At 70.9% G+C, this 115343-nt stretch carries 94 protein-coding genes and 4 pseudogenes (1 of these 98 only partly in view); 62 read left to right on the plus strand and 36 right to left on the minus strand.

Going from position 1 to position 115343, the window contains the following annotated elements; all coding sequences use genetic code 11:
- Positions 1-124: 124 nt before the first annotated feature.
- Both OHS59_RS35160 and OHS59_RS35165 read left to right on the plus strand, forming a co-directional pair.
- Positions 125-1189, plus strand: coding sequence for an LLM class F420-dependent oxidoreductase (locus OHS59_RS35160; protein ID WP_328497379.1), 1065 nt, complete (start codon positions 125-127; stop codon positions 1187-1189).
- Between the two features lie 240 nt (positions 1190-1429).
- Positions 1430-2218, plus strand: coding sequence for a ferritin-like domain-containing protein (locus tag OHS59_RS35165; protein WP_328497380.1), 789 nt, complete (start codon positions 1430-1432; stop codon positions 2216-2218).
- A 78-nt stretch (positions 2219-2296) separates the two neighbouring features.
- Here the strand turns inward: OHS59_RS35165 and OHS59_RS35170 are convergent, their stop codons facing one another.
- Positions 2297-3295 (minus strand): magnesium and cobalt transport protein CorA, encoded by a 999-nt coding sequence (locus OHS59_RS35170; protein WP_328497381.1) that lies wholly within the window; start codon positions 3293-3295, stop codon positions 2297-2299.
- Between the two features lie 62 nt (positions 3296-3357).
- Between OHS59_RS35170 and OHS59_RS35175 the strand changes: the two genes are divergently transcribed.
- The 4 genes from OHS59_RS35175 (at position 3358) to mshC (ending at position 6904) form a co-directional block, all read left to right on the plus strand.
- Positions 3358-4044 carry a histidine phosphatase family protein gene (locus OHS59_RS35175; protein WP_328497382.1) on the plus strand — a complete coding sequence of 229 codons (687 nt, stop codon included), beginning with the start codon at positions 3358-3360 and terminating at the stop codon, positions 4042-4044.
- A gap of 103 nt (positions 4045-4147) precedes the next feature.
- Positions 4148-4738, plus strand: coding sequence for a DUF3090 domain-containing protein (locus OHS59_RS35180; protein WP_328497383.1), 591 nt, complete (start codon positions 4148-4150; stop codon positions 4736-4738).
- Positions 4702-5562, plus strand: coding sequence for an SCO1664 family protein (locus OHS59_RS35185; RefSeq protein WP_328497384.1), 861 nt, complete (start codon positions 4702-4704; stop codon positions 5560-5562). Before OHS59_RS35180 ends, OHS59_RS35185 begins: the two co-directional genes overlap by 37 nt.
- A gap of 112 nt (positions 5563-5674) precedes the next feature.
- Entirely contained in the window at positions 5675-6904 is a 1230-nt protein-coding gene (mshC, locus tag OHS59_RS35190; RefSeq protein WP_328497385.1) for a cysteine--1-D-myo-inosityl 2-amino-2-deoxy-alpha-D-glucopyranoside ligase, read from the plus strand.
- 114 nt (positions 6905-7018) lie between these two features.
- Here the strand turns inward: mshC and OHS59_RS35195 are convergent, their stop codons facing one another.
- Together OHS59_RS35195 and OHS59_RS35200 are read right to left on the minus strand one after the other, a co-directional pair.
- Complete coding sequence (locus tag OHS59_RS35195; protein ID WP_328497386.1) at positions 7019-7639, minus strand: hypothetical protein; 621 nt, start codon at positions 7637-7639, stop codon at positions 7019-7021.
- Positions 7640-7784: 145 nt separating this feature from the next.
- Complete coding sequence (locus tag OHS59_RS35200) at positions 7785-9533, minus strand: S8 family peptidase (protein WP_328497387.1); 1749 nt, start codon at positions 9531-9533, stop codon at positions 7785-7787.
- 343 nt (positions 9534-9876) lie between these two features.
- Here OHS59_RS35200 and OHS59_RS35205 point away from each other — a divergent pair, with 343 nt between their 5' ends.
- Positions 9877-10830 (plus strand): superoxide dismutase, encoded by a 954-nt coding sequence (locus OHS59_RS35205; protein ID WP_328497388.1) that lies wholly within the window; start codon positions 9877-9879, stop codon positions 10828-10830.
- Between the two features lie 86 nt (positions 10831-10916).
- Here OHS59_RS35205 and OHS59_RS35210 read toward each other — a convergent pair whose 3' ends face one another.
- The 8 genes from OHS59_RS35210 to OHS59_RS35245 form a co-directional block, all read right to left on the minus strand.
- A complete protein-coding gene (locus tag OHS59_RS35210) occupies positions 10917-12284 on the minus strand; it encodes a PAC2 family protein (RefSeq protein ID WP_328497389.1) in 1368 nt (455 codons plus the stop codon).
- Positions 12285-12604: 320 nt separating this feature from the next.
- Entirely contained in the window at positions 12605-13276 is a 672-nt protein-coding gene (locus tag OHS59_RS35215; RefSeq protein ID WP_328497390.1) for a FadR/GntR family transcriptional regulator, read from the minus strand.
- Between the two features lie 117 nt (positions 13277-13393).
- Positions 13394-14728 (minus strand): amidohydrolase, encoded by a 1335-nt coding sequence (locus tag OHS59_RS35220; protein ID WP_328497391.1) that lies wholly within the window; start codon positions 14726-14728, stop codon positions 13394-13396.
- Complete coding sequence (locus tag OHS59_RS35225) at positions 14725-15483, minus strand: nucleoside phosphorylase (protein WP_328497392.1); 759 nt, start codon at positions 15481-15483, stop codon at positions 14725-14727. Before OHS59_RS35225 ends, OHS59_RS35220 begins: the two co-directional genes overlap by 4 nt.
- On the minus strand, positions 15480-16349 hold the full coding sequence (locus OHS59_RS35230; RefSeq protein ID WP_328497393.1) for an ABC transporter permease: 870 nt from the start codon (positions 16347-16349) through the stop codon (positions 15480-15482). The genes OHS59_RS35225 and OHS59_RS35230 overlap by 4 nt, the downstream gene beginning before the upstream one ends.
- Positions 16349-17533, minus strand: a complete 1185-nt coding sequence (locus OHS59_RS35235) for an ABC transporter permease (protein ID WP_328497394.1) — start codon at positions 17531-17533, stop codon at positions 16349-16351. The genes OHS59_RS35230 and OHS59_RS35235 overlap by 1 nt, the downstream gene beginning before the upstream one ends.
- 1 nt (position 17534) lies before the next feature.
- Positions 17535-19190: an ABC transporter ATP-binding protein gene (locus OHS59_RS35240; RefSeq protein WP_328497395.1), complete on the minus strand. Its 1656-nt coding sequence runs from the start codon at positions 19188-19190 to the stop codon at positions 17535-17537.
- The gene (locus tag OHS59_RS35245; protein WP_328497396.1) at positions 19171-20235 is read right to left on the minus strand and encodes a BMP family ABC transporter substrate-binding protein; all 1065 of its coding nucleotides are present in this window, start codon (positions 20233-20235) and stop codon (positions 19171-19173) included. Before OHS59_RS35245 ends, OHS59_RS35240 begins: the two co-directional genes overlap by 20 nt.
- Positions 20236-20566: 331 nt before the next feature.
- Between OHS59_RS35245 and mtnA the strand changes: the two genes are divergently transcribed.
- A complete protein-coding gene (mtnA, locus tag OHS59_RS35250; RefSeq protein ID WP_328497397.1) occupies positions 20567-21598 on the plus strand; it encodes an S-methyl-5-thioribose-1-phosphate isomerase in 1032 nt (343 codons plus the stop codon).
- 242 nt (positions 21599-21840) lie between these two features.
- On the opposite strand, the gene mtnB is transcribed toward mtnA, so the two are convergent.
- Genes mtnB through OHS59_RS35265 form a run of 3 tightly spaced genes read right to left on the minus strand, consistent with a single transcriptional unit; the run spans position 21841 to position 23842 of the window.
- Complete coding sequence (gene mtnB / locus OHS59_RS35255; RefSeq protein WP_328497398.1) at positions 21841-22449, minus strand: methylthioribulose 1-phosphate dehydratase; 609 nt, start codon at positions 22447-22449, stop codon at positions 21841-21843.
- A complete protein-coding gene (gene mtnC / locus OHS59_RS35260) occupies positions 22446-23240 on the minus strand; it encodes an acireductone synthase (protein ID WP_328499478.1) in 795 nt (264 codons plus the stop codon). Before mtnC ends, mtnB begins: the two co-directional genes overlap by 4 nt.
- Positions 23241-23242: 2 nt before the next feature.
- Entirely contained in the window at positions 23243-23842 is a 600-nt protein-coding gene (locus tag OHS59_RS35265) for a 1,2-dihydroxy-3-keto-5-methylthiopentene dioxygenase (RefSeq protein WP_328497399.1), read from the minus strand.
- 624 nt (positions 23843-24466) lie between these two features.
- Between OHS59_RS35265 and OHS59_RS35270 the strand changes: the two genes are divergently transcribed.
- The 5 genes from OHS59_RS35270 to OHS59_RS35290 all read left to right on the plus strand — a co-directional run bounded on the left by OHS59_RS35270 (position 24467) and on the right by OHS59_RS35290 (position 32313).
- Entirely contained in the window at positions 24467-25570 is a 1104-nt protein-coding gene (locus tag OHS59_RS35270; protein ID WP_328497400.1) for a substrate-binding domain-containing protein, read from the plus strand.
- Positions 25557-27173, plus strand: a complete 1617-nt coding sequence (locus OHS59_RS35275; RefSeq protein ID WP_443061552.1) for a sugar ABC transporter ATP-binding protein — start codon at positions 25557-25559, stop codon at positions 27171-27173. The genes OHS59_RS35270 and OHS59_RS35275 overlap by 14 nt, the downstream gene beginning before the upstream one ends.
- A 91-nt stretch (positions 27174-27264) precedes the next feature.
- Positions 27265-28311 (plus strand): ABC transporter permease, encoded by a 1047-nt coding sequence (locus tag OHS59_RS35280; protein WP_328497401.1) that lies wholly within the window; start codon positions 27265-27267, stop codon positions 28309-28311.
- A gap of 17 nt (positions 28312-28328) precedes the next feature.
- Complete coding sequence (gene mtnK / locus OHS59_RS35285) at positions 28329-29510, plus strand: S-methyl-5-thioribose kinase (protein ID WP_328497402.1); 1182 nt, start codon at positions 28329-28331, stop codon at positions 29508-29510.
- Between the two features lie 70 nt (positions 29511-29580).
- Positions 29581-32313: an NACHT domain-containing protein gene (locus tag OHS59_RS35290; protein ID WP_328497403.1), complete on the plus strand. Its 2733-nt coding sequence runs from the start codon at positions 29581-29583 to the stop codon at positions 32311-32313.
- A gap of 176 nt (positions 32314-32489) precedes the next feature.
- Here OHS59_RS35290 and OHS59_RS35295 read toward each other — a convergent pair whose 3' ends face one another.
- The 4 genes from OHS59_RS35295 to OHS59_RS35310 form a co-directional block, all read right to left on the minus strand.
- A complete protein-coding gene (locus OHS59_RS35295) occupies positions 32490-34115 on the minus strand; it encodes a glycerol-3-phosphate dehydrogenase/oxidase (protein ID WP_328497404.1) in 1626 nt (541 codons plus the stop codon).
- A gap of 6 nt (positions 34116-34121) precedes the next feature.
- The gene (glpK, locus tag OHS59_RS35300; RefSeq protein WP_328497405.1) at positions 34122-35660 is read right to left on the minus strand and encodes a glycerol kinase GlpK; all 1539 of its coding nucleotides are present in this window, start codon (positions 35658-35660) and stop codon (positions 34122-34124) included.
- Between the two features lie 114 nt (positions 35661-35774).
- Entirely contained in the window at positions 35775-36563 is a 789-nt protein-coding gene (locus OHS59_RS35305) for an MIP/aquaporin family protein (RefSeq protein WP_328497406.1), read from the minus strand.
- A gap of 394 nt (positions 36564-36957) precedes the next feature.
- The gene (locus tag OHS59_RS35310; RefSeq protein WP_328499480.1) at positions 36958-37725 is read right to left on the minus strand and encodes an IclR family transcriptional regulator; all 768 of its coding nucleotides are present in this window, start codon (positions 37723-37725) and stop codon (positions 36958-36960) included.
- Positions 37726-37996: 271 nt separating this feature from the next.
- On the opposite strand from OHS59_RS35310, the gene metH reads away from it, so the two are divergent.
- From metH to OHS59_RS35325, 3 genes are all read left to right on the plus strand, one after another.
- Positions 37997-41524, plus strand: coding sequence for a methionine synthase (gene metH, locus OHS59_RS35315; RefSeq protein ID WP_328497407.1), 3528 nt, complete (start codon positions 37997-37999; stop codon positions 41522-41524).
- A gap of 329 nt (positions 41525-41853) precedes the next feature.
- Positions 41854-42555 (plus strand): HAD family phosphatase, encoded by a 702-nt coding sequence (locus tag OHS59_RS35320; RefSeq protein ID WP_328497408.1) that lies wholly within the window; start codon positions 41854-41856, stop codon positions 42553-42555.
- Positions 42556-42999: 444 nt separating this feature from the next.
- Entirely contained in the window at positions 43000-44607 is a 1608-nt protein-coding gene (locus tag OHS59_RS35325; protein WP_328497409.1) for an ABC transporter substrate-binding protein, read from the plus strand.
- Between the two features lie 152 nt (positions 44608-44759).
- On the opposite strand, the gene OHS59_RS35330 is transcribed toward OHS59_RS35325, so the two are convergent.
- Together OHS59_RS35330 and OHS59_RS35335 are read right to left on the minus strand one after the other, a co-directional pair.
- Positions 44760-45431 (minus strand): response regulator, encoded by a 672-nt coding sequence (locus OHS59_RS35330; protein WP_107019862.1) that lies wholly within the window; start codon positions 45429-45431, stop codon positions 44760-44762.
- 85 nt (positions 45432-45516) lie between these two features.
- The gene (locus tag OHS59_RS35335) at positions 45517-46593 is read right to left on the minus strand and encodes a RecB family exonuclease (RefSeq protein WP_328497410.1); all 1077 of its coding nucleotides are present in this window, start codon (positions 46591-46593) and stop codon (positions 45517-45519) included.
- A 182-nt stretch (positions 46594-46775) separates the two neighbouring features.
- Between OHS59_RS35335 and OHS59_RS35340 the strand changes: the two genes are divergently transcribed.
- The 3 genes from OHS59_RS35340 (at position 46776) to OHS59_RS35350 (ending at position 50184) form a co-directional block, all read left to right on the plus strand.
- On the plus strand, positions 46776-48353 hold the full coding sequence (locus OHS59_RS35340; RefSeq protein ID WP_328497411.1) for a site-2 protease family protein: 1578 nt from the start codon (positions 46776-46778) through the stop codon (positions 48351-48353).
- A 160-nt stretch (positions 48354-48513) separates the two neighbouring features.
- Complete coding sequence (locus OHS59_RS35345) at positions 48514-49419, plus strand: tRNA (adenine-N1)-methyltransferase (RefSeq protein ID WP_328497412.1); 906 nt, start codon at positions 48514-48516, stop codon at positions 49417-49419.
- A 189-nt stretch (positions 49420-49608) separates the two neighbouring features.
- Complete coding sequence (locus tag OHS59_RS35350) at positions 49609-50184, plus strand: hypothetical protein (RefSeq protein WP_328497413.1); 576 nt, start codon at positions 49609-49611, stop codon at positions 50182-50184.
- Positions 50185-50294: 110 nt separating this feature from the next.
- On the opposite strand, the gene OHS59_RS35355 is transcribed toward OHS59_RS35350, so the two are convergent.
- Entirely contained in the window at positions 50295-50600 is a 306-nt protein-coding gene (locus OHS59_RS35355; RefSeq protein ID WP_328497414.1) for a ferredoxin, read from the minus strand.
- A 251-nt stretch (positions 50601-50851) separates the two neighbouring features.
- Between OHS59_RS35355 and arc the strand changes: the two genes are divergently transcribed.
- From arc to prcA, 6 genes are all read left to right on the plus strand, one after another.
- Positions 50852-52618, plus strand: a complete 1767-nt coding sequence (arc, locus tag OHS59_RS35360) for a proteasome ATPase (RefSeq protein WP_328497415.1) — start codon at positions 50852-50854, stop codon at positions 52616-52618.
- 234 nt (positions 52619-52852) lie between these two features.
- Positions 52853-54364 (plus strand): depupylase/deamidase Dop, encoded by a 1512-nt coding sequence (gene dop, locus OHS59_RS35365; RefSeq protein ID WP_328497416.1) that lies wholly within the window; start codon positions 52853-52855, stop codon positions 54362-54364.
- A gap of 156 nt (positions 54365-54520) precedes the next feature.
- Positions 54521-54736 (plus strand): ubiquitin-like protein Pup, encoded by a 216-nt coding sequence (locus OHS59_RS35370; RefSeq protein ID WP_328497417.1) that lies wholly within the window; start codon positions 54521-54523, stop codon positions 54734-54736.
- 42 nt (positions 54737-54778) lie between these two features.
- Positions 54779-55384 (plus strand): endonuclease VII domain-containing protein, encoded by a 606-nt coding sequence (locus OHS59_RS35375; protein ID WP_328497418.1) that lies wholly within the window; start codon positions 54779-54781, stop codon positions 55382-55384.
- Positions 55336-56181: a proteasome subunit beta gene (gene prcB / locus OHS59_RS35380; protein ID WP_328497419.1), complete on the plus strand. Its 846-nt coding sequence runs from the start codon at positions 55336-55338 to the stop codon at positions 56179-56181. The genes OHS59_RS35375 and prcB overlap by 49 nt, the downstream gene beginning before the upstream one ends.
- Before the next feature lie 57 nt (positions 56182-56238).
- Positions 56239-56985 (plus strand): proteasome subunit alpha, encoded by a 747-nt coding sequence (gene prcA / locus OHS59_RS35385; RefSeq protein WP_328497420.1) that lies wholly within the window; start codon positions 56239-56241, stop codon positions 56983-56985.
- 211 nt (positions 56986-57196) lie between these two features.
- On the opposite strand, the gene OHS59_RS35390 is transcribed toward prcA, so the two are convergent.
- Positions 57197-58213, minus strand: coding sequence for a LacI family DNA-binding transcriptional regulator (locus OHS59_RS35390; protein WP_328497421.1), 1017 nt, complete (start codon positions 58211-58213; stop codon positions 57197-57199).
- A 120-nt stretch (positions 58214-58333) separates the two neighbouring features.
- Here OHS59_RS35390 and OHS59_RS35395 point away from each other — a divergent pair.
- From OHS59_RS35395 to OHS59_RS35445, 11 genes and pseudogenes are all read left to right on the plus strand, one after another.
- A pseudogene (locus OHS59_RS35395) lies at positions 58334-59592 on the plus strand (MFS transporter).
- A 9-nt stretch (positions 59593-59601) separates the two neighbouring features.
- On the plus strand, positions 59602-60963 hold the full coding sequence (gene pafA, locus OHS59_RS35400) for a Pup--protein ligase (RefSeq protein ID WP_055518986.1): 1362 nt from the start codon (positions 59602-59604) through the stop codon (positions 60961-60963).
- Positions 60964-61198: 235 nt separating this feature from the next.
- Complete coding sequence (locus OHS59_RS35405) at positions 61199-62191, plus strand: FKBP-type peptidyl-prolyl cis-trans isomerase (protein WP_443061553.1); 993 nt, start codon at positions 61199-61201, stop codon at positions 62189-62191.
- 51 nt (positions 62192-62242) lie between these two features.
- A complete protein-coding gene (locus tag OHS59_RS35410) occupies positions 62243-62614 on the plus strand; it encodes an FKBP-type peptidyl-prolyl cis-trans isomerase (RefSeq protein WP_328497423.1) in 372 nt (123 codons plus the stop codon).
- 143 nt (positions 62615-62757) lie between these two features.
- The gene (locus OHS59_RS35415; protein ID WP_328497424.1) at positions 62758-63711 is read left to right on the plus strand and encodes a helix-turn-helix transcriptional regulator; all 954 of its coding nucleotides are present in this window, start codon (positions 62758-62760) and stop codon (positions 63709-63711) included.
- A gap of 15 nt (positions 63712-63726) precedes the next feature.
- Positions 63727-64860, plus strand: a complete 1134-nt coding sequence (locus OHS59_RS35420; protein WP_328497425.1) for a helix-turn-helix transcriptional regulator — start codon at positions 63727-63729, stop codon at positions 64858-64860.
- Positions 64861-64871: 11 nt separating this feature from the next.
- Complete coding sequence (locus tag OHS59_RS35425; RefSeq protein WP_328497426.1) at positions 64872-65159, plus strand: hypothetical protein; 288 nt, start codon at positions 64872-64874, stop codon at positions 65157-65159.
- A 9-nt stretch (positions 65160-65168) separates the two neighbouring features.
- Entirely contained in the window at positions 65169-65363 is a 195-nt protein-coding gene (locus tag OHS59_RS35430) for a hypothetical protein (RefSeq protein WP_328497427.1), read from the plus strand.
- Between the two features lie 237 nt (positions 65364-65600).
- Entirely contained in the window at positions 65601-65885 is a 285-nt protein-coding gene (gene tatA / locus OHS59_RS35435; protein ID WP_328497428.1) for a Sec-independent protein translocase subunit TatA, read from the plus strand.
- Between the two features lie 95 nt (positions 65886-65980).
- On the plus strand, positions 65981-66874 hold the full coding sequence (gene tatC / locus OHS59_RS35440; protein ID WP_328499481.1) for a twin-arginine translocase subunit TatC: 894 nt from the start codon (positions 65981-65983) through the stop codon (positions 66872-66874).
- A gap of 194 nt (positions 66875-67068) precedes the next feature.
- Positions 67069-69930: a DEAD/DEAH box helicase gene (locus OHS59_RS35445; RefSeq protein ID WP_328497429.1), complete on the plus strand. Its 2862-nt coding sequence runs from the start codon at positions 67069-67071 to the stop codon at positions 69928-69930.
- Between the two features lie 55 nt (positions 69931-69985).
- On the opposite strand, the gene atzF is transcribed toward OHS59_RS35445, so the two are convergent.
- From atzF to OHS59_RS35465, 4 genes are all read right to left on the minus strand, one after another.
- Positions 69986-71707, minus strand: coding sequence for an allophanate hydrolase (gene atzF / locus OHS59_RS35450; protein WP_328497430.1), 1722 nt, complete (start codon positions 71705-71707; stop codon positions 69986-69988).
- 159 nt (positions 71708-71866) lie between these two features.
- On the minus strand, positions 71867-75442 hold the full coding sequence (uca, locus tag OHS59_RS35455) for an urea carboxylase (RefSeq protein WP_328497431.1): 3576 nt from the start codon (positions 75440-75442) through the stop codon (positions 71867-71869).
- Positions 75443-75453: 11 nt separating this feature from the next.
- On the minus strand, positions 75454-76134 hold the full coding sequence (locus OHS59_RS35460) for an urea amidolyase associated protein UAAP2 (RefSeq protein ID WP_443061554.1): 681 nt from the start codon (positions 76132-76134) through the stop codon (positions 75454-75456).
- Complete coding sequence (locus OHS59_RS35465; protein ID WP_328497433.1) at positions 76131-76955, minus strand: urea amidolyase associated protein UAAP1; 825 nt, start codon at positions 76953-76955, stop codon at positions 76131-76133. Before OHS59_RS35465 ends, OHS59_RS35460 begins: the two co-directional genes overlap by 4 nt.
- Before the next feature lie 220 nt (positions 76956-77175).
- On the opposite strand from OHS59_RS35465, the gene OHS59_RS35470 reads away from it, so the two are divergent.
- The 6 genes from OHS59_RS35470 to OHS59_RS35495 all read left to right on the plus strand — a co-directional run bounded on the left by OHS59_RS35470 (position 77176) and on the right by OHS59_RS35495 (position 82866).
- Complete coding sequence (locus tag OHS59_RS35470) at positions 77176-77799, plus strand: TetR/AcrR family transcriptional regulator (protein WP_328497434.1); 624 nt, start codon at positions 77176-77178, stop codon at positions 77797-77799.
- 310 nt (positions 77800-78109) lie between these two features.
- Positions 78110-79720 carry a sensor histidine kinase gene (locus OHS59_RS35475; protein WP_328497435.1) on the plus strand — a complete coding sequence of 537 codons (1611 nt, stop codon included), beginning with the start codon at positions 78110-78112 and terminating at the stop codon, positions 79718-79720.
- Complete coding sequence (locus OHS59_RS35480) at positions 79717-80124, plus strand: roadblock/LC7 domain-containing protein (protein WP_107019841.1); 408 nt, start codon at positions 79717-79719, stop codon at positions 80122-80124. The genes OHS59_RS35475 and OHS59_RS35480 overlap by 4 nt, the downstream gene beginning before the upstream one ends.
- Positions 80121-80561, plus strand: coding sequence for a DUF742 domain-containing protein (locus tag OHS59_RS35485; RefSeq protein ID WP_328497436.1), 441 nt, complete (start codon positions 80121-80123; stop codon positions 80559-80561). The genes OHS59_RS35480 and OHS59_RS35485 overlap by 4 nt, the downstream gene beginning before the upstream one ends.
- Positions 80542-81156 carry a GTP-binding protein gene (locus OHS59_RS35490; RefSeq protein ID WP_328497437.1) on the plus strand — a complete coding sequence of 205 codons (615 nt, stop codon included), beginning with the start codon at positions 80542-80544 and terminating at the stop codon, positions 81154-81156. The genes OHS59_RS35485 and OHS59_RS35490 overlap by 20 nt, the downstream gene beginning before the upstream one ends.
- A gap of 228 nt (positions 81157-81384) precedes the next feature.
- Positions 81385-82866: a cytochrome P450 gene (locus OHS59_RS35495; protein WP_328497438.1), complete on the plus strand. Its 1482-nt coding sequence runs from the start codon at positions 81385-81387 to the stop codon at positions 82864-82866.
- Here the strand turns inward: OHS59_RS35495 and OHS59_RS35500 are convergent.
- Both OHS59_RS35500 and OHS59_RS35505 read right to left on the minus strand, forming a co-directional pair.
- The gene (locus OHS59_RS35500; RefSeq protein ID WP_328497439.1) at positions 82860-83816 is read right to left on the minus strand and encodes an RluA family pseudouridine synthase; all 957 of its coding nucleotides are present in this window, start codon (positions 83814-83816) and stop codon (positions 82860-82862) included. The two genes, OHS59_RS35495 and OHS59_RS35500, sit on opposite strands and share 7 nt — an antisense overlap.
- Positions 83817-83820: 4 nt before the next feature.
- Entirely contained in the window at positions 83821-85359 is a 1539-nt protein-coding gene (locus tag OHS59_RS35505) for an amino acid permease (protein ID WP_328497440.1), read from the minus strand.
- A gap of 131 nt (positions 85360-85490) precedes the next feature.
- Between OHS59_RS35505 and OHS59_RS35510 the strand changes: the two are divergent.
- Positions 85491-85766 (plus strand): annotated as a pseudogene (locus tag OHS59_RS35510) (ABC transporter); the annotation flags it as partial.
- A gap of 25 nt (positions 85767-85791) precedes the next feature.
- A pseudogene (locus OHS59_RS35515) lies at positions 85792-85995 on the plus strand (ABC transporter permease); the annotation flags it as partial.
- 120 nt (positions 85996-86115) lie between these two features.
- Here OHS59_RS35515 and OHS59_RS35520 read toward each other — a convergent pair.
- Together OHS59_RS35520 and OHS59_RS35525 are read right to left on the minus strand one after the other, a co-directional pair.
- The gene (locus tag OHS59_RS35520) at positions 86116-86967 is read right to left on the minus strand and encodes a siderophore-interacting protein (protein ID WP_328497441.1); all 852 of its coding nucleotides are present in this window, start codon (positions 86965-86967) and stop codon (positions 86116-86118) included.
- A 125-nt stretch (positions 86968-87092) separates the two neighbouring features.
- Positions 87093-88040 carry a 5'-3' exonuclease gene (locus OHS59_RS35525; protein WP_328499482.1) on the minus strand — a complete coding sequence of 316 codons (948 nt, stop codon included), beginning with the start codon at positions 88038-88040 and terminating at the stop codon, positions 87093-87095.
- Between the two features lie 295 nt (positions 88041-88335).
- On the opposite strand from OHS59_RS35525, the gene OHS59_RS35530 reads away from it, so the two are divergent.
- The 3 genes from OHS59_RS35530 (at position 88336) to OHS59_RS35540 (ending at position 92840) form a co-directional block, all read left to right on the plus strand.
- A complete protein-coding gene (locus OHS59_RS35530) occupies positions 88336-89424 on the plus strand; it encodes a quaternary amine ABC transporter ATP-binding protein (RefSeq protein WP_189779359.1) in 1089 nt (362 codons plus the stop codon).
- Entirely contained in the window at positions 89417-92032 is a 2616-nt protein-coding gene (locus OHS59_RS35535) for an ABC transporter permease/substrate binding protein (RefSeq protein ID WP_328497442.1), read from the plus strand. Before OHS59_RS35530 ends, OHS59_RS35535 begins: the two co-directional genes overlap by 8 nt.
- Before the next feature lie 244 nt (positions 92033-92276).
- Positions 92277-92840 carry a helix-turn-helix domain-containing protein gene (locus OHS59_RS35540; protein WP_328497443.1) on the plus strand — a complete coding sequence of 188 codons (564 nt, stop codon included), beginning with the start codon at positions 92277-92279 and terminating at the stop codon, positions 92838-92840.
- Here the strand turns inward: OHS59_RS35540 and OHS59_RS35545 are convergent.
- Positions 92830-93876, minus strand: coding sequence for a TDT family transporter (locus OHS59_RS35545; protein ID WP_443061665.1), 1047 nt, complete (start codon positions 93874-93876; stop codon positions 92830-92832). The genes OHS59_RS35540 and OHS59_RS35545 overlap by 11 nt on opposite strands.
- A 208-nt stretch (positions 93877-94084) precedes the next feature.
- On the opposite strand from OHS59_RS35545, the gene OHS59_RS35550 reads away from it, so the two are divergent.
- Positions 94085-95068: a LysR family transcriptional regulator gene (locus OHS59_RS35550; protein ID WP_328497445.1), complete on the plus strand. Its 984-nt coding sequence runs from the start codon at positions 94085-94087 to the stop codon at positions 95066-95068.
- Positions 95069-95353: 285 nt separating this feature from the next.
- Here the strand turns inward: OHS59_RS35550 and OHS59_RS35555 are convergent, their stop codons facing one another.
- A complete protein-coding gene (locus OHS59_RS35555) occupies positions 95354-96037 on the minus strand; it encodes a gamma-glutamyl-gamma-aminobutyrate hydrolase family protein (RefSeq protein ID WP_328499483.1) in 684 nt (227 codons plus the stop codon).
- A gap of 127 nt (positions 96038-96164) precedes the next feature.
- Complete coding sequence (locus OHS59_RS35560; protein WP_328497446.1) at positions 96165-96908, minus strand: FadR/GntR family transcriptional regulator; 744 nt, start codon at positions 96906-96908, stop codon at positions 96165-96167.
- Positions 96909-97010: 102 nt separating this feature from the next.
- Between OHS59_RS35560 and OHS59_RS35565 the strand changes: the two genes are divergently transcribed.
- The 4 genes from OHS59_RS35565 (at position 97011) to OHS59_RS35580 (ending at position 101617) form a co-directional block, all read left to right on the plus strand.
- Positions 97011-98375 (plus strand): glutamine synthetase family protein, encoded by a 1365-nt coding sequence (locus OHS59_RS35565; RefSeq protein WP_328497447.1) that lies wholly within the window; start codon positions 97011-97013, stop codon positions 98373-98375.
- 11 nt (positions 98376-98386) lie between these two features.
- Positions 98387-99784: an aldehyde dehydrogenase family protein gene (locus OHS59_RS35570; protein WP_328497448.1), complete on the plus strand. Its 1398-nt coding sequence runs from the start codon at positions 98387-98389 to the stop codon at positions 99782-99784.
- Positions 99781-100596 carry a 3-oxoacyl-ACP reductase gene (locus OHS59_RS35575; protein ID WP_328497449.1) on the plus strand — a complete coding sequence of 272 codons (816 nt, stop codon included), beginning with the start codon at positions 99781-99783 and terminating at the stop codon, positions 100594-100596. The genes OHS59_RS35570 and OHS59_RS35575 overlap by 4 nt, the downstream gene beginning before the upstream one ends.
- A 61-nt stretch (positions 100597-100657) precedes the next feature.
- Entirely contained in the window at positions 100658-101617 is a 960-nt protein-coding gene (locus OHS59_RS35580; RefSeq protein ID WP_328499484.1) for a DUF2510 domain-containing protein, read from the plus strand.
- Between the two features lie 21 nt (positions 101618-101638).
- Here OHS59_RS35580 and OHS59_RS35585 read toward each other — a convergent pair whose 3' ends face one another.
- The gene (locus OHS59_RS35585) at positions 101639-102841 is read right to left on the minus strand and encodes an amino acid deaminase/aldolase (RefSeq protein WP_328497450.1); all 1203 of its coding nucleotides are present in this window, start codon (positions 102839-102841) and stop codon (positions 101639-101641) included.
- A 1402-nt stretch (positions 102842-104243) separates the two neighbouring features.
- On the opposite strand from OHS59_RS35585, the gene OHS59_RS35590 reads away from it, so the two are divergent.
- On the plus strand, positions 104244-105206 hold the full coding sequence (locus OHS59_RS35590) for a hypothetical protein (RefSeq protein WP_328497451.1): 963 nt from the start codon (positions 104244-104246) through the stop codon (positions 105204-105206).
- Positions 105203-106435 carry a type VII secretion-associated serine protease mycosin gene (gene mycP, locus OHS59_RS35595; protein WP_443061555.1) on the plus strand — a complete coding sequence of 411 codons (1233 nt, stop codon included), beginning with the start codon at positions 105203-105205 and terminating at the stop codon, positions 106433-106435. Before OHS59_RS35590 ends, mycP begins: the two co-directional genes overlap by 4 nt.
- 39 nt (positions 106436-106474) lie before the next feature.
- On the opposite strand, the gene OHS59_RS35600 is transcribed toward mycP, so the two are convergent.
- A complete protein-coding gene (locus OHS59_RS35600) occupies positions 106475-107458 on the minus strand; it encodes a serine hydrolase (RefSeq protein ID WP_328497452.1) in 984 nt (327 codons plus the stop codon).
- Positions 107459-107640: 182 nt separating this feature from the next.
- Here OHS59_RS35600 and OHS59_RS35605 point away from each other — a divergent pair, with 182 nt between their 5' ends.
- Positions 107641-108372 carry an SseB family protein gene (locus tag OHS59_RS35605; RefSeq protein ID WP_328497453.1) on the plus strand — a complete coding sequence of 244 codons (732 nt, stop codon included), beginning with the start codon at positions 107641-107643 and terminating at the stop codon, positions 108370-108372.
- Between the two features lie 63 nt (positions 108373-108435).
- On the opposite strand, the gene OHS59_RS35610 is transcribed toward OHS59_RS35605, so the two are convergent.
- Positions 108436-108792 (minus strand): DUF1844 domain-containing protein, encoded by a 357-nt coding sequence (locus OHS59_RS35610; RefSeq protein WP_328497454.1) that lies wholly within the window; start codon positions 108790-108792, stop codon positions 108436-108438.
- A 377-nt stretch (positions 108793-109169) separates the two neighbouring features.
- On the opposite strand from OHS59_RS35610, the pseudogene infC reads away from it, so the two are divergent.
- From infC to pheT, 7 genes and pseudogenes are all read left to right on the plus strand, one after another.
- Positions 109170-109881, plus strand: a pseudogene (infC, locus tag OHS59_RS35615) (translation initiation factor IF-3).
- Positions 109882-110010: 129 nt separating this feature from the next.
- Positions 110011-110205: a 50S ribosomal protein L35 gene (rpmI, locus tag OHS59_RS35620; protein ID WP_073499621.1), complete on the plus strand. Its 195-nt coding sequence runs from the start codon at positions 110011-110013 to the stop codon at positions 110203-110205.
- Between the two features lie 95 nt (positions 110206-110300).
- Positions 110301-110684 carry a 50S ribosomal protein L20 gene (gene rplT / locus OHS59_RS35625; RefSeq protein ID WP_024494113.1) on the plus strand — a complete coding sequence of 128 codons (384 nt, stop codon included), beginning with the start codon at positions 110301-110303 and terminating at the stop codon, positions 110682-110684.
- A 159-nt stretch (positions 110685-110843) separates the two neighbouring features.
- Positions 110844-111686 (plus strand): TrmH family RNA methyltransferase, encoded by an 843-nt coding sequence (locus OHS59_RS35630; protein WP_328497455.1) that lies wholly within the window; start codon positions 110844-110846, stop codon positions 111684-111686.
- A 124-nt stretch (positions 111687-111810) separates the two neighbouring features.
- The gene (locus tag OHS59_RS35635) at positions 111811-112956 is read left to right on the plus strand and encodes a sensor histidine kinase (protein ID WP_328497456.1); all 1146 of its coding nucleotides are present in this window, start codon (positions 111811-111813) and stop codon (positions 112954-112956) included.
- A 202-nt stretch (positions 112957-113158) separates the two neighbouring features.
- Positions 113159-114301 carry a phenylalanine--tRNA ligase subunit alpha gene (pheS, locus tag OHS59_RS35640; protein ID WP_328497457.1) on the plus strand — a complete coding sequence of 381 codons (1143 nt, stop codon included), beginning with the start codon at positions 113159-113161 and terminating at the stop codon, positions 114299-114301.
- Positions 114301-115343 carry the start of a phenylalanine--tRNA ligase subunit beta gene (gene pheT, locus OHS59_RS35645; RefSeq protein ID WP_328497458.1) on the plus strand. It continues 1459 nt past the right edge of the window, so only the first 1043 of its 2502 coding nucleotides appear in the window; it begins with the start codon at positions 114301-114303; the stop codon falls past the right edge of the window. The genes pheS and pheT overlap by 1 nt, the downstream gene beginning before the upstream one ends.

A 115343-nucleotide genomic window follows, 5' to 3' on the forward strand; every position in this document is an offset into this window, starting at 1 on the left:
CGACGCGTGGGAAGCCTGTGGACAACCTTCGTCACATGATCCGCAACGCTGTCCCTGCCGCTCGGCCCGGCAGCGCGCTAGGGTGCCGGACAAGGGACGTTACTGATCAGTAAGGGGATCGGCCATGCAGCTCGGGATCAACCTCGGCTACTGGGGTGCCGGAATGGACGCGGACAACCTCGCCGTGGCCAAGGAGGCCGACCGCCTCGGCTACGCGGTCTGCTGGGCCGCCGAGGCCTACGGCTCGGACGCGGCCACCGTGCTGAGCTGGGTCGCCGCCCAGACCGAGCGCATGGACGTCGGGTCGGCCATCTTCCAGATCCCGGCCCGCCAGCCCACGATGACCGCGATGACCGCGGCCACCCTGGACTCGCTCTCCGGCGGCCGCTTCCGGCTCGGCCTCGGCGTCTCCGGACCGCAGGTCTCCGAGGGCTGGTACGGCGTCAAGTTCGACAAGCCGCTGGCCCGCACCCGCGAGTACGTCGAGATCGTGCGCAAGGCGATGACCCGCGAGCGCCTGTCGTACGAGGGCACGCACTGGACCCTCCCGCTGCCGGGCGGCCCGGGCAAGCCGCTCAAGCTGACCGTGCATCCGGAGCGCGAGCACATCCCGCTCTACATCGCCGCGATCGGCCCGAAGAACCTGGAGCAGACCGGCGAGATCGCCGACGGCGCCCTGCTGATCTTCCCGTCCGCGGACCACCTGGAGGACACCGCGGTCAAGCACCTGCGGGCGGGCCGCGAGAAGGCCGGCCTGACCATGGACGGCTTCGACGTCTGTCCGACGGTGCCGATCGCGCTGGGCTCCGAGAGCGGGGACAAGGACGTACCGGCGCTGGCCGACATGTTCCGCCCGTACACCGCTCTCTACGTGGGCGGCATGGGCAGCCGCAAGCAGAACTTCTACAACCAGCTCGCGCAGCGCATGGGGTACGAGAAGGAGGCCGCCGAGATCCAGGACAAGTACCTGGCCGGCGACAAGGAGGGTGCGGCGGCGGCGATTCCGCACCAGCTCATCGACCAGACCACGCTGCTCGGCTCCGTGGACCGCATCGCGGACCGGATGAAGGCCTACGCGGCCGCCGGCGTCACCACGCTCACGCTGGCCCCGGCGGGCTTCACCCTGGACGACCGCCTCGCCTCGCTGCGGGCCGGGTTCGAAGCCCTGGAGCGGGCCGGACTGGCCTAGGGCCTGTCCGGGACGGGAGAGTTCTACGGCCGTGGTGGGGGCTCGGGGGGTCTTCCCCGCCACGGCCGTCACGGAGAACAACGCGCGACAGCCCGCTCGGTTACGCGCCTGGCATTCCCCGTGCGTCCGTCGTTCGGCGGATTTGTCCGACACAGATGTTGCCGCACCCCTGGCTGCCCATTTGACTCGTTCTTTGCGGAGTACCGCACGGAGACGGACTCCCGCGTGGAGGTGGCAGTCATGCTTTCGGCCAAGAGTCTTTTCCAGGAAATCATCGACAACGACGAAGCGTTCCGGCTCTTCTGCTCCATCGCCGCCAGCGGGGAGACACAGGGAGGCTGGGAGAACGCGCGCATCGCGGCCCTCGTCCCGGAGACCGAGCGCGCACTCGCACCCAAGATCACCCGGCACGGCGCCGACGAGGACAAGCACGGCCGGATCTTCAACGCGCTCATGAAGAAACGGGGTCTCACCCCCGTCGAGGTACCGCCCGAGACGGACTACACGATGCTCCTGGAGAAGAACGGCATCGGCCTCGCGCACGACAAGCTCAAGCGCGACGAGCCGCTCACCGTGGAGGACATCGTCACCTACCTCTCCCACAGCAGGGTCACGGAGCAGCGTGCCGCGGACCAGATGGTGATGCTCCGCAAGGACTTCGGCGACCACCCGGAGATCGGCAAGGCCGTACGGATGATCTCCGACGACGAGGACAACCACCTCGCGTACTGCCACGAGGAACTGCTGCGCTTCGCCCACGCGGGCCACGGCCGGGCCATCCAGCGGACCCTGCGCGAGTGCGCGCTGGCCGAGGTCGGTGTCTACCGGGACGTCAGCCTCGCCGTGATGGCCCACATGGGGCCCATCCTCGGCTGGTCCCGCCCCAAGGCGGCGCTGCTCGGCGCGGGCATCCGCGCCATGTACGCGTACGAGCGGGCGGTCGGCTGGCGGCGGATGGTCTCCCTGACGATGCCCGAGCGGCGCGGCGCCCTGAACGGACCGGCGACGACGGCGTCCGGGTTCGCCTGAGCGCCCCCGCCACCGTCCGCCACGCGCGCGTGGCGCCTCGTACGCGTCACGCGCGCGTGGAGCTTTTCCGAGGGCCGGCTACAGCCACCCCCGCTTCTTGAAGAGCCGGAACAGCAGCACCTCAAGGACCACCATGATCAGGACGACCGCCGGATAGGCCCAGAGCCAGTGCAGCTCCGGCATGTGCTCGAAGTTCATGCCGTAGATCCCCGCGATCATCGTGGGGACCGCGGCCATGGCGGCCCACGAGGAGATCTTCCGCATGTCGTCGTTCTGCCGCACGCTCATCTGCGCCAGGTGCGCCGACAGGACGTCCGAGACCAGCCGGTCCAGGGACTCCACCGACTCGTTCACGCGGGTCAGGTGGTCGTTGACGTCCCGGAAGAACGGGTGCGCCTTGTCGTCGACGAACGGCACCACGGGGCCGACGACACCCGCGCCCGCGAGGCGGTTCAACGGCACCGACAGCGGCCCGGTGGCCCTGCGGAACTCCTGGATCTGCCGCTTGAAGGTGTAGATCCGGGACGCGGTGTGCCGGGAGCCGCCGTCGTCCGGCGAGAACACCTCCGCCTCCAGCTCCTCCAGGTCGGTCTGCAGCTCGGTCGCCACCTCCAGGTAATGGTCGACGGTGGCGTCGGCGATCGCGTAGAGCACCGCCGTCGGACCGAGACGCATCATCTCCGGATCCTTCTCCAGCCGGCCGCGCACGACCTTGAGGGGCGAGCCCTCGCCGTGCCGCACGGTCACCACGAAGCAGTCGCCCAGGAAGATCATGAGCTCGCCGGACGACACGGTGTCGCTGTCCGGCTCGTACGTCACCGGCTTGAGGACCGCGAACAGCGAGTCGTCGTAGACCTCCAGCTTGGGGCGCTGATGCGCCTTGAGGGCGTCCTCCACGGCCAGCTCGTGCAGCCCGAACTCGTCGGTGACGAGTTCGAACTCGCGCTCCGTCGGCTCGTGCAGCCCTATCCACACGAAGGCGTCCCCGTAGGCACGTGCCGCGGCCAGGGCGTCGGACAGATCCTCCGGGCCCTCGGTCCGGTGTCCGTCCCGGTAGATGGCACAGTCCACGATCACAGAGCGTATTCTCCAGTCACTCGTTCGACGACGCACTCGATACGGCGCCTACGCTGGGCCACATGCCCACCTTGATCCTCGTCCGGCACGGACGTTCCACCGCCAACACCGCGGGACTCCTCGCCGGATGGACACCCGGCGTCGCCCTCGACGAGCGCGGCGCCGCGCAGGCCGCGGCGCTGCCCGGGCGCCTCGCGGAACTGCCGCTCTCCGAAATAGTCAGCAGCCCCCTCCAGCGCTGTCAGGAAACGATTCAGCCCCTCCTCGACGCCCGTCCCGGGCTCACGGCCCACTCCGACGAGCGCATCGGGGAGTGCCACTACGGAGACTGGTCCGGGCGCAAGCTCGCCGAGCTGTCGGGCGAACCGCTGATGGAGGTCGTGCAGTCGCACCCCTCCGCCGCCGCGTTCCCGGGCGGTGAGTCCATGCGCGCCATGCAGACCCGCGCCGCCGAAGCGGTACGGGAGTGGAACGCGCGCGTGGAGCGCGACCACGGCAGTGACGCCGTGTACCTCATGTGCTCGCACGGCGACATCATCAAGTCTCTTGTCGCGGACGCGCTCGGTCTTCATCTGGACCTCTTCCAGCGGATCTCCGTAGAACCGTGTTCCATCACCGCGATCCGTTACACACGACTGAGGCCTTTTCTCGTACGCCTCGGGGACACCGGCGATCTCACCTCCCTCGCGCCGCGCGAGGAACAGTCCGAAGGCGACGCAGCCGTCGGGGGCGGTGCGGGCGCACCGTGATCGTCGGCCGCAGTAGGGTGAAGCGGTCGAAGCAGCGCAGCAGTTGTCAGCAGCAGACGCAGTCGACGGCAGAAGCAGTCGATCGATCCAATGGAGACAGGACGTGTCCCGTCAGGTGTTCCTCTACGACCCGCCGGACCGTTTCGTAGCCGGCACGGTCGGGCTGCCAGGGCGCCGTACCTTCTTCCTGCAGGCCTCCTCCGGCCCCCGGGTGACCAGTGTGGCCCTGGAGAAGACGCAGGTCGCGGCGCTCGCCGAACGAATGGACGAGCTTCTCGACGAGGTCGTACGGCGTACCGGGGGCATCGCTCCCGTACCCGTGCTGCCCCCGACGGAGGTCTCCGACACCGCCCCGCTCGAATCGCCCGTCGAGGAGGAGTTCCGGGTCGGCACCATGGCCCTCGCCTGGGACGGCGACGAGCAGCGCATGATCGTCGAGGCGCAGGCGCTCGTCGAGCTGGACGCCGACTCCGAGGAGGACCTGGCCGCCGCCGAGGAGGAACTCCTCCAGGACGAGGAGAACGGGCCGCCGATGCTGCGGGTTCGCCTCACCGGCGCCCAGGCCAGGGCCTTCGCCAAGCGTGCCCTCGAAGTCGTCAACGCCGGCCGGCCGCCCTGCCCGCTGTGCAGTCTCCCGCTCGACCCGGAAGGACACGTATGTCCGCGCCAGAACGGATACCGTCGCGAGGCGTGACCACGGCCGAGCTGCTCACCGAGGGTGAGCTGACGGTCCGCGGCCGCATCCGTGAGGCCTCGAACGCGGTGCTGCTGTGCGACGTGTCGTACGAGGGGCGCGAGGCGTCCTGCGTCTACAAGCCGGTCGCCGGCGAGCGGCCGCTGTGGGACTTCCCCGACGGCACCCTCGCCCAGCGTGAGGTCGCGGCGTACGAGGTGTCCGAGGCCACCGGCTGGGGGCTCGTCCCGACCACCGTGCTGCGCGACGGGCCGTACGGCGAGGGCATGTGCCAGCTGTGGATCGAGTCGCCGGACGGCGGCGAAGGCGCCGACGGTGAAGGCGACGGCGAGGCTGACGGCGGTGGCGCCGGGCTGCTCGCGCTCGTCGACGCCGAGGAGCCGGGCGAGGGCTGGAAGGCCGTCGGGTTCGCCGAGGTCGGCGAGGGGCGTACGGCCCTGCTCGTGCACGCCGACGACGAACGGCTGCGCAGGCTCGCCGTCCTCGACGCGGTGATCAACAACGCCGACCGCAAGGGCGGCCACCTGCTGCCCACCACCGGGGGACGGCTGTACGGGATCGACCACGGGGTGACCTTCAACGCCGAGAACAAGCTGCGCACGCTGCTGTGGGGCTGGGCGGGGGAGAAGCTCACCCCCGAGGCGGTCGAGGCCCTGGAGCGGCTCAGGGACGCCCTGGGAGGGGCGCTGGGCGTGCGGCTGGGGGAACTGATCACCCCGGCGGAACTGGACGCCACGCGCGCGCGTGTGGCCGCTCTGCTCGCGTCCGGACGGCATCCGGAGCCCTCGGGGGAGTGGCCCGCGATCCCCTGGCCGCCCGTATAGCCCGGACACACACTCCGGACGCACACTTCGGGACCCCGCGCAAGAACGCCTGTCAGGCCATCCGGCCTGGTCCGGTTCGTATACGGAACATCCGTCCGGTTAGGCTCAAGGTATGCATGCCTGGCCCGCTTCCGAGGTCCCCGCCCTGCCCGGCAAGGGCCGCGACCTCAAGATCCACGACACCGCGACCGGTGGTCCTGTGACCCTCGACCCCGGTCCCGTCGCCCGTATCTACGTCTGCGGCATCACTCCGTACGACGCGACCCACATCGGTCACGCGGCGACCTACAACGCGTTCGACCTCGTGCAGCGCGTGTGGCTCGACACCAAGCGGCAGGTCCATTACGTCCAGAACGTGACGGACGTCGACGATCCGCTGCTGGAGCGCGCGGCGCGGGACAACGTCGACTGGGTCTCGCTCGCCGAGCAGGAGACCACCCTCTTCCGCGAGGACATGACCGCCCTGCGGATGCTGCCCCCGAGGCACTACATCGGCGCCGTCGAGGCCATACCCGGGATCGTCCCGCTGGTCGAGCGGCTGCGGGACTCCGGTGCCGCGTACGAACTCGACGGGGACGTCTACTTCTCCGTGGAGGCCGATCCGCACTTCGGCGGGGTGGCCAACCTGGACGTGGCGGCGATGCGGCTGCTGTCCGCCGAGCGCGGCGGCGACCCGGACCGTCCGGGCAAGAAGAACCCGCTCGACCCGATGCTGTGGATGGCGGCCCGCGAGGGCGAGCCGAGCTGGGACGGCGGCTCGCTCGGCCAGGGACGGCCCGGCTGGCACATCGAGTGCGTCGCGATCGCACTCGACCACCTGGGAATGGGCTTCGACGTCCAGGGCGGCGGCTCCGACCTCGCCTTCCCGCACCACGAGATGGGCGCCTCCCACGCCCAGGCGCTGACCGGCGAGTTCCCGATGGCCAAGGCGTACGTGCACGCCGGCATGGTCGCGCTCGACGGCCAGAAGATGTCCAAGTCCAAGGGCAACCTCGTCTTCGTGTCGACGCTGCGCCGTGAAGGCGTCGACCCGGCGGCCATCCGGCTCGCCCTGCTCTCGCACCACTACCGGGCCGACTGGGAGTGGACGGACCAGGTGCTCCAGGACGCCCTCGCCCGTCTGGAGCGCTGGCGGGCCGCGGTGTCGCGGCCCGACGGGCCGTCGGCCGAGGCCCTCGTCGACGAGATCCGCGAGGCCCTCGCGAACGACCTGGACGCGCCGGCCGCGCTGCTGGCCGTCGACCGCTGGGCCGCGCTCCAGGAGGAGACGGGCGGTACGGACGAGGGCGCCCCCGGCGTCGTCTCACGTGCCGTGGACGCCCTGATGGGCGTGGCCCTCTAGGGGCCTTTCGGATCGGGCGCCGCACAACGCCGGGCGCCGGACGGGTCGTCGCCCGTCCGGCGCCCTCTGTGCGGTGGACCGCGCGTCACGCGCGCGGGATCGTGCGTCAGGCCGCTACTTGTTCACGATCACGGCCTGGATGGTGTTCGTCGAGGAGTCGTAGATCCCGATGACCTGCTGACCGAAGGCGAAGGCCTCCTGGACCTCGTCGTGCGTCACCTGGTTCGGGTTGACCAGCGGACGCCAGGCCTGGTTGATGTACAGGTAGAGGATCGACGGCTGGCCCGGCAACGGGGTGACGACGTCCCAGAAGTGCTCGGCGACACCGCTCGTCAGCGCGGCGGCCTCGACGGCGCTGCGCATGACCAGCGGCTGGCCCTGCTGCTGTTGCTGTTGCCCGCCGAGTTGCTGAAGCAGCTGCTGGAACGGCTGCTGCTGGCCCAGCTGCTGGAGCTGCTGCTGCAGGTGCTGAGGAACCTGCTGGCCGATCCCCTGCTGGCCCTGCTGGCCCATGCCCTGCTGGCCGAACGGCTGCTGCTGGCCGTAGCCCTGCTGCTGGCCGAACGGCTGTTGCTGCTGCCCGAAGCCCTGCTGCTGGCCGTAGCCCTGCTGCTGACCCTGCTGCGGGGGAGACGTGCTCGGGCCCTGCTGCTGACCCTGCTGGCCGAACCCCTGCTGGCCGATCCCCTGTTGGCCCTGCTGGCCTTGCTGGCTCATCTGCGGGGTGGTGCTCATGCGGGTGCCACCTTCCCTCAATGGTTGGGCGATGGTTCATCGTTGAGCGATGGTCGGTCGTCGACCGGTGACCGGTGTGGACGGATCACCGGTGATGGACCGGCCACCGGATGTGGACCGATGGCCGGTCGTGCGGCCCGTCGCGTCAGCCCGTGACGACCAGGCCGACGATCTCGTCGTCCGAGAACCAGACACGTACGTCGGGCCGGCCACTGGCGAACGCGGCCTGTACCGACTGACGGATCTCGGCGGACGGGTTGTTCAGGCTCCGCCAGCCACCGGCCACGAAGAGCCGGAGCCTGGGCGGGAGTTCACGCGGATAGGGCACCAGCTCGTCCCAGTACCGTTCGGCCTGGCCCGAACCGACCGCCCCCGGCAGCAGATGGGCGACCGCCGCCTTGATGTCCGGCCGGCTGCCGATCCGCTGCGACGCGGGCCTGCCCGGAGCGTCCTGCTGCGGGGAACCGGTGGCCCGCAGCACCTTGCGCGCCTTCTCCGGGTTCATCGGTTCCTGGCCGGCCGCCCTGAGCATGCCCTGCAGCGCGGCCAGGGCTCCGACCACCACCGGGGAGGCGGAGGAGGTCCCGGAGAAGGTGTCCGTGAACCAGGCGATCTCCTCGGCACCGCCCTGCAGATCGCCGGGCCGGTCCCAGAAGCCGCCGGTCGTGGTGACCTCGCGGCCCCAGCCCTGCGCGTCCACCCGTGCCCCGTAGTTGGAGAACGCCAGACGCGAGCGGTCCGGGCCGTGGTCGCGGCCGTGGGTGCCGGGCGGCGGGGCGCCCGCGCCGACCAGGATCGCGCCGGAGGACTGGTTGGACGGGTTGAAGGGGTTGCGCCACCACTCGGGGAATTCGTCGGGGCGGCGCTCGTACACGGCGTCGTCCAGCGACTCGCCGCCGTTGCCCGCGGCCTCCACCACGATGATGCCCTTGGCGGTCGCGTACCGGATGGCCGCGAAGTCGTCGGGCCACCACTCGATCGGGATGTATCCGCGCTGGTCGTCGCGCTGCTGGTAGTCGAACCGCGGTCCCGGGCGGTGCAGTTCGATCAGGATGATGTCGCCGGGGCTGAGCCGCTCGGCCGCCGCGTGGATCGCCGCCGCCGTACCGATGCCGTGGAAGGACGCGGCCGCGGTCACGCTGTCCGGCACGATGCCGGTGATCCCGTACTCGTTGCGGTCGCCGCCGATCACCCCGATCACGGCGGTGCCGTGGTTGCGCCAGGCCACGTCCTGGATCGGGGTGCCCACGACGACACCCGAGAGCCTGGAGGCCAGGTCCTCGTGGCCCAGCTGCCAGGCCCCTTCCACATCGATCACCGTGACGCCCTGGCCGGACCCGCCGGGCCGCTGCCAGGCCCAGTAGGCGTCCACGCCCTCGGGCGCGGGGCGCAGATAGCCCTGTCGGCTGGTGAAGTCGGGTGTGACGGGCGCGCCTTCCTTGTAGCGCCTGCTCTCGTCGGCACTCTGGCCGACGGACCCCACCGAAGCCGGTACGGCGGCCGGTTTCACATAGGCCGTGGCGATCTCCGGCAGCGCGGCGATCCGTGAACGCAGTTCCTGGGCCCGTTCCTCGCCGCCCCGTACCCGGTAGAACAGGCCGAGGTCGGGCAGCGTCTCGGCGCCGGCGGCCGGCGGCTGAACGGCCGACCGGAGCCGCTCCTCGCTGCCGAACAGGGGTTCCAGAGCGAGCTGTTCGTCGCTGAGGAACATGGTGAGTGCCGACACGTCGACGCCGGCTGCCGAACGGACCCCTTGGCCCCCGGCGCGCAGTCGGGGCTCGGGCCGAGCGACGACGATCAGTTCCTGCTCGGCTCCCCGGTAGTTGAATCCCGCTCCGTCGGGCCCCGGTCCGGACGCTCCCGGACCCTGCTCCGGCTGTACCTGGTCGGTCATCGCGTGCCGCTCCCTTCGGTCCGTGCAGGTGCTCAAGTTGTCGGTGTCGCAGTCCACTTGGCTTTCGACTTGTCGTTCGCGGGCGAACTGTTTCGGTGCTGTTTCTTCCGGTTGTGTCCTCCGGGGCACACCCTGCTCCTCCCCGGCCCACTCGTCCACCCCCGAGTTCGCCAACTGTGTTTGACAACAAGTTGAATTGGGTAACGTGTGCATTTCGACTGGAAACCGATGTCACGCCACAATCCGGCCAAAGGCTGCGGAGACGGTTGTCATGTGATGGGGTGACAGCGTCTGTTGACCGAAGGGCCGACAGCGCGTCGGCCCCCTTGTGGAAGGACGCACCGTGGCACTCGCAGACCGTTCCTTCGCACGTCGAAGACTTCTCACCTCGGCCGCCGCCGTGGGCGGCGCGACCCTCCTGGGCGGCACGGCGCACGCGGCCGAAACGCGGAAGAAGGCCTGGCCCGATCGCTTTCCGCTGCCGAACGGCTTCCAGCCGGAGGGCATAGCCATCGGCTCGACCCCGTTCGCGTACTTCGGTTCGCTGGCCGACGGCTCCATCTACCGAGCGAGCCTCGCCACCGGGCGGGGCTCCGTCATCAGCCAGGGCCCCGGCGCCGGACACCCCAGCGTGGGACTGAAGATCGACGCGCACGGCCGGCTGTTCGTCAGCGGCGGGGCCGGCGGTGATCTGCGTACCGTCGACGTCCGCACGGGGAGGATCGAGAAGACGTACGCCGTCGGCGGGTCGTTCGTGAACGACGTGATCCTCACTCCGCGCGCGGCCTGGTTCACCGACTCGTTCGCGCCCCGGCTCTACCGGCTGGCGCTCGACCGGCACGGGAAACCCGGAGCCGTCACGACCGTGCCGCTGGGCGGCGACTGGCAGCAGGGCCCGGACTTCACCGCCAACGGCGTCGAGCGCACACCGGACGGCAGCGCGCTCCTCGTGGTGAACGTCTTCGTCGGCGGCGGCACGCTGATGCGGGTGGACCCGGCCACCGGAGCCGCTACCGCCGTGGACCTCGGCGGAGCCCTGCTGCCCAACGGGGACGGCCTGTTGCTCCTCGGCAGGGTCCTCTACGTCGTTCAGCAGCAGCAGAACGCCATCGACGTGTTCCGGCTGAACGCCGCCGGTACGAGGGGCCGGGCGATCGCCCGGATCACCGACCCGCGCTTCCGTATCCCGACGACGGCCGCCGCGTGGGGCGACCGGCTGTACCTGCCGAACGCGCGCTTCGACGTCGAACCGACGCCCGACACGGACTACGACGCGGTGGCGGTGCCCCAGGTCTGACGGGTGACGTTCGACGTGTGACATGCGAGGGGGCGGTGCGCCCGAAGCGCACCGCCCCCTCGTACGGTCAGACTTCCGACGGCCGGTCAGTCCTCCGAGGAATCCGGGGAATCGGACGGCTTCGATGAGTCGGAGGATTCCGAAGATCCCGCAGAGCCCGGACGCTTCGAAGGCCTCGAAGGCCTGGTACGCCTCGACGGCTTCGCGGGACCGGAGGAGTCCGAGGAGCCGGAGCTGCCGGGGGCACCGGAGGCGTCCGATGCGTCGGCGGCCTCAGAGGGCTCAGCCGGATCGGATGCGCCGGACGAGCCGGCCGAGCCGGACGAATCCACGGTGCCCGCCGAGTCAGCGGCACCCGACGAATCATCCGCACCCGACGCATCCTCGGAAGCGCCGGGGGAGGCGGCCTCGGTGGGGTCCTCGGCCGTGCCGCCGGTGCCACCGGCGTCCTGGGCGTCGTCCGTTGCGCCGGTGGTGTCCTCGGTGACGCCGTCGGTGGTCTCCGGCCGCGACGGCCTGGGCGGCCGCGTGCGGCCACCGGGAGTGTCACGGAGGTACGTGGCGGGGTCGCCGCTCTCCGTGGCGTGGCCGCCCGGCGCCGCCGCGGGCCCGCTCCCGTCCCGCCTGCGCAGATAGCGCTCGAACTCGCGGGCGATCGCCTCGCCCGACGCCTCCGGCAGCTCGGCGGTGTCCCGGGCCTCCTCCAGCGTCTGTACGTACTCGGCGACCTCGCTGTCCTCCGCGGCCAGCTGGTCCACGCCCACCTGCCAGGCCCGGGCGTCCTCGGGAAGCTCGCCCAGCGGGATCCGCATGTCGATGAGGTCCTCCAGGCGGTTCAGGAGGGCCAGCGTCGCCTTCGGGTTCGGGGGCTGCGAGACGTAGTGCGGCACGGCCGCCCACAGCGACACCGCGGGTACGCCCGCGTGCGTGCACGCCTCCTGGAGGATGCCGACGATGCCCGTGGGGCCCTCGTACTTGGTCTCCTCCAGGTCCATCGTGCGGGCCAGGTCGGCGTCGGAGGTGACCCCGCTGACCGGCACCGGACGGGTGTGCGGGGTGTCACCGAGCAGCGCGCCCAGGATCACCACCAGCTCCACGCCCAGCTCATGGGCGAAGCCGAGCAGCTCGTTGCAGAAGGAACGCCAGCGCATGGACGGTTCGATGCCCCGCACCAGCACCAGGTCCCGCGGTTTGTCGCCGCCGACCCGGACCACTGACAACCTTGTCGTCGGCCAGGTGATCTTGCGCACACCGCCGTCCAGCCACACGGTGGGGCGGTTCACCTGGAAGTCGTAGTAGTCCTCGGCGTCGAGCGCCGCGAACACCTCGCCCTTCCACTCACTGTCCAGATGCGCGACCGCGGCGGAGGCGGCGTCGCCGGCGTCGTTCCAGCCCTCGAACGCGGCCACCATGACCGGGTCGACCAGCTCGGGAACCCCGTCGAGCTCGATCACTCAGCGCCTCCTTCCGACGTGCCCTCGCGTACGCCTCAACCTTACGGCTTGCGCGGAGGCCGTCCGCAGCCCCCTCGCATGGGGGAGTGACCGGATCACTGCCCCGTTCGGCGCCTCTGAACACCCGGCAGCCATCCGTCAGTGATCCGTCAGTGATCCAGCAGAGATCCGGCAGAGATCCGGCAGTCGTCCGAGCTGTCCGGCGTCAACTTCGACCCCGCTTGCCGAGGTTGTGCCCCGGCGCTCGTATACGTCGGACGACCGTCAGAGATCCGATGTCACGGTGGATCACCGAGAGGGATCTTCCACGGAGGGATCTCTCACAGCGTCGAGCGCAGCCACTGCTCCACGCTCGCGATGTGCACGGTCGCCCACGAGCGGGCCGCCTCCGCGTCCCGGTCGCGCAGGGCGCCGAGGATCGCGCGGTGCTCGTGCAGGGTGCGGCTGACCGCGTCCTCCTGGGTCAGGCCCCGCCAGATACGGGCACGGGTGGTGGGACCCGAGAGGCCGTCCAGGAGGGAACAGAGCACCGAGTTCCCCGAGCTCTGCACGATGCCCCGGTGGAACTCCAGGTCGCAGGCGACGAGTTCCTCCACCGAGGGCCCGTCGCCCAGGGCGTCCAACTGGGCGGTCAGCGCGTCCAGTTGCTGCTCGCTGATCTTCAGCGCCGCCATCGCCGTCGCGGCCGGCTCCAGGATGCGGCGTACCGCGAGGAACTCCAGGACCGTGTCGTCGCGGTGGAAGTCCACGACGAAGCTCAGCGCCTCGAGGAGGAGCTGCGGGTCCAGGCTCGTGACGTACGTGCCGTCGCCCTGCCGCACGTCCAGGATGCGGATCAGGGAGAGTGCGCGGACCGCCTCCCGCAGGGAGTTCCGGGACAGGCCCAGATCGGCGGCCAGCTCGCTCTCCTTCGGAAGCCGGTCGCCGGGGCGCAGTGCGCCGGAGACGATCATCCCCTTGATCTTTTCGATCGCCTCATCGGTGACTGCCATGGCAGGCCTCTCTGTCACTCAGGCTGTCGCTCAGACACCCGATGTCTTACATCTGCCTTACATCCGATGTCTAATTATGCGGCTTCCGTCGCCCCCGAGAGGCCCGGTCCGTGGAGATCACACAAGGTCGGACCGTGACACGAGAGCCGCCAGGTCCGCGAGCGCGGCGGCCTCGTCGAGCGTGGTGAGCGTACGGTCGCGCATCAGGACGCGGCCGTCGACGAGGGTGTCCCGGACGTCGTCGGCCCGGGCGGCGTACGCGAGCGTCGACCAGAGGTCGTGGCGGGGCGCCAGATGCGGGCCGCCCAGGTCCAGGACGATCAGGTCGGCCCGCTTGCCCGCCTCCAGCGAACCCAGCTGGGCGTCCAGGCCCAGCGCCTTGGCCCCCTGGATCGTGGCCATGCGGACGGCCTGCTCGGCGCCGACGGCGGTGGGATCCCCGTCGGCCTTGTGCACCAGGGCCGCGAGGCCCAGCGCGCGCAGCACGTCCAGCGTGTTGGAGCTGACCGCGCCGTCCGTGCCGAGGCCGACCGTCACGCCCGCGCTCAGCATCCGCGGCACGGGGGCGATGCCGCAGCCCAGCTTGAGGTTGGACACCGGGCAGTGGGCGACCGACGTGCCGGTACGGGCCAGCGCCGCGATCTCGGCGCCCGTGAGGTCCACGGCGTGGGCCAGCAGCAGATCGGGGCCGAGCAGTCCGAGCGAGTCGAGCAGTTCGACCGGCCGCTTCCCGTACCGCACCTCGACGGTGGCGACCTCGGTCGCGTTCTCCGCCGCGTGGATGTGCAGCAGGGCGTCGAACTCCCTTGCCAGGGAGGCGATCTCGGTCAGCTGTTCGGGGGAGAGGGTGTAGGCGGAGTGCGCGAACAGCACGGGCCGCGTGCCGGGCCGCCGGGTACGGCCGGCCAGGTCGCGGCGGGCCCACTCCAGCCGGTCCTCGTACGCGATGGCGTCGGCCGGGTCCGGTACGTCCATGAAGGTCGGCCCGGTGTGCAACCGCCAGCCCGCCTCCCGTGCGACCCGCTCGGCGGCCTCGTGGAACCAGTACATGTCGAGCGCCGAGGTCACCCCGGCCCGTACGCTCTCCGCGATCGCGACCCGGATCGCCGTGGCGACGTTCTCCGCCGACAGCAGTTCGCTCTCCCAGCGGAGCACGCGCTCCAGGAAACCCTGGAGCGTCACGTCGTCGGCGCGGCCGCGCAGCAGCGTCATCGCCAGGTGGGTGTGCGCGTTGACCAGGCCGGGAAGCACGAGGCAGCCGGTCGCGTCGAGGGTGTCGGCGGTCGCGTACCGCGCTCGCAGCTCCTCGGCGGGACCCACCTCGACGATCTCGCCGTCACGGACGGCCACGGCTCCGTCGGGCACGATCGTGCCCGCCTCGTCGACGGTGAGGACGTCACCGCCGTGGATCAACAGGTCGGCGGTGGCCGGTCGTTGGGAAGGGATGCTCACAGCGCGCGCTCCTCGGCCTCCGCCAGCAGGCGCAGGGCCTCCAGTGCGACCACCGAGCCGCGCTCCACGCCCGCCGCGACGATGTCGCGATGCGGGTCGTAGCCGCCGGTGCTCGCCTCGTCGACCAGCTCGTCCGCGTTCGCGCCGTCGATCACGAGCACTCCGCCCGCGGTCAGCCCGCGCAGCGAAGCCGTCACGTACAGCGCGGACAGCTCCATCTCGATGGCCGCGAGCCCCGCACCCTCGTACGAGAACAGGGGGATCAGCCCCGGCTGGAACGCGGCCCGCGTCCACACGAGACCCCGGTGGTGCGGAGCGCCCTGCTCGCGCGCCGCCAGCTGGAGCGCGAGCACCGCCTCCGGCGTGGCCACCGCCGGATACTCGGGCGGCAGCAGCTGCTGGGTCACCCCGTCGTCGCGTACGGCCGCCTCCGCTATGACCAGGTCGCCGTCCTGGATCCCGGGGCGCATCGCACCCGCCGTGCCGAACCGCAGGAAGGTGGTCACCCCCGCGTCGGCCAGCTCCTGGAAGAGCAGCACCGCACCCGGCGCGCCGACCCCGTGCGAGGCGACGACGACCGGCACACCCTTCCAAGACCCGCTGAACGCACGGTATTCGCGGTGGTACGAGACTTCTTCGGCACCGTCGAGCAGTGCGGCGACGGCCGCGGCGCGCGCGGGGTCGCCGACGACGACGGCACGCGCCGGCAGCCCGGTGCGGGGTATGCGCGTGATGGGGGCCAGATCCTGCGTCATGAAGCGACTCCAGTCGTACGGGCGTTGCGGCGGCGGCGCTGAGCCGTGCTGAGGAAGAGGGCGACGAGCGTGACGACGTACGGGGCGGCGTCGGTCGCCTGTTGCGGCATACCCAGGCCCTGCAGTCGGAAGCCCGCGGCCTCGGCGAGACCGAAGAGCAGCGCGGCGAGCAGGACGCCGAGCGGCAGGGCGCGGCCGAGCATGACGGCCACGACCGCGATCCAGCCCCGGCCGGCCGTCATGTTCTCGGAGAACAACGTGACGTTGCCCAGGGCGAGTTGGGCCCCGGCCAGTCCGCACAGCACACCGGACGCCAGCACGGCCGCGTACTTGTAGCGGGTCGGGCTCACCCCGAGTGTGGCGGCGGCGTCCGGTGCCTCGCCGACCCCGCGCAGCCGCAGCCCCCACACATGGCGGGACAGCAGCAGGGCGGACACCCCGACCGCCGCCCACGCCAGATACGCGAGCGGCGAGAAGCCGCCGACCAGCGGCAGCCCGGCCAGTGACGGATCGTCGAAAGTGCCCTGCACACCGAAGGTCGTGCGCAGCAGGAAGCCGGTCAGTCCCACGGCCAGGAGGTTCATGGCGATGCCCAGCACGACCGCGTCCCCGCGCAGGGTGACCGCGCCGACGGCGAGGATCAGCGAGTACGCGGCGGAGGCCAGCGCGGCGGCCAGGACACCGAGCCAGGGGCTGCCGGTGAACCAGCTGGTGGTGACGGCGGTGAAGCAGCCCATCAGCATCATGCCCTCGAGGCCGATGTTGAAGACGCCCGCCCGCTCGCACACGGCGCCGCCGAGCGCGGCCAGCAGGATCGGCGTCAGCGCGCGCAGCGCCGACGTGAGGAGATCGGAGTCGAAGAACATCAGGCGAACTCCCCCTGTGAGGCGGGCTCTTGAGCGGGGGGCTGTCGGTCGGCGGGCCCCTGCCCGGTGGGCTTCTCCGGGGCGGGCCCCTGTGCGGTGGGTCCCTGGGCCTTCCGGCGCCGCGGCCGCGGGAAGCGCAGCCGCGCCGCCAGGAAGACGATGACGATGGCCTGGAGCACCTGCGTCAGCTCACGCGGCACCTCGGTCGTGCGCTCCATCGACAGACCGCCGACCGAGAGGACGGCGAAGAAGAACGACGCGAGGACCGTGCCCAGCGGGGCCGCCGCCGCGAGCAGCGCCGCCGTCAGGCCCGTCCACGTGTAGCCGGGGGCGGTCAGCGACCCGTCGAGGAAGCGGTAGGGGAAGCTCAGCACACCGATCGAGCCGACCAGCCCGGCGAGCGCGCCGGAGGTCGACACCAGCCGGAGTGTGAGCCCCTTGCGCTCCACGCCCGCGTACGCGGCGAAGCGCGGGTTGAGGCCGGTCATCCGGATCTCGTACCCGATGGCCGTGCGCCGGTCGGCGAACCAGTACGCGGCCGCCGCCAGGACGACCAGGACCAGTCCGGCCGTCACGGTCGACGTGCCGAAGGCGGGCAGTGCCACGCCCTCCGGGAGCCGTCGCGTCTGCGGCAGGCTGGAGCCGGGCTCCTTCAGCGGATAGCGCACCAGATAGGAGGCCAACGAGGTCGCCGGATAACTGAGCAGCAGGCTGCTCACCAGCAGCGGCACCCCGAACCGGTTCTCGCACAGCGCGGCCAGCGCGGCGTACGCGGCACCCGCCGCGACCCCGGCGAGCAGCGCCAGTACGACGGTGAGCGGCGCGGGCAGCGGCGAGTACAGCCCGGTGACCGCGGCCGCGATGCCGCCGAGCACCATCTGGCCGTCCCCGCCGAGGTTGATGAGCCCGGCGCGCAGCGGGATCGCCAGCGCGAGGGCCATCCCCAGCACACTCGTGCCGGTGGTGAGCGTTGACCCGATCCCGTCGGCCCCGAGCGACCCGCTGACGACCGCCCCGTACGCGGCGAGCGGATCGGCGCCGGTGCCGACCAGGAACAGGGCGCCGATGACGAGCCCGGCGACGACGGAGAAGGTGACGGGGGAGCGCAGCGCCCCCTTTATACGGGCGATACGGGTGATGCGGGCGATGCGTGTGTTACGGGCCGGGTCCAGGGGGAGGGCCATGTCAGTCTCCGTCCGGCGCGGGGGTGTCGAGCGGGTCGGCCGTCCGGGCCGGTGCCTCGGCCGCGGCCTGCACGGACGTGGTCGGCACGGACAGGGCCGCCCCGCCCGCCATGGCCAGACCGAGCGTCGCCTCGTCCGCGTCCGACCTGTCGTACGCGGCCGTCACCCGGCCCTCGTACATCACCAGGATCCGGTCGGCGAGGCCGCGGATCTCGCTCAGTTCGGCGGAGACGAGGAGGACGGCGTGGCCCGCGTCGCGATACGCGACCAGCTCGTCGTGGATGGCCTGGATCGCGCCGATGTCCACCCCGCGCGTGGGCTGCTCGACCAGCAACAGGGGTGCTCCGTGGGCGAGTTCGCGGCCGATGAGAAGTTTCTGGAGGTTGCCGCCGGACAGGGCCGAGGCCGGTACGTCGGGTGTGGACGCCTTGATGCCGAAGCGGTCGACGAGATCGCGCGCGTGGGAGCGTACGGCCGAGGGCGGCAGCAGACCGTGCCGTGAGGACAGTGACGTGCGGTGGTGGCCCATCGCGAGGTTGTCCGCGACGGAGGCCGCGGGCGCCGTGCCGACCGCGTGCCGGTCCTCCGGAACGTAGGCGAGGCCCTTCGCGCGCCGCTCGGTGGCCGAGGCGTGCGTGATGTCCTCGCCCCGCAGTCCGACCCGCCCGGCGGTGGCGGGCCGCAGTCCGGCGAGCGTCTCGACCAGCTCGCTCTGGCCGTTGCCCGCGACCCCCGCGATGCCGACGATCTCCCCGGCGCGCACGGACAGCCGGACGTCGTGCACGCCCGCCGCGCTCAGCCCTTCGACGTCCAGCACCACGTCACCGGGCGTGCCCGGCGGATGGACACGGTCCAGGTCGACGGCGCGGCCGGTCATCGCGGCGGCGATCCCGGCGCCGCTGGTGTCCGCCGTACGCAGCCGGGCGACGACCCGCCCGTCCCGCAGCACGGTGACGTTGTCGCTGCCCTCCAGCACCTCACGCAGCTTGTGGGTGACAAGGATCACCGTGCGGCCGCGTGCGGTCAGCGACCTGAGCACGACGAACAGGGCGTCGGCCTCGGCGGGAGTCAGCACCGCCGTCGGCTCGTCGAGGATGAGCGTACGGCCGCCGCGGTGCAGCAGCTTCAGGATCTCCACACGCTGCCGCAGCCCGACCGGCAGGTCGCCGACCCGGGCGTCCGGATCGACGACGAGGCCGTGCTCGGCGACCAGTTCACGCACCCGGCGCCGTGCCGCGGCCCGGTCCACCAGACCGAAGCGGCGCGGCTCGGCCCGGTAGACGACGTTCTCGGCGACCGTCAGCGAGTCGAACAGCTTGAAACTCTGGTGGACCATGCCGAGCCCGGCGGCCATCGCGGCGCCCGGGCTCCCGAAGGCCATCTCGACGCCGTCGACGCGTATCGACCCCGCGTCCGGCCGTTCCATCCCGTACAGGACGGACATCAGCGTCGACTTGCCCGCGCCGTTCTCGCCCATCAGCGCGTGGATCTCACCGCGCCGGACGGTCAGGTCGACCGAGTCGTTGGCGAGGGTGCCGGGAAAACGCTTGGTGATGCCGCGCAGCTCGACGGCCGGGGGCAGCCCGGCGGCGGGTGTCAGCGCCGTGGAACCGGCGCCGACACCCGCCGCCGGTATGTCACTTGGCGGCCGGGTCATCGACCGTCAGCTCTCCGGACACGATCTGGTCGCGCAGCGCCTCGACCTTCTTCAGCACGTCCTGGTGGTCGGCGATCACGCACTTCGACGTCTCCACACCGTCCTCGAGGCCGGTCAGGCTGATGCCGCCCTCCTTGAGGCCGTACGAGACGGTCTTGCCGGCGTTGCCCTTGACGACCTGCTCGATGCCCTCCTGCACGGCGACATCGGTCTTCTTGATCACGTTGTCGACGACGGTGCCGGGAGCGGCCGTGCACTGGTTGACGTCCACGCCGTACGCGTACGCCTTCTTCGCCTCGGCCGCCTCGAAGACGCCGTAGTTGCCGGCCGCGGCCGCCGCCATGATCTGGTCGGTGCCCTTGGCGAGCAGCGAGTTCGCCTGCTCCTTGGCGCGCGCCGAGTCGTCGAACGGCGACTGCCCGCCGACGAAGCGGGTGCTCGCGGTCGTCCTCGGAGCGACCTTCTTGGCCCCGGCCGCGAACGGGTCGCTGTAGCGGCGGAACTGCACGGTGTCGAGCACGTCGACCGCGCCGACCTTGCCGCTCCTGCTGAGCAGCCCGGCCTCCGCGCCCGCCAGATAGACGCCCTCGTGCTCACGGAACACGGCGCAGCTCACGTTCTTGAACGTCTTCTCGGTGCAGGCGTCGACCACCAGGAACTGCTGCTTCGGATGCGCCTCGGCCTGCTGGGCGACCACGTCGGCGAACTCGAAGCCGACCAGCACGATGACGTCGGGCGCGGCGTCGACCGCGGCCTGCACGTTCTGCTGCTGCGAGGCGCTGTCGGAGGACTGGTAGACCTTCTGCGTCCCGTCGTGGGCCTCGGCCGCCGCCTTCACGCCGTCGACCGCCAGCTTCAGGAACTGGTTCTGCCCGACCGCGTCCGGCGTCACCAGCGTGAAGGACTTGCCGCCGTTCTTGGCGCCGGCCGAGGAACTGTCGTCCTTCGCGGCGGCGTTGCAGCCGGTCGCGGCGACGGCCAGCAGCACGCTGCCGGTGGCGACACCGGCGAGGCGGAGCGAACGGGGTCTACGGGTACGAGGCATGGGGCGGCCTTCCATGAAGGTGCGTGCGGCGGTGCGCGCTCAAGCACAAACGCTGAGAGGTGAGGGTGGAGCGAGGGGCTAGCACGGGGGACACCGGAACGGGAGCCGGTGTCTCGGCGGTCAGCGTCGACAGCCGTCGCTTGCACAGCGGCCGTGGTCGAGGAAGCGGCGCTTCGTCAGCAGCACACGTCCTCCAACTCATCGGCCTTCAGGGCTGCGGGTGCTGGACTGTAACACCGGTTTCCGGACATCCGCGCGACTGTCTCGAACTGTGGTTCTTCGAGGTCATGTACGGTGTCGCGCATCTTCGGAACTTCAGGAGTGCCCCGCTATGCCCCAGGAACTGCGCGCTGTCGACTGGACCGGAAACAGCCTCGCGCTCATCGACCAGACCGTCCTCCCGCAGCGCACCGAGACCCGCCACATCCGTGACGTGGACGACCTGGTGGACGCGATCCGGCGGCTCGTCGTCCGCGGGGCGCCCGCGATCGGAGCGGCCGGGGCGTACGGGGTGGCGCTCGCGATGCTCCAGGGGGAGCGCGAGGGATGGACGCGCGACCAGGTCCTCGCGGCCGTCGCGCGCGTCCGGGAGGCACGGCCCACCGCGGTGAACCTCATGGTGTGCGTCGACCGGGTGCTGACCCGTTTCGACGACGGACTCGACGCGGTGCTCGCCGAGGCGGCCCTGGTGCAGCGCGAGGACGTGGCGGCGAACCGGGCGATGGGCGCGTTCGGCGCGGACTGGCTGCTGAAGCGCGTCGGTGAGGACCGGCCGCTGCGGGTGCTGACCCACTGCAATACCGGGGCCCTCGCCACGGCCGGGTGGGGCACGGCGCTCGGCGTCATCCGCGAACTGCACGCCAGGGGACGCCTTGAGGTCGTGTACGCCGACGAGACGCGGCCTCTGCTGCAGGGCTCACGCCTCACCGCCTGGGAGCTGGTCCAGGAGGGCATCCCGCACTTCGTCCAGGCGGACGGGGCGGCCGCCGGGACGATCCTGCGCGGCGAGGTGGACGCGGCGGTCGTCGGCGCGGACCGGATCGCGGCCAACGGGGACACGGCGAACAAGGTGGGCACGGTGGGGGTCGCGCTGGCGTGCGCCTACGCGGGTGTGCCGTTCCTGGTGGCCGCGCCCACGACGACGGTCGATGTGGCCACGGCCACGGGTGCCGACATCCACATCGAACTGCGGGACGAGGCCGAGGTGCTGGAGTGGTCGGGCGTCCGGACGGCCCCGACCGGATCGCGCGGCCACAACCCGGCGTTCGACGTCACCCCGGGCCGCCTGGTGACGGGGCTCGTCACCGAGCGGGGGGTGTTGGAGGTCTCCGAGGGGGAGTTGCCGGGGGACCGGCTGAGTTGACCCGGGGGTTCGTTCTCACCTGCGGGTGAGTGGGAGTGGGCCGCGCAGTTCCCCGCGCCCCTGAAAGCCGGGGCTGCGCCCCTGGCTTCCATCCCCGGGGGCGCGAGGCCCGCACTTGACGAACACCCACGCCCCTTCAGGGGCGCGGGGAACGGCGCAGTCTGTTCTCTTTTGCTTTCAGGGGCGCGGGGAACTGCGCACCCGGCCCCCACTCACCCGCAGCCGACGATCGACGACCGACCTCAGTGGCCCGTGAGTTCCAGCTCCAGGAGCCACTCCACGACCTCCGTGTGGTGGCGCGCCTGCCGAGGCGTGTCCCCCCACACGTACAGACCGTGGCCCGCCACGACAACCGCCGGCATCCGCGGTTCCCGCGCAGCCTCCAGCCGGTCGCCGAGGACCGTCATGTCCTGACTGTTGACGATGACGGGGAGGGTGACCTCCACATCATGCGCGGGCACCCCCACACCCTTCAGCATCTCCAGGTCCTTGAGGACGATCCCACCCGGCGAACGCCGCCCCAGCGCCACAGACGCCACCGTGTGCACGTGTACCACCGCACCCGCACCGGTCAGCGCCGCCACGCGCGCGTGCAACGCGGCCTCGGCGGACGGCTTGCCACCGTTCACCGCGGCGCCCTGCCCGTCCACCAGCACGACGTCCGCCGGCGTCAGTTCGCCCTTGTCATGCCCGCTGGCGGTGACCGCGAGCCGCAGCGGATCACGGGAGAGCACCACGGAAAGGTTCCCGGAGGTGCCCCGCATCCAGCCGAACGAGGCGAAGCGCGCGGACTCGGCGGCGAGGACGGCCCCGGCCTCCTCCAGATCGAGTGTGCTGACGTCGCTGGTCACGCGGTGCTCCCTGAAGTGCTGGTGCTGGTGCTGGTGCTGGTGCGAGTGCCGGTACCGGCGCCGGTCCGGGCACGGGTACCGGTGCTGCTGATGCCGATCTCGTCGAACGTCCCCGCCTGCGCGTGGTCCCCGACGCCCTGCTCGTAGTACGGCTCCCCGGGCCGCCTGATCCCGACGGCGTGCCAGCCCGCGGCACGCGCAGCGTCCAGCTCACCGGGCCGGTCGGAGAGGAAGAGGAGGCGCCCGGCCTCCGTACCGGTCGCCGCGGCGATACGCCGGTACGACTCGGGCTCCTGCTTGGGCCCCGCGTTCTCGGTGTCGTACAACCCGTCGACGAGCGGCAGCAGATCGCCCTCGGGGCTGCTCGCGAACCACGCGCGCTGCGCGGCCACGGACCCGGACGAGTACACGTGCAGCCGTACGCCGTCGCCGTGCCACCGGCGCAGCACCGGCAGCACGTCGTCGTAGAAGTGGGAGACCAGGTCGCCCCGGGCGAACCCCTCGGCCCAGATGAGGCCCTGAAGGGTCTTCAGCGGGGTGGCCTTCACATCCCCGTCGAGCCACTCGTTCAGGGCCTTCTCGATCCGTACGCTGTCGGCGCCCGGCTCGCCCAGCAGTTCACGCGCCTGGGCGACCGCCCGCCGCACCTCCGGATCCTCGCTCCGCTCGGCCAGCAGCGCTCCGAAACGGGAGCGCGAGTACGGGTAGAGCACATCGACGACGAAGCCCGTGGCGCTCGTGGTGCCCTCGATGTCGAGCACCACGGCGTCCACGTCGAACGTCAACGGCAGGCTCACGCCGCGGCCCGGTCCTGCTCGTACCCCGCCGCGATGGTGTCGTAGTCGGGGAAGCGGCCGGCGATGGTGGAGCCGGTGAAGCTGCCGATCCAGCCGTCCTCCTCGTGGAAGAACCGGATCGCGGTGAACGCCGGCGACGTCCCCATGTCGAACCAGTGCGTCGTGCCGCGCGGCACGCCCAGCAGGTCGCCCTTCTCGCAGAACACGGCGTGCACCTCGCCGTTCACGTGCAGGTAGAAGATCCCGGAGCCCGCGACGAAGAACCGGACCTCGTCGTCGTCGTCGTGAGTGTGCTCCTGGAGGAACTTCTCCCGCGCGGCCTTCGCCTTCACCGGGAACTCAGGGTCGTCGCTCGGGTGCAGCCCGAGGACGTCGACCGTGGTGAAGCCCTCCTCGGCGTTGAGCCTGTCGATCTCCGGCCCGTACGCGGCGAAGACGGTGGCGCTGTCGGCGTCCGCGGCCACGTCCTCACGGACGGGCCACTGCTCGTAGCGCACCCCGAGCGGAGCGAGCGCGGCGGCGATCTCGGCGGGGTCGGAGGTGCGGCGCACCGTCGTCTCGGGTCCGGACTCGGGCCACGTGGTCAGCAGGGTCATGGGAGCAACTCCAGAAGGGGGAGGGACGAGACGGACAGGACGAGGACGGACAAGAACGGTGGACGCCGGTCCGAATACCGGACAGGCAGCCGGACCGTCGAAGCGCGGGTGGTTCGGGGCCGCGCGGCGGGCGGCGGCTCGAAGCAGGGGTCCGGACCCGTGATCAGCCGCGACACGCCGCGCCGGTACAGCGGTGCGTCGCTGTCGCGCCTGGTGTCGCCATCGGAGACCTCACTGTCCCGGGTCGGGTGCCGGTCCCGAGATCGTAACTCCAGAGCGGCGGTCGGCCGAGTGTGACGAAGTTGTTGTCTCAACTAATGAGAATGCGGTCCCAATTCTTTGACGGGTGGCTGGAAACATTCCCATGATCTGCGTATGAAGACGCTGCTGCTCGTGCGGCGGCTGTACGTGGACTTGCTCCGGTCGACCACAGCCCGCTGTCGCTGACCTGATCCGGAGTGCCCGCAAGGCCTCCACCCACCGGGAGTTCCCGAGACACCGGTGAGGCATTCCGGCCCGTGGCCGTGGCCTGAACCGGCCCCCGCCCGGCGCTCCGGACCCGGCACCCCGCACGCCCTCTTCTTTCCTTCTTCCGCCCTTCCGCGCACCGCTCCTGGAGCCGTCATGCCTCGTACCCGTACCCGTCTGCCGATCGCCGCGCTCTCCCTGGCATCCGTCTCCGCCCTCCTCCTGGCCGGCTGCTCGCAGTCGTCGGACGCCTCGGAGGAGACCGGCGACAGCGCGGCGCCCGCCGCCACCGCCACCGGAAAGAAGCCCGCGCCCTTCAGTGAGGGCAAGGTCAAGGTCGCCCTGGTCCGGCAGAGCGGCGCGGGCGACTACTTCGAGCAGTGGGGCAACGGAGCCAAGGCCCAGGCCAAGGCCCTCGGCATCGACCTGACGGTGTACGACGCCCAGGCCGACAACGCCAAGCAGGCCACCGACCTCTCCTCGGCCATCAACTCCGGGGCGAAGACGATCATCGTCGACCACGGCTTCCCCGCCACGATCCAGCCGGAGATCGACAAGGCGGTGAAGAAGGGCATCAAGGTCGTCGTCTACGACGTGGAGACCACGAACAAGTCGGTCGTCAGCACCAAGCAGGACGACGCCAGCATGGCCCAGGCCGTCCTCGACGTGATGGCCGACGAACTCGGCAAGGACGCGAAGGTCGGCTACGTCAACGTCGCCGGGTACGCGGCCCTCGACAAGCGCGACAGCGTCTGGAAGAAGACGGCCGACGCCAACGGCTGGAAGCAGGCGTTCAAGGTCGGCAAGGTCACCGACTCCACGGCCACCGACAACGTGCCCCTGGTCAGCGCCGCGCTCACCCAGCACTCGGACGTCGCGGGCGTCTTCGCCCCCTACGACGAACTCGCCAAGGGCACCGTCCTCGCCGTCCAGAACAAGAAGCTCCAGGACAAGGTGAAGGTCTTCGGCGCGGACGTCTCCAACGCCGACATCCAGAACATGACGGCGAAGGACAGCCCCTGGGTGGCCACGGCGGGCACGGACCCCTCGGCGGTCGGCGCCGCCGTCGTCCGGACCGCGGCCCTGGAGCTGGCCGGGCAGCTGAACAAGACCTCGGTCGAGTTCCCGGCCGCCGCGATCACCCAGGACTTCCTGAAGAGCAAGAAGATCGAGAACATGGACCAGCTCCGGAAAGCGCTGCCCGCGCTGAACCTCGCCAAGGTCAGCACGGCCGACTGGATCCCCAATGTCGCCCACTGACCAGCCCACCGACCAGCCTGTCGGCCCGTCCGTCGACACGTCAGGCGCCGCCGCGGTGAGCCTGCGCGCCGTCGGCATGGCCTTCGGCGGCAGGACGGTCCTTGAGTCCGTCTCGCTGGACATCGCGCCCGGCAGCGTCGTCGCGCTCCTCGGCGCCAACGGCGCGGGCAAGTCCACCCTGATCAAGATCCTCTCCGGGGTGCACACCGACCACAGCGGACAGGTCGAGGTGAACGGCGAGCCGGCCGCCCTCCGGTCCCCGCTCGCCGCCCGACAGTTGGGCATCCAGACCGTGCACCAGCGGATCGGCGAGGGGATCGTCCCCGGCCTCACGGTCGCCGAGAACCTGGTCTTCGAGGAACTGGCCCAGCGCCGCGGCAACCCGTTCCTCGACGGACGCCGGCTGGTGGCCCGCGCCCGGGAGATCCAGTCGGCGCTCGACCTCGGCTGGAGCGACCCGGTCCTCAAGCGGGACGTCACCGAACTCGGTATCTCGGACCGGCAGTTGCTCATCCTGGCCCGCGCGCTCGCGACCCGCCCGCGGCTCCTCGTCCTCGACGAGCCGACCTCCGCGCTCTCCGCCTCCGAGGCCGAGCGCCTGTTCTCGCTCGTCGAGCGGATGCGGGGCGACGGCATCGCCGTCCTGTACGTCTCCCACCGCCTCGGTGAGATCGACGCACTCGCCGACCGGCTGGTCGTCCTGCGGGACGGCCGTCTCACCGAGGACCAGGCCAAGCCCTTCGACTGGGACCGGGCGCTGCGCGCCATGCTCGCGCAGGCCCAGGGCGCGCGGACGGCCCGCCCCGCGGACGCCAAGCAGGGCCCCGGCCCCGGCCCCGGCGTCGGACCTGACTCCGGCTCCGGCTCCGAGTCGGGTGAGATCGCCGTCTCACTCAGGGGCGTACCGCTGCTCCCCGGCCGTACCCCCCAGGACCTCGACCTCCGGGCGGGCGAAGTCACCGGCGTGGTCGGGCTGCTGGGCGCGGGCAAGACGGAGCTGGCCCGCGGCCTCTTCGGCGCCGAGCCTTTCCCTGGCGGGACCGTGGAACTGGACGGCAAGCCGTACGCGCCCCGCCGCCCCGCCGACGCGATCCGCCGAGGAGTGCACCTCGTCCCCGAGGACCGGCACGCCGACGCGCTGGTCCCCGGCTGGTCCCTCGCACAGAACGTCTCGCTGCCGTTCCTCAGGTCACTCTCCACGGCCGGGCTCGTGAACCGGCGCAAGGAGAACGCCCTCGGCCGCGACACCATCGAACAGCTCGGCGTCGTCGCCCGCGACGAGCACAGCACGGTGGAGGAGCTGTCCGGCGGCAACCAGCAGAAGATCGTCGTCGGCCGCTGGCTCGCCGAGAAACCCCTTGTCCTCATCCTGGACGAGCCGTTCCGAGGCGTGGACATCGGCGCCCGTCGTGACATCGGCCGCCGCGCCCGCGCCCTGGCCGCCGAAGGGGCCGCCGTCCTCGTCCTGTCCGCCGACGTCGACGAGGTCCTGGAGGTCGCCGACCGGGTCGTCGTCCTCGCCGCGGGGGAGATCCACCTCGACGCGTACGGCCAGGACGCGGAGCGCGACCGCGTCATCCGGACCATCTCGGCGTCCGTGTGACGGCACACCGTCCCGGCGTCCGTCCGACGCCACACCCTCCCGGCGTCCGCCCGACGCCGGCCACTCACGAAGCCACCCCGGGAAGTACGCCATGACGACCACCCAGAGCACCGAGGTGCCGACCAAGGCCGCGCCGCCGCCCGCGACCTCCCCGGCCCTGCGTGTCCAGAGCGCCGTCATCAAGTACGGCTTCATCTTCGTCACCGTCACGCTGTTCGCGTACTTCGCGCTCAGCGAGCCGTCGTTCCGCGACTCCGCGACGCTCCTCGACACCCTCCGGTACGTCTCCGTCGCCGCGATCCTCGGCCTGGGCGTCACCCTCACCATGGCGGTCGGCGGGATCGACATGTCCGTCGGAGCCGTCGCGGGGCTCGGCGTGACGGTCGCCGCCAAGACGATGGTGTCGTACAACCAGGTCGGTCTGGTCGCGATCCTCGCCGTGATCGCGGCGGGCGCGCTGGCCGGGCTGCTCAACGCCCTGCTGATCGTGGTCCTCAAGATCCCCGACATGCTGGCCACGCTCGGCACCATGTTCGTGATCCAGGGCACCAAACTCGTCCTGGTCGACGGCCAGTCCATCACCCCCGGCATGACCCGGTCCGACGGCTCCACCGCACCGGGCAAGTTCACCGAGGGGTTCCTGCGCATCGACCGGGGCACGGTCCTCGGCATCCCCGTCTCGGTACTGATCTTCGGCGCGCTCACGGTCGTCGCCTGGGTGTTCCTCGCCCGCACCCGCTGGGGCCGCGTCCTGTACGCGATCGGCGCGAACCCGGAGGCCTCCCGGCTGGCCGGCATCCGCGTCGGCGCCTACCGGGCCCTGGCGTACGTCCTGTCCGGCGTCCTCGCCTCGATCGGCGGCCTCATCCTGGCCTCCCGCATCGGCCAGGGCGACGTCTCGGCCGGCACCTCCCAGCTCCTGGAGGCGGTGGCGGTCGCCCTGGTCGGCACCTCCGTCCTCGGCCGGGGCCGCCCGAACGTCTGGGGCACCGCCCTGGGCGCCGTCCTGATCGGCATCATCACGACCGGCCTGACCATCAAGGGCCTGCCGTACTACACGCAGGACGTCGTCGAGGGCGCCGTCCTCATCCTCGCCCTGATCTTCAGCTTCACCCTGTCCAAGCGCCGCACCGCATAAGGGAGTTCACAGTTCTCATGGGCTACCGCATCCTGGAGACCGAGGACGTGCCCGCGTACCTGCGCGAGCGCGGCCACTGGGACGACCTGGACGACATCGAGGTCCGCGAGGTCTCCGACGGCAACATGAACCGCGTGTTCCTCGCCTCGAACGCCGCCGGCACCCGGGGCCTCGCCGTCAAGCAGGCCCTGCCGTGGGTGAGGGTCGCGGGCCCCTCCTGGCCGATGAGCCCCGAGCGCGCCGACGCCGAGGCCCGCGCCTACGAGCAGGTCGCCAGGGTCGCCCCGGACAAGATCCCGGCGATCCACGGCTACGACGCCGACAACTACGCCCTCGTCATGGAGGACATGTCCGACCTGGAGGTCCTGCGCACGGCCCTCAACGAGGGCGGCGCCTACGGCCCGGACACCTCCCGCAGGATCGGCGAGTTCGTCGCCCAACTCACCTTCGCCACCAGTGACTTCGGCATGCCCTCCGCCGAGCGCAAGGCCCTGATCGCCGCCTCTGTCAGCCCCGAGCTGTGCAGGATCACCGAGGACGTCGTCCTCTCCGAGCCCTACATCGAGCACGAGCACAACCACTGGCTCCCCGAACTCGGCGACCTCGCCGCCGAGTTCCGTGCCGACACCCGGCTGCGCACCGAGGTCGCCGACCTGCGCCACACCTTCATGACCTCCGCGCAGGCCCTGCTCCACGGCGACCTGCACACCGGCAGCGTCATGGTCGGCGAGCGTGACCACACCCCTGTCGTACGGGTCTTCGACCCCGAGTTCTCCTTCGTCGGCCCGATCGGCTACGACCTCGGCCTGTACTGGGCCAACGTCCTGGTCTCCCGGGCGCGGGCGCACGCCCTCGGCGCGGTCACCGACCACGCGGCCCAACTCGGCCTCACCTGGGAGGGTTTCGAGACGGAGTTCCGCCGCCTGTGGCCGGCCCGCGTCGACACCTTCTTCGACGACGCGTACCTCGACCGCTTCCTGCGCCGCGTGTGGACCGACGCGGTCGGTTTCGCCGGCACCGAGATCGTGCGCCGCATCATCGGCTTCGCCCACCTCACCGACCTGACGACCCTGCCCGACCCGGTCCCCGCCTCCCGGGCGACCCTCTTGCTCGGACGGCAACTCATCCTTGGGAGAGCGGAGTTGCACCGCCCCGGGGACATCGACAGCTTGCAGAGTGCCGAGGCGCCGCAGGTGTGAACGAGCCAACAGGTGTGCCGATGCTGTGAGTTCGCGTGACGAGCAGCGTGCGCACGGTGACAATCTGCTCATGGACACGCTACGGGGCGGACGGGACGGGCGGGACGGAGGGCACGGGCGGGACGGGTGGAGGCCACCGTCCGAGGTGCGCAACATCGTGCGGGACAGCACGATCGAGTATCTCGTCCAGGCCGGCTGGATCCAGGGCGACCTCGTCGTCAATCTGCCGCCCCCGCGCGAGCCCGTCGACACCGCGGCCGAGGAACTGGCCCGATCGGTACGCGCCCAGTGGTCGGCCGAGGTGGCCGCCTGGGAACTCGGGGACTTCGAGGGCCCGCTCGCGGTGCGCTGGCTCGCCCGCTGGGGAACCACCGCTCCGGCCGGCACCGCCGAACCCCCCACACGGCCCGCGCGCAGCGACCGGCTCGGTGACATCGCGGACACCCTGCTCGACCTGGACGCACGACGCCTCCTCGTCCTCGGCGGCCCCGGCTCCGGCAAGTCGACCCTGCTCGCCATGACCGTCGTCCTGCTCGCCGGACGCCATCTGGGCGATGTGACCCGCCGGATGCCCGGCGACCGGGGCGTACCCGTCCCGCTGCTCCTCTCCCTCGAGTCGTGGGACGCGGAGAGCGTGGGGCTCCGCGACTGGCTGGTCGGCCGGCTCACGGAGGACCACCCCGGGCTGCCCCGGGTGACCGGCGCGCATCCGGCCCGCCGCCTCGTGCGCGACGGCCGCGTACTGCCCGTGCTCGACGGCCTCGACGAACTGCCCGACCACCGCCGGGCCGCCGTGGTCCGCGAACTGAACGCCACCCCCAGGGAGTTGGGGTTCGTCCTGGCCTCCCGGACACACGAGTACCGGACGCTCGACGTCAGGGTCACGGGCGCCTCCGACATCGAGGCCCTGCCGGTCGGCCCGCGCGACGCCGCGGTCCATCTGCTGCGTACGGCCGACGAGCAGCGGCACGAGCGGTGGGGCCCGGTCCTCGACGAACTCGCCGACCACCCCGAAGGACCGCTCGGCCAGGCCCTGTCCACACCGCTGATGATCTGGCTCGCCCGGCGCGCCCACCGGCCGGCCCACACCGAACCGGCCCGCCTCGCCGACCGCACCCGGCTGCCCACCCGGGAAGCGGTCGAGCGACACCTCATGGACACCGTCGTCCCGGCCGCCTTCGAACCCCGCGCCCACGACACCGAGCGGCTGCACGCGCCGGGCCACTGGAACCCCGCCCGCGCCAGGGGCTGGCTCGCGTTCCTCGCCCGCGAGCTGGAACGCCGCCGCACCGGCGAGTTCGCCTGGTGGCGGCTGAACCGGGCCAGGGCGGCACGGCTGCTCGCGATGCCGACCCTGGTCGCCCTGTGCATCGTCCTCGCCGAGTCGATGATGGCGATCGTGACCCGCGTCGAGGACACCTACGGCGACTCGCCCCAGTTCGACCACGACGTGTTCGACCGCAACTACCTGTTCGGCGCCGCCGTCATGGCCACCGGCATCCAGCTGACCACGCTCCAGTGGTACGGCGACCGCTTCTGGGAACCGCGCCGCAGGGCCAACCCCTTCAAGGCCGGAGCCGCGCTGCGCTCCGCGTCCCGCGCCGCCTCCGTGCGCCGCGCCCTGACCTCGCTCGCCATCCTCGTGGTGCCCGGCGCGCTGCTCCTGCTCATGGCACAGGGCGCGTACGAGAGCGACGCGTTCACGGCCCAGGCCGTCCTCGGGTACATCCTGCCCGCGCTCGTGATGCTCGTGATCGCCGCGCCCGCCGACACGGTCGACGCGGCGACCCCGGACGAACTGCTGGCGAGCGAGCGCCGCGCGGGCCTGCTCACCCTCGGCGTGGTCGCCCCGCTGATCGGCCTGGGCAGCGGAGCGCACAGCCTGCTGACCGGGCACGGCACGGTCGACTTCTGGGTCGCCTTCGCCAAGGGGGTGACGGGCGCGGTGATCGTCCTGGTCGCCGTCAGCCCCTGGTGCCTGTGGGTGGTCTCCAAGGCCTGGCTCGCCGTGCTCGGCCGGGTGCCCTGGTCCCTCATGGAGTTCCTGCGGGACGCGTACGGCGGGGGACTGCTCCAGCGGTACGGCGGCACGTACCGGTTCCGGCACCTCAGGCTCCAGGAACACCTGGCGGGCCACCCGGCCGCCCCGCTCCCGGCTGCCTCCACCACAGTCGGCCCGCGCCAGCCCCTCACCGTCACGGGCCCGCGGCAGCCGCGTCCCGCCGCACCGCCGCCCAGGCTGTCCGAGGTCCTGGACAGTCCACCGCCGCTGCACGAACTGCGCGGTCACACCGTCGTGTCCAACGACGACGAGTACGTCGTGGACGCCCGCGACCGCCGCCTCCCGCTGGGCCACTGGCCGCTGTGCGGTCTCTTCATGGTGCTCGCGGCGGTACGCATGGCCGCCACCGGCAACTGGGACAACGCGCTGGGCTGGACCAGCGTGCTGTTCTGGCCCGCCCTCGCCGCGTTCGTCAACCTGGTCGCGTTCCTGCTGCCGAAGATGCACCTGACTCTGCGGATCGACCACCGGGGGATCGTCGCGTCGAGGGGGCGCCGCCGGGCTGCGTACCCCTGGGAGGACGTTCTCGCCGTGCGGGTCCGGCAGGTGTACGTCCGTGGGCGCGACCAGCGGGTGTACGGGCCGCATGTACGGCTGCGGCCGGGGGCGCCGGAGCCGCCGTGGATGTTCCGGGGACGCGACGGCTGGTACCTGGTGATGGCACTGCACTTCCGGGAGAGCGTGCCGCCTGATCTCGCGGGTGCGCTCACCCGCTTCTCCGGCGGGCGTTGGCAGGGGTGAGCGTTTCCGCTGCGCGGCGAGTGTGCTGACGAGTCTGCGGGCCGGTGGGGGCCGGTTGCGCAGTTCCCCGCGCCCCTAAAAGACTGCGCAGTTCCCCGCGCCCCTACCCCCAGGGGCGCGGGGAACTGCGCAGTCTTTTCGTCTTTGGCGGCGCAGCCCCAAGGGGGCAGGCGGGCCTACTTGTTGTCGAGCAGGTTCTGGACCTTGCCGCGTATCTCGTCGTTCGCGAGGCCGCGGATCGTCAAGGTCGTGCGGCGGCGCAGGACGTCGTCCGCCGTCTCCGCCCACTCGTTGTCGCGGGCGTACACGACCTGCGCCCAGATCTCGGGCGCGTCCTCGTGCACGCGCTGGGCCAGCTCCGGGTTGTCCTCGGCGAGACGGGCGATGTCGAAGGCCAGCGAACCGTAGTGCGTCGCCAGGTGCTTGGCGGTGTCGGCGCCCATCCGCGGAGCGGGCGCGGGGGAGTCGACCAGGAGCCGGTGCGCGACCGCGCGCGGGTTGGCGACACCCGGCAGCGGCAGCTTCTTCGGCAGCGCGGAGACCGGCTCGAAGTCCTCGCCGAGCGGCCGGCCCGGCAGCGACTCCAGCTGCTTCATGACGGTCCGGCCGATGTGCCGGAAGGTCGTCCACTTGCCGCCCGCGACGGACAGCATCCCGCCCCGGCCCTCGGTGACGACCGTCTCCCGCTTGGCCTTCGACGTGTCGCCGGGGCCGCCGGGCAGGACGCGCAGCCCCGCGAAGGAGTACGTGATCAGGTCGCGGGTCAGCTGCTTGTCGCGGATCGAGAACGCGGCCTCGTCCAGGATCTGGGCGATGTCCTTCTCGGTGACCGAGACGTCCGCCGGGTCGCCCTCGTACTCCTCGTCGGTCGTGCCGAGCAGCAGCATGTCCTCCCACGGGAGGGCGAACGTGATGCGGTACTTGTCGATCGGTGTGGCCAGCGCGGCCTTCCAGGGGGAGGTGCGCTTGAGGACCAGGTGCGCGCCCTTGGAGAGGCGGATGGACGGCGCCGCGTTCTCGTCCTCCATCTTGCGCAGGTGGTCCACCCACGGCCCGGTCGCGTTCAGCACGAGGCGCGCCGACACGCCGAACTCGTCACCGGAGAGCGTGTCCTTCAGCTCGGCGCCGGTCACCCGCCCCCGGGTGAAGCGCAGGCCGGTGACCGCGGCGTGGTTGAGCACGGTGGCACCCGACTCGACGGCCGCGCGGACCGTCATCAGCGCCATCCGCGAGTCGTTCATCTGGTCGTCGCCGTACACGGCCACGGCCTTCAAATTGTCCGTACGCAGCTCGGGAACGTCCTGCGCGGCCTTCGACGGCGAGAGCAGATGGCCCACACCGTCGCCGAAGGCCGACAGCGCCGAGTACGCGAAGACACCCGCGCCCAGCTTCGCCGCGCCGTGCGGCCCGCCCTTGTACACGGGGAGGTAGAACGTGAGCGGGTTCGCCAGGTGGGGGGCCACCTGACGGGAGACCGCACGGCGCTCGAAGTGGTTCTCCGCCACCAGCTTCACCGCGCCGGTCTGCAGGTAGCGCAGACCGCCGTGGAGCAGCTTGGAGGAGGCGGAGGAGGTCGCGCCGGCGAAGTCGCCGGCGTCGACCAGGGCCACCCGCAGGCCCGACTGTGCGGCATGCCAGGCGGTGGAGATGCCCAGGATTCCGCCACCGATCACCAGGAGGTCGTATGTCGACTTGGACAGCTGCTCCCGGGTCTCGGCGCGGCCCACTGCCTTCGCATGGAACGCGGCGGAGCCGTCGGCCGGGTGCGTCCCAAGAGCCGGGACACTCTGCAGGGTGGTCATTGCGATCTACTCCTCGTCCTCGATCCAGCCCATGGTCCGCTCGACGGCCTTGAGCCAGCTCTTGTACTCACGGTCGCGGGTCTCCGCGGCCATGTTCGGGGTCCATTCCGCGGCCCGGCGCCAGTTGGCGCGCAGGTCCTCGGTGTTCGTCCAGAAGCCGACGGCGAGACCGGCGGCGTAGGCGGCGCCGAGGCAGGTGGTCTCGGCGACCATCGGGCGCACCACGGGTGCGTCCAGGACGTCGGCCAGGGTCTGCATCAGCAGGTTGTTGGAGGTCATGCCGCCGTCGACCTTGAGGGCCGTGAGCTCGACGCCGGAGTCCTTCGTCATGGCGTCGCTGATCTCACGGGTCTGCCAGGCGGTGGCCTCCAGGACGGCGCGCGCGATGTGCGCCTTGGTGACGTACCGGGTCAGGCCGGTGATCACACCGCGGGCGTCGGGACGCCAGTACGGGGCGAACAGACCGGAGAAGGCCGGCACGAAGTACGCGCCGCCGTTGTCCTCGACCGACAGCGCGAGCGTCTCGATCTCCGCGGCGGACTTGATCAGGCCCATCTGGTCGCGCATCCACTGGACGAGCGAACCGGTGACGGCGATGGAACCCTCAAGGGCGTAGACCGGCTTCTGGTCGCCGATCTGGTAACCGACGGTGGTCAGCAGGCCGCTGTACGAGTTGATGAGCTTGTCACCGGTGTTCATCAGCATGAACGTGCCGGTGCCGTACGTGGACTTGGCCTCGCCCTCGGAGAAACAGGTCTGGCCGAACAGGGCCGCCTGCTGGTCGCCGAGCGCGGAGGCGACCGGGATGCCGCCGAGCAGGTCGCCCAGCTTGCCGCCGGTGATCTCGCCGTACACCTCGGCGGAGGAGCGGATCTCGGGCAGCATCGCCATCGGGACACCGATGGACTCGGCGATCTGCTCGTCCCACTGCATGGTGTGCAGGTTCATCAGCATCGTGCGGGAGGCGTTGGTGACGTCGGTGACGTGCCTTCCGCCGTTCACACCGCCCGTCAGGTTCCAGATGACCCAGCTGTCCATCGTGCCGAAGAGGATGTCGCCGGCCTCGGCGCGCTCGCGCAGGCCCTCGACGTTGTCGAGCAGCCAGCGGGCCTTCGGTCCCGCGAAGTACGACGCGAGGGGCAGGCCGGTCTGGCGGCGGAAGCGGTCCTGGCCGACGTTGCGGCCGAGCTCCTTGCAGAGCGCGTCGGTGCGGGTGTCCTGCCAGACGAGGGCGTTGTGGACGGGCTCACCGGTGTTCTTGTCCCACAGCAGCGTCGTCTCGCGCTGGTTGGTGATGCCGATGGCCTTGATGTCGTCGCGGGTGATGCCGGCCTTCTCGATGGCCGAGGCGACGACCTCCTCCACGTTGGTCCAGATCTCGGTGGCGTTGTGCTCCACCCAGCCCGGCTTCGGGAAGATCTGCTCGTGCTCCTTCTGGTCGACGGAGACGATCCGACCGTCCCGGTCGAAGACGATGCAGCGGCTGGAGGTGGTGCCCTGGTCGATCGCGGCGATGAACGGCCCGGCGGTGTGCGCGTCGGTCACGGTGTGCTCCTGAAAGTCCGTGGATGTGAGGCTGGCTTACGGCGTATTGCCTTCGGCTCCGGCCGACGTCCGTCCCGTACCGGACGGACGTCGGCGCCGAGCGGACGTACGGCTCTAAGCAAAAGCGACGTTGTAGAGGCCTGCGGCGATCGCTCCGCCGATCAGCGGACCCACGACCGGGATCCAGGCGTAGCTCCAGTCCGACCCGCCCTTGTTGGGCAGGGGCAGCAGGGCGTGCACGATGCGCGGACCGAGGTCACGGGCCGGGTTGATCGCGTAGCCCGTCGGGCCACCGAGCGAGAGGCCGATGCTGACGACGACGAGGGCGGTGATCAGCGCGCCCAGCGTGCCGAGACCCTTGCCGCTGTCGTTGAGCCCCTGCGTGAGGACCGCGAGCACCAGCACGGTCGTGCCGATGATCTCGGTGGCGACGTTCTGCCACGCGACCCGGACCTCCGGGCCGGTGGAGAAGATGCCGAGCACCGGGCCGGCCTTGGCCTCCCGTGCCTCCACGGACTTGACGTCCTGCGCACCGGGGCCGCCCACGATCTCGCGGTCGGTGAGGTGCGCGAGGAACTGTCCGTAGTACGCGATCCACACGAGCGCCGCACCGATCATGGCGCCGAGGAGCTGGCCCGACCAATAGGTCAGGACGTTGCTCCAGTCGTCGTCCTTGATCGCGATGCCGAGGGTGACGGCCGGGTTCAGATGGGCACCGGAGAGAGGCGCCGAGGTGTACACCGCGGTCAGTACCGCGAAGCCCCATCCGAACGTGATGGCGAGCCACCCGGCGTTGCGTGCCTTCGAGGCCTTCAGCGTGACGGCGGCGCACACGCCACCGCCGAGCAGGATGAGTATGGCGGTACCTATGGTCTCGCCGATGAAGATGTCGGAGCTGGACACCCGCGACTCCTTTGTCCTTCGTCCAGGGGAAGGCGAACCCCGGGTCCCTCCGGTGGTTCGCGACCTCAGGTGAGGTCGTTGCCGGCCCTTGGCCTTGTCACACTCTAACGCGTATTGCCGGTAGGTGTTCGACAATGCCGACCGATGGACGGGAGTCTCGCTCTGCCAATACCACCTCGTCAAGGCCCCTGTTATCGAAAACGCGATCGTTATTGATCGCTGTGACCTATCGATCATGAAAACGCCCGCACACCACGTGCGAGCAGGAACGTTCCGTGTCCGAGGGAGCGCGAAGAAGGCCGGTACGTCATCGACGTACCGGCCTTCTTCCCACAATCGGGGGCCCGGACTCGGCCCGGACCCGCTCAGGGTCCGGCGCGGGCCCGGCCCGGACTCAGAACCGCCCGGCGCCCAGGTCCCTGGACACCGAGCGGGCGCAGTCGCGGACGGCGGCGATCAGCTCGGGACGCAGCTCGCCGTCCTTGTCGCAGACGCGCTCCACCGCCCCCGTGACCCCCACCGCGCCGACCGGCATCCGCCGCTGGTTGTGAATGGGCGCGGCCACCGAGGCCACTCCTGTCCAGGTCTCCTCGACGTCGGCCGCGTACCCGCGCGCGCGGGTGAGGTCGAGAATGCCCTCGAACGCCTCGGGCGTACTGACCGTGCGCGCCGTGAACTCCTCGCGCTCGGCCTCCAGCACCTCGCTGTGCGCCACCGGGTCGTACGCCGACAGGACCTTGCCCAGCGCCGTGGAGTGCAGGGGCTGCATGGCCCCGACCTCCAGCACCTGCCGGCTGTCGTCGGGCCTGAACACGTGGTGCACGATCAGCACGCCCTGCTGGTGCAGCACCCCCAGGTAGACGCTCTCGCCGCTGGAGCGGGCCAGGTCGTCGGTCCACACCAGGGCGCGCGCCCGCAGTTCGTGCACATCGAGATAGGTCGTCCCGAGACGCAGCAGCTCGGCGCCCAGCTGGTAGCGCCCGGAGGGCCCGTCCTGCTCGACGAAGCCCTCCTGCTGCAGCGTGCGCAGGATCCCGTGGGCCGTGCCCTTCGCCAGGCCCAGCGACGAGGCGATGTCCGACAGGCCGAGCCGCCGCTCCCCGCCCGCGAGCAGCCGCAGCATCGCGGCCGCCCGTTCGAGCGACTGGATGTTCCGTGCCATCGCCGTCGTGCCCTCCGTCCCCTTGGACCGTCGGTCGCCGCTTCGCTGCCACCGTTCGGCAATGTCGAACATTACCGCTCATCGCCGACCTCCCGCTAATGGGTGGTCGTGATGAGTTGCGAACGCATCCCGGCCGACGCCGGGTACGGATCCCGCGTCCGTCCCGTGGACGCTCCCGCCCCTTCGGTGCCGTCGCGGGCTACCCTGACGGCGTGCGCCTTCCACGAGAAGCGCAAAGCCGACAGCCGTCGCACCCCAGGGAGCATTTTCCATGGCCTCGTTGCCGAACCCGTCCCTTCCGTCCGACTCGGCCTACAGCCGGGCCAGGACCGACGCCCTCCGCGAGGCGCTCGCCACCCGTGTGGTGGTGGCCGACGGCGCGATGGGCACGATGCTCCAGGCACAGGATCCGACCCTTGAGGACTTCGAGAACCTTGAGGGCTGCAACGAGATCCTGAACCTCACGCGCCCCGACATCGTGCGCTCCGTCCACCAGGAGTACTTCGCGGTCGGCGTCGACTGCGTCGAGACCAACACCTTCGGCGCCAACCACGCGGCCCTCGCCGAGTACGACATCGCCGACCGCGTCTTCGAGCTCTCCGAGTCCGGCGCCCGCATCGCCCGCGAGGTCGCCGACGAGTTCACCGCCTCCACCGGGCAGCAGCGCTGGGTCCTGGGCTCCATGGGCCCCGGCACCAAGCTGCCGACCCTCGGCCACGCCCCGTACACCCTCCTGCGTGACGCCTACCAGCGGAACGCCGAGGGCATGATCGTCGGCGGCGCCGACGCGCTGCTCGTGGAGACCACCCAGGACCTGCTGCAGACCAAGGCGTCCGTGCTGGGCGCCCGCCGGGCCCTGGAGAAGCTGGGCGTGGACCTGCCGCTGATCGTCTCCGTGACCGTCGAGACCACCGGCACCATGCTTCTCGGCTCGGAGATCGGCGCCGCGCTCACCGCCCTCGAACCGCTCGGCATCGACATGATCGGCCTGAACTGCGCCACCGGGCCCGCCGAGATGAGCGAGCACCTGCGCTATCTGGCCCGCCACTCCCGCATCCCGCTGTCCTGCATGCCGAACGCGGGTCTCCCGGTCCTCGGCAAGAACGGCGCCCACTACCCGCTGACCGCACCCGAACTCGCCGACGCCCAGGAAACCTTCGTCACCGAGTACGGCCTCTCCCTGATCGGCGGCTGCTGCGGCACGACCCCCGAGCACCTGCGACAGGTCGTCGAGCGCGTACGGGGCCTCACGCCGGCCCCGCGCGACCCGCGCCCCGAGCCCGGCGCCGCCTCGCTCTACCAGACCGTGCCGTTCCGCCAGGACACCGCCTACATGGCGATCGGCGAGCGCACCAACGCCAACGGCTCGAAGAAGTTCCGCGAGGCCATGCTCGAAGGCCGCTGGGACGACTGTGTGGAGATCGCCCGCGACCAGATCCGCGAGGGCGCGCACATGCTCGACCTCTGCGTCGACTACGTGGGCCGCGACGGCGTCGCCGACATGGAGGAGCTGGCCGGCCGCTTCGCCACCGCCTCCACCCTGCCGATCGTCCTGGACTCCACCGAGGTCGACGTCATCCGCGCCGGGCTGGAGAAGCTCGGCGGACGCGCGGTCATCAACTCCGTCAACTACGAGGACGGCGACGGCCCCGACTCCCGCTTCGCGAAGGTCACCAAGCTCGCGCAGGAGCACGGCGCCGCGCTCATCGCCCTCACCATCGACGAGGAGGGCCAGGCCCGTACGCCCGAGCACAAGGTGGCGATCGCCGAGCGGCTCATCGCCGACCTCACCGGCAACTGGGGCATCCACGAGTCGGACATCCTCATCGACACCCTGACCTTCACCATCTGCACCGGCCAGGAGGAGTCCCGGGGCGACGGCATCGCCACGATCGAGGCGATCCGGCAGCTCAAGCAGCGCCACCCCGACGTCCAGACCACCCTCGGTCTGTCGAACATCTCCTTCGGCCTCAACCCGGCCGCGCGCGTCCTGCTCAACTCGGTCTTCCTCGACGAGTGCGTCAAGGCCGGCCTCGACTCGGCGATCGTGCACGCCTCGAAGATCCTGCCGATCGCCCGCTTCACCGAGGAGGAGGTCACCACCGCCCTCGACCTCATCCACGACCGCCGCCGCGAGGGCTACGACCCGCTGCAGAAGCTGATGGCGCTGTTCGAGGGCGCCACCAGCAAGTCCCGCAAGGCGGGCCGCGCCGAGGAACTCGCCGCCCTGCCCCTGGACGAGCGGCTCAAGCGGCGCATCATCGACGGCGAGAAGAACGGCCTCGAACAGGACCTGGACGACGCCCTGAAGGAGCGCCCGGCCCTGGACATCGTCAACGAGACGCTCCTCGACGGCATGAAGGTCGTCGGCGAACTGTTCGGTTCCGGCCAGATGCAACTGCCGTTCGTGCTCCAGTCCGCCGAGGTGATGAAGACCGCGGTGGCCCACCTGGAGCCGCACATGGAGAAGACCGACGACGAGGGCAAGGGCACCATCGTGCTGGCCACCGTGCGCGGCGACGTGCACGACATCGGCAAGAACCTCGTCGACATCATCCTCTCCAACAACGGCTACACCGTGGTCAACCTCGGTATCAAGCAGCCCGTCTCCGCGATCCTCGAAGCCGCCCAGGAACACCGCGCCGACGTCATCGGCATGTCGGGCCTGCTGGTCAAGTCCACGGTGATCATGAAGGAGAACCTGGAGGAGCTCAACCAGCGCAAGATGGCCGCCGACTACCCGGTCATCCTCGGCGGCGCCGCCCTGACCCGGGCGTACGTCGAGCAGGACCTCCACGAGATCTACGACGGCGAGGTCCGCTACGCCCGCGACGCGTTCGAGGGCCTGCGCCTGATGGACGCGTTGATCGGGGTCAAGCGCGGGGTACCGGGCGCCGTGCTGCCCGAGCTGAAGCAGCGCCGGGTCAGGGCCAACGCCCAGCCGGTCGTCGAGGAACGCCCCGAGGAGGGCGCCGCCCGCTCCGACGTGGCCGTCGACAACCCCGTCCCCGAGCCCCCCTTCTGGGGCACCCGCGTCATCAAGGGCATCCAGCTCAAGGAGTACGCGTCCTGGCTCGACGAGGGCGCGCTGTTCAAGGGCCAGTGGGGCCTCAAGCAGGCCCGCACGGGCGACGGGCCGACGTACGAGGAGCTGGTGGAGACCGAGGGCAGGCCGCGGCTGCGCGGCCTCCTGGACCAGTTGCAGACGGGAAACCTGCTCGAAGCGGCCGTCGTCTACGGCTACTTCCCCTGCGTCTCCAAGGACGACGACCTGATCCTCCTCGACGACCAGGGCAACGAGCGCACCCGCTTCACCTTCCCGCGCCAGCGCCGTGGCCGCCGGCTGTGCCTGGCCGACTTCTTCCGGCCCGAGGAGTCCGGCGAGACGGACGTCGTCGGCCTCCAGATCGTCACCGTCGGCAACCGGATCGGTGAGGAGACGGCCAAGCTCTTCGAGGCGAACGCTTACCGCGACTACCTCGAACTGCACGGCCTGTCCGTCCAGCTGGCCGAGGCGCTGGCCGAGTACTGGCACGCACGCGTGCGCTCCGAACTCGGCTTCGCGGGGGAGGACCCGGCTGACGTCGAGGACATGTTCGCGCTCAAGTACCGCGGCGCCCGCTTCTCCCTCGGCTACGGCGCCTGCCCCGACCTGGAGGACCGTGCGAAGATCGCCCGCCTCCTGGAGCCCGAGCGCATCGGCGTCCACCTCTCGGAGGAGTTCCAGCTCCACCCGGAACAGTCCACGGACGCCATCGTCATCCACCACCCGGAAGCGAAGTACTTCAACGCCCGTTGAGAACTTCTTGAGGGACGCGGCAACCGGTGCATGACCGGGGTGCGGGCGCGTGAGGGCCGGCCGCGCAGTTCCCCACGCCCCTGACGGGGCACAGCCCCGCCTACAGGGGCGCGGGGAACGGCGCAATCTTTTTAGGGGCGCGGGGAACGGCGCGAGCAACCACAACGCCCCGTCAGCCGACCAACCCCCAAGCCCCCCAGCCCCCCGCAGGGGACCCGCCCAGATCCGAGAGGCGCCCGCGCGAGCACCGACGTACACTGGTCGGTCCAGTGCAGGCCGGTTCCCCAGGAGGGAACCGGCCTTCTCGTCCCTTACACGGAGGTGCGCCTATGACCAGTACGGTCCCCCCACCAGGCACCCGGACGGCCGAAAGCTCCACGCTCCAGGCCGTACTCCTCGACATGGACGGCACCCTGGTGGACACCGAGGGCTTCTGGTGGGACGCCGAGGTCGAGGTGTTCGCCCAGCTCGGCCACCGGCTGGACGATTCCTGGCGCCACGTGGTGGTGGGCGGCCCCATGACCCGCAGCGCCGCCTTCCTCATCGAGGCCACCGGCGCCACGATCACCCTGTCCGAGCTCACGGTGCTGCTGAACGACGGGTTCGAGAACCGCATCGCCCGGAGCCTGCCGCTGATGCCGGGCGCCGCGAGACTCCTGGCAGAGCTCGCCGCACACGGCGTCCCCACCGCGCTGGTCTCCGCCTCCCACCGCCGCATCATCGACCGCGTCCTGCTCTCGCTCGGCGCCCAGAACTTCGCCCTGACCGTCGCAGGCGACGAGGTGGAACGCACCAAGCCCTTCCCCGACCCGTATCTGATCGCGGCCGCCGGACTCGGCGCGGATCCGGCCAGGTGCGCGGTCATCGAGGACACCGCGACGGGCGTGGCCGCGGCCGAGGCGGCGGGCTGCCACGTCGTGGCCGTACCCTCCGTGGCCCCGATCGCACCGGCAACGGGGAGGACCGTCGTTCAGTCCCTCGAACAGGTCGACCTGACTTTTCTGCGAGGGCTGATGACGGAAAAGCGCTAATCGTTCACCCACGGTGCACGAGCGAATGCGAAAAACTACGTGGTCACAGCACCGGAATAATTCGATCATCCGGCGCGCGCATCGGATGGCCGAATTCCGGTACTCCCACACACGGTTGAAGGTGTGACGTTCGCCACTGTGGAGGGGGTCGACAGAGTGCTTCCAGTGTGTCTGGGAAGCCTTTGTAGTGGTCACGGGCGTGCCCTTGTGTCCCGATTCGTGGAACGCTGTACTAATCATTCCGCTGTCGGTTTTTCGGTGCGTCCACAGCCGGTTTCGCAGCGTGATGGGAACTCAACTCCGGTACCTGTGAACCGTCCTGCCGGTGCCGACTAATCTCATCGCGAGAACATCGCCGTAACCCCGTGACTTAACCCCGTGGCCCGACCGCAACACCCCGGCCTGCCGGGCCCGTGGGATCAACAGCTCTGGAGAACTTCGAGCATGAACCGTAAGCCTTTGGTGCTGCCGGCCGCGATCGGTCTGCTCGCCTCTGTCCTCGCCGCGTGCGGCGGCTCCGACAGTGGGGGCGACGGCGGCGACGCGATCGTCGTCGGTACCACCGACCGGTTCTCTGCCTCGAAGGAGACACCGGCCCCGTTCGACCCGGCCTACGCGTACGACGTCGGCGCCTGGAACGTCCTGCGCCAGACCGTCCAGACGCTGATGGCCATGCCCAACGGCGGCGGTGACCCGACTCCGGAGGCCGCCGAGGAGTGCGGATTCACCGACTCCGGCAACGAGCGGTACACCTGCACGCTGCGCAAGGACCTCAAGTTCTCCAACGGCGACCCGGTCACCGCCGAGGACGTGAAGTTCTCCATCGACCGCGCGCTGCAGATCAAGGCCGACACGGAGGTCTACGCCCTGCTGTCGACCGTCGACACCGTCGAGACCAAGGGCGACCGCGAGGTGATCTTCCACCTCAAGAGCGCCGACGCCACCTTCCCGTTCAAGCTGACCACGCCGGTCGCGGGCATCGTGAACCCCAAGGACTACGCCAAGAACAAGCTGCGGAACGGCCTCGATGTCAGCGGCTCCGGCCCGTACAGCCTCAAGGCCGAGACCAAGGGCGACGACGTCACCAAGGTCGTCTTCACCAAGAACCCCTACTACCAGGGGATCTCGGACATCAAGAACGACAAGGTCGAGCTGCGGTCCTTCGAGGACGCGGACGCCATGGGCGCCGCGATCGACAAGGGCGACATCGACATGATGACCCGCACCATGTCGCCTGCCCAGATCAAGAAGCTGCAGAACGCCAAGGACAGCGACATCGACGTGATCGAGCAGCCCGGGCTGGAGATCCGTTACATCGGCTTCGACGTCGAGAAGCCGACGCTGAAGGACAAGGCGGTCCGCCAGGCGGTCGCCCACGTCGTCAACCGCGGCGAACTGACCTCCAAGGTGTACGGCTCGGGCGCCGACCCGCTGTACTCGATGGTCCCGGCCACCGTCACCGGCCACGCCAACTCGTTCTTCAACGAGTACGGCGAGCCGAGCGTCGCCAAGGCCAAGGCGCTCCTCACCGCGGCGAACATCACGACGCCGGTGAAGTTCACGATGAACTACACGACGGACCACTACGGCTCCGCCACCAAGACCGAGTTCGAGACGCTGCAGAAGCAGCTCAACGAAACGGGCCTCTTCGACGTCGACATCAAGGGCGAGAAGTGGGACACCTACCGCCCCAAGCAGCGTGAGGGCAAGTTCGCCGTCTACGGCATGGGCTGGTTCCCCGACTTCCCGGACGCGGAGACCTTCCTGACGCCGTTCCTGGACAAGGACAACACCATCGCGTCGCCGTACGTGAACAAGCGCATCCGGGAGAACCTGATCCCGGAGTCCCGCCGCGAGGCCGACCGGCTCACCGCCTCGAAGAGCATCGAGGAGATCCAGAGCATCGTCGCCGACGACGTCCCGCTGCTGCCGCTGTGGCAGGGCAAGCAGTATGTCGCCGTACGGGACGACATCACCGGCGCCGAGTACGCGATCAACTCCTCGGCGACCCTGCAGCTGTGGGAGCTGGGCCGCGGAGTGGGCAGCAACTGACGCTCGGCGAAAACGACATGGCCGGTCCCGCCGTCGAGGCGGGGCCGGCCATTCGCTTGCTCCCCGGCCGCGGCCCGCGCACACGAGAGATGGCCGCCCCCTTCGACCGGGGGCGGCCATCTCTCGTCAGTACCGCTGCGGCGCGCGCCCGGTCACTGCGCGCCGGGGCGCACCAGACCACTCTCGTACGCGTACACCGCGGCCTGCACGCGGTCCCGCAGCCCCAGTTTCGTCAGGACGTGGCCCACGTGCGTCTTCACCGTGGTCTCGCTGACGAACAGGTCCGCCGCGATCTCCGCGTTCGACAACCCGCGGGCCACCAGCTTCAGCACCTCGACCTCACGCTCGGTCAGCGTGTGCAGGGTGTCGGGCACCGGCTCGTCGCCCGAGGGCAGATGGCCCGCGTACTTGTCGAGCAGCCGACGGGTGATGCTCGGCGCCAGCATGGCCTCGCCCGCGGCCACCACCCGGATCGCCTGCACCAACTCGTTGGCCGGGGCGTCCTTCAGGAGGAAACCACTGGCCCCGGCACGCAGGGCCTCCACCACGTACTCGTCGAGGTCGAAGGTCGTCAGGACCAGCACCTTCGCCGGACCGTCCCGGCCGGGGCCGGTGATCTGCCGGGTCGCCTCGACACCGTCCATCCTCGGCATACGGATGTCCATCAGCACCACATCGGGCTGCAGGGCACGGACCTGATCGATCGCCTGGAGACCGTCACCGGCCTCGCCGACGACCGCAATGTCCTGCTCCGCCTCCAGGATCATCCGGAAACCGGTGCGCAACAGCGGCTGGTCGTCGACGAGTAGGACGCGGATGGCCACGTGAGTCTCCTTCGCTAGTCCGGGCCCATTCTGCCCTGCGGGAGTCACGCGGCACGCCCGCGGGGCACCGCGGCCACCCCTGCGCTCAGGCCTCGCCGGACCCGGGCTCCCGCACCGGCAGCGGGTACGGCGGGGGAGTACCGCCGAATTCCGGACAGACCGCCTGGTGATCGCACCAGCCGCAGAGCTTGGTGGGCCGCGGGCGCCAGTCACCGGTCTCCGTGGCGAGCCGGATCGCCTCCCACAGCGAGTGCAACTTGCGCTCCACCCGCTCCAGATCGGCCGGCACCGGGTCGTACGTCAGCACGTCGCCGCTGCCCAGGTAGACGAGCTGGAGTCGGCGCGGGACGACCTGTTTCAGCCGCCACACCACCAGGGCGTAGAACTTCATCTGGAACAGGGCGCCCTCCGCGTACTCCGGACGCGGGGCCTTGCCCGTCTTGTAGTCGACGATCCGCACCTCGCCGGAGGGCGCCACGTCGACACGGTCGATGATGCCCCGCAGCTTCAGGCCCGAGTCGAGCTGCGCCTCCACGAACAGCTCACGCTCGGCCGGTTCGAGACGGGTCGGGTCCTCCAGGGTGAACCAGCGCTCGACCAGCCGCTCCGCCTCGCCGAGCCAGCGCGCCAGCTTCTCGCCCGCGGCCTCCTCGTCCGAGTCCGTGAACAGCTCGGCCAGCTCGGGCTTCGCCTCCCGCAGCCGGTCCCACTGACCGGGGATCAGCGACTTGGCGCGCGGCGCGGTCCGCTCGGTGGCGGGGGAGTCGAAGAGCCGCTCAAGGACCGCGTGCACCAGCGTCCCGCGCGTCGCCGCCTCGCTCGGCTTCTCGGGCAGCTTGTCGATCACCCGGAACCGGTACAGCAACGGACACTGCATGAAGTCCCCGGCCCGTGAGGGCGACAACGAGGCCGGAGCCACGGCAACCCTGATCCGGCCCGACGAACCTCCCTCGGCGCCGTCGGCCGCCGGGGCGACCGCGGGCTCGACGGCGGCCCCCGCCCGCTCGGCCGCCGGGTCGGCGGGCCGGGGCAGCGCGGCCCCTGGCTGCCCGGCCGGAGAGGTCACGGGCGGCGCGGCCACGACGTCGGACGGCTGGACCGCGTCGTCCGCCGGTACGGCCTCGGAGCCGGGCCGGGCAACGCCGTCGGTGCTGGTTTCCATGACGACAGACCTTACGGCTCGCCACTGACACCGCGACACACGGTGACCTGCGTGCCGTGCGCCCGCCCGGGAAACGGAGGGGGTGCCGGGGCCGAACACGCCGCGACGGCCGCATACCATCGACCACAAGACCTCTCGCGTGCATGATCGCGAGCGGGACACGCGTCGAACGAGGGGACATCGTGGACGAGAGCGGCGGGAGCGGGCAGCCGCGATCCGGTACTGACGAGGCGGACGAGCACCGCACGGGTCAGCCGGGACCCGGCGACCCGGCGACCACGACGGCCAGGCCGCCCTCCGACCAGCAGCCGCACGAAGCCGACACCGCGGCGGAACCGGCGGCCCCGGCCCGCCCCGAACCGACGGACGGCACGGAGCCCGTACGCCTCCACAAGGCGCCCGGAACCGGCAGCACCCAGGCCCCGGCTCCGCCCCCGGCTCCGGCGGAAGAGGGACCGGCCGGCCACGCCCCCGGCGGACAGCCGCACGACACCCACAAGCCGGACGCCCACAAGCCGGACGCCCACCAGCCCGAGGTCCACAGGTCCGAGGCCCACACCACCCCGGCGCCCGGCGGCAAGAAGGGCCCCGCCCCCCGCCGCCCCAAGGAACCCGGCGGCGGCCTCCTCATGGGACGCCCCTTCGGCGTACCCGTGTACGTGGCACCCAGCTGGTTCCTCGTCGCCGCACTCATCACCTGGGTCTTCGGCGGCCAGCTCGACCGCGTCCTGCCCGAGCTGGGCATGGCCCGCTACCTCGTCTCGCTCTTCTTCGCCGTCGCCTTCTACGCCTCCGTACTCGTCCACGAACTGGCGCACACGGTCGCGGCCCTGCGCTTCGGGCTCCCCGTGCGCCGGATCCAGCTGCAGTTCTTCGGCGGCGTCTCCGAGATCGAGAAGGAATCCGAGACACCCGGACGCGAGTTCGTCCTCGCCTTCGTCGGCCCACTGCTCTCGCTCATCCTCAGCGGCCTCTTCTACCTCGCCCTCCAGACCGTCGAACCCGGCACCGTCCCCGGCGTCCTCCTGGGCGGCCTGATGATCTCCAACCTGATCGTCGCCGCGTTCAACCTGCTCCCCGGCCTGCCCCTCGACGGGGGCCGCATGCTCAGGGCCGTCGTCTGGAAGATCACCGGCAAACCGATGAGCGGCACCGTCGCCGCCGCCTGGGTCGGCCGCGCCCTCGCGATCTCCGTACTCATCGGACTGCCCCTGCTCACCCACTCCGGCGGCCTCGGCACCGACGCCGAGGACATCGGCGGCATGGACACCGTCATGGACGCCCTGCTCGCCGCGATCCTCGCCGCGATCATCTGGACCGGCGCCGGGAACAGCCTGCGCGTGGCCCGTCTGCGGGAACACCTGCCCGAGCTGAGAGCCCGCGCCCTCACCCGGCGCGCGGTCCCCGTCGAGACCCACACCCCGCTCTCCGAAGCACTGCGCCGCGCCAACGAGGCCGGCGCCCGCGCCCTGGTCGTGGTGGACGCCGACGGCGACCCCCTCTCGCTCGTCCGCGAGGCCGCCATCGTGGGCGTACCGGAACACCGCCGCCCCTGGGTCGCCGTCAGCGGCCTCGCCCAGGACCTGACGGACGGCATGCGCGTCTCCGCCGAACTGGCCGGCGAGGACCTCCTGGAAGTACTGCGCGCGACCCCGGCGACCGAATACCTCGTGGTGGAGGACTCCGGCGAGATCTACGGAGTCCTCTCGGCGGCGGACGTCGAGAAGGCCTTCGTCAAGGCAATGGCCCGCCCGAGCTGAGCCCGGCCCCCGGGGCGCCCTCCAGGGGCGCGGGGCCGTCTCGACATGCGGCTCCGCCGCGTGGGCGCGACCAGCCACGACGCACCTGCGGTGAGCCACGCTCCGGAGCACAGCGAGCCCCTGGTCGGCCCCCTCCGCAATCGCCGGTAGGGTAAGTGACATGTCCGAACCGACCGGTGCCGCCCGCCGACGCGGGCCCTTCAAGGTCGGGGACCAGGTACAGCTGACCGACCCCAAGGGCCGCCACTACACGTTCACGCTCGAAGCGGGGAAGAACTTCCACACCCACAAGGGTTCCTTCCCGCACGACGAGCTGATCGGCGCACCCGAGGGCAGCGTTGTCCGCACCACGGGGAACGTCGCCTATCTGGCGCTGCGCCCCCTGCTCCCCGACTACGTCCTGTCCATGCCCCGCGGCGCCGCCGTGGTCTACCCCAAGGACGCGGGGCAGATCCTGTCCTTCGCCGACATCTTCCCCGGCGCACGCGTCGTGGAAGCCGGCGTGGGCTCCGGCTCCCTCAGCACCTTCCTGCTCCGCGCCGTCGGCGACCAGGGAATGCTGCACTCGTACGAGCGCCGCGAGGACTTCGCCGAGATCGCCCAGCAGAACGTGGAGCGCTACTTCGGTGGCCCCCACCCCGCCTGGCAGCTCACCGTCGGCGACCTCCAGGACAACCTGTCGGACACCGAGGTGGACCGTGTCGTCCTCGACATGCTGGCCCCCTGGGAGTGCCTGGAGGCCGTCTCCAAGGCGCTCGTCCCCGGCGGCATCGTCTGCTGCTACGTGGCCACCACCACCCAGCTCGCACGGACCGTCGAGTCCATCCGCGAGATCGGCTGCTTCAACGAGCCGACCGCCTGGGAGTCGATGGTCCGCAACTGGCACATCGAGGGCCTGGCCGTCCGCCCCGACCACCGGATGATCGGCCACACCGGCTTCCTGCTCACCGCCCGCCGCCTCGCGGACGGCGTCGAGCCGCCCATGCGCCGCCGCCGCCCCTCCAAGGGCGCGTACGGCGACGACTACACCGGACCGAACGCCGACGGGGGCGCCGCCGGCCGCTGACCCGGCCCCTGCCGCACACAACGCGAAAGCACCGTGGCCGAGTTCCCGAGGACCCCTCGGGAACTCGGCCACAGCTCTTTTCCCCTGACGATCCGCCAGTACCCCGCACCCCACCGTTCCCTCGCGGTGTGACGTGTGGCACCATGCTGGCCACCCCACCGGCACAGCCCTCACAGGAGACACTTCCTAGTGCAGCAATCCGCCGTCCCGGAACTGGCCCACACGAACACCCGCCCGATCCACTGGGTCGCCACGGCGGCGGCGCTCGCCGCGGTCGTCGCGGCCTCCGGCTTCCTGCAACCCGACGAGGCCACGGCCGCCCAGCACGGCACCGAGGCGAAGAGCGCCCCGGTGGCCACGACACCCCCCGACCCGGCCCGCGCCGACTTCCCCCTGGACTGCGGCCCCGCGAAGGTCCTCGTCCAGAAGAAGGCCTCGGGCGACCTCGACGGGGACGGCCTCCCCGAGACGGTCGCCGTGGTCCGCTGCGACGCCGGATCCGGCACCCCGCCCAGCGGCGTCTACGTCCTCACCAGGTCCGGGGGCACCTCGAAGGCCAGGGTCGTCGCCACCCTCGTCGACCCGAAGGACCGACTGTCCGTCCAGGACTTCGCCGTCCGCGACGCCACCGTCACCGCGACCCTGCTCGGCTACTCCTCGCCCGACGTACCGAGTTGCTGCCCCGACGTGAACGAGGGCGCCAAGTGGCAGTGGAAGAACGGCGCATTCGTACGCTCGACACCGCCCGCGGCCCGGAGCATGTGAGCCCGGGCGTCTGAGACCGGACGTGCGGGACCCGGCCGTGTGAGAAGAAAGACAGAAGAAAGACAACCGGGAGGAACCGGGCACCCGCGTGACGCGAGGTGCCCGTCCGCTCACTCCGCGTCGGGACCGTAGACCTCGACGCTGTCCGACACCCGGCGTACGTGGATGCAGTCGCCCGGGCACTCCTTCGCGGAGTCGGCGACGTCACGCAGAAGCGTCAGGGGTACGGGCGTTGTCGCCCCCGGGGTCTGCAGGAGCTCGTCGCCCGAGCTCTTCACATAGGCCAGCCCGTCGATGTCCAGTTCGAACACCTCGGGCGCGTACTGGGCGCAGATCCCGTCGCCGGTGCACAGGTCCTGGTCGATCCAGACCTCAAGCGCCTCGCCGTCGACTGCGGCCTCCTGCTGCACGGTCATTTCTCCTGCCGTTTCCTGCGCAGAGCGGCCCGAAGACGGGGAATCGCGCCAGCTCTGACGGGTGTTGAACACTTCGACCCTACCTCCGTCGGCTTCCCAATCATGTTGGGTGGGTATTCCACTGGCGTGAGGGAGAGCGCAAGGGTGAAGATCGGACACACCCCGACAGTCTTTTGATCTAGGGGTTTCAATCGACACCCACCCAGGTAGGGTCTGGAAGCGTCCAGCTCCCCTTGGAGGAGGTGAGGACCGTGGCAGCCCACGACGACGACATGAACCGCGGCATCCGCCCGGGACGAGGGTCCGACGACCCGTCCGGGCAGATTGCCTACCTTGAGCAGGAGATCGCCGTCCTGCGACGCAAGCTCGCCGACTCTCCGCGACACACGAGGATTCTCGAAGAGCGGATCGTCGAGCTGCAGACCAATCTGGCCGGCGTGTCCGCGCAGAACGAGCGGCTGGCCAACACCCTCCGAGAGGCCCGCGACCAGATCGTGGCACTCAAGGAGGAGGTCGACCGGCTCGCGCAGCCGCCGGCCGGCTTCGGGGTCTTCCTCGCAGCGAACGAGGACGGCACCGCCGACATCTTCACCGGGGGCCGCAAACTCCGGGTGAACGTCAGCCCCAGCGTCGAGCTCGAAGAGCTCAGGCGCGGCCAGGAACTGATGCTCAACGAAGCTCTCAACGTGGTCGAGGCCATGGAGTACGAGAGCGTCGGCGACATCGTCACCCTCAAGGAGATCCTGGAGGACGGTGAGCGTGCCCTCGTGCAGGGGCACACCGACGAGGAACGGGTGGTCCGGCTCGCCGAGCCACTCCTCGACATCAACATCCGCCCCGGCGACGCACTCCTCCTCGAACCCCGCTCCGGCTACGTCTACGAGGTCGTGCCCAAGAGCGAGGTCGAGGAACTCGTCCTCGAAGAAGTCCCGGACATCGGCTACGAGCAGATCGGCGGTCTGGGCGGCCAGATCGAGATGATCCGCGACGCCGTCGAGCTCCCCTACCTCCACCCCGACCTCTTCAAGGAGCACGAACTGCGGCCGCCCAAGGGCGTCCTGCTGTACGGGCCCCCCGGATGCGGCAAGACGCTCATCGCCAAGGCCGTCGCCAACTCACTGGCCAAGAAGGTCGCCGAGGTGACCGGACAGGCCCAGGGCAAGAGCTTCTTCCTCAACATCAAGGGACCCGAGCTCCTCAACAAGTACGTCGGCGAGACCGAGCGGCAGATCCGCCTCGTCTTCCAGCGCGCCCGTGAGAAGGCCAGCGAGGGCACCCCCGTCATCGTCTTCTTCGACGAGATGGAATCCCTCTTCCGCACCCGTGGATCAGGCGTCAGCTCGGACGTGGAGAACACCATCGTCCCGCAGCTGCTCGCCGAGATCGACGGCGTGGAGGGCCTGCAGAACGTGGTGGTGATCGGCGCCTCGAACCGCGAGGACATGATCGACCCCGCGATCCTGCGCCCCGGCCGGCTCGACGTGAAGATCAAGATCGAGCGTCCGGACGCCGAAGCGGCCAAGGACATCTTCGCCAAGTACCTCACCGAGCGTCTCCCGCTGCACCCCGACGACGTCGGCGAGCACGGAGGCAGCAAGACCACCACCGTCCAGAGCATGATCCAGACCGCCGTCGAGCACATGTACACCGAGTCCGAGGAAAACCGCTTCCTCGAAGTCACGTACGCGAACGGCGACAAGGAAGTCCTCTACTTCAAGGACTTCAACTCCGGCGCCATGATCGAGAACATCGTCGGCCGCGCCAAGAAGATGGCGATCAAGGACTTCCTCGAACACAGCCAGAAGGGTCTGCGGGTCTCCCACCTGCTGCAGGCCTGCGTGGACGAGTTCAAGGAGAACGAGGACCTGCCGAACACCACCAACCCGGACGACTGGGCCCGAATCTCCGGAAAGAAGGGCGAACGGATCGTTTACATCCGGACACTCATCACCGGAAAGCAGGGCGCGGACACCGGACGCTCCATCGACACGGTGGCGAACACCGGTCAGTACCTGTAAAAGACAGGGTGGCTGCGGGTGCCCTCACCGGGCACCCGCAGCCAACTGTTTTCCAGGGCACAGCTGGAGCTGAGCAATGACGCAAATGATCTCCCCACCAGCGCAAAGGCGCTCTAGGCTCTTCGGTACCGCCGAGTCGCGCAGTGCGGGGACGGGCACCGCACACGCACCGGAGCGCCAGCGGTACTTGAGCGGCGCCCCCGACCGAGGGCGCCGCCGGGCAAGGAGGGCCGCATGACCGTACGGCGAGTAATGGGCATCGAGACGGAATACGGGATCTCCGTCCCCGGCCACCCCAACGCCAATGCCATGCTCACCTCGTCCCAGATCGTCAACGCCTACGCGGCGGCGATGCACCGGGCCCGGCGGGCCCGCTGGGACTTCGAGGAGGAGAACCCGCTGCGGGACGCGCGGGGCTTCGACCTCGCCCGCGAAGCCGCCGACTCCAGTCAGCTCACCGACGAGGACATCGGCCTGGCCAATGTCATCCTCACCAACGGGGCGCGGCTGTACGTGGACCACGCACACCCGGAATACAGCTCCCCCGAAGTGACCAACCCCCTGGACGCCGTCCTGTGGGACAAGGCCGGCGAACGCATCATGGCGGAGGCAGCCGAGCGCGCGGCGCAGCTCCCCGGCGCCCAGCCGATCCACCTCTACAAGAACAACACCGACAACAAGGGCGCCTCCTACGGCACGCACGAGAACTACCTGATGAAGCGGGAGACCCCCTTCTCGGACATCGTGCGCCACCTCACCCCGTTCTTCGTCTCACGCCAGGTCGTCACCGGAGCGGGCCGCGTCGGTATCGGTCAGGACGGCCACGAACACGGCTTCCAGCTCAGCCAGCGCGCCGACTACTTCGAGGTCGAGGTGGGCCTAGAAACCACCCTGAAGCGCCCCATCATCAACACCCGCGACGAGCCGCACGCGGACGCCGAGAAGTACCGCCGCCTGCACGTGATCATCGGCGACGCGAACCTCTCCGAGATCTCGACCTACCTCAAGCTCGGCACGACCGCCCTGGTCCTGTCCATGATCGAGGACGGCTTCATCGCCGTGGACCTCGCCGTGGACCAGCCGGTGCGCACCCTGCACCAGGTCTCGCACGACCCGTCCCTCAAGCGCCTGATCACCCTCCGCAGCGGCCGGACCCTCACCGCGGTCCAGCTACAGATGGAGTACTTCGAACTGGCGCGCAAGTACGTCGAGGAGCGCTACGGGGCCGACGCGGACGACCAGACCAAGGACGTGCTCACGCGCTGGGAGGACGTCCTGGGCCGCCTGGAGACCGATCCGATGAGCCTGTCCGGCGAGTTGGACTGGGTTGCCAAGCGGGAGCTCATGGAGGGCTACCGGCGCCGTGACGACCTCGACTGGGACGCGGCCCGGCTGCACCTGGTCGACCTCCAGTACGCCGACGTACGGGCCGACAAGGGCCTCTACAACCGTCTGGTGGCCCGCGGCAGGATCAAGCGGCTGCTGGGCGAGACGGACGTGGAGCGGGCCGAGACCAAGCCGCCGGAGGACACCCGCGCGTACTTCCGCGGGCGCTGCCTCGAACAGTACGCGGACGACGTCGCGGCGGCCTCCTGGGACTCGGTGATCTTCGATCTGCCGGGCCGGGACTCGCTCCAGCGCGTCCCAACCCTTGAGCCGCTTCGCGGAACGCGTAATCACGTGAAAGAGCTTCTCGACCGCTGTCGCACGGCAGAAGACCTGGTCAAAGTCCTGTCGGGCAACTGAAACGGCCACAGGACCGATCCGGCCCGACAGGGTGGAAAGGCCGCCGTCCGGGAATCATCGAGGTGGTTCCCGGACGTTGTAGCAACTGCGGGGCCGATGTCGGACCCTGCTTGTAGGGTCTGATCAAGAACGTCGAAACCGAGCGGGGTGAGGGTTATGGCGACCAAGGACACCGGCGGCGGACAGCAGAAGGCGACGCGCGAGACCGAGCAGGCCGAGGAGGCGCCCGAGGTACAGGCATCCGAGGACCTCAAGGAGCGCCAGGAAAAGCTGAGCGACGACGTCGACTCGGTCCTGGACGAAATCGATGACGTACTTGAGGAGAATGCCGAGGACTTCGTGAGGTCCTTCGTGCAAAAAGGTGGAGAGTAAAGGCTGATCGGCTAGCTTGCCTTCGAAGTGAAGGTTCGGGGGATGGCGGGAAGTCTGCCGGAGAAGCGGTGCTCGGGCTGCGAGAGGGTTCTCTCTCTCGCTGCCTTTGCGCGGGACAGGAACCGACTCGACGGCCTTCAGGCGCGATGCAAGGAGTGCGTGGCCGAATACGGCGCAGCGCACTACCGGCGCCGACGCGAGGCCGAAGGAAAAGCAGTTCGGGAAAAGGTGGACGTTCCGGCCGGGCACAAGCTGTGCCGGACGTGCTGTGAGGTCAAGCCGCACAGTGAATGGCATCGCAATGCGTCTGCGTCGGACGGTCTGTCCACACGCTGCAAAGCGTGTCGGGCTGTGCGAGCGAGGCAGGACCACCTGAAGCGCCACTACGGCATGACCGAAGTCGAGCGTGACGAGATGGTTGCCTCTCAGAAGGGGCTCTGCGTGATCTGCCTGAAAGCTCCGGCCGTTCATGTGGATCACTGCCACGAGACGGGTAGGGTCCGTGGCGTACTGTGCTTCAACTGCAATTCGGCCATCGGCAAGTTGGGAGATGATCCCGACGCAGTTCGTCGGGCTGCCGCCTACTTGGAGGGATCCTCGTGGAAGCCAACACTCGTAGCACCGGGCGTCTACCAGCTGCCTTCCTGACGCCCGGGTCGTCGTCCTTCATGGACTTCCTGTCCGACTACCAGCCGGAAATGCTCCCGGGCAGGCGGCAGTTGCCGCCCACGCAGGGAGTGATCGAGGCCCCGCACGGCACGACCATCGTCGCCACCACCTTCGCCGGCGGTGTCGTCCTCGCCGGTGACCGGCGGGCCACGATGGGCAATGTCATCGCGCAGCGGGACATCGAGAAGGTGTTCCCGGCGGACGAGTACTCGGCCGTCGGTATCGCCGGTACGGCAGGCCTGGCCGTCGAGATGGTGAAGCTGTTCCAGCTGGAGCTGGAGCACTTCGAGAAGGTGGAGGGCACGACGCTCTCCCTGGAGGGCAAGGCCAACCGCCTCTCCACGATGATCCGTTCGAACCTCGGCATGGCCATGCAGGGCCTCGCCGTGGTCCCCCTCTTCGCCGGTTTCGACGTCGACCGAGACAAGGGCCGCATCTTCTCCTACGACGTGACGGGCGGCCGTTCCGAGGAGCACGGCTTCGCGGCCACGGGCTCCGGCTCGCTCTTCGCTCGCGGTGCCATGAAGAAGCTCTACAAGAAGGGCCTGACCGAAGAGCAGGCCACGACGCTCGTCGTTCAGGCGCTGTACGACGCGGCAGACGACGACTCGGCGACCGGTGGTCCCGATGTCGCCCGCCGGATCTACCCGATCGTCACCGTGATCACCGAGGACGGCTTCCGCCGGCTCACGGACCAGGAGTCCTCCGAGATCGCCGGCGCGATCATCGAGCGGCGCCTGGAGCAGCCCGACGGTCCGCGCGCCGCGCTGCTCTGACAGCGGCCCGCTTTTCGAGGTGATCCAGTGACTTCCACAGAAAGGGACGGATAGCCGGTGTCGACGCCGTTCTATGTATCACCCCAGCAGGCCATGGCCGACCGGGCGGAATACGCCCGCAAGGGCATCGCCCGTGGTCGCAGCCTCGTTGTGCTGCAGTTCGCCGACGGCATCGTGTTCGTCGGCGAGAATCCGTCCCGTGCGCTGCACAAGTTCAGCGAGATCTATGACCGGATCGGCTTCGCCGCCGCCGGTAAGTACAACGAGTACGAGAACCTCCGGATCGGCGGTGTGCGGTACGCCGACATGAGGGGTTACACCTACGACCGTGACGACGTGACCGCCCGTGGTCTCGCCAACGTCTACGCCCAGACCCTGGGCACGATCTTCTCGTCCGCGGCGGAGAAGCCGTACGAGGTGGAGCTGGTCGTCGCCGAGGTGGGGGAGACCCCCGAGGGCGACCAGATCTACCGTCTGCCGCACGACGGGTCGATCGTGGACGAGCACGGGTCGGTCGCGGTCGGCGGCAACGCCGAGACGATCAGCACCTATCTCGATCAGCAGCACGAGGACGGGATGTCCTTGGCCGAGGCGCTGAAGCTGGCGGTTCGGGCGCTGTCGCGCGATACGAACGGCAGTGAGCGGGAGATTCCCGCGGAGCGGCTGGAAGTCGCCGTGCTGGACCGGACGCGACCGCAGCAGCGGAAGTTCAAGCGGATCGTGGGGCGGCAGCTCGGGCGGTTGTTGGAGGAGGGCGGGGCGTCCACGGCCGCGGAGGCCGAGGATCCTGAGGACGAGGAGTGACCTCCTCGGCCTTCTAGGCCCTTGCCGCTTGTGCCCTCGGCCTTCTGCAGGCCGGGGGCACGCGGTGTTTTTGTGGCGGGGAGGGTCCCCACGGGCCGGTGGGTGACGTGTGGGCCGGTGGGGGCCGGTCGCGCCGTTCCCCGCGCCCCTAGAAGATTGCGCCGTTCCCCGCGCCCCTAGGGGCGAAAGACTGCGCCGTTCCCCGCGCCCCTTAAGGGCGACTCGGTGGTGCCGTGGAGCCTCGGGGGATGAGGGTTACCGGGATGTCGGCTCGGGTGGGGGCGCGGGCGTCCAGGACGGCCAGGAGCGCTTGCATGCCGCGTTCGCCGAACAGTTCGGCGTCCAGGCGGACGGTGGTCAGTTCCGGGTCGAGGGCGGTGGCCAGGGCCAGGTCGTCGAGGCCGGTGACGGAGAGGTCGTCGGGGATGCGCAGGCCGAGGCGGCGGGCCGCCTTGTAGGCGCCGGCGGCCAGTTTGTCGTCGTCGCAGACGAGGGCCGTGGGCCGGGGCCCGGGGGCGGAGAGGGCGGCCTCCGCGGCGGCCCGGGCGTCGTCGATCGAGATCGGGGCGCGGGCCGTGCGCAGTTCGGTGCCGGGGACCGCGGCCAGACGCTCGGAGAGTTCGCGGGCGCGAACGTCGAAGGTCCAGGACGCGATGTCCGCCGCGAGGTGCAGGAAGCGGCGGTGGCCCAGGGCCAGCAGGTGTTCCGCGACCTGCCGGACGCCGTCGCGGATGTCGAGGTTGACGGTCGCCGCGCCGGTGCTGCCCGCCGGGTCGCTGTCGAGCATGACCAGGGGGAGCTGATCGCCGCGGATGGCGCTGAGGGCGTCGGCGGCCATGGAGGAGGCGATGACGCCGTCGAGGGCGGCCTGTGCGGAGGCGAACGGGTCGCGGGCCGGTCCGATGCCCTCGGGGGAGGGGTAGAGGACCACGCCGAATCCGTGTTCGGCGGCCACGCGGGCCGCGCCGGTGTACACACCCGCGAAGAACTCCGTCGTGAGGGCGGGTACGACGAGGAGCACGGTGCGGGTGCTGCCCAGACGGAGGTTGCGGGCCGCCAGGTTGGGCCGGTAGCCGAGTTCCCGGGCGGCTTCGCGTACGCGTTCCGCGGTGCGTTCGGAGACCCGTCCGCGCCACTTCTCGCCGAGCACCAGGGAGACGGCCGCCTGGGACACCCCCGCGGCCTGGGCGACGTCACGGCTCGTGGGGCGGGGGCTGCCTGCTGCCACCGGCGACCTGTCTTTCTGCTGGACTCACGGACAGCGCACATGGTACGTATGACGAGCGACGTTATACGTAAAACGTCCGACGCGCGTGACAGCTCGTCGGACGGGACGGAGGGGCAGGACATGGCCGCGGGGTACCTGGACATCCTCCGGACGAGGCATGCCGCACGGCTCCTCGTGGGCACCCTGGTGGGCCGGCTGCCGAACGCCGCGGGCGCCATCGCCGTGGTGCTCTTCGTACGCGCGGAGGGCGGCAGCTACAGCCTGGCCGGCGCGCTCACCGCGGTCTACGGAGTGTCCAACGCGGTGGGGCAGCCGCTGCTCGGCCGTCTCGTGGACCTGCACGGGCAGCCGCGGGTCCAGTTGCCCGCCGCGCTCGTCTCCGCCCTCGGCGTGACCGTGTTCGCCCTCACCGGCACGCAGTCGCTGCCGCTCGCGTACGTCCTCATGGTGGTCGCGGGAGTCTTCACGCCGCCGCTGGAGGGCGGTCTGCGGGCGCTGTGGCCGTCGGTCCTCCACAAGGAGGGCCAGGTGCACACGGCGTACGCGATGGACGCCGTGGCGCAGGAAGTCATGTTCACCGTCGGGCCGTTGCTGGTGACCCTGTGCGTGTCGCTGTGGTCCGCCCAGGCCGCGCTGATCGTCATCAACGCCATCGGTGTCCTGGGAGCGCTTTCCGTGGTCGTCTCGGGGCCCTCGCGCGCGTGGCGTTCGGCGCCCCGGGAGGCGCACTGGCTGGGCGCGTTGCGCTCGCCCGGGTTGATCGCGCTGCTCGGCGCGTTCTTTTTTGTCGGTATCGCGCTCGGTTCCATCACGGTCGCGGGAGTGTCGTACGCGGACGGCCACGGCGGTGACGCGACGTACGGCTGGCTGATGGCGGCGCTCGGGCTTGGCGCGCTCGTCGGTGGCACGGTCTACGGGGCGCGGCCATGGGGCGGTGCGCCGGAGCGGCGACTGCGGGTGCTGGTGGCTCTGCTGGCGGTGTGTTACCTGCCGCTGATGCTCATGCCCGGTGCGGTGGCGATGACGGGACTGGTCGCGCTGGCGGGAGTGTTCCTGGCGCCCTGTATCGCGTGTGCGTTCATCATCGTCGACCGGCACGCGCCCAGGGGCACGGTGACCGAGGCGTTCTCCTGGCTCGTGACGACGTTCACGGTGGGGGCGTCGGTCGGAACGGGCCTCGCGGGGCCGGTCGTCGAGTGGGGCGGAGCGGTGCGGGGCTTCGCCGTACCGGGGGTGGCGGGGGGTGCCGCGCTGCTCGTTCTGCTGGCCACGGGGCGGGTCCTCGCAGCTACGGGCGGCAGTGCGGTGGTTGCGGGAAGTTCGGAAATGATCGAAACGTAGGAGCCGAACCCCGTTTCAGCACAGTCCATCAGGCGTAATGTTCAGTCATGGACCGCCGCATTTTCGGGCTGGAGAACGAGTACGGCGTCACGTGTACGTTCAGGGGACAGCGGCGCCTGTCTCCCGACGAGGTGGCGCGGTACCTCTTCCGCCGTGTCGTGTCATGGGGCCGCAGCAGCAATGTCTTTCTGCGAAACGGTGCCCGCCTCTATCTAGACGTGGGATCACATCCGGAATACGCCACTCCCGAATGTGACAACCTGACGGAACTCGTCACCCACGACAAGGCCGGCGAACGCATTCTGGAAGGACTCCTGGTAGACGCGGAACGACGCCTGCACGAGGAAGGAATCGCGGGCGACGTCTACCTCTTCAAGAACAACACCGACTCGGCGGGCAACTCCTACGGCTGCCACGAGAATTATCTGGTGGCGCGTCACGGGGAGTTCTCCCGGCTCGCGGACATCCTCATTCCCTTCCTCGTCACGAGGCAGCTCCTCTGCGGTGCCGGCAAGGTGCTGCAGACCCCGCGGGGCGCGGTGTACTGCGTCAGCCAGCGGGCGGAGCACATCTGGGAGGGCGTCTCCTCGGCGACGACCCGCTCCCGGCCGATCATCAACACCAGGGACGAACCGCACGCGGACGCCGAGCGCTACCGCAGGCTGCACGTCATCGTCGGTGACTCGAACATGTCCGAGACGACCATGCTCCTCAAGGTCGGTGCCACCGACCTCGTGCTGCGCATGATCGAGGCGGGCACGGTGATGCGTGACCTGACCCTGGAGAACCCGATCCGGGCGATCCGCGAGGTCAGCCATGACATCACGGGCCGCCGCAAGGTGCGCCTGGCCAGCGGCCGGGAGGCCTCCGCGCTGGAGGTGCAGCGCGAGTACTACGAGAAGGCCGTGGACTTCGTGGAGCGCCGCGGGATCCGTACCGGCGTAGTGGACCAGGTCCTGGAGCTGTGGGGTCGCACGCTGGACTCGATCGAGTCCGAGGACCTCGACCGGATCGGTACCGAGATCGACTGGGTGATGAAGTACAAGCTCATCGAGCGGTACCGCGCCAAGCACAACATGACGATGTCGAATCCTCGCGTCGCCCAGATAGACCTCGCCTATCACGACATCCACCGTCGCCGGGGTCTCTACTACCTGCTGGAGAAGCGGGGTCAGGCCGCGAGGATCTGCAACGACCTGAAGATCTTCGAGGGCAAGTCCGTGCCGCCGCAGACCACTCGGGCCCGGCTCCGGGGTGACTTCATCCGGCGCGCGCAGGAACAGCGCCGTGATTTCACCGTCGACTGGGTGCATCTGAAGCTCAACGACCAGGCACAGCGCACCGTGTTGTGCAAGGACCCGTTCCGGTCCGTCGACGACCGGGTGGAGAAGCTGATCGCCGGGATGTAGGCGGTCGTTCGTACGACGTACGACAGGGGTCCTGTGCGCCGCGGGTGCACAGGACCCCTTGTATGTCCTCTGTCTGTTCCCTTGTCCGTCCCCGTCCTCGTCCCCGTGCTCCTCCTCGATCGGTACGGTCGGTTCCGCCTGCCCCGGCCCGGTGGTGCGAGGGCCTAGAGTGGCCGGACCCCATTCGAGCGACCTGAGGATCGATGTGCGACGCCGACTTGCTGCTCTCCTGATCGTGCCTGCCCTGGCGCTGACCGCGTCCGCCTGCGGAAGTGACGACGACAAGGGCGACAAGGACAAGGCCGACTCGTCGTCGGCGGCGTCCTCCGCGTCGCCGACGCCCGCGTCGGTGCCGAAGCCGGTGGACTCGGCGTCCCCGATGCCCGAGGTCAAGGGCACCTTCGGCAAGCAGGCGACCATCACGGTGCCCAAGGGCGACCCGAGCGGCAAGTTCGTCGTGCACGCGGTCTCCGAGGGTGACGGCGCGGTGGTGAAGAAGGACGACCTGGTGTCGATGAACTTCACCGGCAAGGTCTGGCAGAGCGGCAAGGACCTCGGCTCCTCCTACCAGGAGGGCGGGGCCCCGCAGCTGATCACGGCCGGTTCCGAGACGGTCATCCCGGCCTTCGCCCAGGCGCTCGTGGGGCAGAAGGAGGGCAGCCGCGTGCTGGTCGTCGCGCCGCCGGCCGCCGGGTTCGGCAGCCAGGGCAACCAGCAGGCCGGAGTGTCGGGCACCGACACCCTGGTCTTCGCGCTCGACGTGGGCGACGTCGTCCCGAACAAGGTCGAGGGCAAGCAGGCCGCCATCCCGTCGGACCTGCCGCAGATCAAGGCCGACGACGAGGCCCCGGCCACGATCTCCGTCCCGAAGAACGACCCGCCGGCCAAGCTCGTCGAGAAGGTCCTGATCCAGGGCAAGGGCGCCGAGGTCAAGAGCGGCAAGTCCGTCACCATGCAGTACAGCGGTGCCGCCTGGAAGATCAACGAGGGCAAGGAGAAGGCCACGCTCTTCGACTCGTCCTGGAAGACCGGCCAGCCCTTCTCCACCGTCATCGGTCAGGGCCAGGTCATCGCGGGCTGGGACAAGGGGCTGGTCGGCAAGCACGTCGGGGACCGGGTCCTGCTGGTCATCCCGCCGGCCCAGGCGTACGGCGACGAGGCCAAGGGCGAGGAGCTGCCCGCCAAGTCCACCCTCGTGTTCGTGGTCGACATCCTGGCCACGAGCTGAGGATGACAGACTGTCCGGGTTGTCCCACCGAGAACGAGCAGGAGCACTGACGTGAGCATCGAGAAGCCCGAGATCGACTTCCCGGGCGGCGAGCCCCCCAAGGACCTCGAGATCAAGGACATCTGGGAGGGCGACGGCCCGGTGGCCAAGGCGGGCGACACCGTCTCGGTCCAGTACGTCGGCGTGGCCTTCTCCACCGGCGAGGAGTTCGACGCGTCCTGGAACCGCGGTACGCCGCTCCAGTTCCAGCTGGGTGTCGGTCAGGTCATCGCGGGCTGGGACCAGGGCGTGCAGGGCATGAAGGTCGGCGGCCGTCGCCAGCTGACCATCCCCGCGCACCTCGCGTACGGCGATCGTGGCGCCGGTGCCCGTATCAAGCCCGGCGAGACGCTGATCTTCGTCTGCGACCTCGTCGGAGTCTGAGTCGTTCGTCTGTCGTGTGATCGATGTCCGACTGAATTCGATCACTTGGGGCCCATGCCTGTCCGGGCATGGGCCCTCGGCTTTTGCCACGACACCCCGGGGCGGTACGGTCATCGGTCGGAAGCACCATAGGAAGGGCGTCGATGGCCATTGCCAAGGCGGAGCGGCTGATGAACCTGGCGCTGTGTCTGCTCGGGACGCGGCGACCGCTCAGCAAGCGCGAACTCCGGGAGTCCATCGAGGCCTATCTGGAGGCCGGCTCCGACGACTCCTTCAACCGGATGTTCGAGCGGGACAAGGATGATCTGCGCGAACTCGGCCTGGTCATCGAGACGGTGGAGAACCTCGACGGCGAGGTCGGCTATCTGGCCCGCCGCGACAGCAACCGCCTGCCGCCCATCACGCTCGACGCCGAGGAGGCCGCCGCCCTCGGCCTGGCCGCCAAGGTCTGGCAGCAGGCCCGCCTCGCGGGCGCGGCGAGCGGCGCCCTGCAGAAGCTGCGCGCCGCCGGCCTGCCGGAGGGCGTCGACCCGTACGAGCCCCATGGCGCCCTGGAGCCGCGGATCCCCGTGCACGAGGCGGCCTTCGAGCCGCTGATGCTCGCCTGCCGCGACCGGCGCCCCGTCACCTTCGACTACCGCAAGGCGACCGCGGCCCGCCCCGAACCCCGCCATGTCGAGCCCTGGGCCCTGGAGTGCTGGCGCGGCCACTGGTACCTGGCGGGCTGGGACCGCGACCGGCAGGCCGAGCGCGTCTTCAGGCTGTCCCGGATCACCGGCAAGGTCCGTACCCGCAGTGGCAAGTACACGGCTGAGGTGCCCGACGTCGTCACCGTGCGGGAGACCGTCGCGGGCTGGGCGGGGGACATCACCGACCGCTCCGCGCTGATCCGGCTGCGGACCGGCTCGGGATACCCGCTGCGCGCAAAGGCGGCTTCCGTCCGGGAACTCGGGGACGGGTGGGACGAGTTGGAGGTTCCGTACGGGCACGGTCTGGACGCCTGGCTGGTGGAGTTCGGGCCCGACGTGGTGGTCCTGGAGCCGGCCGAGCTGCGGGCCGACGTCGTGGACCGGCTGCGCGCCGTGGCCAAGGGCTGAGGGGGACACAGGAAAGTGGCAGGCAAACCGGCCAGGCCCACGAGCGCGATCGACCAGACGAGGCGGATGCTCTCCCTGGTGACGTATCTGCGCGAGCGCCCCGGCGCACGGATCGAGGACGTGGCGCGGGCCTTCGGGATCACCGAGGACGAGCTGATCTCCGACCTCGACGTGCTGCCGCTGTGCGGGACCAGCTTCCGCGGCGGCGACCTGCTCGACATCGACACCGACGGCGACCGGATCTGGTGGCACAACCCGGACGACGTCGCGGAGCCGCTGCGGATCGCCGCCGACGAGGCGACCGCGCTGCTGGTGGCCGCCCGGGCCGTGTCGACCCTGCCGGGCCTGCGCGAGGGCGACCGGCAGGCACTGCTGCGGGCCACCGCCAAGGTGGAGGCCGCCTCGGGCGAGGCGGCGGGCGCCAGCTCCCGGCTGTCGGTCACCTTCGAGGCGGAGGGCGGGGTCTTCGCCGACGTCGACCGGGCCATCTCCGAGCGGCGCAGGCTGTGGATCCGTTACTACTCGCCCTCGCGCGACGAGCTGAGCGAGCGCGAGATCGACCCGATCCGCCTGGTCAGCGTCGGGCACACGTACGTGGAGGCGTGGTGCCGCCGCTCGGAGGCCCGGCGCACCTTCCGGCTGGACCGGGTCGCCGAGATCAAGATCCTCGACGAGCCGTCCGCGCCGCCCGAGATCGAACTGCGGGACCTCTCGGAAGGGCTGGTGCAGCCGGCCGCCGAGGACCCCGAGGTGGTGGTGGAGGTCGGCCCCGGCGGACGCTGGGTCGCCGAGTACTACCCCCACGACAGCGCCGAGGAGCTGCCGGACGGCGGTCTGCGCATCACGCTGCGCACCCCGGACCCGGCCTCGCTGCGCCGCCTGGCGCTGCGGCTCGGGCGCGACGGCCGGATCGTCTCGCCGCCCGAGGTCGCGGACAGTGCCCGCAGGGCGGCTCGTGAGGCGCTCGCGGCCTACGACGGACCACTGGACGCGTACGACGCCGAGGGCGGGCCACAGGCCGTCCCCGGGGTGCCTCGCGACGGCGTCCGGGATGCTCCCTCCGGTGGTGACGAGGGAGTGCGGAGCCCCGGGAGCGGGCCGCGCGGAGTTCATGACGGGCTGTACGGCAGGCAGGAGCAAGGGCTGTGAGCGGGTCGGCAATGTCTGGTACGAGTGAGATGTCCGTGGCGTCCGCGTTCTCCGGGATGACCAGAGTGGACCCCGTGGTGTTCAAGGCCGCCTGCCCGGACTGCCGGGGCGGTTTCGAGCTTTCCGCGAGCGCCCTGCGCCTGGTCGTCGGCGCCACACATCGGACCACTTTCTACTCCTTCACCTGCCCGGAGTGCCGCACGGCGGTGCGCAAGCCGGCCGGTGAGCGCATCGTCGAGCTGCTCACCGGGGGAGGCGTGCGGGCCCTGCGTCTGCAGGGGACGGTCCGGGGGGCTTAGGGTCGAGCCATGTTCTGGCCGATGTTCGCGATCGCTGTGGGTTTCCTGGGAATCGCCGTGCTCGGCGTGCTCGCCGTCCGGGTCTTTCTGGAGGCGGAGCGCCTGGGCAGGCAGGTCGACGAATCCGCACGCCGGATCAACCGCGCGGCCGAGGACCTGGAGCACGCCTCCGTCGGAGTGGCACGTTCCGCGGACGCCCTCTGAGTCTTCCTGTCCGCACGCTTTGAGTCACTCTGACCTGTCAACTTCGCAGGGTCGGCAGGTACGCTGCTGGTCGCGGCCCGGAGAGTGAGGCGCCGACCGCGAACTGGGAGTACGCACAGGGATTGCCTCGCGTTCACCCCTGAGCGTTACGATCGCTGCCAGCGCGACCCTCGGACAGACGTCCGACCGGTCGGGCAGCAACCCAACCACGCCGCCTCGGTGAGAAGGTAAAAGCTTATGTTCGGAAGGCTCGGCGCTCCCGAGATCATTCTCATCCTCGTCGTCATCATCCTGCTGTTCGGCGCGAAGAAGCTTCCCGACATGGCCCGCTCCCTGGGCAAGTCCGCCCGCATCCTCAAGAGCGAGGCCAAGGCGATGAAGACCGAGGGCAAGGACGACGCCGCCGCCCCGGCCGCGCCCCCGCAGGACGACCAGCAGCCCCATCGCACCATCCAGGCCGCGCCCGGTGACGTGACCAGCTCCCGCCCGGTCACCGAGCCGACGGACACGACCAAGCGCTGACGCAGGGCCGGTCACCTCCGGCCCCCTGCACGAGATGGGATCGTGGGTTGCTCAAGTCTGCCCGCAAGAAGGAAGAGAAGGATCCGGAGGGGCGGATGCCCCTCGCGGAGCACCTTCGCGAGCTCCGCAACCGGCTCGCGAAGGCCGTGCTGGCCATTGTGGTCGTCGCCATCGTTGCGGCCTTCTACAGCGAACAGCTGATGGAGTTCCTCTCGGCTCCCGTGCCCACCTGCGAGGCCGGGATCCAGCAGAGCAGCGGCGGCAACTGTGCCATCGTCTCCTTCAACACGCTGATGGCGCCGTTCTCCGTGACCATCAAGGTCAGCCTCATGGCCGGTGTCGTCATCTCCAGCCCTGTCTGGCTGTACCAGCTGTGGGCCTTCGTGGCGCCGGGCCTGCACAAGAACGAGAAGAAGTACACGTACGCGTTCGTGTCGGCCGCGGTGCCGCTGTTCGTCGCCGGTGCCGCCCTGGCCTACGTGATCCTCCCCGTCAGCATCAAGGTGCTGATCAGCCTGACCCCCGACGGATCGTCGAACATCCTGGGCCTGGACGACGTGCTGGACTTCACCGTCCGCATGGTTCTGATCTTCGGACTGGCCTTCGAACTTCCCCTGCTGCTGATCATGCTCAACATGGTGGGCATGGTCACCGGACGCCGGATGGCGGGCTGGTGGCGCGGGGTGGTCATGGGTGTCTTCGTCTTCGGTGCCGTCGCCACACCGACCACCGACCCGGTGGGAATGCTGGCGCTGTCCGGCCCGATCATCGTCCTGTACTTCGTCGCGGTGCTGTTCTCGCTGATCAACGACAAGCGGAGGCAACGCAGGAATCCGGACGCGGAGCTGGACGACGACGAGGCCTCGCAGCTCGACCTGACGCCGGAGGGCGTCGGTGAAGTGGAGTCCGTGACCACGCCGCGAGCGCTGCCCGGGCAGAAGACCGGCTCGGAAGTGCGCCCGGCGAACGGCTACGAAGACGTGACCTGAGTCCCAGGTCGTGCCGCAGGGCACCGGGGACAGCAGCGGGGCGCCGACCGGACCGGTCGGCGCCCCGCCGTCATGCCGGGCCCCTGGCGCCGCCGCGGCGAGCCCGGACCGGGTGCGTTCGTGCCGATGTGTGCGCTGCGGGGACGACTGGTCCGGGTTCGCACGCGATGGCCCCCGGACGGCGGACTCGGATAATGATCGTCCTGTTGTCAGTGGTGGCCGGTAGTCTCGAAAGCACGATGACAGACGACCTCTCACCGGCCGAGCGGTACGCGGCAGCACGAAAGCGCGCTGTCGAGCAGGCCACCGCGCTCGCGGGCTTCCGCGAGATGTACGACTTCGGTCTCGACCCCTTCCAGATCGAGGCCTGTAAAGCTCTTGAAGCGGGCAAGGGAGTCCTGGTGGCCGCGCCCACCGGATCGGGCAAGACGATCGTCGGCGAGTTCGCCGTCCATCTCGCCCTCCAGCAGGGCAAGAAGTGCTTCTACACGACCCCCATCAAGGCGCTGTCGAACCAGAAGTACGCGGACCTCTCCCGCCGTTACGGCGCGGACAAGGTCGGCCTCCTCACCGGCGACAACAGCGTCAACAGCGATGCCCCGGTGGTCGTCATGACCACCGAGGTGCTGCGCAACATGCTGTACGCGGGCTCCCAGACCCTCCTCGGTCTCGGGTACGTGGTCATGGACGAGGTGCACTACCTCTCGGACCGCTTCCGCGGCGCCGTCTGGGAGGAAGTGATCATCCACCTCCCCGAGTCGGTCACCCTGGTCTCGCTGTCGGCGACCGTGTCGAACGCGGAGGAGTTCGGGGACTGGCTCGACACCGTGCGCGGCGACACCGAGGTGATCGTCTCCGAGCACCGGCCCGTCCCGCTGTTCCAGCACGTGCTCGCCGGACGCCGGACGTACGACCTCTTCGAGGAGGGCGAGGGCCACAAGAAGGCCGTCAACCCCGACCTCACGCGCCTGGCGCGCATGGAGGCGAGCCGTCCCTCGTACCAGGACCGCAAGCGGGGCCGCGCCATGCGCGACGCCGACCGGGAGCGCGAGCGGCGGCAGCGGTCCCGGGTGTGGACGCCGGGCCGGCCCGAGGTCATCGAGCGGCTCGACTCCGAGGGGCTGCTGCCCGCCATCACGTTCATCTTCAGCCGGGCGGCCTGCGAGGCGGCCGTCCAGCAGTGCATGTACGCGGGCCTGCGGCTGAACGACGAGGACGCCCGGGCGAGAGTGCGTGCCCTCGTCGAGGAGCGCACGGCGTCCATCCCGAACGAGGACCTCCACGTCCTGGGCTACTACGAGTGGCTCGAAGGCCTGGAGCGCGGCATCGCGGCCCACCACGCGGGCATGCTGCCGACGTTCAAGGAGGTCGTCGAGGAACTCTTCGTACAGGGCCTCGTGAAGGCCGTCTTCGCCACCGAGACCCTCGCGCTGGGCATCAACATGCCCGCCCGCTCGGTGGTCCTTGAGAAGCTCGTCAAGTGGAACGGCGAGCAGCACGCGGACATCACCCCCGGCGAGTACACCCAGCTGACCGGCCGGGCCGGCCGCCGTGGCATCGATGTCGAGGGCCACGCCGTGGTGCTGTGGCAGCGCGGTATGAACCCCGACCACCTCGCGGGACTCGCCGGCACGCGCACGTACCCGCTGCGTTCCAGCTTCAAGCCGTCGTACAACATGGCGGTCAACCTCGTCGAGCAGTTCGGGCGGCACCGCTCGCGCGAGCTCCTCGAGACGTCCTTCGCGCAGTTCCAGGCCGACAAGTCGGTCGTCGGGATCTCCCGCCAGGTGCAGCGCAACGAGGAAGGGCTCGAAGGCTACAAGGAGTCGATGACCTGCCACCTCGGGGATTTCGACGAGTACGCGCGACTGCGCCGCGAGCTCAAGGACCGGGAGACCGAGCTGGCCAAGCAGGGCGCCTCCCAGCGGCGGGCCGACGCGGCCGTCGCCCTGGAGAAGCTCAAGCCGGGCGACATCATCCACGTCCCGACCGGCAAGTTCGCGGGGCTCGCACTGGTCCTCGACCCGGGGCTGCCCGCGGGCCGGTCCAACGGCCACCGGGGCTTCGAGCAGCACGACGGGCCGCGCCCGCTCGTCCTCACCGCCGAACGGCAGGTCAAGCGCCTCGCGTCGATGGACTTCCCGGTGCCCGTGGAATCCCTGGAGCGGATGCGCATCCCGAAGTCGTTCAACGCGCGCTCACCGCAGTCGCGCCGCGACCTGGCCTCCGCGCTGCGGACCAAGGCCGGGCACATCGTGCCCGACCGGCACCGCAAGAAGCGGGCCGAGGCCGCCGACGACCGGGAGATCGCCCGTCTGCGCACAGCCATCCGCGCCCACCCCTGCCACGGGTGCAGCGACCGCGAGGACCACGCCCGCTGGGCCGAGCGCTACCACCGGCTGCGCCGCGACACCGCGCAGCTGGAACAGCGCATCGAGGGCCGGACGAACACCATCGCCCGCACCTTCGACCGCATCGTCGCGCTGCTGACCGAGATGGACTACCTGCGCCACGACGAGGTCACCGAGCACGGCAAGCGGCTCGCCCGGTTGTACGGCGAGATGGACCTGCTCTCCAGCGAATGCCTGCGCGAGGGTGTGTGGGAGGGCCTCGGACCGGCCGAACTGGCCGCCTGCGTCTCGGCGCTGGTGTACGAGTCCAGGGCCGCCGACGACGCGATCGCGCCCAAGCTGCCGTCCGGCAGGGCGAAGGCCGCGCTGGGCGAGATGGTCCGCATCTGGGGCCGGCTGGACGCACTGGAGGAGGACTTCCGCATCACCCAGACCGAGGGTGTGGGTCAGCGCGAGCCCGACCTGGGCTTCGCCTGGGCGGCGCACGAGTGGGCGTCGGGCAAGGGTCTCGACGAGGTGCTGCGCGAGGCGGAGATGCCCGCCGGTGACTTCGTGCGCTGGTGCAAGCAGGTCATCGACGTGCTCGGGCAGATCTCGGCGGCGGCACCGATCTCCGGGGCGGCGAGCTCCACGGTGGCGAAGAACGCGCGCAAGGCCGTCGACCAGCTGCTGCGGGGAGTGGTGGCCTACTCGTCGGTGGGGTGATGCCCCAGGGGCTGGAAGGCTGGGGGCTTATGGCTGGGCCGGGGGGCCGGGGTCATCAGTCGGCGAGCGACTTCAGGTATGCGCGCCAGCTCCCGTACGTGGTGATGTCCCGGGCGTCGTCGAGGGCGCCCGGCTCGCACAGGAAGCCGGGTACGTGATCGCCGTCGCCCAGCGCGACCCGGCCCAGCGCCATCGGCCGGGGCAGTGCGGTGAGCAGCCGGCCGAGCCCTTCGGCGGGCAGTCGCCACACCTCGGCCTCGATCGCGGCGCCGGCTCCGCCCTCGCCGACGTGGACGAGCCCCGGCTTGGGCGGCTCGGTGGCCAGGGCGTACAGCCGGTAGACGGGAGCGGTCTCGGTCGTACGTTCCAACCAGGCGCCGAGAGCGAGCAGTTGGCTGTTGAGCGGCTGGTCCGAGAGGTGGGCGCCGACCACGGCGATCCGGGCCGGGGGCACTTCGAGGGTGCGGGCGATGTGGGCGAGGCGTTCGTCGGTGAAGGCCGGGCCGATCAGCATCACCCCGAAGGGGAGCCCTGCCACCTGACCCGCCGGGACGGCGACCGCGGCCAGGTCGAAGAGGTTCGTGGAGTTGGTGAAGCGGCCCAGCCGGGCGTTGGAGCCGAGAGGATCGGCGGCCACCTCGGCGAGGGTGGGATGGCCGGGGGCCGTCGGCAGGAGCAGGGCGTCCGCGTCGCCGAGTTCCGCCAGTGCGCCGGAGCGCAGGGCCGCCAGGCGGTCCTGGTCGGTGAAGAGCCGGTGCGCCGGGATGTCACGGGCCCGGGTGATGATCCCGGCGACCGTCGGGTCGAGTCCGGCGCCGCCCTCGGAGAGCAACTTGTCGACAAAGGCACCTACGGCGGTGTAGCGCTCCGCTACGAAGGCGCCCTCGTAGAGCATGGCCGCGGCCTCGGTGAAAGGGGTGAGGTCGATGGGGCGCAACTCGGCCCCGGCCGCGTGCAGCTGGGTCGCGGCGGCCTCGTAGGCCCCCGCCCATCCCTCGTCGAGTTCGCCGAGCTGTGCCAGGGGCGGGACCGCGATGCGCCAGGGGCCCGGGGTGCGCGGGGTGATCGGGCGGAGGTCGCGGGCGGGGAGTGAGGACAGGCGGGCCAGGGCCTGTTCCGCCTCCTGGAGGGTGCGGGCGAAGACCGTCACACAGTCGAGGGAGGCGCAGGCCGGGACCACGCCGTCGGTGGGGACGAGGCCCCGGGTGGGCTTCAGGCCGACGATCCCGTTGAAGGCGGCGGGGACGCGGCCGCTGCCCGCGGTGTCCGTGCCCAGGGCGAGGTCCACGATGCCGAGAGCCACCGCGACCGCGCTGCCCGAGCTGGATCCGCCGCTGATTCTGCTCGGGTCGACGGCGTTGCGGACGGGGCCGTGCGGGGAGCGGGTGCCGACCAGGCCCGTGGCGAACTGGTCCAGGTTGGTGGTGCCCAGGACGATCGCGCCCGCCGCGCGGAGGCGGGCCACCGCCGGGGCGTCCGCCTCCGGGTGGTAGGCGTAGGGCGGGCAGGCGGCGGTGGTGGGGAGGCCCGCGACGTCGATGTTGCCCTTCACGGCGAGGAGTTTCCCTGCGAGGGGGAGGTGTTCGCCTCTGTCTTCGCTTGCGCCTCCACCTGCGGTTGCGCCCGCGGCCAGGCGGGCGTCCATGGCTCTGGCCTCGGCCTCTACCTCTTGCTGGGGGCGTAGGTCGATCCAGATCTCGGGGCGGGCGGTGGCCTTGATGCGGGCGTAGGCGGTTCGGACGCGGGCCACTGCGTGGGGCTGGGGGTGGGGCGACATCTGTGCTCCTTGCCGTGGGGTCTCGTTGTCGGGTGCGGGCCGGTGGTCGGTCTGTGCCCACCCGTTCCGCCCCGCGGAACGCCTGCCCACAGACGGCGGGCGGGGGCGCCTGCCTACAGACCGCGGGCGGGACGTCTGCCCGCAGGCGGCTCGGGCGGCTCAGGTGGGTGGTGGGCCCACGATCACCAATGGGGTGCCCGCTTCCACCTGGGCGCCCGGGGTGGTGAGGAGTTCCAGGACCACGCCGTCGATGGGGGAGGGGACCCGGGACTCCATCTTCATGGCCTCCAGGGCCAGGAGGGGCTGGCCGGTGGTGACCGGGTCGCCCGGCTCGACGTTCAGCTGCCATACCGAGGCGGCGAACTCGGCCTCCACGAGGCGGGCGCCCGGGGGCACCGTCACCTCCACGGGGGACGCGGCCGGAGCCGGGGTCGCCTCCGCGCGGAGGAACTCGCCTGCCGCCTCCCAGGCGTCCCGCTCCGCGGCGAAAGCCGTGCCCTGCCGGGTGCGGAACTCCGCGATCGCCTCGGCGTTCTCGGCGAGGTACGCCTCGTAGGAGGCGAGTGAGAAGGTGCCCTCCTCGATCCTCGGGGCGAACCGGCCCGAGGCGATGTCGGAGCGCAGCTCCAGGAGTTCGTCCGCCTCCACGGGATACCACTTGATCCGGTCGAAGAAGCGCAGCAGCCACGGAGAGCCCGGCTCGAACGCCCCCCGCTGCTGCCAGCCGGACCACATCTGCGTCGTGCGGCCTACGAACTGGTAGCCGCCGGGGCCCTCCATGCCGTAGACGCAGAGGTAGGCCCCGCCGATGCCCACCGAGTTCTCGGCCGTCCAGGTGCGGGCCGGGTTGTACTTCGTCGTGACGAGCCGGTGGCGGGGGTCGAGCGGCGTCGCCACCGGCGCCCCCAGGTAGACGTCTCCCAGGCCCAGCACCAGGTACTCGGCGTCGAAGACCGTGCGGTGGACGTCCTCGACCGAGTCGAGTCCGTTGACGCGGCGGATGAACTCGATGTTCCACGGGCACCACGGCGCGTCGTCGCGCACGCCGGCCATGTAGCGGGCGATCGCCTCGCGGGTCGCCGGATCGTCCCAGGAGAGCGGGAGATGGACGGTACGGGACGGGACGACGAGCTGGTCGGCGGGTGGCAGGGTCCGCACGATCTCCCGTACCAGGGAGAGGAGTTCGGGTTGTGGGAGCCGGTCCGGGTCCGTCTGGATCTGGAGCGAGCGGATGCCCGGTGTGATGTCCGTGATGCCGGGCAGCCCGGCCGCCGACACCGCCTCCATCAGCGCGTGGACCCGCATCCGCAGGGCCAGGTCCAGTTGCATGGGCCCGAACTCGACGAGCAGGTTGTCGTCGCCGCTGCGCCGGTACGTCACGTCGGCGTCCCGGGCCAGTACGCCCCCGTCGGAGATCTCCGCGCGGTCGGCCTGCGGAGGCGCGGACGGGGCACGCCTCAGCCGAGCGGCCTCGGGCACCGTCACCGGCACGAACCGGACCGTGTCGCCCGGCCGCAGCTGCCCGAGCTTCCACCGCTGGCCCTTCGCGACGGTCGCCGGGCAGACGAAGCCGCCGAGCGAGGGGCCGTCCGGGCCGAGCAGTACCGGCATGTCGCCGGTGTAGTCCACTGCTCCGACCGAGTAGGGCGTGTCGTGGATGTTGGAGGGGTGCAGGCCCGCCTCGCCGCCGTCGGCGCGCGCCCAGCGTGGCTTGGGCCCGACCAGCCGGACGCCCGTGCGCGCCGAGTTGAAGTGCACCTTCCAGTCGGCCGCGTAGAAGTCCCGGATGTCCTCCTCGGTGAAGAACTCCGGTGCCGCGTGCGGGCCTTCGAGCACGCCGACCTGCCACACCTCGCCGAACCGGGGCCGCTCGCCCGTAGGCACCGGTGCGCCCGAAGGTACCGCCGCGCCTCCGTGGAGGACGTCGCCCGTCCGCAGCGTCCGTCCGCCGTGGCCGCCGAACCGGCCCAGTGTGAACGTGGACGCGCTGCCCAGGAACGGCGGCACGTCCAGGCCGCCGCCCGCGAGGAGCACATACGTTCGCAGCCCGTGCCCGGCGGGCGCCCCGACCTCCAGTACGCCGCCCGCGGGCACCGTCACCGGCTCCCACTGGGTGACCGGCGTGCCGTCGACCGTCACGGGCGCCGCCGCACCCGTGACGCACACGGTCGTCGGGTGGGTGAACCTCAGCGCCGGTCCCCGCAGGGTGCATTCGAGACCGGGAGCGCCCTCGTCGTTGCCGAGCGCACGGTTTCCGAGCCGGAACGAGAAATCGTCCATCGGTCCGCACGGAGGCACGCCCACCTGCCAGTGGCCGGTCCGCCCCGGCCAGTCCTGGATCGTGGTCAGGGTCCCGCCCGAGACGACCTCGATCCTCGGCGTCGGATCGCTCACCGCGGCGAGGGTGGCCGTGGAATGCGCGGCCGACCGGAAGTCCGGGTCCGAGAGCGCCGCCCGGACCAGGCCGAGGTTCGTCTCGATGCCGTCGACCCGGGTCGCGGCCAGCGCCTCGCCCAGCCGTGCGAGCGCGTCCGCCCGGTCGGCGCCGTACGCGACGATCTTCGCGAGCATCGGGTCGTACGAGGTGGTGACCTCGGTGCCCGTCTCGATCCAGCCGTCCACGCGGACGCCCCGCGGGAACGCGACCCGCGTCAACAGGCCCGCGCTCGGCCGGTGTTCACGGGACGGGTCCTCGGCGTACAGGCGTGCCTCGACGGCGTGACCGAGGGGCGTGCCCGGGTCGCGTACGACACCGGAGTCGCCGCGGGCCAGCCGCAGCATCCACGCGACGAGGTCGACGCCGTGGATCTCCTCGGTGACCGGATGTTCCACCTGGAGACGGGTGTTGACCTCCAGGAAGTACGCCTCCTCGCGGGCCGCGTCGTAGACGAACTCGACCGTGCCCGCGGAGCGGTAGCCGACACTCGCGCACAAGTCCCGGGCGGAAGCCGTCAGTTGCTCGCGGATGTGCGGAGGCAGTCCGGGGGCCGGGGCCTCCTCCAGGACCTTCTGGTTGCGGCGCTGCAGCGAGCAGTCGCGGTCGCCGAAGGTGACGACCCTGCCCTCGCCGTCGCCGAAGACCTGCACCTCCACATGGCGGGCGTGCTCGACGAGCCGCTCCAGGAAGACCCCGGCCGAGGAGAAGGAGGCCGCGGCGACGCGCTGCACGCTCTCCCAGGCGTCGCCCAGCTCGTCCGCCGAGCGGCAGGCGGACATTCCGATGCCGCCTCCGCCGCCCGTCGCCTTCAGCATGACGGGGTAGCCGATGAGTCCGGCCTGCCGCAGGGCCTCGTCGACGTCCGCGAGCAGTCCCGTGCCCGGGGCCAGGGGCACCCCGGCCGCCTGCGCCGCCGCGCGGGCCGTGTGCTTGGCCCCGAACAGCTCCAGCTGCTCCGGTGTCGGCCCCACGAACACGATTCCGGCCTCCTCGCAGCGCCGCGCGAACGCCGCGTCCTCGGAGAGGAAGCCGTATCCCGGATGGATGGCCCCGGCGCCCGTGTCCTTCGCCGCGGCCAGGACGAGATCGGCGTCGAGGTACGACTCCTTGGCGGGTGCGGGGCCCAGCCGTACGGCCTCGTCGGCGAGCCGCACGTGCGGTGCGGAGCGGTCCGCGTCGGAGTACACCGCGACCGTGCTCAGGCCCAGCTCCCGTGCCGTGCGGATGATCCGGACCGCGATCTCGCCGCGGTTGGCGACGAGAAGCGTGTCGAAGGCCGCGACCTCGGCGTCGGTCATCCCTGAGCCGCTCATTCGGGAGCCCCGCGGTCGGAAGCCCCGTGTTCGGGAGCCCCGATCGTCATCTCGACGGCGGTCGGCTCGAAGCCGTTGCACGGGTTGTTGATCTGGGGGCAGTTGGAGACCAGCACGAGCACCGCGCGTTCGGCCCGCAGGGTCAGGGAGAGGCCCGGGGCGGAGATGCCGTCGACGATGCCGAGGGTGCCGTCCTTCTCGACGGGCACGTTCATGTACCAGTTGATGTTGGAGACGAGGTCGCGCTTGCCGAGACCGTAACGGGCGCCCTCGGTGAGGAAGTTGTCCACACAGGCGTGCTGGGACCACGTGTGGTGGCCGTAGCGCAGGGTGTTCGACTCCTTGGAGCAGGCGCCGCCGAGGGTGTCGTGCCGGCCCACGTCGTCCGCGACGACCCTCATCAAGGGGGTGTGTTCGTTCGACATGAGCACACTGCCCGTGGTGAGGAAGATGTTGCCCTGCGCCTGGACGGTGTCGGGCGCGCTGTAGCGCACGGCGGTGTCCTCGGCGTCGTACACGAGGAAGTCCACGGCCTGGTTGCCGTGCAGGTCGGTGATGGTGAGCGTCTCGCCCGCGCGCAGGACGGCGGACCAGGCGGCCCGGGCCGCGACCGTGGTGCTCACCGATGGACGAGCCGGTGTACGAACCGGCGTACGAGCCGGTGTCCGCGCGCTCATGCGATCCCCCTCGCGGCAAGGAACTCGGCGGTGTTCAGGAAGGCGCGGCGGCCTTCGGGCGAGGCCTCCCACAGCGGGTCGCCGGACCGGGTGGCCTCGGCACGCCAGGCCAGTACCTCCAGCGGGGTGCTCGTGTAGGCGTCGCGCGGGTCGGCGGGGTGCGGCACGTTGGCCAACAGCACGGTGACGTCCTGCTCGGCGCGGAGCGTCACGCTCGTCCCGGGACCCGCCGAACCGGTGAAGTCCAGGGAGCCGTCGTCGCGTACCTCCACGCCCTGGAAGAAGGAGAGCGACGGCGGCAGGTCGCGCGGCGCGAGCCCGTTCTTCGCGGCGGCCAGTGTGAACAGCTCGCGCCCGGCGGGGGAGGCGGACTGCGGCGCCCCGTCCCCGTACCGCTCCGTGTTCCGGACGAGCGTGGAGGTGCCGCAGAGCGCGTCGTGCCGTCCGGAGGTGTCGGCGATCAGTGAGGCGAGGACGCGGCCCTGGTCGGAGAGGAGCAGCCGGCCCTCGCCGAGGTAGGCGTTCCACTGGACCTTGACGGTGTCGGCCACGTTCAGGCGCTCCCAGGGCCGGTCGGCGACGAACAGGAGCAGATGGGCGCAGGCGTCGCCGCTCAGGTCGGTGAGCCGCAGCTCGGTGCCGCGCGCCAGCACCCGGTGGGTGTAGTTGCCGCCCGCCACCGTCTCGGCCCACACCAGGTGGCCCGCCTCGCAGGGGGGCGCGGGCCAGCCGCTCGCCGGCACGACGGGCATGGCCTCGGCGCGGGCGCCCTCCTGGGCGCGGGCGTGCGCGCGGGCTCCGTAAGTGGTCGCTGTCGCCATCGCGGGACCTCCGGCTCGGCAGGGATGACTTGTCGGTGAGCTGTTCGGTGAGCTGTTCAGCGCTGTTGGGTGCGCCACCGGACGTGCGGGTGGCGCAGATTTCTGTCGCTCGACAGAAATTAGGAGCCGGGCGGGTCACCGCCGTTGCCCGCGCGTTGCGGACCGGTTACCGATCGCTCACCGGGCAGGCCGCGTGAGGCGGTGTGCGAGGATCGAACACATGGGTTCCAGTGGGCGAAGAGTGGGCAGGCCGCGTGCCGATCAGCGCCCCGACAGCGGTCTGGCGCCGCGCGACGAACTGCTCTCCGCGGCCGCCGAGTTGTTCACGACCCGGGGATACGCCGCCACGACCACCCGGGCCGTCGCCGAGCGGGCGGGCATGCGGCAGGCGTCCATGTACCACTACGTGTCCGGCAAGGAGGAACTCCTCGCCGCGCTCCTGGAGTCCACCGTCACCCCCTCGTTGACGTTCGCCCGGCAACTCCTCGCCGAGGACGCCACCCCCGCGAGGGACAGGCTGTGGGACCTGTGCCGCGCGGACGTCGAGCTGCTCTGCGGCGGCCCGTACAACCTCGGCGGTCTGTACCTCCTGCCCGAGGTCCGCTCGGAGCGCTTCGCCGGCTTCCACGCCGTGCGGGCCGAACTCAAGGACGGCTACCGGCAGTTGCTCGCCGCGACGGAGCCGGGCGGCGCGCTCGCCAAGAGCGACCTCGATCTGCGGACGGATCTGCTCTTCGGGCTCATCGAGGGAGTGATCCTCGTCCACCGCTCCGATCCGGAGCGCCCGGTGCCGGTCTTCGCCGAGGCCACCGCGGACGCGGCCCTGCGCATCGCCGGAATCTGACCCGCGAGCGGGTCCGCCGGCAGCGCGAAAGCAGGCGCTCACCCCTTCTGATGAGGGGCTTCCGCACACCCGTACGCCGTCACGCTGGGTGTTCGCATGAGTGCACGGCGTGTAAATGGGGCAGAGCGTACTCCTGTTACGAGGGCGATTTCAGGTGCTTGCTGAATATGACACAGCGATGATCCGGTCGGACTAAGCTCGCCCGCAGCGCACCGAGTTGAGATGAATTCGTGCGCTTGTTCCCCGAAGTTCTGTAGATCCAGTTACCTCCCCCCCCCGACCTCCAGTCGACTTGTCTCAGAGGGCATACATGGTGAGTGTTCAATTGCCTCCCGGTGGCCGTGAAGTTCCCTACGCGCGCGCGTTGCTGCTGCCGGCCATAGTGATGGCCGCGGTGACCGGTGCCGCCGTCGCCCTGGTGACGCAGCCGGCTCGCGCGGCCGTCGGCTGGTGCGGCGCCGTCGCGACCCTGCTCGTGATCGCGACGGCGGCGGAAGCGGTCCGCCGCGGCCGGGTCATCCGCGCGGCGCGGGCCGAACTCGTCCGCCGCACAGAAGTCATGGAACGGCGCGTCTCCCTGCACGACGCCGAGATCGACCATCTCCGCGAGCACCTGCTGCCCACCGTGCTCAAGGGGATGCGCGGCGGCCGGTCGCCCCAGGAGGCGGTCCGGCTGATCATCGACAGCGACCCCGCCCAGCGGAACATCCCCCGCTCCCAGCGCGCGCTCCTGATCGAACTGCTGCGGATCATCGACAACGAGGAACTGCAGCGCGAGGCCGCGCAGCGCTCCTTCGTCAACATCGCCCGCCGTGTCCAGGCGATCGTCCACCAGCAGAACGTGGAACTCCGCGAGATGGAGGAGGACCACGGGCGCAACCCCGAGGTCTTCGACGACCTGCTGCGCATCGACCACGGCACCGCGCTGATCGGCCGCCTCGCCGACTCCATCGCCGTGCTCGGCGGCGGTCGCCCCGGCCGCCAGTGGCCCGCGCCCGTCCCGCTGTACAGCGTGCTGCGCGGCGCCATGTCGCGCATCCTGGAGTACCGGCGCATCGAGCTGCACTCCATCGCCAAGGTCGCCGTCAACGGCATCCACGTCGAACCGGTCATCCACGCGGCCGCCGAACTCCTCGACAACGCCACGCGCTACTCGCCGCCGCACACCAAGGTCCACGTCACCGCCGTAGAGGTACAGACCGGCGTGGCCATCGAGATCGAGGACGCCGGCGTCAGCCTCAGCGAGGAGGCCCGTACCCGGGCCGAGCGGATGCTCGCGCAGGCCGCGGAAGGCCCCGACCTCAACCAGCTCGGTGAGGACCCGCGGCTCGGCCTCGCCGTCGTGGGCCGCCTCATGGACATGTACGACATGCAGGTCTCCCTGCGCCAGTCCGCCTACGGCGGCGTGCGCGCGGTCCTCGTCGTCCCGCGCGCACTGCTCACCGAGGACAACGCGCCCGGTCTCGCCCACGGCATCGGCGCCGCCGCCGTGCCCAAGGTCGACTTCGACGGGGTCGAGGGTCCGCAGCGCAAGGAGAAGAAGCGCCGCCCCACCACCGGGCCCCGTACCCCCGGGTCGGACGACAGGGAGGACGACGACGTCCCCGAGGTCACCGAGTGGACCGCCAACGGACTGCCGCAGCGCCGCAGCCGGGTCACGGTCCCGTACAGCCAGCGGGTGAAGGAGGCCAGGGCCGCCGCGGCGGAGGCGGAGGCCGCGCGCAAGGAGGGCCGTCCCGTCATCGACTGGAGCCGGTCGTCCACCCAGGTGCCCAAGAAGAAGAAGGAAGAGAAGGAACCCGGGCTGTGGGTCGAGGCGTTCATGGCCGGCCTCAAGGGTGGAGACGACCAGCAGCAGACGCCCGGAGCGACGAACAGTCCGGCCCGCACCGAGGCCGACGACGAGGGGGACCTCAAGTGATCCAGCAGCGAGCCAATTTCGACTGGATGCTCAAGGAGCTGTCCGACGGGGTGTACGGGACCCGGCAGGTCGTCGTCCTCTCCGCCGACGGCCTGCGCATCGCCCGGTACGGGGGCGACCCCGACGCGGCCGACCGCATCGCCGCCGCCTGCGCCGGACTCCAGAGCCTCGCCGGAGCCGTCGCCACCGAGATCCCCGACACCGACGGCAAGATGCGCATGGTCATCATCGAGATGGAGGGCGGCTACTTCTACATGATGGCCGCGGGCCCCAACGCCTATCTCGCGGTGCTGGCGGAGGCCCACGTCGACGCCGGACTCATGAGCGCCCGGATGCGTGACCTCGTCGTCCGGATCGGCGCGCACCTCACCAGTCCGCCCCGGCGGAACGGGCAGACCGTATGAGTCCTCCCCAACGACGCCGGCGCCTCCCCAAGGCGGCGCCGAAGCCGAAACCCGCGCCCCCGCCGGAAGAACCCGGCGGACACGGCGGTCAGGGCGGACAGGGCCAGACCCGCGAACCGGAACGGCTGTACGTCGTCACCGGCCAGGTCGAGGGCGGCGACCGCGCCGAACTCGACCTGGTGACCTTAGTCGTGGCGTGCGCCGATCCCCCGCCCTCAGCCCAGCCGGAACAGTCGGCGCTGCTCCGGCTCTGTCAGGCCCCCATGTCCGTGGCCGAGGTCTCGGCCTATCTCAACCTGCCGTTCAGCGTGGTGACCGTACTGCTGACCGAGCTGATGACGGCTGAACTGGTACAGGCGCGCGCCCCGATCGTCCGCGCGGAGCTGCCCGACCGTTCCCTTCTCGAAGCGGTGATGCATGGACTTCAAAAGCTCTGACACCGTCCCCGGACCTCGCGCCGAGGACCATCTCCCGCAGACGGCGACCGCCGCGGTGAAGATCGTGATCGTGGGCGGCTTCGGGGTCGGCAAGACGACGATGGTGGGTTCCGTCAGCGAGATCAGGCCGCTGACCACCGAAGAGACCATGACGCAGGCCGGCATCGGAGTCGACGACAACTACGGCTCCGACACGAAGACGGCCACCACCGTGGCCATGGACTTCGGCCGCATCAGCATCACCGAGCAACTGGTGCTGTACCTGTTCGGCACCCCCGGCCAGGAGCGCTTCTGGTTCCTGTGGAACGGCCTGTTCGAAGGGGCCCTGGGCGCGGTCGTCCTGGTCGACACCCGGCGCCTGGAGGTCAGCTTCGACGTCATCGGACGCCTGGAGGAGCGTGGCGTGCCGTTCGTCGTCGCCGTCAACGACTTCCCGGACGGGCCCCGTTACCCCATGGACGACCTGCGGGCGGCGCTCGACCTGTCCGAGGAGATTCCCATGATGAAGTGCGACGCGCGGCGGCGGGCTTCCAGCCGGGACGTTCTGATGACGCTGATGCGGTTCCTGCACTCCATCGCGATGGCCTCCGCGTAGGCGCTCCGCTCTGGGCGCCTCGGTGACCTGCGGGTCCGGTGGGGGCTGGGCGCGCCCACGCGGCGGAGCCGCATGTCGAAACAGCCCCGCGCCCCTGAAAGACGGGTCTGCCGAAAGACGGGTCTGCGCCCCGGTCCGCCAGCTTGCCCCGCAGGTTCCGACCGACCATCCGACACACCGGCCCGACATCCCCGACCCCGGATCAACCCATCCCGGAAAGCGATCACCGTGACGCCTGAATCTCACTCTCTGACCGGTACGGACGAATCCACGTCCGGGCCGCCGCCCGGCTGTCCCGCCCACGGCGCGGGACCCGGCGGACTGCGCCGCCTGTACGGACCCGAGGCGCAGGATCTGGCGGCCCTGTACGAGAAGCTCCGTGCCGAACACGGCGCCGTCGCGCCGGTGCTGCTCCACAACGACGTGCCCATCTGGATGGTGCTCGGGCACGGCGAGAACCTCCACATGATCAGCAGCCCCTCGGTCTACACCCGCGACAGCCGCATCTGGACCCCCCTGCTGGACGGCACGGCCGGCGCCGACCACCCGCTGATGCCGCTCATCACCTGGCAGCCCATCTGCTCCCACGCCGAGGGCGACGAACACCAGCGGCTGCGCGGCTCGGTGATGGGCGCCATGTCGACCATCAACGCCCGTGACCTGCGCCGGCACATCAACCACTGGACGCAGGAGCTGGTCAACCACTTCTGCCACCGAGGCACCGCCGACCTGGTCTCCCAGTTCGCCGAACACCTGCCGATGGCCGTGCTGTGCGAGATCCTCGGCATGCCCGAGGAGTACGACGACCGGATGGTGCAGACCACCCGCGACCTCCTCAAGGGCACCGAGACGGCGATCGCCAGCAACGAGTACGTCATGAGCGTGCTGATGCGGCTCACCGTCCGCCGCCGGGCCGAGCCCGCCGAGGACTTCACCAGCCACCTCATCAACCACCCGGCCGGACTCACCGACGAGGAGGTGGGCCAGCACCTGCGGCTCGTGCTGCTCGCCGCGTACGAGGCCACGGCGAACCTCCTCGCCAACGTGCTGCGTGTGGTCCTCACCGACCCGGGCTTCCGCGCGCAGCTCAACGGCGGCCAGATGACGGTGCCCCAGGCGGTGGAGCAGTCGCTGTGGGACGAGCCGCCCTTCAGCTCCGTCCTCGGCTACTTCGCCAAGCAGGACACGGAGCTGGGCGGTCAGCGCATCCGCAAGGGGGACGGGCTGCTGCTAGGCATCGCGCCGGGCAACGTCGACCCGCACGTCCGCCCGGACCTCGAAGCGAACATGAAGGGCAACCGCTCGCACCTCGCCTTCGGCGGCGGCCCCCACGAGTGCCCCGGCCAGGACATCGGCCGTGCCATCGCGGACGTCGGCGTGGACGCGCTCCTCAAGCGGCTTCCGGACGTCCAGCTCGCCGTGGACGAGGACGACCTGAAGTGGACGGCGTCGATCTCCTCACGGCATCTGGCCGAGCTGCCGGTCGTGTTCGCCTCGGCGTCGCCGCAGGACGTCATGGACCGGCCCGGCGTCAGTGAGGTGCCCCGCCCGCGTCCGGACTGGGACCTCTCCGACCAGTCCCCGGACGCCGCCCCGGTGCCGCGGCCCACGATCGACCCGCTGGAGCCCCCGGCTTCCGGCCCGGCCGCCGAACCGGGCCATCGGCTCGGTGCCTGGCAGCGCTTCGTGCGCTGGTGGCGCGGTTACTGAGCCGGCCCGTCACCGGCCCACTCGTCGTGGGCGGACCACGCCTGGAGCGTCCGTCCGCTGCGGTACGAACGGCTGTGCCCCGTGACCGGATCGGTGAACTCCAGCACCCGCGAAAGCAGTTGCAGCGGGCGCCGGAAGTCACCGGCCGGCACGGGTCCTGTGACCTCCGGGTACAGCGGGTCGCCGAGGATCGGCACGCCCAACGCGTTCATGTGCACCCGCAGTTGATGGGTCTGGCCGGTGCGGGGAAGCAGCCGGTAGCGGCCCCGGCCGTCCAGGTGTTCCAGCAGCTCGACCCGGCTCACGGCGTTGGGCTCGCCCGGCACCTCCTGCGCGGCGAGCACCCCCCGCTCCTTGAGGATCCGGCTGCGGACGGTGACGGGCAGGTCCAGCGCCGGTGCGTACGCGGCCACCGCCTCGTACTCCTTGCGAACGAGGCGGTCGCGGAACAGCGACTGGTACGCGCCCCGCTCCTCGGGCCGCACCGTGAACAGCACGAGCCCGGCGGTGAGCCGGTCGAGCCGGTGCGCGGCCCCGAGCGCGGGTACGCCCAGCTCCCGCCGCAGCCGGGCCAGAACCGTCTCGGTGACATGACTGCCCCGCGGCGTCGTGGCGATGAAGTGCGGTTTGTCGGCGACCACGATGTGCTCGTCGCGGTACACGACCTCCACGGGGAACGGCACCCGCTCCTCGTCGGGCAGCTCCCGGTGGAACCACACGAACATCCCCGGCACGTACGCCGTGTCCGCCGTCACCGGCCGCCCGTCCGCGTCCACGATCTGTCCCGCGGCGAGCATCTCGTCGACGACCGCGGCCCGCGGTGCGAGCCGCTCCACCAGATGCTCCCGTACGGTGCTCCAGGCCCCGTCGGCCGGCAGCCGCACCCGCACCGGATCCACCCCTTCGCGCTGGGGCAGGGGAGAGGGCGGAATCGGGGTTCTACGTCTCACCCGGTCAAGCGTACGCGGGTGCTTCCGCCGCACTCCGGGACCGGTACGCCCGGTACGCGCCGCCCAGGAGCAGCGTCACCCCGAGGAACAGCACCGTGAACCACTGGAAGTACCAGTGCCCGCCCGCCGGGTCGTACACCTCGGCGCGCGGCCAGGCCAGGTTGACCGTCATGAAGAGGCCGTAGAGCAGGGCGAGCGCGTTGACGGGGACGCCCCAGCGGCCGAGGGAGAAGAGCGGGCGGCCACTCTCGTCGGTGCCCTCGACGGTGAAGCCGCCGCGCAGCCGCTGCCACAGCAGGGGCCCGGTGACCATGGCGTACGCGAGGTACAGCATCACGATGCAGGTGGTGCCGATGGCCAGGAAGGCCTCCGGCGAGGCGAAGTTCAGGAGCAGCAGGGCGGCGGCGAGGATCCCGACGACCAGGGCCGGGGCGGTCGGCATGCCGGTGCGCGGGTTGACCTTCGCGAGCCGCCCGGAGAAGGGCAGCTGGCCGTCGCGGGCCATGGAGAACAGCATCCGGCAGGCGGACGTCTGGATCGCGAGGGTCGCCACCGCGATGGCGATCACCACGTCGGCCAGCAGCGCCCGGCCCACGCCGTCGCCGAGGCTGCTGGTGAGGACGTAACTCAGTCCCTCGACGCCGAGCCGGCCGTCGGTGAGGCTGGGCGCGGCGAGCAGGCCGCCCAGGATGATGAGGCCGCCGAGCAGGCCCGCCGCGCCGAGCGCGGTGAGGATCGTGCGGGGCGCGGTGCGCCGGGGGTGGTGCGTCTCCTCGCTCATCTCGCCCGCGCTGTCGAAGCCGATCATCACGTACGCCGCCGTGAACGAACCCACCAGCAGCGCTCCGACCAGGCCCGACTGGGCGGCCGTGCCGGTGTGGAAGGTGATCCCGGGCGAGCGCTCGGAGTGGGTGAACAGCAGCACGACGATGAGCACCGCGCCGATGATCTCCGCGGTCACGCCGATGCGGTTGACCAGGGACATCACGCGGTTGTCGACGACGTTCACGAAGGTCGTCAGGACCAGCAGGAGTACGCCGAGGACCGCCGCGTTGGCCGCGCCGCTCGCCGAGGTCGGGGCCGGGTCGTCGCCGATCAGCTGGAAGCCGGACCAGATCGCGGGCAGGACCACCTGCAGCGCGAGTGCCGCGGCGGCGACCACCACGATCTGCCCGATCACCATGATCCAGCCGGCGAACCAGCCGAAACCGAGGCTGGAGAGGCGGGACGACCACTGGTAGATCGCGCCCGAGATCGGATAGCGCGCGGCCAGCTCCGCGAAGCACGCGGCGACCAGCAACTGCCCGGCCAGCACGGCCGGCCAGGCCCAGAAGAAGACGGGGCCGCCGAACGCGTACCCGAAGGCGAAGAACTGGAAGACGGTCGTCAGGACGGAGATGAAGGAGAAACCGGCAGCGAACGAGGCGTACCTGCCGAGGCTGCGGTGCAGCTCCTGGCGGTAGCCGAACTCCGCGAGGGGGGAGCGGTCGCCGGACGGCTCCGGCGGATCGGGACGTACGTCGGAGGGAGCGGTGGTGGCCACGACGGCACCTGCCTTCGGCGCGGGGGCGGGATCCTGGGCGACAGCGTGATTCCTGTCGGGTGACAGAAATTAGGGACAGCCTGTTTCGCCCGCGTGACGCGGCCGTGTCCGCTCCGGGCCCAAGTCCTCACGCCCTTGCGCCACTTCCAGGAACGCGATACATCGTGTGTACTGACGCTCGCCGCCACTTCGACCGCCGTCGGGTCGGTGTCCGCGCCGAGGACGGGGCCGCCGCCGTGCCCGCCCTTCTCGGCGCCCTGGAACGGGCCGGGGTCACCGTCACCGCCGCGACCGTCGCCCGCCCCTCGCTCGACGACGTCTGTCTGCGCTACGCGGGCCGCCGTTGCGCGGAAGCCGAGGCCGCGGCCGAGCGGACCGAGGCCCTCGCCCTCTCGGGAGGTGCCCGACGAGCACCGAAACCCTCACCCAGACCTGGCGCCGTCCCGCAGGCCGGACTGGATGCCTCACATCGCCGACTGCAACCCGCTGAACTGGGCGATCGTGGCGGGCCGTTCGGCCATGTCGCAGAACCCGGACTGGCCCCTGATCCTCACGAGGAGCGGCGCCCTGCTGGCCCTGGCAGTCGCAGCGGCCTGGCTCTCCATCCGCACATTCAGGTCGTACCAACGCGCGGTCCAGGCCCGTCAGGGTCGCGGGAGCCCGCACCAGCGCCCGCTCAGGGGCGCGGGTAACTGCGCGACCAGCCCCGACCGACCCGCGGACGAGTATCCGTCCCCGCCCCGGAGGGGGTCCCCCTCAGGTCGAGGCGACAGGAGGCGCAGTCTCCTGCTCAGCCTCGACCTGAGCGTTCCAGTCCCGCTTCGCGGCCTGCCACCCGTCCTCGTTGTGCCCCAGCCGCCAGTACCCGGAGATCGAGATGTCCTCGCGCGGAATCCCGCGCTCAACCCGCAGCAGCCGCCGCAGCTCCTTCACGAAGCCCGCCTCGCCGTGCACGAACGCGTGCACCCGGCCCGCCGGAAACTCCAGTGCCCGCACGGCGGCCACCAGCGCCTCGCCGACCGGCCGGTCACCTCGGTGCAGCCAGACGACCTCCACGGCGGAGTCGAACTTCTGCTCCTCCTCCGGCCCGGAGACCTCGATGAAGGCACGCACGTGCGCTCCGTCGGGCATGCCCTCCAGCGAGGCGGCGATGGCGGGCAGCGCGCTCTCGTCGCCGGCCAGCAGATGCCAGTCGGCCTCGGTGTCGGGCGCGTACGCCCCACCCGGGCCGAGGAACCGCACGAGCTCGCCCGCGCGGACCCGGGCGGCCCAGGGCCCGGCGAGGCCCTCGTCGCCGTGGACCACGAAGTCGAGGGTCAGCTCACGCTGCTCGGGGTCCCAGGCGCGCACGGTGTACGTACGGGTCACGGGCCACTGCTCGCGGGGGAACTCCTCGCGGATCCGCGCCATGTCGAAGGGCTCGGGATACGTCACGCCCTCGGCCCCGAACAGCAGCTTCACGTAGTGGTCGGTGCTGGTGCCCGCGGTGAAGTCCGCGAGCCCCTCGCCGCCGAGGACCACGCGCTGCATGTGCGGAGTCAGCCGCTCCGTACGGACGACCCGCGCGGAGTGCGGCTTGGGAGCCTTGCGTGCCGGACGCTCTGCCATAACGGCCTCCTGGATAAGTTCGCTAAGGCTTACCTAAGTTAGCACCTCTCCAGAGGGCACACCCTCGTGACACGCCTCAGTTGAACAGGGGGCCGTGACGCGACCCCACACGTCCAGTGTCCCCCTCAGGACCCCAGAGTCGACAACAGTCGGGTCAAGGAACCGCCGAGACCCCAGCGGGCCGCGAGCGCGTCGACGGCCGCCGGGTCGCGCGGTGTGTGCGGCAGCGCGGTGTCCACCTCCGGCAGGGGCACGTCACCGGCCACCCGGACGACCTTCGGCGCGACCGAGACGTACGGCCGCGACTCGTCCAGGCGCTTGCGCTGCGAGGGGGTGAGCTTGGCCTTCGGGTCGTCCACCGCCGCCATGATCCCGGCCAGATCACCGAACTCGGTCAGCAGCTTGGCGGCCGTCTTCTCGCCGATGCCCGGCACGCCCGGCAGCCCGTCGCTCGGGTCGCCGCGCAGCAGCGCGAGATCCACGTACCCCGGCCCGTCGACGCCGTACCTCTCGCGCAGCCACGCCTCGTCCGTGAGCTGCAGCGAGCCGACGCCCTTGAGCGGGTACAGCACGCGGACGCCCCGCTTGTCGTCGACCAGTTGGTACAGGTCGCGGTCGCCGGTGACGATGTCGACCGGGCCCGTGGCGCGGCCCGCGAACGTGCCGATCACGTCGTCGGCCTCGTACCCCTCGACGCCCACGCGCGCGATGCCCAGCGCGTCCAGGACCTCCTCGATGACCGGCACCTGCGGCGACAGGGTGTCGGGCACCTCCTCCTGGTCCGGCCCGGTCTCGGTCTCCTCGGCCACGCGGTGCGCCTTGTACGAGGGAATCAGGTCGACCCGCCACTGCGGCCGCCAGTCCGCGTCCATGCAGGCCACCAGATCGTCCGGCCGGTGGTCCTTCACCAGGCGGTCGATGAACTCAAGGAGACCCCGCACGGCGTTCACGGGAGTGCCGTCCGGGGCCCGCACGGATTCCGGCACCCCGAAATAGGCCCGGAAGTACAGGGAGGCGGTGTCGAGGAGCATGGTTCGCCGGGGCTGCTGAGTCTGCTGCGTCACGCCTCGCATCATGCCGTACGCCACTGACAGTCACCGCTCGGTGCGGACAGTGCGCGAGGGGCCCGGAGCGGTCGGACGAGCGAAGGCGAGTTCCGCAACCGTCCGGAAGTAAACAAAATGTGAACTGGGACACGGTCGGGTTTGCGCCAGAGGAGTCGGGGCAGGGGCGCATCCGGAGCGAACCCGGTCGCATTTTCAACCACACCTGAACATGCGCGGACCGGATGAGCGGGCGGAACCCGCATCGCTCCACGGCCCGCCGGCGGGGGAGGCGGGCCGTCTTCGTTCGACCGGAGAGGTACTTGTGTCATCCAGGCTGCAGGCGGAACGGCTCTACAAAGTGTTCGGCAGACGACCAGGCGAGGCCGTCGAGCGACTGCGAGGGGGAGTCGACCGTGAGGAACTGCGCGCCGACGGCATCACCGCCGCGGTGATCGACGCCTCTTTCACGGTGGAACCCGGCGAGATCTTCGTCGTGATGGGACTGTCCGGATCCGGCAAGTCCACGCTGCTGCGCATGCTCAACGGGCTCCTGGAGCCCACCGAGGGACGCGTGGTCTTCGACGGGCAGGATCTCACCGCGCTGAACGACCGTCAGATGCGCGAGGTCCGCTCCCGCAAGGTGAGCATGGTCTTCCAGCACTTCGCGCTCTTCCCGCACCGCAGCGTCCTGGAGAACGCCGCGTACGGTCTTGAGGTCCAGGGGGTGCCGCGCGCCGAACGACACGAGCGCGCCAACAAGGCCCTGATCCTGGCCGGTCTCGCGGGCTGGGAGAAATCCTGGCCCGACGAACTGTCCGGCGGTATGCAGCAGCGCGTGGGCCTCGCCCGGGCGCTCGCCACCGATGCCGACCTGCTGCTGATGGACGAGTCCTTCAGCGCGCTGGACCCGCTGATCCGGCGCGACATGCAGGACCAGCTGATCGAACTCCAGAAGAAGCTGAAGAAGACCATCGTCTTCATCACCCACGACCTCAACGAGGCCATGCGCCTGGGCGACCGCATCGCCGTCATGCGGGACGGCCGGATCGTGCAGATAGGCACCGCCGAGGACATCCTCGTACGCCCCGCGAACGACTACGTGGCCTCCTTCACCCAGGACGTCGACCGCTCCCGGGTCCTCACCGCCGCCTCCGTCATGGAGACGGAGCTGCGCGGCGACGAGGCCGACTGCGGCTGCGAGACCGCGAGGCCCGACACCTCGTTCGGTGAACTGTGCGCCGTCAGCGCGCGGCTGGCGCACGCCGTCGCCGTCGTCGACAAGAAGGGGAAGCTGGTCGGCCGTGTGCCCCGGCAACGGCTCGTCGCCTTCCTCGGCGACGAACAGGGCGAACCCGCGCCCTGCGACAACCCCCGCGACAAGACCCTCGGAGCGGTGAAGACCGATGCCTAGAATCCCCTTCGGCGACTGGGTCAACGACGCGGTCGACTGGCTCCTGAACCACATGGCGTGGCTCTTCGACTTCTTCAAGACCGTCTTCCTGGGCGCCTACGACGGCATCAACGCCGTCCTCCAGGCGCCCGAGCCCCTCATCCTCGCGGGCATCTTCGCGGTCATCGCGTTCTGGCTGCGCGGTACTTCGGCCGGTGTCCTCACCTTCGTGGGATTCGCGTTCATCGACTCCCTCGAACTGTGGGAGAACGCGATGGTGACCCTGTCGCTCGTTCTCGTGGCGACGATCATCGCGCTCGTCATATCCGTGCCCGTCGGCATCTGGGCGGCCCGCTCGGACCGGGTCAGCGCCATCGTGCGGCCCGTGCTCGACTTCATGCAGACGCTGCCGGCGATGATCTACCTGATCCCGGCGATCCTGTTCTTCGGCACCGGCGCCCCCGCGGGCATCGTGGCCACCCTGATCTTCGCGCTGGCGCCCGGCGTCCGGATGACCGAGCTGGGCATCCGGCAGGTCGACAAGGAACTGGTCGAGGCCGCCGACGCGTTCGGCACGACACCCGGCAACATCCTGCTGCGCGTCCAGCTGCCGCTGGCCCTGCCCACCGTCATGGCGGGCGTCAACCAGGTCATCATGCTGGGTCTGTCCATGGCCGCCATCGCGGGGATGGTCGGCACCGGCGGCCTCGGCGGTGACGTGAACGAGGCCATCGGCCAGCTGAACGTCGGCCTCGGCTCCGAGGCGGGCGTCGCCATCGTCATCCTCGCCATCTACCTGGACCGGATGACCAGCGCGCTGGGCACCCAGGTCTCGCCGCTCGGCCGCCGCGCCGCCGCCAAGCTGCGCGCCGCGCAGGGCCTGAAGATCTGGACCTACCGTCCCCAGCCCACCGTGGCCGTGATCGGTGTCGTCGTCCTCGCGCTCGTCGCGGGCGGCATGGGCATGTTCGGCTCCGACGACAGCGAGACCACCGCGTCCGACTCGAAGAACGTCGGCCAGGGCAAGAAGATCACCATCGGTTACATCCCCTGGGACGAGGGCGTGGCCTCCACCTTCCTGTGGAAGGAGATCCTGGAACAGCGCGGTTACGAGGTCGAGGTCAAGCAGTTCGACGCGGGCCCCCTCTACACCTCCCTCGCACAGGGCGACATCGACTTCCAGACCGACTCGTGGCTGCCCACCACCCACGCCGAGTACTGGAAGAAGTACGGCAAGCAGCTCGACGACCTGGGCTCCTGGTTCGGCCCGACGTCCCTGGAGCTGAGCGTGCCCGCCTACATGAAGGGCATCGACTCCCTGGCGGACCTCAAGGGCAAGTCGGACGAGTTCGGCGGCAAGATCACCGGCATCGAGTCCAGCGCCGGAATGATGGGCCTGCTCAAGACGAAGGTCCTCAAGGAGTACGGGCTCGACAAGGAGTACAAGGTCGTCGACAGCTCCACGCCGGCGATGCTGGCCGAGCTGAAGCGCGCGTACGCCAAGAAGGAGCCGTTCGTCGGCACGCTCTGGTCGCCGCACTGGGCGTACAGCGAGTACAAGCTGAAGAAGCTCAAGGACACCAAGGGCGCCTGGGGCAAGGGCGACGGTGTGCACACGCTGTCCCGCAAGGGATTCGCCGCGGACAACCCGGTCGTCGGCAAGTGGCTCAAGAACTTCAAGATGACCGAGAAGCAGCTCACCAGCCTTGAGGCGGAGATCAACAAGGCCGGCAAGGGCGCTCAGCAGGACGCCGTGCGCACCTGGCTGAAGAGCAACTCCAAGGTCGTGGACAAGCTGGCCCCGGTCGCGAGCTCCTCGTCCAGCACCCCCGCCGAGGCGAAGAACGCCATCGACGTCGCCTGGTTCCCGTGGGACGAGGACGTCGCCGTCACCTACCTGTGGAAGAACGTGCTGGCCCGGCGCGGCTACACGCTGAACCTGAAGCAGATGGACGTCGGCCCGGTCTACACCGGTCTGGCCTCCGGAGACATCGACCTCAACTTCGACGCCTGGCTGCCGTACGCGCAGTCGAACTACTGGAACAAGCACAAGGACAACCTGAAGGACCTCGGCACCTGGTACGAGCCGACGTCCCTGGAGGTCTCGGTGCCCTCCTACGTCAAGGGCATCAAGTCCCTGGCGGACCTCAAGGGCAAGGCCGACACCTTCGACGGCAGGATCATCGGCATCGAGCCGGGCACCGGCGAGATGAACCTCCTCAAGAAGGACGTGCTTCCGGGCTACGGCCTCGACAAGGAGTACAAGGTCGTCGACGGCTCCACGCCCGCGATGCTCGCCGAGCTGAAGCGCGCGTACGCCAAGAAGGAGCCCGTCGCCGTCGTCCTGTGGTCCCCGCACTGGGCCTACAGCGAGTACGAGCTGACCAAGCTGTCGGACGAGAAGAAGCTGTTCGGTGAGGGCAACACGATCCGGACCATCTCCAACAAGAAGTTCCCGGGGCAGTATCCGCAGCTCACCAAGTGGATCAAGAACTTCAAGATGAGCGAGGACGAACTCGGCAGCTTGGAGGCCGAGATCAAGGACCGTGGCCAGGGGCACGAGGAGGACGCCGTCGCCGCGTGGCTCAAGGAGCACCCGGACATGGTGGAACGCATGACTCCGCAGTAGCGGAGGCGCACGACGACGAGGGGCGGACGGCACTGTACGGTGCCGTCCGCCCCTCGCGGCATATACACGACCGATGAGGCAATGTTTACGGGGATGTGACGGGCGCATGAAACGGTTTGGCGAACACCCGTAGGGTGCAGACAACACATCAGGAACCCGCGAGACATCGGCGCGCAGGCACCGGACGCAGCCGCGCCGCCACCGCACCTCATGCACCGACGACGCACAGGGGGGAGCCGAGGCGATGGACGAGAACAAGGAGACCCTTCGAGTGGGCGCGGCCGTCAGGCGGCGCCGCCGGGCGCTGGAGCTCACCCTCGCCGTCGTCGCCGAGCGCAGCGGCCTGTCGGTGCCGTTCCTCAGCCAGGTCGAGAACGAACGGGCCCGGCCCAGTACGCGCTCCCTGGAACGTGTGGCCGACGCCCTCGGGACGACCCGCGTGGAACTGTTGGCGGCCGCGGACCCGGCGCGCAGCGTGGATGTGGTGCGCGCCGACGACTCCGAGTTCACCCATGAGCCCCGTGTGCGCCCCCTGGTGCGCGGTCACCACCAGTTGCACGCCATGGAGTTCTCCGGCGACCAGGACGCGGGCCGTGAATTCCAGCACCGCAACGACGAGTTGATGTACGTGGCCGAGGGCGTCGTCGAGGTCGAGGCGGAGGGCCGCGCCTACCGCCTGGGCAAGGGCGACACCCTGTATCTGACGGGCGGAGTGCGCCACCGGTGGCGGGCCACCGAGGAGGACACCCGGGTGCTGGTCGTCGCGGTCGCCGACCACATCGAGGCGGTGGACGACCTCAGCCGGTGAGCACCGGCCGGGGCGCCGCGAGGAGCCGTCCGTCGAACAGGCCGCGGGCCGTGTGGGCGGCGGCCACGGTCCAGGCCGCCAGCAGCAGGGCATAGAGGGCGACCGCGAGGCCGTCGTAGACCACCAGCCCCGTGTGCCGGGCGAGCCCCTCGGCGCCCGTGACGCACGTACCGACCGGGAAGGTGAACGCCCACCAGGTCATCGTGAAACGCATGCCCCGGCGGCGGGCCCGCACCACCATCGCGCCGGCCAGCGCCAGCCAGAACAGCGCGAAGCCCATCACCGGTACGCCGTACAGCACCGCCAGGACGGCGAAGCCCCGGTCGTACGGGGCGGGCACGACCCCCGGGGCGAAGACGGCGAACTTGTCGACGGCCGTCGTGGACTGACCCAGCGGACCCAGGACCAGGAACAGGGCCGGGGTGAGGGCGAGCGGCAGGGGTCCGCCCGTGACGAGACGGGCGAAGACCATCGGCAGCATCACCAGCGTGGCCAGCAGGCTGAGGCCGAACATCGCGAAGCACGCGAACAGCAGGCTCTCGCGGGACGCGCCGGCCGGCAGATGCGGTACGAGCAGCGGGCCGAGCGCCGCGGACACCATCGGGGCGACCACGGGGAGCAGCCACACGGGGGTGACCTGGGAAGGGACGGGGGAGGCGGCCACCCGGGGCCGCACGATCATCAGGTAGGGGACGGCCACGGCCACCGTCAGACCGATCAGGGTGCCGGCGGTGAACAGGGCGGCGTCCAGGGCGATCGCCGCCGGGGTGCCGATCCAGTCCCCGCCGACGACGAGGGCGCCGCCGCCGACGGCGAGCAGGGCCATCGAGAGGCAGCCGTAGAACGGTGCCGTCGCCGGGTCCAGCAGGTGGGCCTTCGCCTGGTCCCGGTGATGGGTCCAGTGCGCGGCCCGCGCGACGAGCAGAGCGGTGAGCAGGGCCAGGGAGAGCGCCCAGAACGCCGTGCAGACGGTGCGCAGGCCCGGCACGTGGAAGGGGAGGCCGACTCCCGCGGTGGCGACGATCGCGGTGCCCATGACGGGCGCGTACCAGTTGGGCCCGAGGTGGCGGACGGCGATCGCTCGCGGTGGGGCGGTCCGGTGGGGGTGGCCGGTGTGACCGGTGGGAGCGGAGTGCCTTCTGTGGGTGGGAAGGCGGGGGACGGCGGTGACCATGACTCCACGGTGCCCGCGGGGCGGGAAGGCCACCAGGGAGTATCGGTCTATGGGGACATAAGGTGAACTTATGAGTCGGGATGACGGTACGGGAGACCAGGCGGTTCGCGGGGCGGGAACAGGCACGGGGACGGGTGCCGGAACGGGCCCGGGCACGGGCCCCGGCGGAGGGCTGTCGCACCGGGTGCCCGAGCTGGGCGCGCTGGAACTGCTGCTCGCCGTGGCGCGGCTCGGGAGCCTGGGCCGGGCGGCGCGGGAACTGGGGATCACCCAGCCCGCCGCCAGCAGCCGCATCCGGTCCATGGAACGGCAGCTGGGGGTCGGCCTGGTGGACCGGTCGCCCAGGGGGTCGCGGCTCACCGACGCGGGCGCGCTGGTCACGGACTGGGCCCGGCGGGTGGTGGAGGCGGCGGAGGCGTTCGACGCGGGGGCGCAGGCGCTGCGGGACCGGCGTGACTCGCGGCTGCGGGTCGCCGCGAGCATGACGATCGCCGAGTACCTGCTGCCGGGCTGGCTGATCGCCCTGCGCGGGCAGCGGCCGGACACGGCGGTGTCGCTGCTCGCCGGGAACTCGACGGTGGTGGCCGAGCGGGTGCTGTCGGGGGAGGCGGACCTCGGGTTCGTGGAGGGGGTGTCCGTGGCGGACGGCCTGGATTCCGTGGTGATCGCGCACGACCGGCTGATCGTGGTGACCGCGCCCGGGCATCCGTGGGCACGGCGGCGGGCGCTCGACGCGGGGGAGTTGGCGGCGACGCCGTTGATCCTGCGGGAGGAGGGGTCGGGGACGCGGCAGGTGCTGGACGCGGCGCTCGGCGGGCTGGCCCGCCCGCTGATCGAGCTGTCGTCCACGACGGCGGTCAAGGCGTCCGCGGCGTCCGGGGCGGGGCCGGCGGTCCTGAGCGAGCTCGCCCTCGGCGAGGAGCTCTCCGCTCGGCGGCTGGTGGAGATTCCGGTGGAGGGGGTTCGCTTGAGCCGCGATCTGCGGGCGGTGTGGCCGACGGGGCATCCGCCGGCGGGGCCGGCGCGGGATCTTTTGGCGTTGACGCGCTCTTAGGGACGCGGGGAACGGCGCGCTCAGCCCTCTCCGACCCGCACGGGGTAGCTCGGCCGCGGACCGTCCCACTGAGGGGCGCGGGGAACGGCGCGGCCAGCCCTCTCCGACCCGCACTCGGCAACCCAGCCGGAGGCCATCCCACCCAGGGGCGCGGGGAACGGCGCGCTCAGCCCTCTCCGACCCGCACGGGGTAGCTCGGCCGCGGACCGTCCCACCCAGGGGCGCGGGGAACGGCGCGGCCAACCCCCGCCGACCAGCAACCGGCCTACGACCCCCGGCGCCCGCTCAAGAGGACGCGGCCACCAGGCCAGCCATCACGCTCAGGTCCACGCCCATCTCCGGATGCCACTGGACTCCCAGCGCCCACCCGGGCCCAGGCAGCTCGACCGCCTCCACCGTGCCGTCCTCCGCGTACGCGCCCGGCACGAGCCCCGCCCCCAGCCGATCCACCGCCTGGTGGTGGTACGTCGGCACGGACACCGCCTCCGCACCGACCAGCCCCGCGCAGACCGACCCCGGCACCGGCTTCACCACATGCCGTCCGAACACCGCCACGGCCTCGACATGCCCGTCGATGTCCTGCACGAGCGTCCCGCCGAGCGCGACGTTCAGCAGCTGCATCCCCCGGCAGATGCCGAGCAGCGGCGTCCCGGAGGCCAACGCGGCCTCGATCAGGGCGAGTTCCCAGCTGTCACGGGCACGCGCCTCGGGCCCGCAGCGCGGATCGCGCTCGGCCCCGTACCGGGACGGGTCCACGTCGGGGCCACCCGCGATCACCAGACCGTCGAGCCGGGCCACGGCCCCGGCGGCGTACGCCGGATCGTCCGGCGGCAGCATCGCGGCCACGCCGCCCGCCGCCTGGACCAGCCGCGGATAGCCGACCGGCAGCAGCGCCGCCTCCAGCTCCCACACGCGCCACCGCGCCGTCTCCAGGTACGTACTGACTCCGATCAGCGGCCGGTCAGCCATCCCCATGCCCACACTCCCTGTGCCTGTGCCTGTGCCTGTGCCTGTGCCTGTGCCTGTTCTGGGTTCTTTGTAAAGGGGCGACTTCATACCTTTGCGTCATGCCCTGGCGGAAGGAGCCGCGGGCTGCCTAGGTCAAGAAGCCGCGCAGCAACGCCCCCGTGCCCGCGCAGTGCTCGCGCATCGCCTCCCGCGCCCCCTCCGCGTCCCCGGCCAGCACCGCCTCGACCAGCGCCGCGTGTTGGGCCTGCGAATGCTCCAGGTTCCGTACCAGGAGGGGGATGCAGTCGAGGAGGTCGTTCACGGTCGAACGGACGGCCGCGTACTGGGCGGTGAGGGTCGGCGAACCGCACAGTTCGGCGAGGGTCAGATGGAGGAGGGTGTCGAGGCGCCGGTACTCCGTCAGCGGCGCGTCCTGGGTGCCGGCCAGCGCCGCCCGCAGCCGCCCGGCCTGTCCGGCGGAGAGGCCGTGTGCCGCGCACAGGCCCGCCGCCCCGACCTCCAGGACCTCGCGGAAGCGCAGTACGTCCTCGATGTCGACCCCTTCGACACGCCGGCGCAGCTCGGCCTCCCCGGTGGCCCCGGTCGCCTCGGGGCGGAGCCGCACGAAGGTGCCGCCGTACCTGCCGCGCCGGGACTCGACGAGCCCCTGGTCCTGCAGCACCTTCAGGACCTCGCGGAGCGTCACCCGGCTGATCCCCAGCCGCTGCGCCAACTCGCGCTCGGCGGGCAGCCGTTCGCCGCCGGGGACCAGGCCGAGCCGGACGACCTGGAGGATCTGTTCCAGGGCCTCCTCGAAGCCGTTGCCCGCGCGCACCGTCCGGAGCACCGGCGCCAGCCGGTCGCTCCCGCCGTCCGGATCAGCCTGCGACATCCGGCCGCGCCCCCTTCCCAAGCAATGGTCCTCCGCAATACCTTAAGGCTCACTACCTTATGACTCTTGGTGGCGCCTGGCTGACCGAAGGAGGCCCTTTCCGTGGCAGACCGCACACCACCTCTCGCCGTCGAGGAGCTGCACGCCCTCGTCGCGAGCGGCGAGATCGACACGGTCGTCCTGGCCTTCCCGGACATGCAGGGACGGCTCCAGGGCAAGCGGTTCGCCGCACGGTTCTTCCTCGACGACGTCCTGCGGCACGGCACGGAGGGCTGCAACTACCTCCTCGCGGTCGACGCGGACATGAACACGGTCGACGGGTACGAGATGTCGTCCTGGGATCGTGGTTACGGGGACTTCGCCATGCATCCGGACCTGGGTACGCTGCGCCGCGTCCCGTGGAACGCCGGTACGGCGATGCTCGTCGCCGATCTCGCCTGGAACGACGGCTCGCCCGTCGTGGCCGCGCCGCGCCAGATCCTGCGGCGGCAGCTGGAGCGGCTCGCCGAGCACGGTTTCACCGCCCAGGTGGGGACCGAGCTGGAGTTCATCGTCTTCAAGGACACCTACGAGCAGGCCTGGGACGCCAACTACCGGGGCCTGACGCCCGCGAACCAGTACAACATCGACTACTCGGTGCTCGGCACCGGACGCATCGAGCCCCTGCTGCGCCGGATCCGCAACGAGATGGGGGCGGCCGGCCTGACCGTCGAGTCCGCCAAGGGCGAGTGCAACCCCGGGCAGCACGAGATCGCCTTCAAGTACGACGAGGCCCTGGTCACCTGCGACCAGCACGCCATCTACAAGACCGGGGCCAAGGAGATCGCCTCCCAGGAAGGCGTCTCGCTCACCTTCATGGCCAAGTACAACGAGCGCGAGGGCAACTCCTGCCACATCCACCTCTCGCTCGCCGACGCCGACGGCACGAACGTCATGGCCGGTGACGGCGACGGTGGCATGTCGCAGGTGATGCGCTACTTCCTCGCCGGACAGCTGGCCGCGCTGCGGGACTTCTCGCTGCTGTACGCGCCCAACATCAACTCGTACAAGAGGTTCCAGCCGGGCTCGTTCGCGCCGACCGCCGTCGCCTGGGGCCACGACAACCGCACCTGTGCGCTGCGCGTCGTCGGCCACGGCCGCTCGATGCGCTTCGAGAACCGGCTCCCGGGCGGCGACGTCAATCCGCACCTCGCCGTCGCGGGCCTCGTCGCGGCCGGGCTGTACGGCATCGAGCAGAAACTGGAACTGCCCGAGGCGTGCACGGGCAACGCGTACACCGCCGACTACGCGCACGTGCCCACCACCCTGCGCGAGGCCGCCGAGGTCTGGGAGAACAGCCCCATCGCCCGGTCCGCCTTCGGCGACGAGGTGGTCGCGCACTACCGCAACATGGCGCGCGTCGAGCTGGACGCCTTCGACGCCGTGGTGACCGACTGGGAGCTCCGCCGCTCCTTCGAACGCATGTGAGAGGTCCTTCGTTGTCGCACACCCCGTCCCGGCCCGACCGGCATGAGCTTCTCGTGCTCGACCCGGCCACCGAAGAAGTCCTCGCCACGATCCCGGGTGCCGGTGCGGCGGACGTCGACGCGGCCGTCGTACGGGCTACGAAGGCGCAGGTGCGCTGGGCCGCCCTCGCCCCCGGCGAACGGGCCCGGCTGTTGCGCCGGTTCGCCGTCGTCGTGGACGAACACCGCGAGGAACTAGCCCAGTCGGAGGTCCGCGAGGCCGGGCACACCATCGGCAATGCCCGCTGGGAGGCGGGCAACGTCCGCGATCTGCTCGACTACGCGGCCGGGGGAGTGGAGCGGCTGACCGGACGCCAGATCCCGGTGCCGGGCGGCCTCGACATCACGATCCTCGAACCGCTGGGCGTGGTCGCCGTCATCGCGCCCTGGAACTTCCCCATGCCGATCGCCGCCTGGGGCACCGCCCCCGCGCTCGCGGCAGGCAACGCCGTCATCCTGAAGCCGGCCGAGACGACCCCGCTGACGGCCCTGCGGCTGGCCGAACTCGCCCTGGAGGCAGGCCTCCCCGAGCATCTCTTCCAGGTGCTGCCGGGCGCGGGACCCGTCACGGGCAACGCGCTGGTCGAACACCCCGGCGTCGCGAAAATCGTCTTCACGGGGTCCACGACCGTGGGCAAACAGGTGCTGGCCAGGGGGTCGGCCCTGCTCAAGCGCGTCACCCTCGAACTCGGCGGCAAGAGCCCCAACATCGTCTTCGCCGACGCCGACATCGAGGCCGCCGCGGCAGCCACCCCCATGTCCTTCCTCGACAACTCCGGCCAGGACTGCTGCGCCCGCACACGCATCCTCGTCCAGCGTTCGGCGTACGACCGTTTCCTCGAACTCCTCGCCCCCGCCGTCGAGTCCGTCGTCGTCGGCGACCCGGCCGACGAGAAGACCGCCATGGGCCCGCTGATCTCCAGGACCCAGCTGGACCGGGTGCGCTCGTACGTCACCGACGACCTGGACGGCATCAGGGGCACCGCCCCCGACGGCCCCGGGTTCTGGTTCCCGCCCACCGTCCTGACCGGAATCGAGCCCCACGCGCGCGTGGCCGTCGAGGAGGTCTTCGGGCCGGTCGCCGTCGTCCTCCCCTTCGAGGACGAGGCCGACGCGATCCGGCTCGCCAACGCCACCGACTACGGCCTGGCCGGCTCGATCTGGACCCGGGACGTGGGCCGCGCCCTGCGCGTGTCGGGCGCCGTCCGCGCCGGGAACCTGTCCGTCAACTCCCACGCCGGCGTCCGCTACTGGACCCCCTTCGGCGGCTTCAAGCAGTCCGGCATCGGCCGCGAACTCGGCCCGGACGCCCTGGCCGCCTTCACCGAGACCAAGAACGTCTTCATCAGCACGGAGGGCCCCGCACAGTGACCTCAACGTCATCGACCTCATCGGCCTCCTCGGCCGACGCCGTCGTCTGCCGCCGCCTGGTAGGCCGCACCGCCGTCATCACCGGTGCCGGCAGCGGGATCGGCCTCGCCACCGCCCGCCGGCTCGCCTCCGAGGGCGCGCACGTCGTCTGCGGAGACGTCGACGAGACCCGGGGCAAGGCCGCCGCCGACGAGATCGGCGGGATCTTCGTCAAGGTCGACGTCACCGACCCCGACCAGGTCGAAGCGCTCTTCAAGGCCGCGCACGACACCTACGGATCCGTCGACGTCGCCTTCAACAACGCGGGCATCTCGCCGCCCGACGACGATTCGATCCTGGAGACAGGACTGGAGGCCTGGAAGCGCGTCCAGGAGGTCAACCTCACCTCCGTCTACCTGTGCTGCAAGGCCGCGATCCCCTACATGCGGCGACAGGGCAAGGGGTCGATCATCAACACCGCCTCCTTCGTGGCCCGGATGGGCGCCGCGACCTCGCAGATCTCGTACACCGCGTCCAAGGGCGGCGTGCTGGCCATGTCCCGTGAGCTGGGCGTGCAGTTCGCCCGCGAGGGCATCCGGGTCAACGCCCTGTGCCCCGGGCCGGTCAACACCCCCCTCCTCCAGCAACTGTTCGCCACGGATCCGGAGCGGGCCGCGCGCCGTCTCGTGCACATCCCGCTCGGGCGGTTCGCGGAGGCCGACGAGATCGCCGCCGCGGTCGCCTTCCTCGCCAGCGACGACTCCTCGTTCGTGAACGCCACGGACTTCCTGGTGGACGGCGGTATCTCGGGCGCGTACGTCACGCCCCTGTAGAGCCCGTCGGGCGGAGGGCCCCATGGCCGTGCCGGGCGGCGCCTAGAGCGCCGGGATGAGCATGACGACCCCGCCCGGCTGGTACCGGGACCCCTCCGCCCCGCATCTGGAGCGCTGGTGGGACGGGACCGCCTGGACCGAGCACCACCGCACCCCCGGGACACAGCAACAACAACAGCAGCAGCCGTACGCGCAGCCGGCGCCGATGGCGCAGACGGTGCCGATGCCCGCGAGTGACGGCTCCGGACGAGCGAAGGCGGTCGCCCTCAGCACCGCGGCGGCCGTCCTCGTCGCCGCCATCGTCACGGGCGCCGTCGTCCTGAGCAAGGACGACGGCGACGGCGTCCCCGAGGCGAGAACCGTGCCCACGCCCACGGCCTCCGACCCGGCGAACGCCCCGTCCCCACCCTCGGAACCCTCCGAGTCCGCCTCGAAGCCGTCCGCCGACGACTCCGACGCCGTCGTGGACGAGCTCAACGGCATCACCCTGCCGCTCCTCGACGGCTGGGCCAGACCCGAGAACGTATCCGACGAGGATGTGGTGATGACCACACCGGGGACGTACGACTGCCCCGGCGACGACGGCCTCTGCCGCCACGGCACGGTCCTCTCGCGCACGGTGACCGCGAACGACGAGAAGTCCACCGCGGCCCTCGCCAAGGACGACATCGCCGACGCGGCCGACCTGGCGTACGACCGCAACAAGATCGACGAGCGGCCCTTCCACGGCATCACGTCCCACCGACTGGTCGAGCAGGGACCGGTCGCGGTCGCGGGGCGCGCCGGATACTTCGTGCGCTGGCGCGTCAAGACCGAGGCGGGACCCGGCGGTTACGTCCAGTCGATGGCGTTCCCGTCCAGCGTCGGCTCGGAGTCGCTGGTCATGGTGCGGTACGTCTTCGACGCGGGCGCGGAGGGGCCGCCGCTCGCCGACATGGACCGGATCACCAAGGGGATCCGGCCGGTCGGCGACGAGGACACGAGCGGCGGCGTGGGCAGCGACATCGGCCCCACCCGGTAGCAAGCCCTCCGCGGTCAGGGCCTACAGGAACGTGTGGCCCTCGCCGCGATACGTCGGCACCGACGCGGTCACCGTGTCGCCCTCCACGAGGTGCAGCACGTCGAACCGCTCGCACAGCTCCCCGGCCTTCGCGTGCCGGAACCACACCTTGTCGCCGATCAGCAGATCGTCGGCGGGCGAGCCGAGCAGCGGCGTCTGCACCTCACCGGCGCCCTCCTGGGAGTCGTACCTCAGCCCCTCGGGGAGGTACGGCACGGGCAGCCGGTCGGGACCCGGGGCACCCGACGCCGGATAACCGCCGCCGAGGACGGTCACGACACCGACCCCCGGCCGGCGCACCACGGGCTGCGCGAAGAGCGCGGCCGGACGCCCGCTGAACGAGGTGTAGTTGTCGAAGAGACGCGGGACGTACAGCCCCGACCCGGCCGCGATCTCGGTCACCGCGTCCTCGGCCGCGGTGTGCTGAACGCTGCCCGTGCCACCGCCGTTGACGAACTCCAGGTCCGGCGCGACGGCGCGAACGGCCCGCACGACGTCCGCCCGGCGCTGGGCCAGCTCCTTGCGGGCCGTGGCCTGCATCAGCCGGATGGCACGCGACCGCAAAGGGCGCCCCTGCAGAGCGTCGCCCACCCCGGCGATGTGCCCCTCGTACGCCATGATCCCGACGAGCCGGAAGCCGGGCCTGCGGACCACCGCGCGCGCCATCTCGGCGACCTGGGCGGCGGAGTACAGGGGCGAGCGGAGGGCGCCGACCCGGACCCGGCCGCCGAACATCTTCAGCGAGGTGTCCAACTCCAGGCAGACGCGCACCTCTTCGGTGCCGCCGTCCCGGGCGTCGTCGATCAGTTGCAACTGCGCAGGGTCGTCGACCATGACGGTCACGGCGGCGGCCAGTTTGGGGTCCCCGGTGAGCGTCGCGTACGCCGCCCGGTCGGCGGACGGATAGGCGAGCAGTACGTCGTCGAAGCCGGAGCGGGCCAGCCACAGCGACTCGGCGAGCGTGTAGGACATCAGCCCGGCGAAGCCCTCCCGGGCGAGCACGCGTTCGAGCAGGGCCCGGCAGCGCACCGACTTGCTCGCGACGCGCACGGGCTTGCCCGCCGCCCGCCGTACGAGATCGTCCGCGTTGGCGTCGAAGGCCTCCAGGTCCACGATCGCAACGGGTGCGTCCAGGTGAGCGGTGGCCCGGTCGTAACGGGCTCGGTCTGCGGCGCGGGCTGTCATGTGCGAAGCCTGCCAGACCGGATTACCGCAGGGTAGGGGGACGTTCCGGGCAGATACCCCGGGCCCGCGGACTGGTTCCCACGGGCGCGGCGTCAACCCGTAGAGTGACGCGCACGCAAGCGGGGAACGGATCCGGAGGGGTTCCTTCGGCCGGTCTCGGTCGTCCGGGGTCGAGGAAACGGGGGGGTGCATGAGCACGGAAGCGCGCCGCGCCTCCATTCCTCCGCGCCCGTCGACGCCACCGGGGCCGCCCGTGACGGAGAGCGGACGAGAGCCGTCGGAGGGGCCCGGGGACACGGGCCCGCGACCGGATACGGACCTGAGTCCGGAACTGGATCCGGATTCGCGGCCGGAGCGCGAGAGCCGGGAGCCCGCCGGGGGTGACTGGTTCGGGCCGCGGCCTGTCAGCACGCCGCCGCGACCGCGCACGTCCGACGGAACCGGGCCCCGGGACGCCTCCTCGGCCCAGGCACCGCGCTTCCCGAGCCTGCGCCCCACCGGCGAGCAGCGAAAAACCCCCGAGACGGCTCCACCCCCACCGGCCTCGGCCCGCTTCCCCGACACGCCCCCCGGCGGGACAGCCGTCCCGCCGCGCCCGGCGACCCAACCGCGCGCTCCCCAGGGAGGCGCCGAGTGGGCCGGCATCACACCGCGCGCGGGTACGGGGGCGGGTACCGGGCTCGGGTCGGATGCGGGCCGCGCCACCCGCGACAGCGCTCCGCCGCGCCCGACGACGGCACCGCGTGCCCCTCTGGGAGGCGCCGAGTGGACGAGCGCCCCGGACGCCCCTGCCTCGCCGCGTCCCACCTCGCGTCCGGCGGGCGAGCCGGGGACGCACTCCGGTCCGGGTGCGGCTCCCGGGCGTGCGCGTACCGACCGGGCCGACCGGCAGGACTTCCCGCTCCGCCCCGCGGGCGAACCGGGTGGGAACGCCGGGACCGCTGGGACTGCCGGAACCGCCGGGACTGCTGCGACCGCCGGACGCACTCGGCCCCCCGAGGTTCCGCCGCGTCCCGCGAGCGAGCCCCGCCCCACCGCGACGAACGGCACGGGACGGCAGGCCCCGGCCCGCCCGGCGCCCGAGCCCCGAGCGGCCGAGTTCCGAACGACCCAGCCTCGGACGTCCGAGCCTCGAACGACCGACGGCGACACCGCGCAGCGGCCGGGCCCCGGCCTGCCCCTGCGCCCCTTCGCCCCGCCGGGACCCGGCACCCGACAGCCGTTCGCGCGGCGTACCGGGGCGCCCGACGAGGCCCCGTCGGAGACCACGAAACGGCTGCGGCCCATCCCCGCTGCGCCGGTCCCGGCACCTTCGACCCCCGCGGCACCGACCCCGGCACCACCGAGCACGCCGCCGACACCCGCCCCGGCCCCACCGGGCACCTCGCCGTTCGGCAGGCCGATGTCCGGGCCGGGAGAATCGTTCACGGCAGAGCCCTTCCCCGGTGAGTCCTTCACGGGTGAGTCCTTCACGGGTCCCTCCCGGCCGGGCCCAGCCCGGCACGTTCCCGCGCCTCCGCAGGAACCGCCGCCGCTCCGGCCGTTCGTCTCCCTCGCGTCCCCGGACACGTACGACGTCGACACCGCGCGGGTGCGTCCGACGGGCCCCCGCCGGCGCACCGGTGTGGTCGCCGCCGCGGCCTGCGCGGTGCTGGGGCTCGGCCTCATCGGCGGTGCGGTGACGGGGAGTTGGCTCACCGGGGACGGCTCGGACGGATCCGACACGCCGGACGCGTTCACCGCGGCCGGAGACCTGTGGCACAGCGTGCCCGTCGACAAGCTCTTCCCGCCCACCGTCATGGGCAACGGCGCGGGCCCCGGCGGCTCCGACCGCACCTGGACCCGTATCGCCGTGGCCCCGGACAGCGGCTGCGGCGACGCCTTCGACCCGCTCCTGCAGAAGGCCCTCGCGCCCGCCGGCTGTCTGCGCCTGCTGCGCGCCACCTACACGGACGCGACCCGCAGCCATGTCACCACGATCGGCCTGCTGTTCACGAAGGCTGACGCCGCCGCCATGGGCGTACTGAGCCGCCGCTTCGAGGAGCAGGGGCTCGACAGCAGGCGCGACCTGATGCCCCGCCCGTACGCCGCCGAGGGCACCGTCGCCGCGGGCTTCGGCGACGACCAGCGCGCGTCCTGGACGCTGTCGGTCCTGACCGACGCCCCGGTCGTCACCTACGCGGTCTCGGGCTTCGCCGACGGGCGTGCCGTCGGCGAACCGCAGCCCGCCGAGGACGCGATGAAGGCCGACGCCACCACGGCGGTCGCGCAGGCCGGCCTCGGCCACGACGCACAGGGCCTCGCCGACCGCGTCGAGCGAAGCCTGCGCAAGACCGTCGACTCGGCCACGGAGAAGCCGTCATGAGCCGTGAGGCGCCCCGCGGAACCCCGAAGGCCCGCCGCCGAAGGGGATTCCTGGTCGCCGCCATGGCCGCCGGACTCGCCCTGCTGCCCTCCACCGCCGCCCACGCGGACGGCATCCGCGCGAAGCAGTGGGCGCTGGAGGCGATGCACACCCAGGAGGCCTGGGGGACGACGAAGGGCGAGGGCATCACGGTCGCCGTCCTCGACACGGGCGTCGACGACGAACACCCCGACCTGGCGGGCAACGTCCTCACCGGCAAGGACATGGTCGGTTTCGGCGCGGACCGGGGCGACCGTTCCTGGGCCCGCCACGGCACGGCGATGGCCGGCATCATCGCGGGCCACGGACACGGCTCGGGCAACGCCGACGGAGTCATGGGCATCGCCCCCGAAGCGAAGATCCTCCCCGTCCGCGTGATCCTCGAAGACGGCGACTCGGCCCGCGGCAAGGCCCGCGACACCCGTGGCAACGCCCTCGCCGACGGCATCCGCTGGGCCGCCGACCACGGCGCCGACGTCATCAACCTCTCCCTCGGCGACGACTCCAAGTCCGCCCACCCGGAGGCCTCCGAGGACGCCGCCGTGCAGTACGCCCTGAAGAAGGGCGCCGCCGTGGTCGCCTCGGCAGGCAACGGCGGCGAGAAGGGCGACCACATCTCGTACCCGGCGGCCTACCCGGGCGTGATCGCCGCGACCGCCGTCGACCGCTACGGCACCCGGGCCTCGTTCTCCACCCGCCGCTGGTACGCCACGGTCAGCGCCCCCGGCGTCGACGTGGTGATAGCGGACCCCGACCGGAAGTACTACGAGGGCTGGGGCACCAGCGCGGCCTCGGCGTTCGTCTCGGGCGCCGTCGCCCTCGTCAAGGCGGCCCACCCCGGCCTGTCCCCGGCGCAGATCAAGGACCTCCTGGAGGAGACGGCCCGCAACGCTCCCTCCGGTGGCCGGGACGACTCCCGGGGATACGGCTTCGTGGACCCCGCGGCGGCCATCAAGGCGGCGGCCGGTCTGAAGCCGGAGAACCTGAGCGCGGCGGCCGACTCCGACGCGTACTTCGGCAAGGGCCCGGACGCCGCCGAGGAGGACGGGCCCTCGACCGCCTGGGCCGGCCCGCTGGCGGGCAGCGCCGGCGGCGTGCTCCTCGTCGTGGCGGTCATCCTCTGGCGAGGCAGCAGACGACCCCGAAGCCCGGAAGGCAGCCCGACGGCCTCCGAGGGCTCCTGGGACTGACTCCGAGGGTCCTGGGGACTTGAGAAGCCCCGCGGCGCGTCAGGCGGTCGCGAGGGCGCTCACGGCGGCCTTCGCGGCCGCCTCCACCATCGAGATCCCCCCGGCCTTGGTGGAGTTGCCGTCCGACAGCACCGCGACGAGGTACGCGCGGCCGTCCACCTCCACCCGCCCGACGCTGTTGATGTCCCACAGCCCGGTCGCGCTCCGCGGCAGCCACCCGTTCTTCAGGGCGGACCCGGAGGACCCCGCGGCCGACACCCCCCAGTCCTGGCCCACGGCGATGTCCCCCATCAGCCCCTGCAGACAGTCCCGGGAGGTCTCGTCCAGCTCCGAGTCGTCCGCGTCCCCGAACACCTGCCTCAGCAGGGTGAGCTGATCGGCGGCCGTGGTCTGGGTCAGCCCCCACAGCACCCCGTCCCCGCCCACGGTGTCGTCCAGGCCGAAGCGTTCGTTGGCCTCCGCCAGCCCCCGCGCCCGGCCGATCGCCTCCCACAGCGCGGTCGCGGAGGCGTTGTCGCTGTCGCGGATCATCGCGGAGGCGTACGTCTTCTCCTGCGCGGTGAGCTCCCGTCCCGCGTCCTGGGCCCGCAGCAGCAGCGAGGCCAGGATGTCGGCCTTCACGATGCTCGCGGTGTCGAACGCCCCGTCCCCGTACACCGCGCTCCGCCCGGACTCCGTGTCCAGCACCGCCACCGACAGCCGCGCCCCGGCCTCCACGGTGACGGAGCCCACCGCTTCGGCGAGCAGCGCGTCGGCGTCCGGCTCCGCGGAGCCGGAGGACGTGGGGGTGGGTTTCGCGGACGTGGGTGCCGTGACAGCTTCCACCGTCGCCTCCGTCGTGGCCGTCGTCGTGGATGACGCCGAGGAGGATACGAGTTCACCGGCGTCGTGCGCCCGCGCCGTCACGTACATCGTGCCCGCGGCCGTGACACCCAGGAGCGCGACGGAGGCGACCGCCGCGTACCCGAGAGGCCTTCGGCGGGACGGACGGCCGCTGCGCCGGCGGGCTCTGTGAGGGAACATGCCGCGAGCCTGGGCCGCGCCACTGTGCGCCCGGTCAGACGCGTGTGAGAAGTGTGTCAGGGATCGCTGAGAAACCCCTGAGTCCCGTGAACGCCCCGTTTCCGGGACGGGCAGGTACGGGCAAAGCGTGCGGTCGGCCCGGCGGCGGAGCCGGCCGGCCGCCACCGATAGGGTCGGTGCCCGTGGTTAACAAGAACATCCCCGACCCCGGTTTCTCCGACGACGACGGCTCCGCCGACCCCCGGCTGAGCGCGGCGCTCGCCGCCTGGGCCGGGAACCGGTCCGCGCACGGCCCCGTCCTCGCGGCCCTCAGGGACGCGCGGCTCCTCGTGCCCGTCGTCGCCATGCTGGGCGAGGTCGAGGAGGACGAGAACGGGCTGCGGCGCGAGAAGACCAGCGACATGGCCGTCCCCACCCTCAAGGCCGGCGACCGCACCGCGCTGCCCGCCTTCACCTCCACCGAGTCGCTGGCCCGCTGGGACCCGGCGGCCCGCCCCGTCGCCGTACCCCTGCACCAGGCACTCCAGGCCGCCGCGCACGAGAAGGCCGACACGGTCGTCCTCGACCTGGCGGGGCCGGTCGCGTACGAGCTGACCGGCCCGGCCCTGCTGGCGCTCGCCGAGGGGCGTACGACGACGGACCCGCTGGCCGACCCCGCCGTGATCGCGGCGGTACGCGCCGCGGTCGCCGCCGAGCCCCCGGTGCTCCGCGCCCACCTGGGCCCCGGGCAGGCCGACGGCACCCTGGCCCTCGTACTGGACCCGTCCGCCGATCCGGCGCGGGCGGCTCAGGCCGTCGCCCGGCGGCTCGCGGCCGACGAGACACTGCGGGCCCGCCTGGTGCGCGGCCTCGACCTGGCAGTTCTGCCGGCCGAGGCGACGCCACCGGGCGAGCCCCTGTACGTACGTCGGTGAGTACTTGATGAGTTGGCTGGATACCCGGAAGCGGGGCCGCGGGGCTCCGGACCGGACGCGGGCTCAGCCGTAGACCGGGCCCGTGTACTTCTCGCCCGGGCCCTGGCCCGGCTCGTCCGGGACGAGCGACGCCTCGCGGAACGCCAGCTGCAGCGACTTCAGGCCGTCGCGCAGCGGTGCCGCGTGGAAGGAGCTGATCTCGGTCGTGCTCGCGTCGAGCAGCCCGGCCAGCGCGTGGACCAGCTTGCGGGCCTCGTCGAGGTCCTTGTACTTGTCGCCCTCCTCGCTCAGGCCGAGCTTCACGGCGGCGGCGCTCATCAGGTTCACGGCGACCGTGACCAGGACCTCGACCGCGGGGACCTCGGCGATGTCGCGGGTCATGTCGTCGAAACCGGGGGTCTGGGGAGGGGTGTCACTCATGCCCCACACGATAGGCCCAGGCCTGCCGGCCCCCGCCCGCGGGAGAGCGGGAGAGTGGTGCGCGCACACGGATTCGCACCACCCGGGGAGAGCTGCTAACCTTGTGTAACGACCGGCCGGACACTCCTGTGCCCGGCCCACAAGTGGAGGCTCCGATCTCCCACCCGACCATCCTCCGGGAAGGCGGGTCACCCGGTCAGGCGGCCCCCATCGTTCCGTACGGACGATGGAGCCGCTGGATATGCGCCCCGCGGTTGACCGCGGCGGTGCTCCGGTAATCCTTGGAGCCACCGCCTGTGTCCCGTCCGGGGCATTTTTCATGTCCCAAGGCGGTTGGTCCAGTGAGAAGACGTACGCGAGCTGTCTGCCAGACAGCCGTGTGGTGCTATCCGAGGAGGATCCATCAGCGCCGAGCCCCGCATCAACGACCGGATTCGCGTTCCCGAGGTACGACTTGTCGGTCCCAGCGGTGAGCAGGTCGGGATTGTTCCGCTTGCCAAGGCCCTGGAGCTTGCGCAGGAGTACGACCTCGACCTGGTCGAGGTGGCCGCGACTGCGCGTCCGCCGGTCTGCAAGCTCATGGACTACGGGAAGTTCAAGTACGAGTCGGCCATGAAGGCCCGTGAGGCGCGCAAGAACCAGGCGCACACGGTCATCAAGGAGATGAAGCTCCGGCCGAAGATCGACCCGCACGACTATGACACCAAGAAGGGTCACGTCGTCCGGTTCCTCAAGCAGGGCGACAAGGTCAAGATCACGATCATGTTCCGTGGTCGCGAGCAGTCCAGGCCGGAACTCGGCTACCGACTGCTGCAGCGCCTCGCTTCGGACGTCGAGGACCTCGGGTTCGTCGAGTCCAACCCGAAGCAGGACGGCCGAAACATGATCATGGTTCTCGGCCCGCACAAGAAGAAGACCGAGGCCATGGCCGAAGCCCGCGAGGCCCAGGCGGCCCGCAAGGCGGAGGCGAAGGCCAACCCTGGCAAGTCGCAGAACCACGCGGGTGACGACATCTCCGACGGAGAGGTCGCCGAGACCGAGGCCGACGAGATCGCCGAGGCTCCGGCCGAGGCGCCCGCCGAGGCCTGATCCCGGGGTGCGAGCCCCAGGGGTTTCCGGACGCGAGTCCGGGGACGTCAACCGATACATATGACGTTCCGTTGTGCCCGGTTTGACGACCGGGCACAGGAACGCCACCGACGAGGAGAGTACGGCGCCATGCCGAAGAACAAGTCGCACAGCGGTGCCAGCAAGCGCTTCAAGATCACCGGCTCCGGCAAGGTGCTCCGCGAGCGCGCCGGCAAGCGCCACCTGCTTGAGCACAAGTCGTCGCGCGTGACGCGCCGCCTCACCGGCACCGCCGAGATGGCCCCGGGCGACGCCAAGAAGATCAAGAAGCTTCTCGGCAAGTGACGTCGCGGCGCCTCGGCGCCGTACGTCAGGACCGGGACCCAATCGATTTCGGACCGTGTGACGACCACCACGGCCCCGCTACAAGGAGTTAACAAGTGGCACGCGTCAAGCGGGCAGTCAACGCCCACAAGAAGCGCCGGGCGATCCTCGAAGCCGCCAGCGGCTACCGCGGTCAGCGTTCGCGTCTGTACCGCAAGGCCAAGGAGCAGGTCACCCACTCCCTGGTCTACAACTACAACGACCGCAAGAAGCGCAAGGGCGACTTCCGTCGGCTGTGGATCCAGCGCATCAACGCTGCGGCCCGCCAGAACGGCATGACGTACAACCGCCTCATCCAGGGTCTGAACGCCGCCAACATCGAGGTGGACCGCAAGATCCTCGCGGAGCTGGCCGTCAACGACGCCAACGCGTTCGCCGCGCTCGTCGAGGTCGCGCAGAAGGCCCTGCCGTCGGACGTCAACGCGCCCAAGGCTGCGTGACACTGGCGCTGGCCTCGGCCGGAACCTCTTTGTGGGCTCGCTTGCCTCAGGGCTGCGGGCCCACATTTGTTTTGTTCGAGTGTTTTGTTCGAGAGGGCCGCCCCTCCCCGCGCGGCAAGCGGTACGTCCCGCCCTCGACCGTGAACCGAAGGTGAATCGATGTCCAGCGGCCCCGAGCTGATCTCTCCCCGCTCGCAGCGCGTCTCCGCCGCCCGGCGGCTCGCCAGGCGGAGCTTCCGGGGCAAGGAGCGGCTGTTCCTCGCCGAGGGGCCCCAGGCCGTGCGGGAGGCCGCCGCCCACCGGGTCGGCGGCGAGCCCGCGCTCGTCGACCTGTTCGCCACGGTCGACGCCGCCGAGCGGTACGCCGACATCGTGGGGGAGGCCCGGGACGCCGGAGCCCGCGTGCACCTCGCCGACGACGACGTGATCGCCGACATCTCGACGACCGTCACCCCGCAGGGACTCGTCGGGATCTGCCGGTTCCTGGACACCCCCTTCGAGAAGATCGTCGAGGCACGGCCCAAGCTGGTCGCCGTACTGGCACATGTGCGGGACCCCGGGAACGCGGGCACCGTCCTGCGCTGCGCCGACGCGGCCGGCGCCGACGCCGTCGTCCTCACCGACGCCTCCGTCGACCTCTACAACCCCAAGTGCGTACGGGCGTCGGTCGGCTCGCTCTTCCATCTGCCCGTCGCGGTCGGCGTGCCCGTGGAGCAGGCCGTGCGGGATCTCAGGGACGCCGGCGTACGCATCCTGGCCGCCGACGGCGCGGGCGAGGACGACCTGGACGACGAACTCGACCAGGGCACCATGGGCGGGCCGACCGCCTGGGTGTTCGGCAACGAGGCGTGGGGGCTCCCGGAGGAGACACGTGCGCTGGCGGACGCCGTCGTGCGCGTACCGATCCACGGCAGGGCCGAGAGCCTGAACCTCGCGACGGCCGCCGCCGTATGTCTCTACGCGTCGGCTCGCGCGCAGCGTGCCGACCGCGCTCGTCCCTGAGGGGGTCCGTTCCGTCACTCAGGGCTAGTAGGGTGACGGGCCCGGGGACTCACCCCCCAAGCTCTCGGCTGCGCTTGAGCAGGGAGGTTGCCCCCGGATGCCGGACGAGAGGTGGGGTACGGGGATGAGTGTCGGCACGAGCGGTGCGCAGAGCGCGCTGCGGGCACACGATGTGCGGAGCGCTCCCGCGCCCAGGCACGCCGATCCCGCGGAACTCGGCATCGACCCCGACGACCTCCCCGACGGACTCGTGATCGCCGACGAACGCGGCCGGGTGATCTGTTTCAACGCCGCGGCCGCCCGGATCACGGCCACCCCCGCCACCGAGGCCCTCGGCCACCACCTGGAGCGGGCCCTGCCGCTGGAAGACCTCGAAGGCCGCCGCTGGTGGCAGCTGACCGACCCGTACGGCGGCCTCGCGATCCGCGTCGGGCAGCCCGAGCGCAACCTGCTGCTCCCTGGCGGCCGGGAGGTCCTGGTCACGGCACGGTACGTGCGGGCGCGGCCCCTCGGCCCGGTCCGCCGGGTCGTCGTCTCGCTCCGCGACACCGAGGGCCGCCGCCGCACCGAGCGCAGCCACGCCGAGCTGATCGCCACGGTCGCCCACGAACTGCGCTCGCCGCTCACCTCCGTCAAGGGCTTCACGGCCACGCTGCTCGCCAAGTGGGAACGGTTCACCGACGACCAGAAGAAGCTGATGCTGGAGACGGTCGACGCGGACGCCAACCGGGTCACCCGCCTCATCGCCGAGCTCCTCGACATCTCCCGCATCGACTCCGGGCGGCTCGAAGTACGCCGTCAGCCCGTCGACATAGGCGCCGCCGTCGGCCGCCACATCCAGGCGTACGTGGCCTCCGGCCAGTCCGCCGACCGCTTCCTGCTGCGTATCGGGCAGCCGCTGCCCGACCTGTGGGCCGACCCCGACAAGGTCGACCAGGTGCTCAGCAACCTGCTGGAAAATGCGGTGCGGCACGGCGAGGGAACCGTCACCATCGACGTAGAGCCCGCGCCGTCCCCCCGTGAAGGGGAGGAGGTCTGCACGTCGGTCACGGTGAGCGACGAGGGCCCCGGCATCCCGGAGGAGTCCATGAACCGCGTCTTCACCCGCTTCTGGCGGGGCAGCAAGCGCGGTGGCACCGGCCTCGGGCTGTACATCGTCAAGGGCATCGTCGAAGCCCACGGCGGCACCATCACCGTCGGCCGCGCCCCCGAGGGCGGCGCGGAGTTCCGATTTACGCTGCCCGTGGGCACCCCGGCGTATCTGCAGTAACGCCGAAGCGGCCCCACGGGCGCATCCGCACACCCGCCCCGGCCCGGACCAGGCGTCCGAGCCGGGCGCTCACCCCCGTTAGACTCGGCCTTTGGCACCTTTGCGTCCCCTTTTCAGTTTTCAGGGACAGGGCTTCAGGGACACGACGTCCCACGAGTCGCGACGGGGACCGTCGGCCAACCAATCGGAAGCACGGGAAGAGATGTCGGCACCGAACAAGTCGTACGACCCTGTTGAGGTCGAGGCACTGAAACCGGAAGAGATCGAGCGCATGCGGGACGAGGCGCTCGCCGCCTTCGCCGCCGCCGGTGACCTCGACACGCTCCAGGAGGCCAAGGTCGCCCACACCGGTGGCGCCTCGCCGCTGGCCCTCGCCAACCGCGAGATCGGCGCCCTGCCCCCGCACGCCAAGGCCGCCGCCGGCAAGCTCGTCGGCCAGGCCCGCGGCGCGGTGAACAAGGCACTCGCCGCCCGCCAGGTCGAACTGGAGGCCGAGCGGGACGCCAGGGTGCTGGTCGAGGAGGCCGTGGACGTCACGCTGCCCCACGACCGCGTACCGGCCGGTGCCCGGCACCCGCTGACCACCATGATGGAGCGGGTCGCGGACGTCTTCGTGTCCATGGGATACGAGATCGCCGAGGGCCCCGAGGTCGAGGCGGAGTGGTTCAACTTCGACGCCCTCAACTTCACCCCGGACCACCCGGCCCGGCAGATGCAGGACACCTTCTTCGTGCAGGGCTCGAAGGGCGCCGAGGGCTCCAAGGGCACGGACGGCGAGTCCGGTGTCGTGCTGCGCACCCACACCTCGCCGGTGCAGGCCCGCGCCATGCTGGACCGCGAGCCGCCCGTCTACATCGTGTGCCCCGGCCGCGTGTACCGCACGGACGAGCTGGACGCCACGCACACCCCGGTCTTCCACCAGATCGAGCTGCTGGCCATCGACGAGGGCCTGACCATGGCCGACCTGAAGGGCACCCTGGACCACATGGTCCGGTCCCTCTTCGGCGCCGACATGAAGACCCGGCTGCGCCCGAACTACTTCCCCTTCACCGAGCCGTCCGCCGAGATGGACATGCTCTGCTACGTCTGCAAGGGCGAGTCCGTCGGCAACCCCGACCGGCCCTGCCGCACCTGCTCCAGCGAGGGCTGGATCGAGCTGGGCGGCTGCGGCATGGTCAACCCGCGGGTGCTCGTCGCCTGCGGTGTGGACCCCGAGAAGTACAGCGGATTCGCCTTCGGGTTCGGCATCGAGCGGATGCTGATGTTCCGCCACAACGTCGAAGACATGCGAGACATGGTCGAGGGTGACGTCCGGTTCACCCGGCCGTTCGGGATGGAGATCTGATGCGGGTCCCGCTTTCCTGGCTGCGGGAGTACGTCGACCTCCCCGCCACCGAGACCGGCCGCGACGTGCAGGCCAAGCTCGTGTCCGCCGGCCTTGAGGTCGAGAGGGTCGAGCGGCTCGGCGCCGACCTCAAGGGCCCGCTCGTCGTCGGCAAGGTGCTGACCATCGAGGAGCTGGAGGGCTTCAAGAAACCCATCCGCTTCTGCACCGTCGACGTCGGCGGCGCCAACGGCACGGGCGAACCGCAGGAGATCGTCTGCGGCGCCCGCAACTTCGCCGTCGGCGACAAGGTCGTCGTGGTCCTGCCCGGCGCCGTCCTGCCCGGCGACTTCGCGATCGCCGCGCGCAAGACCTACGGCAAGACCTCGCACGGCATGATCTGCTCCGGCGACGAGCTGGGCATGGGCGACGACGGCAGCGGCGGCATCATCGTCCTGCCGCCCGAGTACGAGGTCGGCACGGACGCGATCGAGCTGCTCGACCTCGTCGACGAGGTCCTCGACATCGCCGTCACGCCCGACCGCGGCTACGCCCTGTCGATGCGCGGCGTCGCCCGCGAGACCGCCACCGCCTACGGCCTCGACCTGCGCGACCCGGCACTGCTCGACGTGCCGGGCCCGAACGCCTTCGGGCACCCGGTCCAGGTCGCCGACCCGCAGGGCTGCGACCGCTTCACCGCGCGGACCGTCACCGGTCTGTCGCCCGAGGCCCGCTCCCCGATCTGGCTGCAGCGCCGCCTCCAGAAGGCGGGCATGCGCCCGATCTCGCTGGCCGTCGACATCACCAACTACGTGATGCTGGAGCTCGGCCAGCCCCTGCACGCGTACGACCGCTCCCGGATCCAGGGTGCGATCGGCGTGCGCCGGGCCGAGCAGGGCGAGAAGCTCACCACCCTCGACGGCGCCAAGCGCACGCTGGACGCCGGGGACCTGGTGATCACCGACGACCGCGGGCCCATCGGCCTCGCCGGCGTCATGGGCGGTGCCGACACCGAGATCGACGACACCGAGGGCACCACCACCGAGGTCGTCGTCGAGGCCGC

Source organism: Streptomyces sp. NBC_00414, assembly GCF_036038375.1.
In the GTDB taxonomy this organism is placed as follows: domain Bacteria; phylum Actinomycetota; class Actinomycetes; order Streptomycetales; family Streptomycetaceae; genus Streptomyces.

What these genes read in the sequence shown, in the direction of transcription:
- OHS59_RS35630 (WP_328497455.1), top strand. Translation starts at nt 110,844, where the DNA reads ATGTCCAGCGGCCCCGAGCTGATCTCTCCCCGCTCGCAGCGCGTCTCC.
- pafA (WP_055518986.1), top strand. Translation starts at nt 59,602, where the DNA reads ATGGACCGCCGCATTTTCGGGCTGGAGAACGAGTACGGCGTCACGTGT.
- OHS59_RS35230 (WP_328497393.1), bottom strand. Translation starts at nt 16,349, where the DNA reads ATGTTCTTCGACTCCGATCTCCTCACGTCGGCGCTGCGCGCGCTGACG.
- OHS59_RS35335 (WP_328497410.1), bottom strand. Translation starts at nt 46,593, where the DNA reads ATGGAAACCAGCACCGACGGCGTTGCCCGGCCCGGCTCCGAGGCCGTA.
- OHS59_RS35525 (WP_328499482.1), bottom strand. Translation starts at nt 88,040, where the DNA reads ATGCGAGGCGTGACGCAGCAGACTCAGCAGCCCCGGCGAACCATGCTC.
- OHS59_RS35585 (WP_328497450.1), bottom strand. Translation starts at nt 102,841, where the DNA reads ATGACAGCCCGCGCCGCAGACCGAGCCCGTTACGACCGGGCCACCGCT.
- uca (WP_328497431.1), bottom strand. Translation starts at nt 75,442, where the DNA reads ATGACCGACGCCGAGGTCGCGGCCTTCGACACGCTTCTCGTCGCCAAC.
- OHS59_RS35165 (WP_328497380.1), top strand. Translation starts at nt 1,430, where the DNA reads ATGCTTTCGGCCAAGAGTCTTTTCCAGGAAATCATCGACAACGACGAA.
- OHS59_RS35200 (WP_328497387.1), bottom strand. Translation starts at nt 9,533, where the DNA reads ATGACCGACCAGGTACAGCCGGAGCAGGGTCCGGGAGCGTCCGGACCG.
- OHS59_RS35160 (WP_328497379.1), top strand. Translation starts at nt 125, where the DNA reads ATGCAGCTCGGGATCAACCTCGGCTACTGGGGTGCCGGAATGGACGCG.
- OHS59_RS35175 (WP_328497382.1), top strand. Translation starts at nt 3,358, where the DNA reads ATGCCCACCTTGATCCTCGTCCGGCACGGACGTTCCACCGCCAACACC.
- OHS59_RS35540 (WP_328497443.1), top strand. Translation starts at nt 92,277, where the DNA reads ATGGACGAGAACAAGGAGACCCTTCGAGTGGGCGCGGCCGTCAGGCGG.
- tatA (WP_328497428.1), top strand. Translation starts at nt 65,601, where the DNA reads ATGTTCGGAAGGCTCGGCGCTCCCGAGATCATTCTCATCCTCGTCGTC.
- OHS59_RS35520 (WP_328497441.1), bottom strand. Translation starts at nt 86,967, where the DNA reads ATGGCAGAGCGTCCGGCACGCAAGGCTCCCAAGCCGCACTCCGCGCGG.
- OHS59_RS35280 (WP_328497401.1), top strand. Translation starts at nt 27,265, where the DNA reads ATGACGACCACCCAGAGCACCGAGGTGCCGACCAAGGCCGCGCCGCCG.
- OHS59_RS35465 (WP_328497433.1), bottom strand. Translation starts at nt 76,955, where the DNA reads ATGGCGACAGCGACCACTTACGGAGCCCGCGCGCACGCCCGCGCCCAG.
- mtnK (WP_328497402.1), top strand. Translation starts at nt 28,329, where the DNA reads ATGGGCTACCGCATCCTGGAGACCGAGGACGTGCCCGCGTACCTGCGC.
- OHS59_RS35415 (WP_328497424.1), top strand. Translation starts at nt 62,758, where the DNA reads ATGGCCATTGCCAAGGCGGAGCGGCTGATGAACCTGGCGCTGTGTCTG.
- OHS59_RS35320 (WP_328497408.1), top strand. Translation starts at nt 41,854, where the DNA reads ATGACCAGTACGGTCCCCCCACCAGGCACCCGGACGGCCGAAAGCTCC.
- OHS59_RS35425 (WP_328497426.1), top strand. Translation starts at nt 64,872, where the DNA reads ATGTCTGGTACGAGTGAGATGTCCGTGGCGTCCGCGTTCTCCGGGATG.
- OHS59_RS35265 (WP_328497399.1), bottom strand. Translation starts at nt 23,842, where the DNA reads ATGACCCTGCTGACCACGTGGCCCGAGTCCGGACCCGAGACGACGGTG.
- atzF (WP_328497430.1), bottom strand. Translation starts at nt 71,707, where the DNA reads ATGTCGCCCCACCCCCAGCCCCACGCAGTGGCCCGCGTCCGAACCGCC.
- OHS59_RS35275 (WP_443061552.1), top strand. Translation starts at nt 25,557, where the DNA reads ATGTCGCCCACTGACCAGCCCACCGACCAGCCTGTCGGCCCGTCCGTC.
- OHS59_RS35295 (WP_328497404.1), bottom strand. Translation starts at nt 34,115, where the DNA reads ATGACCACCCTGCAGAGTGTCCCGGCTCTTGGGACGCACCCGGCCGAC.
- OHS59_RS35635 (WP_328497456.1), top strand. Translation starts at nt 111,811, where the DNA reads ATGAGTGTCGGCACGAGCGGTGCGCAGAGCGCGCTGCGGGCACACGAT.
- OHS59_RS35325 (WP_328497409.1), top strand. Translation starts at nt 43,000, where the DNA reads ATGAACCGTAAGCCTTTGGTGCTGCCGGCCGCGATCGGTCTGCTCGCC.
- OHS59_RS35460 (WP_443061554.1), bottom strand. Translation starts at nt 76,134, where the DNA reads ATGAGCGCGCGGACACCGGCTCGTACGCCGGTTCGTACACCGGCTCGT.
- dop (WP_328497416.1), top strand. Translation starts at nt 52,853, where the DNA reads ATGACCGTACGGCGAGTAATGGGCATCGAGACGGAATACGGGATCTCC.
- OHS59_RS35270 (WP_328497400.1), top strand. Translation starts at nt 24,467, where the DNA reads ATGCCTCGTACCCGTACCCGTCTGCCGATCGCCGCGCTCTCCCTGGCA.
- OHS59_RS35235 (WP_328497394.1), bottom strand. Translation starts at nt 17,533, where the DNA reads ATGGCCCTCCCCCTGGACCCGGCCCGTAACACACGCATCGCCCGCATC.
- OHS59_RS35195 (WP_328497386.1), bottom strand. Translation starts at nt 7,639, where the DNA reads ATGAGCACCACCCCGCAGATGAGCCAGCAAGGCCAGCAGGGCCAACAG.
- mtnA (WP_328497397.1), top strand. Translation starts at nt 20,567, where the DNA reads ATGCCCCAGGAACTGCGCGCTGTCGACTGGACCGGAAACAGCCTCGCG.
- rpmI (WP_073499621.1), top strand. Translation starts at nt 110,011, where the DNA reads ATGCCGAAGAACAAGTCGCACAGCGGTGCCAGCAAGCGCTTCAAGATC.
- pheS (WP_328497457.1), top strand. Translation starts at nt 113,159, where the DNA reads ATGTCGGCACCGAACAAGTCGTACGACCCTGTTGAGGTCGAGGCACTG.
- OHS59_RS35490 (WP_328497437.1), top strand. Translation starts at nt 80,542, where the DNA reads ATGGACTTCAAAAGCTCTGACACCGTCCCCGGACCTCGCGCCGAGGAC.
- OHS59_RS35555 (WP_328499483.1), bottom strand. Translation starts at nt 96,037, where the DNA reads ATGGCTGACCGGCCGCTGATCGGAGTCAGTACGTACCTGGAGACGGCG.
- OHS59_RS35610 (WP_328497454.1), bottom strand. Translation starts at nt 108,792, where the DNA reads ATGAGTGACACCCCTCCCCAGACCCCCGGTTTCGACGACATGACCCGC.
- OHS59_RS35310 (WP_328499480.1), bottom strand. Translation starts at nt 37,725, where the DNA reads ATGGCACGGAACATCCAGTCGCTCGAACGGGCGGCCGCGATGCTGCGG.
- OHS59_RS35545 (WP_443061665.1), bottom strand. Translation starts at nt 93,876, where the DNA reads ATGGGCACCGCGATCGTCGCCACCGCGGGAGTCGGCCTCCCCTTCCAC.
- OHS59_RS35470 (WP_328497434.1), top strand. Translation starts at nt 77,176, where the DNA reads ATGGGTTCCAGTGGGCGAAGAGTGGGCAGGCCGCGTGCCGATCAGCGC.
- tatC (WP_328499481.1), top strand. Translation starts at nt 65,981, where the DNA reads ATGCCCCTCGCGGAGCACCTTCGCGAGCTCCGCAACCGGCTCGCGAAG.
- mshC (WP_328497385.1), top strand. Translation starts at nt 5,675, where the DNA reads ATGCATGCCTGGCCCGCTTCCGAGGTCCCCGCCCTGCCCGGCAAGGGC.
- OHS59_RS35580 (WP_328499484.1), top strand. Translation starts at nt 100,658, where the DNA reads ATGACGACCCCGCCCGGCTGGTACCGGGACCCCTCCGCCCCGCATCTG.
- OHS59_RS35355 (WP_328497414.1), bottom strand. Translation starts at nt 50,600, where the DNA reads ATGACCGTGCAGCAGGAGGCCGCAGTCGACGGCGAGGCGCTTGAGGTC.
- OHS59_RS35290 (WP_328497403.1), top strand. Translation starts at nt 29,581, where the DNA reads ATGGACACGCTACGGGGCGGACGGGACGGGCGGGACGGAGGGCACGGG.
- OHS59_RS35485 (WP_328497436.1), top strand. Translation starts at nt 80,121, where the DNA reads ATGAGTCCTCCCCAACGACGCCGGCGCCTCCCCAAGGCGGCGCCGAAG.
- OHS59_RS35600 (WP_328497452.1), bottom strand. Translation starts at nt 107,458, where the DNA reads ATGTTCCCTCACAGAGCCCGCCGGCGCAGCGGCCGTCCGTCCCGCCGA.
- OHS59_RS35240 (WP_328497395.1), bottom strand. Translation starts at nt 19,190, where the DNA reads ATGACCCGGCCGCCAAGTGACATACCGGCGGCGGGTGTCGGCGCCGGT.
- OHS59_RS35475 (WP_328497435.1), top strand. Translation starts at nt 78,110, where the DNA reads ATGGTGAGTGTTCAATTGCCTCCCGGTGGCCGTGAAGTTCCCTACGCG.
- OHS59_RS35375 (WP_328497418.1), top strand. Translation starts at nt 54,779, where the DNA reads ATGGCGGGAAGTCTGCCGGAGAAGCGGTGCTCGGGCTGCGAGAGGGTT.
- OHS59_RS35430 (WP_328497427.1), top strand. Translation starts at nt 65,169, where the DNA reads ATGTTCTGGCCGATGTTCGCGATCGCTGTGGGTTTCCTGGGAATCGCC.
- OHS59_RS35560 (WP_328497446.1), bottom strand. Translation starts at nt 96,908, where the DNA reads ATGTCGCAGGCTGATCCGGACGGCGGGAGCGACCGGCTGGCGCCGGTG.
- mycP (WP_443061555.1), top strand. Translation starts at nt 105,203, where the DNA reads ATGAGCCGTGAGGCGCCCCGCGGAACCCCGAAGGCCCGCCGCCGAAGG.
- metH (WP_328497407.1), top strand. Translation starts at nt 37,997, where the DNA reads ATGGCCTCGTTGCCGAACCCGTCCCTTCCGTCCGACTCGGCCTACAGC.
- OHS59_RS35445 (WP_328497429.1), top strand. Translation starts at nt 67,069, where the DNA reads ATGATCGTCCTGTTGTCAGTGGTGGCCGGTAGTCTCGAAAGCACGATG.
- OHS59_RS35590 (WP_328497451.1), top strand. Translation starts at nt 104,244, where the DNA reads ATGTCCGGGCCGGGAGAATCGTTCACGGCAGAGCCCTTCCCCGGTGAG.
- OHS59_RS35550 (WP_328497445.1), top strand. Translation starts at nt 94,085, where the DNA reads ATGAGTCGGGATGACGGTACGGGAGACCAGGCGGTTCGCGGGGCGGGA.
- OHS59_RS35535 (WP_328497442.1), top strand. Translation starts at nt 89,417, where the DNA reads ATGCCTAGAATCCCCTTCGGCGACTGGGTCAACGACGCGGTCGACTGG.
- OHS59_RS35215 (WP_328497390.1), bottom strand. Translation starts at nt 13,276, where the DNA reads ATGGCAGTCACCGATGAGGCGATCGAAAAGATCAAGGGGATGATCGTC.
- OHS59_RS35225 (WP_328497392.1), bottom strand. Translation starts at nt 15,483, where the DNA reads ATGACGCAGGATCTGGCCCCCATCACGCGCATACCCCGCACCGGGCTG.
- OHS59_RS35370 (WP_328497417.1), top strand. Translation starts at nt 54,521, where the DNA reads ATGGCGACCAAGGACACCGGCGGCGGACAGCAGAAGGCGACGCGCGAG.
- OHS59_RS35245 (WP_328497396.1), bottom strand. Translation starts at nt 20,235, where the DNA reads ATGCCTCGTACCCGTAGACCCCGTTCGCTCCGCCTCGCCGGTGTCGCC.
- OHS59_RS35345 (WP_328497412.1), top strand. Translation starts at nt 48,514, where the DNA reads ATGTCCGAACCGACCGGTGCCGCCCGCCGACGCGGGCCCTTCAAGGTC.
- OHS59_RS35185 (WP_328497384.1), top strand. Translation starts at nt 4,702, where the DNA reads ATGTCCGCGCCAGAACGGATACCGTCGCGAGGCGTGACCACGGCCGAG.